This is a genomic window from Microbacterium sp. MF43, assembly GCF_012847295.1.
In the GTDB taxonomy this organism is placed as follows: Bacteria; Actinomycetota; Actinomycetes; order Actinomycetales; family Microbacteriaceae; genus Microbacterium.
Genome location: NZ_JABBDY010000003.1, coordinates 1 through 113,510, shown reverse-complemented (window position 1 = coordinate 113,510; position 113,510 = coordinate 1). Strand labels below are relative to the sequence as shown.

Genomic DNA, 113,510 nt, shown 5'->3' with positions numbered 1-113,510 from the left:
CTCCGCTCGCTCAGTTCATCGCCTGCGCCTTCAGACTCCGCGTGCACGCCGAGGAGGCGCCGGGTGAGGTCGTCGTCGTCGAGGATCTCTCTGGCCTTTCCGGTGTAGACCACGCGCCCGCCGCCGATGACGATCGCGGTGTCGGCCAGGCGCCGGACCACGTCGAGGTTCTGCTCGACGAGGAGGATCGGCACGGTCTTGGCCGCCTCCTCGAGTGCGTCGGCGACCTGGGCGACGATCTTGGGCGCGAGGCCCTTCGTCGGCTCGTCGACGAGGAGCAGGCGGTTGTCGTTGATCATCGCGCGGGCGACCGACACCATCTGCTGCTGCCCGCCCGAGAGGGTGCCGGCAGGCTGGTCGCGTCGCGCGACGAGGTCGGGGAACAGTTCCGCGACGAACTCGCGCCGCGGCACGCGCTGGCGCTCGGCGAGGGCGAGGTTCTCAGCCACGGTGAGCTTGGAGAAGATCTCGCGGTCCTCGGGCACGTACCCGACCCCGCGGCGCACGATGCGGTGCGTCGCCAGGCCGTCGATCCGCTCGCCCGCGAGCCGGACCTCGCCGCGGCGGTGGATGAGACCCAGGATGCCGCGGAGTGTCGAGGTCTTGCCGACGCCGTTGCGGCCGAGCACGGCGGTGATGCCCGCGGCCGGCATCTCGAACGTCACCTCCTCGACGACCTGCTGCCCGGCGATGGAGCAGCGCAGCCCCTTCACCGTGAGGATCGGCGCGGCGGGGCTCATGCCGCCCCCGTCCCGAGGTAGGCGCTCTGAACGAGCGGGTCGGCCATCACGTTCTGAGGCGTGTCGAAGGCGATGATCGTGCCGAAGTACATCACCGCCACCTTGTCGACGAGACCCATGAGCACGTCGATGTGATGCTCGACCATGAGCACGGTGCACCCCTTCTCGCGGTGGAGATCGCGGATGTTGCCGACGAGTCCGGCGACGTCGCCCGACGCGACGCCGGCCATCGGCTCGTCGAGGAGAACGATGCTCGTCTCGGTCGCCAGCAGCACCGCGATCTCGAGCTTGCGCTTGTCGCCGTGGGAGATGTCTCCGGCGGCAGCGTCGCGTTTGTGGCTCAGGCCGACGGCCTCGAGCTTCTCGAGCGCCCGCTCGGTCGCGGCATCCGATCGCCTCGGGAACCGCAGGAGCGACCCCGATCCCCCCAGCGACACCTGAGCCGCGAGACGCACGTTCTCGAGGACCGTGAGTCGCGGGAAGAGGCTCGAGGTCTGGAAGGTGCGCCCCAGTCCCGCCCGGGCCCGCGCGGGCACGGACGCCGTGGTGATGTCGTCGCCGTCGAGCATGACGCGCCCGGCGGTGGGTGTGAGGAGTCCGGAGACCACGTTGAAGAGGGTGGTCTTGCCGGCTCCGTTCGGCCCGATGACGCCCACCAGCGAACCGGCGGCGACATCGAGGGCGACATCTTTCAGGATCGTCGCGCCGCCGATCTGCAGGCCGAGGCCTTCGACCTGCAGCCGCGAACCGCGCGTGGCGGTCTGCGCAGCGGGCGCGGACGGGAGGGGGGTGCTCATCGTTCGGTGACGCTTCCGCTCACTCGGCGGCTTCGGCCGGCGCGACGTCGTCTGCGGAGACCGTGTCGACGAGCTCGGGGACGAAGGCGCCGCCGTCGGCGACGAGCTTCACCTGGTACATCTCCTGGATGAGCGCATGGTCGCTCTCACGCACCGTCATGGTGCCCTTCGGTCCCTCGAACTCGAAGCCCTCGAGCGCTGCGACCATGGCGTCGACATCGCCCTTGCCCTCCTGGATGGCGTGCACGATCATGATCGCCGCATTGAAGCCGTCGGGGCTGAAGAGGTCCGCCGTGCCGCCGGCTTCCTCGATCGCGTCCACCATCGCGGTGTTGACGTCGTTCTCGGGAGCACCCGGGAAGTAGTGGTTGAGGAAGTTGATCTTCTCGGATGCCTCGCCGTACGCGCCGAAGGTGGCGGCGTCGCCGAGACCGGTCACCACGGGGATCTCGTCGAGGACGCCCTGCTGGCTGAGGGCCTGCCACATCGCCCCCGAGGTGGCGCCGGCCCACGCGACGAAGACGAGGTCGGGCTCCGACGTGAGGATCTGCTGCGCGAACGGGGTGAACTCCGTCGCGTCCTCCGCGACGAGCACGGGCGTCACGGTCGCGCCCTGCCCGCCGAGAATCGCCTCGACGGCCGCGACGTTGCCCTGTCCGAACGCGTTGTCCTGAGCGAAGACGGTGATGGTGCGGCCCTCGATGTCATCGAGGAAGGTACCCGCGGTCGCGACGTCCTGCGCGCTCTGACGACCGGAGCGGAACGTGTAGTCGTTGATGCCGGTGATGGCGTCGGCGGCCGCCGGACCCGAGATGTAGAGCACCTTGTTCTGCTCGGCCTGCTCGGCGACCGCCAGAGCAACGCCGGAGGATGCGGTGCCGGCGATGATGTTGACGCCCTCGCCGATCAGCTCCTTGACGGCCGTCACGGCCTTGTCGGGGTCACCGGCGTCGTCGCGGTTCTCGATGGTGATGGTGGTGCCGTCGATCTCGCCGGTCCCGTCGGTGGCGTAGTCGAGACCCGCCTCGAACGCGTCGAGGTACTGCTTGCCGTATCCGGCCAGCGGGCCGGATTCGCTCGTGACGATGCCGACGGTCACCTCGGACGGACCGCCGCCTTCGGTCGCTCCGCCGCCGGGTGTCGTCGTGGGGGCGCACGCCGCCAGGACGACCGCGGCCGTGGCTGCCACGGACCCGAGGAGCAGCTTCTTCGTTACCCGCATGTGAGTGCCTTTCACCATTGGAAGGAGGGGTGCCCGATGGGCATACCTGAAACCCGATTCAGGTACTCGCAAATGTAGGTAAACCGCGCCTTGCCGTCAAGTCGAGGGCGGATGCCCCGCCGTGTCGTTACGCGATCGCGATGTGCCTTGTGCGGCTCAGCGGAGGTACGCGTCGACCATCAGCGACCCGCGGATGTCGCGCAACGCCTCGATCACGCGCTCCAGGCCGCGCCTGCCCACGCTCGAGAGCTGAAGATCGAAGGGCCCCAGCTTCTCGAGCTTGCCGGTCCGGATGCGCACGACCTCCCAGCCCGCTGCTCGCAGCGTGCGGTCCTTGCGCCGATCGGCGTCTTCCCGCTTGCCGACGTGCTCGAGCCCATGGCGGCCGGTGGTGTCGTACTCGACCGCAACCCTCAGTTCGGGAAGCAGAATGTCTGGCCATACTCGAGGTGGTCGAAGAACGGGCGGGAGACGCGCACCGCGGTGAAGCCCGGAGTCACGTCGAGACGCGCGAACAGGTCGGCGCGCAGCTGCGCTTCGGCCGCTGATGCCGGCCTCGGCGCGCACGCGCTCACGAACGGCTCCCCCGGCGCGATAGCAGGGGTCTTCGGGCAGAGCGCGCGGGCGGGCCTGGGCGGCTTCGGCGCGCGGGGGCGACCTTCGCCGGTGGCGGCGGTTCTCGCCGCCACCGGCGCCTTGGCCAGGACGGCGCAGTCCGGGCACCACGCCGATCGCCGGCGCTCACGCCCCGGGCGCGCGCGCTGCTCGGCGGGAGTGGCCGCGAACGTGTGCCCCGCGTCGCACTGCCACAGCAGGAGCACGTCGGCCGCCGGCGGGATCTGCGTGAGGACGATCCCGGCGTTCAGATCGGGGTGGTACTGCCGGATGAGCACGGGATAGGGCGCCCACGCCTCGCGGTAGGTGCCGACGGCATACGGCACGTCGGCGCCACGCGAGAACTGTCGCCGCGCCCACCACAGCTCAACCCGTTCGGCCATGCCGGAACGGTATCGCGGGCCTCCCCCACGGGCCCCGGCGGGCGGGTGCCCGCTGCGGATGACCGCGTCCCGCGGAACGAAGAAGAGCGGCCCCCGGAACACGAAGAAGAGCGGCCCGCTTCGGGACCGCTCTTCTCTCTGTGCACCCCCAGGGACTTGAACCCTGAACCCACTGATTAAGAGTCAGTTGCTCTGCCGATTGAGCTAGAGGTGCGTGATCCGCACGTGGCGAACCGAGGGACCACGTTACCATCACGACGACGTCCACGAGAAATCGAGGCCACTCTTCGGCCACGTATCCTGGACACCGTGACCACCCCCGCCTCGATGCCCGCCTTCGACGCTCCGTACGAGGGTGATCTCGCCGACGATCTCGACCTGGCGCTGCGCCTCGCCGACGCGGCGGACGAGGCATCCATGTCCCGATTCGACGCCCCCGATCTCGAGGTCAGCACCAAGGCGGACGCCAGCCACGTCACCGAGGCGGACTTCGCGACCGAGCGCGCGATACGCTCCCTGCTCGAGGCCGAACGGCCGGGAGACGGTGTATTCGGCGAGGAGTTCGGAGTGACCGGCGACTCCACGCGTCAGTGGATCATCGACCCGATCGACGGCACCGCGAACTACCTCAAGGGCATCCCGATGTGGACGACGCTGATCGCGCTCGCCATCGACGGCGTGCCCCGTGTCGGCGTTGCGAGCCAGCCCGCCATCGGCCGGCGCTGGTGGGCAGGGACGGGCCTGGGCGCGTGGACGAAGACGCCCGACGGCGAACCGCGGCGGCTCGCCGTCTCGTCGATCGACACGATCGCGGAGTCGAGCGTGAGCTTCCAGAGCATCGGACAGTGGCGGGATGCCGGGCAGCTCGACGCTCTCGAGCGCCTCACCGCCTCGGTGTGGCGCGACCGCGGGTACGGCGACGCATGGCCTTACATGCTGCTCGCCGAGGGGCGACTGGAGTTCGTCGCCGAGTTCGGCGTGAAGGAGTACGACATCGCCGCGCTGGTGCCGATCGTGATCGAGGCCGGCGGACGCTTCACGTCCTTCGCGGGCAATGACTCGCTCTCGGAGCGTTCGTCCCTCGCCACCAACCGCGTACTCCACGACGCCTACCTCGACCTGCTCCACGACCGGTAGACCGCACCCCGCGAGCGCGCGGCCGAGGACGGCGGATGCCTCGCCCTCAGGGCGTGCCACAGCATCCGTCCTCCCCGCAACCCCCGCGAGGAACGGCGCGGAAGGGGTTTCACTGGTGACTCCCCCGCACGATCCCTCAGAGGCGGACATGAGCACCGACACGACCCACAGCGACCGCAGAATCGACGACGCGCCGGATCCTGACGACCCGAGCAAGCCCGCCACGCCGCGCCAGATCGAGAAGCGGTCGTGGAAATATGTCCTCGGAAAGACGATCCGGGAGTTCTCGGCCGACGAGTGCACCGATCTCGCCGCCGCGCTCACCTACTACGGTGTGCTGTCCTTCTTCCCCGGCCTCATCGCCGTGTTCTCGCTGCTCGGGATCGTCGGTCAGGGACGGCAGGCGGCCTCGACGATCCTCGAGATCGTGACCTCGGTCGCCCCCGGTGACACCGCCGAGGCGCTGCGCGAGCCGATCGAGCAGCTGGCGTCATCGCCGGCCGCCGGGTTCGCGTTCGTCAGCGGCCTCGTGCTGGCGATCTGGTCCGCCTCGGGATACGTCGGGGCCTTCAGCAGGGCGATGAACCGCATCTACGACATCGAGGAGGGCCGCCCCTTCTGGAAGCTGCGGCCCGTCCAGCTGCTCGTGACCGTCATGACGGTGATCCTCGTCACGGCATGCCTGGTGATCCTCGTGGTCAGCGGCCCGATCGCGGACGCGGTCGGCCAAGCCCTCGGAGTCGGCTCCACCGTCACGACCGTGTGGGACATCGTGAAGTGGCCGCTTCTCGCGCTCCTGGTGGTCGTGATGGTCGCGATCCTGTACTACGCGACGCCGAACGCGAAGCAGCCGAAGTTCCGGTGGATCAGCCTGGGCGCGCTCGTGGCGATCCTCGTGCTCGCGATCGCCACCGCCGCCTTCTTCCTCTACGTCGCGAACTTCTCCAGTTACGACCGCACGTACGGCTCGCTCGCAGGCATCGTCGTCTTCCTGCTGTGGATGTGGATCGCGAACCTGGCGCTGCTCTTCGGGGCCGAGTTCGACGCCGAGCTCGAGCGCGGCCGCGAGCTGCAGGCCGGTATCGAGGCCGAGGAGGAGCTCCAGCTGCCCCCTCGCGACACCCGCAAGAGCGACAAGGCCGCCGAGAAGGAGAAGCATGACATCGAGGCGGGTCGCCGGATCCGCGAGCAGCACGAACGCGACGGGTCGGATGACGACTCGCCTGAGACGCGGCGGCCCCCGGCCCCCGCGGCGACACCCAAGGAGAAGTGACGCCATGGAAGAACGCACTCCGCAATACCGTGCCAAGCACCCGCGATCGGTCCTCGCCGGCCCGTACGGTCACCCGTTTCATCCGCTTCTCGTCACGATCCCGATCGGCACGTGGACCGCGAGCATCATCTTCGACATCATCGCCTTCGCGGCCGAGGATCCCACGCCCTATGTCGTCGCCGCGAGGATCCTCATCCTGATCGGGATCATCGGAGCGGCCCTCGCGGCCGTGGTCGGGTTCCTCGACTACACGCAGCTCGTGAAGGGCACGGCGGCGCACCGCACGGCGACGATCCACATGGCGCTCAACCTGGGTGTCACGGCGCTGTTCATCGTCAACGCGCTCATCCGCTTCTCCGCGGACGACGACGAGGTGAGCGTCTTCGGGTTCATCCTCAGTCTTCTCGGCCTCGCCGTCCTCGGCGCTTCGGGCTGGCTGGGCGGCAAGCTGGCGTACCACTACGGCGTGCGGGTGGCCGAGGAGAAGACGCAGGCGGAGGGATTCCGCTGACGCCGCAGCGCCACGAGCGCGACGGCGACGGCCGGCGAACTCAGTCGACCGGACTGAGGTCGGGAAGGGCACGTGTGCCGAACTCGTGCCGCAGGGCGCTCAGCGCGGCGTGCCAGCCCGCGAGCCCGTGCACGCCCGGTCCGGGCGGGACGGACGCGGACGCGAGATAGACGCCGGGCAGCGGCGTGCGCCACGGATCGGTGCTCAACACGGGTCGACGGACCATCTGCCACAGGGTGGGCGCTCCGGCGGCGATATCTCCCCCCGGGTAGTTGGGATTGTGGTGCTCGACGTCCACGGCGTTGCGCGAGCTCGTCGCGAGGATGGTGTCGCGGAATCCGGGCGCGAACCTCTCGATCTGACCGATGACCGCCTCGGCGCGGTCGGCGGTGCTTCCGGCCGGCACGTGGGTGTACGTCCACAGGGTGTGCTGTCCCGCCGGCGCCCTGCTCGCGTCGAACGTCGACGGCTGCGAGACGAGGACGTACGGGCGCTCGGGCAGACGCCCGCGGTTGACCTCGTTCTCGGCATCCGCCACCTCGGCTCTCGTCCCGCCGACGTGGATGGTGCCCGCCTGCCGCACGTCGGTGTTCGTCCACGGCACGGGTGCACTCAGCGCGAAGTCCACCTTGGCCACGGCGCCCCCGTAGCGGAACCGGCCGAGCGCATGGGCGTAGCGCCGGGGCAGGGCTTCCCCTGCCATGCGCAGGAGCGCGCGCGGGGTGACGTCGAGGATCGTGACGCGCGCGCGGGGCAGCTGGCCGAGGCTCAGGATCGGATGGTCCAACTCGAGTTCACCGCCGTGCGCGCGAAGGTCGGCGACCATCGCATCCACGATCGCCTGGCTTCCGCCGACCGGAATGGGCCAGCCGCGAGCGTGGGCATAGGCGCCGAGGGCGAGGCCCGCACCCGCCGCGGCGATGCTCGGCTGCGACAGGATCGTGTGCGCGGCGACTCCGGTGAGCAGCGCCGGGGCGACCTCCTCTCGGAAGCGCACCTCCCATGCCTGTGTCCCCTGCTCGAGCGCGCGAAGGCCGAACGACACCGCGGTCGCCGGGTCGCGCGGGATCCGGATAAGCGACGAACCCGTGAAGTCCGCGACCTCGGCCGCGTGATCGACGAGCGGACGCATGAGCCGGTCGTAGGCGCGCCCGTCGCGCCCGAGTCCCTCGCACGTGCGGTCGAGGTCGAGATACGCGAGCCCCGCCCGGCCGCCGTCGAGCGGGTGGGCGAACGACAGCTCGGGGACTGCGAACTCGACGCGTTCGCGCAGGCCGAACTCGCGGAAGAAACGCGACTCGAACGCCAGCGGGTGCACGGCGGAGCAGACGTCGTGGCGGAATCCAGGGAGCGTGAGCTCGCGGGTCGCGGCGCCACCGCCCGCCTGATCGGCGCGCTCGTAGACCCGCACCCGCAGCCCCGCACGCGCGAGGGTGACCGCGGCCGCGAGTCCGTTGGGTCCGGCGCCGACCACGACGACGTCGAGGTCAGCGCCCCGTGCTCTGGTCACGTGTTCGACACCCCGTCTTCCGCGTCCTGTCCGAGCTCTTCCTCGGCAGTGCTCTCGCCCGCCGGGCGCACCGCCATCCCTTCAGCAAGGTACGCCAATCGGTGGAGCGTCTCATCGTTGCGCCCGTGCAGGCCGATGTCGAGGAGCGCCTGCGGGATGTAGCGGCCGGGCCCGGCCACCGCCTCCTCCTGGATGCGCACGACGCACCCGTTCCCGCGCCGCTTCACGTCGAGCGTGACCCGGGCCTCGCCGATCGGCCATCCGCGCGCCCGCATCACCATGCGGCGCGGCGGGTCGTACGCCTCCACGACCGTCTTGTCGTCGATGAGCATCGGCCAGACGCCGAAGGAGTGGTGAAGCTCCGAACCCGCCTCCGGCCAGTTCTCCCCGACGTCGCGCATGCGCGACGCGCCCACCACCCACGACGGGTAGAGCCAGCCGTCCGCGAGCACGCGGAACACATCCTCCGGTGAACAGCGAAGAACCCTCACGTTGCGAGACATCCGATCGCCTCCTCGTTCAGGATGACGCTAGAGGAGACGGATGCCTCCGCCGAGGCGCTTGCGCGACGGCACCCCGTTGTGGTTCACAGGCGCGCGAGCCAGTCGACGACCGCCGATCGCACCGCGCGCGGGGCCGTCCACTGGACGAGATGGCGGTGGCGCGGCATCGAGACGAGCGCACCGTTCCTCGCGACAGCCCGCAACCGGCGACACCACAGGTGTCCGGCGATCGGGTCGGAGCCGCCTCGGACGATCAGCACCGGAGCCCTCACATCACGAAGTCGGGTCTCGAGCGGGTAGGCCAGCATGTGACGCAGCTGCGCGAGGTACCACAGCGGACCGCACCGCAGATAGTCGGCGAGGACCGCCAGGTTACCGGTCGGCGGCTCCCCCACGGTGTCGACCGTGAGGGCGACGGCCTGCGCGGGGAACGATCGGTGGCGGCGATCGGCGACCGGTCCCATGAGCACGACGCGGTGGGCGAGGTCCGGGCGCTGGATCGAGAGCTCGGTCACCCACTGCGTGCCCATCGAGTGTCCGACGAGCACACAGTCGCGCAGCCCGAGCCGATCGATCACCGCACCGAGTGCCCCGGCCATCGCGGCGACGTCGACGTCCCGGTCCGGTCTGGGCAGTCCGCCGAAGCCGGGCAGATCGATGGAGTGGACCTCGGCTGTGGCGGCGAACTCGTCGAAGAGCCGGTCGAGGTAGCGGTGCGAGACGCCGATCCCGTGCACGAGCACGACCGGCGCGTCCGCCCCGGCACCCGCCCTCACCGACGACAACGTCCGGACCGGGAGTCCGTCGACGACGAGTCGTCGTTCGCGTGCGTCGGGTGCCGCCATCCCGCCAGCGTATTGACGCGCGAGGCGGGCGGCGGGAGGTTGACAACGGCGCCCTCGTGCCTGTGCGGGGCGGCGGATGCGTGGTTGCGGAGCCCGGTCGCGGGGTGAATCCTGTCACTGAGGTCGGGGAGGTGATGCATGACCACGGATGCCTCTCGACCGCAGGCGGGACCTCGTCGAACCGCACGCGACGGGGAGCCGGCGCGCACGCGACCCGTGCGCAGCGTGGGACTCGAGGAGGAGTTCCTCCTCGTCGACGCCGAGACCTTCCTCCCCGCTGCGCTCTCGGACGCGATCGTGGGTCCGGAGGGGGTCCACCTGGCATCCGGGACGATTCTCGAGCACGAGGTGAAGCAGGAGCAGATCGAGGTCGTGAGCCCGCCGTTGTTCACGTTCGATCAGCTCCTCGCAGCCATCGTGAGCGGCCGCCGCGCGGCGGATCGTGCCGCGCGCGCGGTCGGGGCGCGCGTCGCCGCGCTGGCGACCTCGCCCGTGAAGTGCGACACCCATGCGGTGGCCACGTCGAGGTATGCCCACATGACCGAGCGCTTCGGCCTGACGATGTCCGAGCAGCTCACGTGCGGGCTGCATGTGCATGTGCGCGTGCACTCGGCCGACGAGGGCGTGGCCGTGCTGGATCGCATACGGCCGTGGCTGCCGGTGATCCTCGCCCTCAGCGCGAACTCTCCGTTCTGGCGTGGCGACGACAGCGAGTTCGCCAGCTATCGGTACCAGGCGTGGGGCCGCTGGCCCGGCTCGGGCGCCTACGATCGGTTCGGCTCCAGCGAGGCCTACTTCGAGGCGGTGGAGCGGATGCTCCGCACCGAGGTGTCGCTCGATACCGGGATGGTCTACTTCGATGCCCGTCTCTCCGCCCACGTGCCGACGGTCGAGGTGCGCATCGCGGACGTGTGCCTCGCCGCCGAGGATTCCGTGACGGTCGCTTTGATCGTCCGCGCCCTGGTGGAGACGGCCGTCGCCGAATGGCGTGCGGGACTCGCCGCCGACGACGTGCCGACGTCGCTCCTGCGACTGGCGTCGTGGCGGGCAAGCCGCTCGGGGCTGGACGGAGATCTGCTGGACCCTCGCACGGGAACGCCGCGTCCCGCCGGCGAGGTGGTCGATGCGCTCCTGCGGCATGTCGAGGGCGGATTCACCGACCGATCGGAGGCGACGCGGATCGCGGCCCACGTGTACGAGATCGTCCGCCGCGGCAGCGGCGCAGCGCACCAGCGCGTCTCATTCGCCCGCCACGGCGACGGCGCGAGCGTCATCCGCGATGCGGTGGCGGCGACGCTCGCACGCCCGCACGGCCGCAGGTGACGGGTCTCACCGATAGGGTCGGTGAGCGCCGGTGCACGGCGCCAGGACGCGGAGGTCGACGATGGAGCACTTCGACACGATCGTGGTCGGCGCGGGGGTTGCCGGGCTCACAGCGGCTCGCCTGCTGACCCGCCACGGGCGCCGTGTCCTCGTCCTCGAGGCGCGCGACCGGGTCGGTGGCCGCGTCGTCACCGATCGACGGTACGGGCTTGCGACCGACATGGGCGCGTCGTGGATCCACGGCATCACCGACTCCCCCGTCGCCGCCGCCGCTGAGGCCTTCGGCATGCGCATGGTCGAGTACACCGTCGGCGGCTACCAGCCCGACAGCCGGCCCATCGCGTATTACGGACCCGACGGCGCGCGTCTGTCCGATGCCGAGGCGGAGCAGTTCGCCGAGGACATCCGCACCCTGGATGCGACGCTCGTCGGGGTGATCGCCGCGTCGGGCCCGGATGCCTCCTACCGCGACGTCGCCGAGGAGGCCCTTGCGGCCCAGGCGTGGGGCGCCGAGCGGGCGCAGCGAGTGCGCGAGTACCTCGAGCATCGGTCCGAGGAGCAGTACGGGGCGTGGATCGAGGACCTGGCGGCGCACGGACTCGACGACGACTCCATCGACGGAGACGAGGTCGTCTTCCCGGACGGCTACGACGTCCTGCCGCGCCGGCTGGCGGAGGGACTCGACGTCCGCCTCACGCACGTCGTCGAGCGGGTGCGGTGGACGGGCGACGGCGTCGAGGTCACCAGCGACTACGGCACCGTGACCGCCGACACCGCGATCGTCACCGTCCCCGTCGGGGTCCTGCAGTCCCCCGAGTTCGTCATCGAGCCGTCGCTGCCCGAGCCCGTCGCGGGGGCGCTCCGCCGCCTGAAGATGAACGCCTTCGAGAAGGTGTTCCTGCGGTTCCGCACCAAGTTCTGGGACGACGGCGTCTACGCGATCCGCCAGCAGGGCCCGGAGGCTCGCTGGTGGCACTCGTGGTACGACCTGACGGCGCTGCACGGCATCCCGACTCTGCTGACCTTCGCCGCCGGGCCGGCCGCCGTCGAGACGCGCGACTGGTCGGAGGAGCAGATCGCCGAGTCGATCCTCGTGCAGCTTCGACGCCTCTACGGCGACAGAGTGGAGCGCCCGACCCACGTCCACGTGACGGACTGGCAGGACGACCCGCATTCCTTCGGCTCGTACGCGTACATGACGGTCGGGTCGACGACCGACGACCACGACGCACTCGCGACGCCGATCGGCGGCGTGCTGCACCTGGCCGGAGAGGCGACGTGGACGGATGACCCGGCGACCGTGCCCGCGGCGATGCTCTCCGGTCATCGGGCCGCGCAGCACGTGCTCGGGCACGACGTCGCTATCGACGGAATCTGGACCGCCCCGGCGTAACGGCGGCCGACAGCGCCCGAGGGCTGTGGCCAGACGGGTGCGATCACTAGCATCACTCGAATGGGGAAAGTGAGGATCCCTGGCCTCGCGGCGGACTTCCGCGTGCCACGGAGCTGGCCGGCTCCGACGGATTCCTGGCTGCGACGCAACGCGTTCTGGCAGCCGCCCGACGGCTGGGTGCCGATCCCGGGCCTGCCGCCCGCACCCGCCGGGTGGGCGTTCTGGCAGCCGAACCAGCAGTGGGAGCGCTCCAATCCCGAGCTCTACCGGCGCGCGAACCGCTGGCTCCGGGCGGCGAACGTCCTGGGCTGGGCGATGCTCGCCGCCTTCGCGATCCGGATCCCCTTCGCGCTGATCGGCAACGCTGCGATGCTCTGGCCGCTCGGCGTCGCCTGGGTCACGCTCGCCGTGGCGGCGCTGGCCTGCCTGATCGTGCGGGAGGTCCTGCGGGTGCGCGCCACGCGGGCCGCGATGATCCAGGTCGCGCAGCTCGCCGCGGCGGAGCGAGAGCGCCGCCTGGTGCGGGAGTATCAGCAGTATCTGAGGGACGCATGATGACTCTCGACGAGGCGCGGATGCTCCTGGACGTCGGTCGCGGCGCGACGCGCGCCGAGCTCACGCGTGCCTTCCACCGCCAGGCCAGACGCCTGCACCCCGACATGCACCCGGATGCCGACGGCGAGACCAGACGGGTGCTCGCGCGTGACTTCGATCGCCTCCGGCAGGCCCGCGACGTTCTCCTGCTGCTCGCGCCGGATGATCCGGTCGAGACGGATGCCGGGGCATCCGTCCCCCGCCCCGCCTCCGCGACCCGCGACGATCGGGCCGGCACCGCGCCGCCAGGAGGCGCCTCGCCCGGTCCCGGCCCCGCGACGCGCTCACGGCCGGCCCGCACCACGCTGCGTTTCGACGAGTTCGTGCGCGTGCAGGATGCCGACGGCTTCGGGCCCGGGGTTCGTTCGCGTGCGCCGCGCGACGTCGCCCGGATCGTGGCCTGGTCGCTGGTCGGCGTGCTCGCGGTCGCGACCGCCGGCGCCCTCGCCTTCGCGGCCGTCGCGGTGTGAGCACCGCGCCGGGGGCGTCTCCCCGCCTGCGGAAGGTCGAACCGATCACGCCGCGCAGGTGGACGCCTCATTCAGCCAGCCGGCCACTTCCGCATCGACATCGGCGATCGATCGGATCTCGAGGTGATGCAGCCACACCGCAGGTGAGGGGTGCACGACCTCCTTGAATCTCGGCGATGCCAGTCGATCAGGGAGCGCGATCGACAGCACCACCTCAGCCGCGGGATCTCGGAGGTACCGGCCCGGAAGCCACAGGTAGGCGAATCCTCGCCGCCTCGCCAACTTCACCTGACTCCGCGAGGCCCGCACGGTGACGTCTGGTGCGGAGACAATCTCGAGGACACGCTCGTACACCCGTAGCCCGAGCGGCGAGTCGGCGAAGAAATCCGCGGGCGTGATGCTCACCTTCACTCCCTCACATCGATGCGCACCGGCGGCTCATCGGCGGGGAACACCACGATCGCCTCGCGGCGCTCGGGGTCCATCCGCAGGACCGCCATCACGACACGCTAGTCCTGCACGCCCGCACGCGTAGGCTCTTCGGATGACCTTCGAGTCCAATGACGGCGACAGCGGCGACGACGTGATCCGCCGCGAGATCCACGCTTGGGACCAATCCGACGATGCGGGACCATCGATCGTCGTCGCAGTCGAGGATGGTGCCGCGTGAGCGTGCACCTCATCGGCGGCGGCGCGACAACGGTTGCGGATGCCCCGCTCTACGCGCCGTTCGTCGCCGAGGCGCTCCTGCGCGCAGGCGACGTCGGCCGCGAGCGGCCGCGCATCGCCGTGATCTCGCTGCACCCTGAGGCAGCCGAGAAGGCGGCTGCACTCGGCGAACTCCTCACCCAGGCCGGAGCAGGATCCGCAATCGAGGTGCACCTGACCGCGGGGCGCCACGGCGAGCCGATCGGGCTCGACGCCCTCGCCAGTGTCGACGGCATCGCGGTCGGGGGCGGCATCGTCGAAGACGTGCGCGCCGGGCTCGAGCCCGTGTTCGGCGAGCTGCGCCGGCTGGTCGCCGGCGGTGTGCCCTACCTCGGCGTTTCGGCGGGCGCGATGATCGCGGCGGAGGGCTCGTTCGGAGGCGGCTCGCGCATCGGCGGCGTGGTCGTCTCACCCGAGGATCCCGGCGAACCGGGCGACGAACTGGAGATCGAGCGCGGCATCGGCCTCGTCGACGTGGCCATCGAGGTTCACGTGGCCGAGCGCGGCATGCTGTCCCGACTGGTCGCCGCCGTCGAGTCGGGGATGGTCGCGGGTGGGCTCGGCATCGACGAGCGAACGGCCTTGATCGTGAGCGACGGCGGGGTCCGCGTCGAGGGCAAGGGCAGCGTCTGGCGGGTGCTGCCGGCCGAGGGCGGTGTGCTCGTCTCCACGATCGGCGGCTGAAGGCGCCCTCTGCGGCGAGCATCGCGCGGACCCGCAATTCGACCTGTCGGCAACGAGCCCCTGCAGTCGGCCTGCGGGCAATCGCGCCCGGTCTGCGGGCGATGGCCGTGCAGCATCCGTCTCATCGCGCGATTCTCAGGGGTCGAGCCCTAAGAAGCGGTCGACTCGCGGTCAACTCCTCCGCGGCGAGCCCCGGAGCGGTCGGCGTGGGTTTCGCGGCGGCGTTGGCGCCGGCCACTCCCGATCTCGGCCCGGATAGGCAGCCACAATGGGGCATCGCAGCGGGCGCGCTATTCGGTCGCGCCGGTCGCTCACGGGCTCGCGAGTACAGCATCGCCTCGTCACAACGGGGTTGCACGAGCACCGATGGGCGGCTCCTACACGAGGGACCACCGGCGCCAACCACGCTCCGACCGTCCGCTCAGGGACCGGCTTGCGGATACGACTCCTACTCGGATCGCTAGCCTTACCGGCATGGCTGATGGCACATCCTCCAGCGAGGTCTACTACTTCCTCCAGGTGTTCGAACGCGTGGCTGCCGACGACACCGCACTTCGTCGGCGCATCGAGTCGCTATCGCCGGACGAGCGCAGAGCCGTTGCGCATGCGGTGGTCGAGTTCGAACGTGACATGGAGAACGATGCGACCGGGCGTGCCCTTGTGAAGGACGCCATTCGGCGAGCGCTTCCACCCGGCTAGGCGATTGACCTGTCGGATCGTGCAATCGTCCACGGCTCGACGAGCGCTCAAGGACCGGGTTGCGGCCGATGAACGTAGTGGAGGCCGACTGTGCGCAGAGTCTCAGTCCGGGGATGGCCCACGGGTAAGCCAACCTGAGTTGCTGATTCGCGAGGCTTTCGCCGCGTCGAAGTTCTTCGAGTCTGTCCACCGTTCGTTCGTTGTCATAGTCGTCGAGACGAACGATCGGCGGCCGAGGCGGCGAGGCTACGCTCTGCGACGCGGGCGGCGCGCTCCCTTGCCAGTGTCGATGCCGGCGCGATTTGCCCAGGCACGGAATTGCTTTCCAGCTAGGGCAGTCGTGCCGGGAGCCCAACTAGTGTTCTGGGCGGCACGGAGAATACCGCCCAGCAGGTCAGGACTCGCCTTTGGATCATCTTCGAGAGCCTTTATCGCGGACGCCGCCCCCGGCACCTGTTTCATCTGCTGAAGAAGAACGCTGGTGTCGATTGATCCGTCCCGAAAGATCTCGGGTAGCGCGAGAGTCAGATCCATCTGAGCATCCATTGAGACGAGTCCGAGTGCCAGCAAGTCGCGAGATGTGCTGGCGACGGCGCGATCTTTCCGCGCTGAGATAACACCGCTGTCCGCAACCTGCGACAGGAGTCGAAGGCTCGGATCGGGGGCACGCTGAGGGAAGACGCCGACGCGCCTCCGGCTGCTCGCCTGGAGCAGGGAAATCTCCGAGGCATCGGCCTCCGTCCACGTGATCGCTTGCCGTCCCACGGTCACGAACCCGGCGTACTCCATCCATCTGGCAAACGCTCGGGCATATGTCAGCCACGTCTCATGACGCGCCGCGACAGCTGGATAGGTCTTCGGCAACATCGCCGCGAGAGCCGCAACATCAACTTCTCCTTCGAAACGTTCCGACAGCTCCTGGAACTGCGTGAAGGCGCGGTGCCTCCGCAACGCTCGTTGGACGCGACCGCGAAGCACCTCTTCGAGAAGATCCTCGTCTGTGTCCGCATCGACCAGACTAACTTCGCCCTGAGAAGCGGTGACTAGACCGAGCAAGCGTGCGTCGCGGACAACGTTCTGTACGACGTTCTCGGACATCGATAGAGCTTTCGCAAGCTCCTCCACGGTCATCGCGCCGCCGCGATCCACCAACTGCTGGAGCATGCGACCGACCCAGAGCGGTAGCTGGCGCAGAATGTAAGCGTCCTCGATCGGTACACGATCTGTGTTGAGGTAGTCGCGGAAGATATCCCAGTACGTGTCTAGCCGTTCTGCCACTTGCACGATCAGGCGCTGGTCGAGGAGCGACTGAACGAGCGTCGCCGGGTACTTCTCGGTCGCCTCCCCAATTGCGACTGGGGCGTACTTGGCGATCCAGCGCAGGGCCTCCAGTTCCTGCGGCTGCAAGTTGGCTAGGTCTGCTTCGAACAACCTCTGGATGTTGAGGGCCTCTGCAGCCAAGTCTGCTTGAGACACGCCGCGCGACGTTTCCGCAAGGACATGACTGGACAGCTTCTTAACGAGCCATGGCAGACCCTGCGAGTACTCCCGAAGCTTCGACTTGAGTTCCGGAAGCAGAGCGCTCCCAATCGCCTTTTCCAGACGCCGCAGAATCGTACCGATTTCGGTTGGGCCCAGCGGTCCGAGGTTGGTGACTTTGCCTCGATCTCTGATGGCGTCACGAAGCTGGAACGGATAACCCTCCGTCCACCCAACCACGTCGGTCTTCCATGCGAAGCCAACGAGGACCGGGACATCGGAATCCCCGAGGGCAAACGCTAGATCGCGGAACTCCCGCGTGAGTGCCTCATCGCGGAACACGTTCTCGAACTGATCGAAAATCAACAAGATTCGGGAGCCCTTGGCCCACTCCGAACGCTCGAGCGTGGTCAGCGCGCTAGCGGTGCTCGCCCACGATGCGTCGGCCGTGAGCTTGATCGAACCCGCTCGCGTTGCCCGAAGGGCTGCAAGACGTAGTGCCTGAGCCACAAATGATGGGCGCGACGCAGTGCGGCAGTCGAGCACAATCGCCACTCCGCCCAGCTGTTCGACTGTCCGCTTGAACTGCAAGCTGAGTGAACTCTTTCCCCAGCCTGACTGGGCGTTGATGACGACCACTCCTGGCCCCGCCTCGAGCGCTGTCGTCAGATCTTGAACAGCGTCCTTCCTTCCGACGAAGAACTTGGGCGAGACGGGTAGCTGGTATTCGAAGTCGCTGTTACCAGATCGGACCTCGACCATGACATCGTCGACGACTTCGACACGGCTCTTGGCCTCTCGTGCACCAGCCGTATCGTAGGCCACGCACGCCAGGCCGTCGCCATAATCTGAAGCTCGGAGCGCTTCGAGGGCGGGGTCTGCAACCACTCCTGAGGCTGACCATACCGCGACCTCAGTTGGGACACGACTCTTGGCATCGAGCACCTTCGCCGACCCGAACAGCCCTTCCTTCGTGACGACGATCGCGAGATCGGATAGCACTCGATCAGCGAGGGCAGCTGGTGGAGGAGCGAACCTCTTTGAGTCGGTGAGGAGTCGTGCGATGTCCTGCGCATCGACGTAGTGGAACTGCTTGTCCCGACTCTCGCGCTGGCGCGCTTTCTCGACTGCGGGTTGCGTCAGTTTTGGGAGACAAACGAAGAATCCATCTACGGGATCCGGCGTCTCGTCCCGCTCAGCAACGAGCTTCCCGACGAACGCCATCAATTCCTTCGCGGCCACCGGCGTCGAATAAGCCTTGCACTCCGCCAACGCGATCGCGCCAGACATGCGATGCTTGGCGCGGATGTCGATCTCAACGCCATCGCTCGTGACATCGACTCGTTCGGCGGTGGCCGCCTCGTACCCATGAGCCTCTAGAAGCAGCGCGAAGAACCTCTCAAACAGATGACCGCGGTTGTGGGCACGCGCGCCAGGCGTATCACCTTCGGCGAGCACCACGACCGTGACGTCCTCGAAATCAATCGACTGCATGGCTCGACCTTAGTGCGCGTACGAGTCGGTCAATTGCTACCAAGTCGGTCAACCCACGGGAGCCGACTCGATCACTCGATCCCCCTAAGCGGACTGCCATCGCCATCTGAAGCTTCACCGATACCGGTCGCCTGCCAAGCCGACAAGTCCGGCCGACTCACGTTGGCCCCATACTCGCCCAGATTGCATCCTCGTCGTGTGCGCGACGAGGGTTCCCCTCTCGTTCGCCGCTCGCAAGTGAATGGCGGTCGCGCGCACTCACGCCGGCCCGCTACCTCCCTCGTGCGGGCAGCGCGCGGATGGGGATCGATCCCGGTGCGTGTCTGCACTGCTGGTGGCACCGTCGGCAGCAATGGAATACAGATTGGCTATGCCAGGGTCTCCACGGCGGATCAAGATCTCACCTCGCAGCGTGACGCGCTCCTGCGGATGGGAGTCCTCGATTCGAACATCTACGTCGATCACGGACTGACCGGTACGAACCGGGCCCGGCCCGGACTGCGCGAAGCGCTCGCCGCGGTCCGGGAAGGCGACACACTCGTCGTCACCAAGCTGGACAGGCTCGCGCGATCGGTGCGGGACGCACGCGACATCGCCGACGAACTGACCACGAAAGGAGTAGCGCTTAGTCTCAGCGGCAGTAGATACGACCCGACCGACCCAATCGGGAAGCTGCTGTTCAACGTGCTCGCCATGGTCGCGGAGTTCGAACGCGACCTGATTAGCATGCGTACGAAAGAAGGGATGGCGGTGGCCCGCGCGAAGGGTCATTTGAAAGGCAAGCAGCCGAAGCTGTCGATGACGCAGCGCAAGCTGCTGTTCGACGTCCAGGACCGGGGTGAATACACCCAGACTGAGATAGCCGAGCTATTCAATGTGTCCCGTGCCACGGTCTACCGCGAATTGCAGCGTCGCCGAGTGGCATTCCTCGCGACGTGCGAAGCACACATCTTCTGAACCTTCGTCGATCCCATCCGCTGTGGTTGCCCACGGCGGGCAACGCCGCGGCCCAGACGCGATCTCGGAGAGGGCGTCGCCTAATCAGGGATCAGCTACGGCCGGCTCGACGGACGACCAACGCCGACTTGTTCGAGCATGTCGTGCGCGGAACCCAGTGCGATATAGGCGAGTCGGTTGTCCGGATGCGAATACACGACCTCGAACCCGCAGAGACGGCACCAGAGGTCAACGCTGCGATCAATGTCAGCGACAAGCAGCTCGGGAACCAGTGCGGGCTCGACGACATCAGTTCTGAACTCATGGTCTCAGCAGCGTCCGGTACCCACGCTCTGGTGGATCCGCCTGTGCACAGCTGTTGTGCGCTCTCTCGCCTGCACACCCAGGATCGCCGGATGGATCACTTCGACGTCGTCGTAAACGGTGAGCTGTTCCGAACTACCGAGCGAGCTCGGGCGGGTGGGGCCACGAGTTACGACTTCGCCTGGCTGAATGCGCCAGCGGAAGGAACGTACGGATTCACCGTAGGTCGCTCCTCTGGCCGTACGACCCGGAGGAACTCGTCGCCCAAAGCACGTCAGTTCGTCGAGGCGTTCTACGGGCCCGGCGGCATCGGAGAGACGGACTTCCCAAACCACACCCCGGCCAAACCCGGCGAGCAAGGGCCGGCGTCAGGCTGCTGCTCCGACGCCTGACCTTTGATCTGATTCGCAACCAAGTGGTCGCCGCCCGCGCTCGGCTGCTATCCCTGAGCTCGCCCGCCGACCGCTCCGTCTACTGAGCGGCGAGGGCCCACCATGAGGCGCGAGACTTCTTCCATCCGCGGATGCCGCTCGTCGCCGTTTTCGACCACGCCCTTGTGCCAGGTCAACTCGAGGCCGTCAGACGTGTCCTGCAGCACCGAGAGATTGTTGTCGAACCACGGCCCCTTGGTCGTCGTCCAGTCGAACGGCGGATCGGGTACTTTCGCCGAGTGGGCGACGACGGCACCGACGGGACGCGCCAGGCCGTATGACATCACTACCGAGAACCAGCGCATCAGGATCGGTAGCGGATTGCGCACCGGAGAGCACACGGCTTGCACGATCCTGCCCCCACCGGACCGCTCGACTTCTGCGACATACGAGAAGTGCACGTCGCCGGAGAGCACCAGCAACGAGTCGGGCGCGTCGCCGCGGCCTCCATCAGCGATCTCCGTCAGGATGCCCGCCAGCGACTGGAAGCTGCTTTGCCAGGCAGCCCAGTGCTCGAGATCCACCATCTGCCGCAGGCGTTCGCCGATCCGGGCGGCGAAGCGCCCCCAGGCGCCCTGCGAGATCGCCTCGTCCCAGGACTCGATGTGATGCAGCCCGATAGGCAGCAGGAACGGGAGCGAGGTCGCGACGAGCAGATGCCGGAAACCGCCCTGCAGCTGCTCGTCCAGCCACTCCCACTCCGTCGAATCAACCAGCGCTCGGGCCGTGGGCGTGAGGTCGCGTGCTGCGCGGGAGTCGACGACCACCAGACGGATGTCGCCGAAGTCGCGGCAGAAACTGAAACGGTACGTGCGGGGCTCCCGGTCCACCCGATCCGCCAAGGCATCCAGCGCGTCGGTGATGTCCAGCTCGCCGGGACCGGCGTGCGCGCTGATCCGTTGCCAGATCTCGTCGTCTGCGCGTTGTGCGGGAGAGAGGTTGCCGAGGTGTTGGTAGACCCAGTACGAGGCCAGCCCGGCGACAATGCGGTCGTGCCACCACGATGTCGCCTCCATCTGCTTCTTCCAGTCCAGTGACGCGTTCCAGTCGTCGCGCACGTCGTGGTCGTCGAAGATCATGGCGCTCGGCACAGTCGACAGCAGCCATCGGTTGGCATCGTCCGACCAGGCGAGCCGATACAGGTGCGCGTACTCCTCGAAGTCTTTGAGCTCTTTGCCGGGCGGCTCGCGAATGTCGCGGCGATCGCGGATGAACTCCTGCATGGCCTCGGTGGTCATGTCGGCGTATACCTGGTCACCCAGGAGCAGGATGAGATCCGGCCGAAGCGACGCATCCTCGCCCAGCGCCAGAGCGAACGTGCGCATCGCATCGACGCCATGTGTGCGATTGCCGGTGGCGTCGTGGTCCACGCTCGTGCGACACGATCCCCACGCCATCCGCAGAGGCTGCTCAGGCGCGCGCGTGGCGATGACGGGAGCCGGCAGGGGCGAGTCCGGGTCGGGCCACACCCGCTCTCCGTCCAGACGAACCTCATACGGCATCACCGATCCCGGTGCGAGGTCGTCGAGTGCGACGAGGGCGTAGTGATGTCCGTGCACCGCGAAGGTCCGAGTTCGCCACTCGCGCTCGCCGACGCTCACGCTCACGGCAGCGTCGCCCGCAGTCTCGACCCAGACGGTCGCGCAGGTTTCTGCGGTGTAGCGCAGCATCGGTCCAACGAGAAGAGCGGAAGACGCCATGATTCCATGTCTAACGCTCGTCGCCTGCTCGGGCCACAGGTTGACGGGGAAGCGCCGGTGTGGTCAGCCGGTTGAGATCGCCGATCTCAGGGACCTGCTTGAAGATCTCCGTCCTACGACTGGTTGGCGAAGGAATCCACCGTGTCCGCTGCCAACGCCTCACTGGCCGTACCCTCAGCGAGACGATCGGCGGCAATCTCGTGGTCACTGCCCGGGTAGGGATCCGTGCGTGTCAGGTGTCGTTACATGGGCTCGATGGCGAGAGCGAGAGCGAGAGCAAGTCACCACGCCCAACTCATGAGCAGGTTGGCGACGACAAAGACCGCGATCACCAGAACCATCGCGAGCAGCGCGACCCAGAAGACCGGCAGATGCCGCTTCCACAAGCCGATGGTGATGACGACGGCGGCCAAGAAAATCAGGGGCGGGAGCCACATGACCATCCAGGCCCCGGCGGACATCATCGACTGGTTGCACGCCGGATCCTGTGGGCAGGCAGGAGCCCGAACGTTGAGCCCAGACATGACGAAGAGAGTCAAGACGAAGGGGGCCATGATCGCGAGCGACGTCGCCGCGGCGGCTCGATCCCACGTCGGTGCGATCCGAACACGACGCACGACTGGTGAGCCAGGGTCTGGTACACGTTTCTGCGCCACAGTGCCACAACATCCCCTCGCAAGGCGATAATCCCCAGGTAGTTCGTGCTGACGTGGACGCTACGCGGAGACGCCGGTCTGAGCAAGAAGCTCGATCGGCCTGCCTCATCGGGTTGACGATGACGGGCGACCGCCGAAGGCATGGCGCGACTCAACCGCCCGTTCAGCCCGCCCACGGACCCTCTCCGCGTATCGCCCGTTCAAGGATCGCCGCCGACGAAGTTTCGCTATTGACGGGTCTCCAGGTCGCCTACACGGATCTGAAGCTCCTGGATTCGGTCAAGCAGACCGCCGATCGCCTCAAGCACGGCTCCATTGCCGTCGCTTCGGCTTGCAATGACGTTCCGGATCTCCTGGTCGCTGATGGCCATGATGTGTCCCTCCGGTGTTGAGGGACCGGAGTCTACGTCGTCACGGTCGCACTCCAGAGGAGTCTGCGGGGTGCGACCGCAACTACGGTTCCCCAGTTGGCTCGGATTCGCTCGATGAGTTGGAGGCCGTCTGTGGCGTCCTGGGCGTAGTCATTGGCGGACCATGCGGGCTGAACCTCCAGTGATCGACTGATCCGAAGCTCGCGGATAGGGCCATCCCGCGGCTGGCCCTCGCGTCGCACGCCGAGCGCGCCATGCGTATTGATCACCCTCCCCAGCGAAAGCTGACGCCCTGCAGGGACATCCGGCCGGCCCTGACGCCAGCCCACTTCGTCAGCGCAACGCGGTCGCCGACTCGGGCCTCCCGGCCTAGCATCGGAGCGATGTCTGACCCCGAAACCTCACCGACGCCGCCCACCCCGAGCCCCCCTAGCTCTCCCGACTCGGCTGCGCTCACCGGCGACCGGCATCACCCCTCCGGAAGCGACAAGGGTGCCACGAGTCAGGCCGCGTTGACGGCAGCCGTGGGTGCGACCGCGTTCCTCGCGGGGTCCCTCCTGTACTTCGCGCTCCTCGCCGACGCCGGCGCCATGAGCTGGGAGGGAATCACCGCGCTGATCACAAGCCCGCAGTTGCTGATCTGGACGCTCGCCGTGGCGAGCATCGGCCTCATCGGCCGGCGCCTCAGCCCACGCGCGGTCGCGGTCTGGGCGCTCGCTCTCGCTCCGGCGTCCACTTTCGCGGGCATCCTGATCGCGTACCCGCGCACGCTGGGCCAACCGCAGGCCCTGGTGTCGCCGATCTTCCTTATCCCCTTCGTGTGGCAGGCCGCTGGTCTGTTTGGCGCCGCGGTGGTGGGAGTCCTTGCCGGGCTTGCGTTGCGGCTGCGTTCCGCCCACCGGCTCCCCGCCCGCCCCATCGCGAGTGGCGTAGCGGCTGTACTGCTCGTGGTGGGCGGCGTCGCCGCCCTCGCTCTGCCTGCGCACTGGGCGAGCGTGTACTTCCGCATCTGGAGCGATCCGGTCGTGGCCACTTCGGAGCAGGGCGACCGCTACGTCGCGATCGCCGCCACGGCCGTTGGCTGCCTGCTGATCTCTGTGGTGGCCGCGATCTGCGCACGTCGGCGGCCAGTGGTCTGGCTCACCAGTATCGCGCTCGCGCTCGCGCTGCTGGCCGCCCTCGTCTTCCAAGTCCCGGAAGGCAGGTTCGCACCGCAACCCGCTCCCGCGGACGACGGCGGCCCCCATCCCGTGTGCTTCGGAACGTCCGGAGACTGTCCCGGCGGCTGAGCCGCCGGGGCCACGTCGCTTTGCCGATGGTGAACACGGAAAGACGATGGCCCTCACTCGAGTCTCCGCACTCTGAACTACCGGCTCGCGCACCGCGGGAGAGCCAGCCGGCAGCCCGCAGACGGCTTGCCGAACGCGTGATCCTGGTCCCCTACGTGCGACACCTCATCAGCAAACGCAACGACCACCTGCTCGCAGAGTTCACCTGCGGGCGCTGACCGACCGGCTCCCGGGCGCCGCGGTGGGCTCCCGCCCCGTATCGTTTTCCATGTGCCCGACGACGACCCGACCCACGGCGCCGTGATCATTCGGTATTCGGGTATCTACAACGCTGACGGTGGTATGGCGGGCGAGATCCGCTACCTGTTCGGCCACCTCTTCGGCACCGCGGAATGCTCTCTCTGTGACATCAGCCATTCACCCCTTCGCCGAAAGCCGGAGTGGGACCGCATGGTCGCCAGGATGAGCGTCCCCCTCGTCGTTCTCCACCGCAACGAAATCGATGAACGTCTCCGCGCCGCCGTGCGAGGTGTCCCGTTGCCCGTCGTCATCGCCCACCATTCCGACGAGTCGATATCCGTCGCCCTGACCGCCGACCAACTGGCCGAGGTCGGCGGGTCTGTCGAGAGGTTCGAGCGAGCCCTGCTCGCGGAGCGCCCGCGACCCTGATGTGGCGAATGCCCAACTTCGGCACCGCCGCTGACCGACTCGCTCGGTGCCCGCCCGTCTTCTGCAAGGAACGGTGGTCGAGCGGCCAGCGGGCTGCGGGTGGCCGCGCCGCCTGTGATGACCGCGTCGCGGGCGCGATCGACGAAGCGGGGATCTCGTGCGATGAGCTCATGTTGCACGACCCCGAACCTGACGCGGGTGCCATTCGACCGGCGCGAGCGGGTGCTCCAAAAGGTGGGGTCGGGCCCGAGGAACTTCTAGAACGGCACGCCAAGCGCCCGGTCACCTGGAATGTCTGGAGCAACGAGATTGCTTCAACAGGTGTGAACAATGCCGTCACCGAGGCCCTGTACCGGAGTCAGCTCATCGACCTGACGACGACCGGTCGCCGTAGCGGGCTACCGCGCCGCATCGAGATCTTCCTGCACGAGAAGGAGGGCGTGCTGTTCATCACAGGGATGCCGCGACGAGACCGCACACGAGACTGGATACACAACATCACCGCAGACCCCCACGTCATCGTGCATCTGAAGAAGGGCATCGAGGCCGACGTTCCCGCCACAGCGCGGGTCATCACCGATCCCCACGAAGCACGGCCGCTCATCGAGGCCGCCGCACGCCGATGGCGCAGAGACGATGTCGACGACATGATCGCGCACAGTCCGCTGATCGTGCTCACTCCGGCTGCCGCGCCCGCCGCCTGACGGCATCCCGAGTCACTGGCCGCGTCCCATCGGGGATGGCCTCAACGACCCCAACCTCCCCAACGCTTGCGTCGCCACACATATCCATCACGTGCTGATCCGCGACCCCACGCTGGCCACCCTGGCCACCCTTCCGCCCGGACACCTGGCCGAGCGCGCGAGTCCGCTGATCAGTGGCGGATCTCGGCCCACGACTATGGCTTGTGACACCTGTGCGACGACGACCCTCGCCGGCGTCGCGGAACGGATGAGTCTAGGCCGGCTGAAGGCGGAATCGGTCGCATCTGGACCAGCTGATCGCGTTCGTCTCGCTCCGCTCGCTCGACGACCCGAACGGCGCGAATGCGGCGCACGAGGGACTCCTGAACAAGCAAAGGCCCCGAGATCCGCGTGATCACGCGGTTCTCGGGGCCATGTCGCGACAGCGGCATTGGTGGAGATGGGGGGAATCGAACCCCCGTCCATCGCTGGGATACTGCGTCTTCTCCGGGCGCAGTCTGTGAATGCGTTCTGCTCGGCTCCGACCTTTGTCACAGACACCTAAGTCGACGAGCCCAGTCTGGAAAGAGTCCCACGCGGCGTCCAGACGCCACCGCGCAGCAAGTCCCCTAGATGACGCCAGGATCCGTAGCGGGAACGCCTACGGTCTGACGGAACTCAGGCTCGCTTAGGCAGCGAGGGCGAGTTCAGTGCGCTTAGGTTCGGCACTTATTGGTTTGCAGAGATCGTTTACGAGATAACTCTGCATCCTCGGCCCGCTTCTCGCAGATTCGCAGGCAATGTCGAAACCGATCATCCCCATGAACCTTCTTGCGAAGGGCCGCTGTCACGCTGTGGAGTTTTCCATGCCGGATGCCGCGGCATCCGAGCACATCAGTCTACAACGGGTCGCACCCCACGGCCATTCCCGCGAGCCGCGTAGAGTCGGCCCATGAGCGAAGTCGTCATCACGGTCCGCGGCGAGCACGAGAGACGCGTCGCCCCCGAGCGCGCCGTCGCGCACCTCACGATCCGCGCCGAGGGCCCAGAGCGGGGCGCCACCGTCGAGCAGATGGCCGCCCTCAGCGAGCCGGTGCGCGACGATCTGGCGGTGCGCAAGGCGAACGGCACGGTCGTCGAATGGTCGAGCCAGCGCGTCTCGGTGTGGTCGGAACGGCCGTGGAGCCCCGACGGCAAGCGGCTCGCGCCCGTCCACTACGGCTCCGTCGACTTCTCGGCGACCTTCACCGATTTCGCGGTGCTGTCCTGGTGGGCGGGCGAGGTGGCCGAGCGGGAGGGCGTCCAGCTCGGCTGGATCGACTGGCAGCTGACCCCCGAGACTCGCGCGGCGACGGAGCGGGAGGTCGCGAGCGAGGCGGTCGCGGTGGCGATGGCGCGAGCGAATGCGTACGCCGACGCGATCGGCCTGTCGGCGGTGACCCCTCTTGAGATCGCCGATGTGGGGCTGCTCACCCGCCGCGACTCCACGGAGCCCGTGCCCGAGGCCCGCATGTTCATGGCCAAGGCCTCGATGGCCTCGGACTCGGGCGGAGGCCCCGCGGTGCAGCTGCAGCCGGAAGACCTCGTCATCACGGCCGCCGTCGAGGCTCGCTTCACCGCTCGCTGAGCGGAGGGCGAGGCATCCGCTCGCCTACTCCCCCAGCCGATTCCGGGTGCGCATCGCGCGCTCGGCTTCGCGCTTGTCCTCGCGCTCGCGAATGGTCTGGCGCTTCTCGTACTCGCGCTTGCCCTTCGCGACGGCGATCTCGACCTTCGCGCGACCGTCGTTGAAGTAGAGCTTCAGCGGGACGAGCGTGTAGCCGCCGGCCGACACGGCGTGCGACAGCTTGACGATCTCGTCCTTGTGCAGCAGCAGCTTGCGGATGCGCTTGGCCGCGTGGTTCGTCCAGTGCCCCTGCGAGTACTCCGGAATGTGCACCGCATCGAGGAAGGCCTCGCCGTTCTGGATGTAGGCGTAGCCGTCCGAGATGTTCGCGCGCCCCTGACGCAGCGACTTCACCTCGGTTCCGGTCAGCACCAGGCCCGCCTCGTACGTCTTCTCGATCGTGTACTCGTGGCGCGCGCGACGATTGGTCGCGACGACCTTCTCCCCGCGTTCCCTGGGCATGGTGACTCCTCGATCCGGCCGCGCGAGCGCACGGCAGCCGTTCAGTCTACCCCCGCGACGGGTCGTGACGCGAAGCGCCCGCCGGTCAGGTGCGCAGCCACCGGCGGATCGCGAAGCTCGCCGACAGCGCCGCCAGAACGACACCGATCAGGATGAGGACGGGCACCACGATCCACGCGTCGCTCATATCGACCCACGTGGTGACGAACTCGACGCGACCGCGCAGGTACTGGTCGACCCCGAAGTGCACGCCGGCGATGACGGCCGCGCTGGCCAGCAGCGAGCCGATGAGCGCCGCGAAGACGCCCTCCAGCACGAACGGGGTCTGAATGAACCGATTGGATGCCCCGACGAGCCGCATGATCCCCAGCTCGCGCCTTCGCGCGTACGCCGAGAGCCGGATCGTCGTCGCGATGAGCAGCACGGCCGCGATCAGCATCAGCACGGCGATGCCCACCGCGATGTAGGTCGCCACGGTGAGTGCCGAGAACAGGGGTTCGAGGTACTGGAGCTGGTCCTGCACCTCCTCGACGCCCTCTGTGCCGGCGAAGGCCTCGATGATGACGTCGGACTGGTTCTGGTCGATGAGGTTGATCCAGTAGGTCTCATTGAGCTGATCGGGGGTGATGACGCTCGCGTAGTCCTCGCCCAGCAGCTCGATCACGTTGTCGTACGCCTCCTCGCTGTCTTCGAAGCGCACATCGCGGATGAGCGGCGAGAGGGCGGGACCGTCGAGTTTCTCCTGCACCGCGGCGAGCTGCTCCTCGCTCGCGACGCCTCCGGTGCAGGTGGGCGCCTGTGAGATCGCGGTGCACATGTAGATCGCGACTTGGGCGCGGTCGACCCAGAAGTCCTTCATCGTGGCGATCTGCATCTGCATGAGGATGGCCGCGCCCACGAACGTCAGCGACACGAACGTCACGAGCACGACCGAGATCACCATCGACGCGTTGCGACGGAGGCCGGTGAAGGCTTCCGACAGGATCAGGCCGGCCCTCATGACGTGGGCCCCACTTCGTCGTCGTCGCGTTTGCCCAGGCCCAGTCGGTCGGCGACGCCGAGCTCGGCGACGTCGATCTCGGGGATGTCGGCCACGGGGATGGGCTGGGTGTGGGATGCCGCGGGCTTCTGCGTCGCGGGTGGCGTCGGCGCCTCGGGCTCGGGTGCGCGTTCGTCGTGCTCGGGCTGGGGCGTGTCCGCGGGCGGGGTCACCGCGGGCTGCTCTGGAGACCCGGGCTCCCCGGCGGCTGCGGGCCTCCCGGCGAGTCCCTGCTCCGCGGGAGCTCCAGCCTCCGCCGGGGCAACGGGCTCCGCGGAGACTGCCGGCTGCGCGGGGGTCGCAGACTTCGCGGAGCCCGCGGACTCGGCTGAAGACTCCGCGGAGCCACTCTCCTGCCGCGCTTGTCCGGTCGCAAGCGGGGTCTGCGGCGATCGCGGGAACGGGGTGTGGGCGGCGGGAACGGTCTGCGCACCCGAGCCGCCGGCGGGCGAGGCATCCGTCCCCTGCTCTTCACGCGTGACGAGGGTCGGGTCGAGCCCGGCCTCGGCGGCCGCCGCGGCCTCACGCTGCACCTCGAGGACAGCGGTGAGCGCGGCCACGGCGGCGGCGCCCCGCTCCTGCTGGGGGGCGAGACTGGGAAGGCCCGACGTGTCGCCGTAGCCGCCGTGGCGCTCGTCGCGCACCATCTCGCCGTGCCGCAGCTCGATCACGCGGCGCTGCATCTGGTCGACGAACCCGGCCTCGTGCGTGGCCATCACCACCGTGGTCCCGCCGCTGTTGATGCGGGCGAGCAGCTGCATGATGTCGATCGACGTGGCGGGGTCGAGGTTTCCGGTCGGCTCATCCGCGAGCAGCACCTGCGGCCGGTTGACGAGAGCGCGCGCGATCGCGACGCGCTGCTGCTCGCCGCCCGACAGCTCGTGAGGGAGCCGCTTCTCCTTGCCCGCGAGACCGACGAGCGCGAGGACCTCGGGAACGGTCTGCTGGATGTAGCCGCGGGAGGATCCGATGACCTGCAGAGTGAACGCGACGTTCTGGAACACGGTCTTGCTCGGGAGCAGGCGGAAGTCCTGGAACACCGCCCCGATGTGCCGGCGGAAGTACGGGACCTTGCGGTTCGAGAGCGTCCGAAGGTCGCGACCGAGCACGACGACGCGACCGTCGCTGGGCGTCTCCTCCCGCAGGATCATGCGCAAGCACGAGGACTTGCCCGACCCGGATGCCCCGACCAGGAAGACGAACTCCCCGCGCAGCACCTCGAAGTCGACGTTGTTCAGGGCAGGCTTCGCCGTGCCCTTGTAGCGCTTCGTGACGTTCTCGAACCGGATCATGGCCTAACGAGCCTATGCGGATGCCTCGGCGGGCGCTCCTGCGACACCCGAACGTTCCCGACTCGTCCCAGCGCGCTGCCTCGGCGGGCTCTGCTGAGACCCGGCCGGTTCCGGGTCGGACGGATGCCTCGGCGATAGCGGCAGGAGCGAATGTCGTAGGTATGTTCTAATGTCGAAGGCGTGGACGACGAGCTGATCGGCGAGATCGACATGGTGTCGCTCCCCGACGAGGACGGGCGGTTCGAGGGTCCGGATGACGTGGGCCTGGTGACAGAGGTCGCCGACATGCTGGCGGTGTTTGCCGCGCAGCGACTGGAGCGCGTGGACCGATTCCGTCGTAACGCTCTGGCGGACGCGGCCCGGTACGGCGGTGGCGTCGTGGAGGTGGTGCACCGGTCGCTGCGGCTGGAGCTGGCCGCGGCGCTGCGGATCACCGAGCACGCCGCCCAGACGCTGCTGGCCCACGCCGAAGCGCTGGTGCACCGGTACCCGGGGGCGTTGACGTCCCTCGGCGAGGCGCGGATCACCGAACGGCACGCGCAGATCCTCGCCGACCTGCTCGACGACGCGTCGGCGGAAGTGCGGGAGCGGGTGAGCGACCGGGCGGTGGAGCTGGCCGAGCAGCACCCCGTCGGCACGTTCCGGCGGGCACTCCGCCGCCTCATCGACACCGAGGAATCCGTCACTCTCACTCAGCGGCACGAAGCGGCACTCACGCAGCGGCGGGTCGTGATCGAACCCGCAGCGGATGGGATGGCGTGGCTGCACGCCCTCCTGCCGGCGGTGGAGGCACACGCGATCCACGCACGCCTCACCGGGATGGGCAAGGCCCTCACCTCCCACCCCGACAACACCCGCACGCTGGACCAGACTCGCGCGGATGTGCTCGGCGACCTTCTCATCGACGGCGACACGGGGTCACTGACTCCCGAAGCGCGCGGGATCCGCGCCACCGTCGCCGTCACCGTCCCCGCCCTCACCCTGCTCACCGAGGGAACCACCCACGGAAGCGGCGGCGCGACGGCGACCGACGACAGCCACCTCCACCGCAGCGCGCCGGCCACCGTCGAGGGACTCGGCCCCATCCCGCTGGACACCGCGAAGGAGTTGTGCGGCGGCGCGGACGGATGGATGCGGATCCTCACCCACCCCGAAACCGGCATGGTCCTCTCGGTCGGCCGCACCCAGTACCGGCCGCCACCGGCCCTGCGCAGGCTGGTGAAGTGGCGGGCCGACACCTGCATGGCACCCGGATGCACGATCCCGGCCTCCCGCTGCGAGATCGACCACACCATCGCCTGGCACCACGGCGGCCCGACCAGCCTCGAGAACCATGCCCCGCTCTGCACCGGCCACCACACGATCAAGCACCACGGCGGCTGGACCGTCGAGCAGATCCCCGACTCCGGTGGCGCGTTGCTGTGGACCTCTCCCTCCGGGAGGCGATATCGCGTCGAACCGGAACGACGCGTGCCCGTCTTCCGCCCCTCCGCTCATCCCGCCGATGCCGGCGACGCACCCGTCTGACCTGCCCGTGGCCGAGGTACGGCTGCAAGCTCGAACCCTCGCTGCGTGCCGCGGTGGACGTGAGACCTTCCTTGCCACGAGCATGGGCAGATGACGTCACGCGCCATCCCCGCATCAGAGCTTCTCGTCGGCACGTCCCGCACGATGCGATTCGAGGGCGAGAGCTACGGTTCGGGTATCTCGTTCTTCGCTGTCGACAACGACCCCGGCATGGGTCCGGGTCTGCATCGTCACCCCTACACCGAGACGTGGCACGTCATCGAGGGCGAGGCCACCATCCGCATGGGCGACGACACCGTGGTCGCCCATGCGGGCGACACCGCCGTCGTTCCCGCGGGCACCTGGCACGGCTTCACGAACACCGGCACCGGACGCCTGCGGATCCTGTGCATCCACGCCTCACCGGTCATGGTTCAGGAGAACCTCGACCAGACCTGAGTCAGTCGTCGTCGTCCTTGCGCTTGCGCCAGCGGATGCCGGCCGCGATGAATCCGTCGAGGTCGCCGTCGAAGACCGTCGCAGGGTTTCCGACCTCGTGGCCGGTTCGAAGGTCCTTCACCAACTGCTGTCCGTAGAGGAAGTACGAGCGCATCTGGTCGCCCCAGCTCGCCGTGATCACACCGGCGAGCTCCTTCTTCTTCGCCGCTTCCTCTTCGCGCTTGAGAAGCAGGAGGCGGGTCTGCAGCACGCGCATCGCCGCCGCGCGGTTCTGGATCTGCGATTTCTCGTTCTGCATCGACACGACGATCCCGGTGGGAAGGTGGGTGATGCGCACCGCGGAGTCCGTCGTGTTGACCGACTGACCGCCGGGGCCGGAGGACCGGAAGACGTCCACCCGGATGTCACCCTCGGGGATGTCCACCTCGACGGCCTCCTCCATGACGGGGATGACCTCGACAGCGGCGAAGCTCGTCTGCCGCTTGTCGGCCGAGCCGAACGGGCTGATGCGAGCAAGGCGATGTGTGCCCGCCTCCACGGACAGGGTGCCGTAGGCGTAGGGCGCGTCGACCTCGAAGGTCGCCGACTTGATGCCCGCACCCTCCGCATACGACGTGTCCATCACCTTGACCGGGTACTTGTGCCGCTCCGCCCACCGCAGGTACATGCGCATGAGCATCTCGGCGAAGTCGGTGGCGTCGTCGCCGCCCGCGCCGGAGCGGATCGTGACGACCGCCGAGCGGTCGTCGTACTCGCCGTCGAGGAGCGTCTGCACCTCGAGCTGGCTCACGATGTCTTCCAGCTCGGCGAGCTCGTGGCGGGCCTCCTCGGCGGAGTCCTCGTCGTCCATCTCGTTCGCGAGCTCGACGAGCACGTCGAGGTCGTCCAGTCGCTGCTCGATGTCGGTGATGCGCTTCAGCGCCGACTGCCGGTGGCTGAGGGCACTGGTGACCTTCTGCGCCTTGTCGACGTCGTCCCACAGATCGGGAGCGCCCGCCTCCTCGCTGAGCCGCGCGATCTCGCTGGTGAGCGCCTCGACGTCCACGACCGCCTTGATGTCGGCGAACGTGGAGCGCAGGGCCTGGATATCGGCGGATAGATCGAGCTCGAGCATGACACTCCAGACTAACGTGGTTGCACGTGACCGAACGCCCGGACTCCATTCCCGTCCGAGACGTGCTCTGGCGCTTCGCGCCGATGATCTATGGCCCGACGGTGCTCTTCGCCCTGGGCGAGGGCGCGGTCATCCCGCTGATCCCCGTGATCGCGGCGCAGCTCGGCGCCGACGTCCCCACCGCCGCCCTCGTGGCCGCCGCTCTCGTCGTCGGCCAGCTGTGCGGCAACATACCGGCCGGCTGGGCGGTCGCTCGCATCGGCGAGCGACTCACCATGGCGTTCGCCGGCATCCTGTCCCTCGGCGGTGTCGTCGCCCTCGCGTTCGCGCCGACCCTCGGCGTCTTCGCGGCCGCCGTCTTCCTGATCGGATTCTGCGCCGCCGCATTCGGTCTCGCGCGGCATTCGTTCATGACGACGCGCGTGCCCCTCGCCTTCCGAGCGCGCGCCCTGTCGCTCCTGGGCGGGACCTTCCGCCTGGGCATGTTCATCGGCCCGTTCGTCGCCGCCGCGCTCCTGGCGCTGTTCGGCGATGAGCACGCGACGATCTGGTTCTTCGCCGGATGCCTCGTCGCGACGATCCTCCTGGTGCTGTTCGGGCCCGATCCGGAGTCGGCGCTCGAGCCCGCGGCATCCGCGACCCGCGCTCCGGTACGAGACGAATCACTGTCGGAGGACACGGGCGAGCCGATCACCGCCTCGCTCCGCGTGGCCCCCGGCGCCGACGGTGCGCGGGCGGGCGTCTTCCGAACCCTGTGGCACTACCGCGGCGTGCTGTCGCGACTAGGGGTGGCCGCGGCATCCCTCGCCGGCGTCCGCTCGGCACGGCAGGTCGTCCTGCCGCTGTGGGGGGTGTCGATCGGACTCGACGCCCAGACGATCGCGCTCGTGGTCGGCATCTCGGGGGCGATCGATTTCGCCCTCTTCTATGCCAGCGGCCAGGTCATGGACCGCTTCGGCAGGCTGTGGGCGGCACTCCCGGCCATGCTCCTCATGGGAGCGGGCTTCATCGCGCTGTCCTTCACGCACGACACCGCCCAGGCCGCGATGTGGTTCGCCATGTTCGCCGGCGTCCTCGGGGTCGGAAACGGCCTCTCGAGCGGCATCCTGCTCACCCTGGGCGCCGACGTCGCACCCAAGGCCGACCCCGCACCGTTCCTCGGTTCATGGCGCACGCTCACCGATGCCGGCGGCGCCGTCTCGCCCCTTCTCGTCTCGGCGATCGCTGCGGCATCCACGCTCGCGATCGCGACGGGCGTCATGGGGGTCATCGGACTCCTGGGCGCCGCAGCGTTCGCGCGCTGGGTTCCGCGCTTCATCCCTCGGGCGCGACCGTGAGCGCCGTGGTGCCGTTCTGCCGCAGCCGCAACGACGGCCGCCGCTGCACGAGACCCCTCGACCATCCCGGTCTGCATCGCCACCGGACGATCATGTGGACGGATGCCTCGGCCGACCCGCCACGCTGCCCGGGCTCCGGCGGCGCCGGCCGCCCGGCCGATCCGCTGCCGGACGGATGGCCGCACGGGCGCGCTCTCTGCCCGCAGTGCCTGCGATTCGTGCCACTCGAGGACGGTCGGCTGACCGAGCACGACACCGCCTCCGCGGACGACGCCCCCGGAGAGGTCGAGCGCCGCATCACGTGGCTGAACGAGCACGGGTGGTAGAGACCCCGGAGCGGGACGCTCGGCACTCGGCCCTGGCGCGGGCGCTCAGACCCAGGCGCGCCGCACCGCTTCCGCGCCGAGCTGCATGCGAGTGGTGACGCCCGCCACCTCCATGAGGTCGGCGACCCGACGCTGCACGGTGCGCAGCGAGATTCCGAGCTGCGTCGCGGCCGCGGCATCCGTCACCCCCAGCAGAAGCAGGCGGAGGAGGTCGCGGTCGACATCCTCGGTGGTGTGGACCGCCGCGATCGGGAGGAACTCGGTGGCAGAGCGCCAGTACTCCTCGAAGATGGAGATCACCAGGTCGAGCAGCCCGCTCGGGTGGATCAGCAGCGCGCCGAAGCCCGCATCCTCGGCCTGAGAGCGCATCGGCACGAGGGCCATCTGGTCGTCGGCGATGAACATGCGCGTCGGCAGGGTGGGAAGAACGCGCACCTCCTCGCCGATCAGCGCCATCTCGCGCGCTGCCGTGAGGAATCCCGGCCGCTGCAGCACCGCGCTCTCGACGATCACGCGGTAGCGCACGCCGCGGGCGAGCGCGCGGTCCTCCTCGACGTTCTCCTCCCCGCTCACCAGAGCCACCTCGTTCAGCACGAGCACCCGCACCTCGCCGGTCGCGGCCGCCTGCAACTGTGCGACGCGCTGACGCACGGCGTCGTCTCCGAGCACCACGTCGACGACGTCGGCCACGCTGCGCTGCTCGGCGGAACGCCGGTAGAGGTCGCTCAGCTCGACGAGCGCCTCGTGTGCACGAGTGAGTCCGCGTTCCTTCTCCAGCAGCAGAGGGCGCAGCGCCATGGACGGCGGAGATGCGGCGAAGCGATCGCTGCTCGCCGCCTGGCGCGCGAGCAGGCCGAGACGCTCGAGCTCGGCGACGATCGGCCGCACCCGCGGCAGCGACATGCTGAGTGTCGAGGCGACTTCTTGGGGTGACGCGGAGTGCTGCTGCATCACGCAGCGATAGACCGCGGTGTGTGCGTCATCGAGTCCGAGCGCTTCGAGCATCGTGGCCTTCCCCATGGCTCGATCGTCACCCGCCCGCGCTGGCGGATGATGGCCATGGCATTTCTCCGCCACCACTCTAGGCGACAGGTCGTGTGAGCCTTTCATGCGGAACCCCTACCCCCGAGAGGCTCACGCATGTCACGACCCCAGCCCACCGGCCGTCGTCTGCGCCCCATCGTCGCCGCCACAAGCGGACTGGCGATCGGCGTCGCAGGCCTCGGCCTCACGACTCTGCCGGCGGCTGCACGATCCGTCGACGATCCCCCCGCCACCAGCGCGGCCGCCGGCAGCTCCCACACCGTCACCCTGATCACCGGCGATCGCGTGACCCTCACCGAAATGGGAGACGGCACGCAGACCGTCGACGTCGACACCGCCGTCGACGGAGCCGGCGTGCACACCTACCGTCTCGGCGACGACTTCCACGTCCTTCCCGCGACGGCGCTGCCCTTCGTCGCATCCGGAGTCCTCGACGGCGACCTCTTCAACGTGTCGATGCTCATCGAATACGGCTACGACGACGCCTCGGTCGACGCGACGCCGATCATCGTCGAGCAGGCCGCCGGACCGCGCAGCTACTCCGCGCCGGTCCCCGGTCTCGAGGTGCAGTCGGAGCTCGAGAGCATCGGCGCTGCCGCCGCCACCGTGGGCCACGCCGACGCGGCCGCCGCCTGGCAGGCCCTCACCGCCCCCGGCGCGCAGTCCTTCTCCACGGCGCCGACCCTGGCGGGCGGCATCGAGGCCATCCACCTCGACGGCAAGGTGCAGGCGACGCTCGACTCGAGCGTCGACTACATCGACGCGCCCGAGGCGTGGGCCGACGGCTACACCGGCGATGGCGTCACCGTCGCGGTCCTCGACACCGGCTACGACGACACGCACCCCGACCTCGAGGGCCGCGTGCTCGCGAGCTCGAAGAGCTTCGTGCCGGACGAGGCCGTGAGCGACGACCCCAACGGTCACGGCACCCACGTCGCCTCCACCATCGCGGGCACCGGCGCCGCGAGCGACGGCACGCACCGCGGTGTCGCTGACGGCGCAGACCTGCTCGTGGGCAAGGTGCTCGGCGCAGACGGCTGGGGCCAGGACTCCTGGATCATCGAGGCCATGGAATGGGCGGGCCGGAACGCGCCCATCGTGTCGATGAGCCTCGGCTCGCCGCAGCCCTCCGACGGCAAGGACCTCATGTCGGAGTCGCTCAATCGCATCGCCGAAGAGACCGGCTCGCTGTTCATCGTCGCCGCGGGCAACAGCGGCGCGCCCGAGACGATCGGCTCCCCCGGCTCCGCGGCCCAGGCCTTCACCGTCGGCTCGGTCGATGACCCGTCCGGCCGGCTGTCCTACTTCAGCAGCCAGGGACCGCTCTCCCGCTCGGGCGCGCTCAAGCCCGACGTGACCGGACCGGGTAACGACGTGACTGCTGCCCGCTCCGCCGACAGCGGGGGCGAAGGCGCCTATGTCTCGATGAGCGGCACGTCGATGGCGACGCCGCACGTGGCCGGCGCCGCCGCGATCCTCCTCGGCGCGAACCCCGACTACACGACGGCTCAGCTCAAGGCGGCACTCGCGAGCACCGCCGTCGACGCCGGCAACACTTCCTATCAGGGCGGCTCGGGCGTCATCGACGTCGATGCCGCGCTCGAGACGCCGGTCGTGGCATCCGGATCCGGAGATTTCGGCATGCTCATGTGGGGCGAAGAGCCCACTCCGGTCGAGCGCGTGGTCGAGTTCACGAACCGATCGGATGCCGAGCTCACCGTCGCTCTCGAGGCGACGCTCGTCGACACCACCCCGCGCGGCGACGAGGGCCCCGGCCCGCTGTCGGCGGGCATCGCGTTCGACGCCCTGACGCTCGGCGCCGATGCGCTGACCATCCCCGCGGGCGAGACCGCGTCGGTGACGATGACGGTCGACCCGGCCAAGATCCCCGCAGGCACGCAGCTGTCGGGCGTGCTCGTCGGCTCGGTGGACGGCGAGCCCGTCACGCGAACCGCGCTGGGCACCATCGCCGAGGCGGAGCGTTACGACCTGACGATCACGGCGAAGGACTTCGAGGGCAACCCGACCACCGCGCAGGCGGTGCTGTGGAACCCCGCGGTGAAGGCCGGCGAGCCGATCATGGTCGAGGGCGAGACGACCATGCGCCTCACCAAGGGCGAATACACCGTCCTCGCCTACATGGAGCTCGATCGCACCCCCGACCGCAGGGCCACGGTGCTGACGGGCGAGCCGCTGCTGACGCTCGACCAGAACCGCAGCGTCACGCTCGACGCGAGCACGTCGAAGCAGGTCACGCTCGACATCGACCGCGAGGGGCTCACCGAGAGCTACGCGCGCATGGACGTGCAGGCGGGCAACTTCTTCGCCGGCGTTCAGATGCCGGTGTGGAACGACGAGATGTGGGCACAGCCCATGACGGTCGACGACACCGAGTTCAGCTTCAACGCCCGCTGGCGCCTGCAGACGCCGATGCTGTCGCTGAAGGTCGGCAAGAAGCCGCTCGACCTCATCGAGCAGATCGGCGGAACGCTCCTCGACGGTTCCTTCAAGGCCGACGCGGTCGATGTCGGCAACGGCAGCGCCGAGGCGTTCGCCGCGGTCGATGTCAAGGGCAAGGTGGCCGTCGTCACTCGCTCGGCCGAGGTGACCGGGCCCCAGCGCGCGGCGAACGCGGCGGCCGCAGGCGCGAAGCTGCTCATCGTCGTGAACGACCGCGATGGCGAGTTCAACGAGTGGACGGGGTCCGAGGACTTCTCCCAGCTCGCTCCGATCCCGGTCGCCGGCATCAGCGGCGTCGAGGGGCGGGCGCTGCTCGCCCAGCTGGCGAAGAGCAAGGTGTCGGTCGCAGCCGTCGGCACGCCCCACACCGATGTCGTCTACGACATCGCGGAGTTCGCCGACGGAGAGATCCCGACCGACCTCGCCTTCGCGCCGAAGGACCTGGCCCGCATCGACACCCGTTTCCACGGCCAGACCGAGGATATGGCCGAGTTCCGGTACGACTTCGTCCCGAGTCGCTCCTTCGGCATGGGCGCGCCGTACCGTGCGCAGCGCGGGATGGATCGCGAGGAGTGGGTCAACACCGAGGGCATCCGCTGGAACCAGTGGGTCGGTGTCGACTCGGTCCGCTGGGAGGTTCGCGACAAGCCGCGCAGCTACACCACCGGCGAGCGCACCGAGGCCGAGTACTTCGGCGGGATCGTGCGACCGAACATCGGCGTCGGGTTCTGGGTGCCCTACCGCACCTCGGACTGGTCGCAGATCAACATCCCGAGCTGGGGCGACGGCGGCAACGGCGACCGGACCGGCACGTTCGACACGTGGATGGAACCGGCGCCCGCCGTGCAGAAGACCGATCTGTACATCGACGGAGAGCTGTTCTCGCAGCACAACGGGCAGGGCGCGAACCCGTACAACCTGCCCGATGGCGACCAGATGTGGCGCGTGGTGAGCACCGCGACCCACGACGGCTCGCACCTCGAAGGTTCGACCCGGACGGTGACGGACTGGACGTTCCACTCCGAGGGCAGGCTCGGCGACCCGACGTTCCGCCTGCTCCCGATGATCAGCGCCTACTACGACGTCGAGGTGAACGCCGACAACAAGGTGGGAGAGGGCCGCAAGAAGGGCGCGCGGATCCCGCTCGGCCTCGAGCTGGGTCACGTCGCGGGCAGCGCTCCGGCCGGCGCCATCGTGGAGGCGACGCTCGAGGCCCGCACCGCGGGCGGCGAGTGGAAGCGGATCACGCTGAAGAACGCGGAGACGGATGCCCCCACCGGCGCCGTCGAGGGCGACGGCTTCATCTTCGTCGACTCGCGCGCGTGGGTCAGCGGCTTCTCCGCCGAGATCCCGGTGTCCGACAAGGGCGGCTGGGTCGACCTGCGCGTCACCGCGAAGGATGCCGCCGGCAACTCGTTCTCTCAGGAGATCGAGAAGGCCTTCCAGGCGACCGCCGCGAAGGGCGTCAAGCCCTGAGCTGAGTACCCGGGGAGGGCCCCGTCCGCTGATGGCGGCGGGGCCCTTCCGGCTGTCCGGACTACCGCAGCGCGGTGCGGCTGGTGGCCGTGGACTCCAAGGCGACACCGTCGGGCACGAACAGGGTCAGGACGGGCGGATGCCACGACCCGGCGACCGTCACCCGCGCCGATACGCCGTCCGGGGTGCCCGCCGAGACGAGCACCGCTCCCCCGCCCGCCGCGGTCACGATCTCCTCGGCCTGCGCTCGAACCCCGTCCGACGTCAGCACCGCGACGGGCTCGCCGCTCTCGACGCTGAGCTCGAAGCCGTCCGCGGCGGCCAGAGCCGCGGCATCCGCCAGCGCGTCCAGCCGCTTCTGCGAGAGATACAGGCTCGTCGCATCCACGCAGACCAGCACGGCGACGAGCGCGAGGGCGGCGTAGCCGAGGGTCAGGATGAGGACGCTGCCCTCGTCATCGTCAGCGAGACGGCGCCGGCGCGTCACTGCGTCCCCCAGAACCGTGAGACCTTGTGCACCGCCGTCGCTTCGAGGGGAATGCGCGCGAGTCGGTCCAGCCCGAGAACCGGCGGAGCGAGCGGGAGCACGACCGACGTGCGCAGCGTGACGACCAATGTCGCCCCGGGCCGCGGACACGCACCGCCGGCCGGACGACACGCCACGCTCAGCGTGACGGCATCCGGGTCCAGTCCGTACTCGTCGACGATCGACGCCACGATGCGGTCGGCGCGATCCCGCGCCTGCTCGGCGTCGGCCGCCGTCGCAATCGCTCGGGCCGCGTGTCGCGCGCCCGCCTCGGCGCCGAGCGCCTGCCCTTGGATGAGCCCGAGCGCGAGAATCAGGTACACGAGCGGCACGAGAAGCACGAGGCCCACGAGGATGAACTCGAGTGCCGCCGATCCTCGTTCGGCGTCATCCGAGGCCGAAGGCGCGGGCGAGTCAGTCGAACGATTCCGCGGGTGCATGCGCCGTCACCTCCAGTGCGTGCGACATGCCCAAAAGTCCGACCAGGGGCAGCGTCGTGCGGACGGTGACCTGCACGACGGCCCCACCCGCCGACGTCGTCTCGCTCACCGAGACCTCCCCTGCGAACTCGGATCCGACCGTGCGTGTCACGATCTCCCTCGTGCGTGCTTCTCCGTCGGCGAGCGAGGTGTCGGCGAGCGCAGCGTGATAGGCCCCCTCGACGGCGGCGTCGTGCACGACGTTTCGCACATAGACGCCCAGGCCGAACTGCAGCACGGCGAGCGTGAGGAGGGTGAGCAGTCCGCCGACGAGCACGAACTCGACGGGACTGGACCCCTCGTCTCCTCCCGCCGCGGCGCGCAGCCTCGCCAGGATGCCCGACATCGCTCAGAAGCCGGAGACGCGCGAGATCGCCTGCTCGAACAGCGACACCAGCGCCGGACCGGCGAGCGCCCAGATCACCACGACGAGTCCCGCCGTCATGAGGGTGATCAGCACCCAGCCGGGAACGTCCCCGCGTTCCTCCTCGTGAAGCTCGCGGGCGACGGCCCGAAGCCGCGCGATCGGGCGGCTGAGGTATCGAGGGATCATTCTTCTTCTCCTTTGAACGGACGTCAGCCGACGCCGAGGCGCAGCATGAACACTCCCGGGAACACGGCGAACAGCACGCTGAGCGGGAGGATGAGGAAAACGAGCGGGACGAGCATGTAGATCTCCTTCCGCCCTGCACGCTCGATAAGGGTGCGCTTCGCCCCTTCGCGAGCATCGAGAGCCTGCGCGTGCAGCACGCCGGCCAAGGGTGCGCCGCGGTCGATCGCCGCGATGAGCTGGTCGACCGTGCGGGAGAGTGCGGGGATCTGCAGTCGGTCGGATAAGCCGGCGAGCGCGTCGGGCAGCGACGAGCCCGTCCCCACGGCGACCACCAGCGCGCGGAGCTCCTGCGTCAGCTCGCCCGCTCCGAGGGAGCTGACCCTCCGCAGCGAGTCGAGGATCCCCTCTCCGGCAGACAGGCACAGCGCCACGAACTCGAGGACGGTCGGCAGCTGCTCTTCGATCCGGGTCACTCTCGCTTTGGCGGCGTGGGTGAGCCACATGTCGCACCCCAGCACTCCGACCGCGGCGAACACCGGTGGAAGCACGGCGAGCGAGGGCGCTCCTCGACCGAGCAGGACCGCGACCACGACGATCACGCCGCCGGCGACGAGCCCCGCGATGGCCCATGCGAGCTGGCGTGCACGAAAGGTCGAGGCATCCGCGGCAGAACCCGCCTGATGAAGTCGGCGTCGGATCGACGCGTCACCTCCCGCCGCCCGTGCGAATCGGTGCTGCAGCCCGGCCCACGCGAGCGTGAGATCCCGGGTGGCGAGAGGCGGATCGAGGCCCAGCCCCCGTGGCTCCGTGACGTCGCGGATGTACGGCGCGATACGGCGGGCCAGCGACGGTGCACCCCACCGGCGGGCGCGGGACAGCGCGAGGCACACCCCGACACCGAGAGCGGACCCGAGCGTGACCGCGAAGGCGAGATCGTCCGCTGCGATCGCGATCATCCGAACCACCGCCGCGGCTCGGGAAGCCGGCCGAGGCGCAGCATCACACGGAAGGCCACGAACGACACACCCGCTCCGGCGAGGATCAGCGCGATGCCCTCCGGCGATCCGTACGCGCGCGCTCCTTCAGGGCGCATGGCGAGCAGCCCGAGGATGACCCACGGCGCGGAGACCCCGAGCACGGCCGCGCCGCGGATCCAGGATTGTCGCGACTCCACCTCGGCCCGGAGCGTGGAGTCGGCGCGAACGGATGCCGCGAGAGCACGCAGCACGGGTGTCAGCTCGGTTCCACCGACCTGACGTGCCATGCGCAGCGTCTCGATGATCCGATCGGCGACGGGGTCGGCCAGCCTCGACTTCAGGCGCTGCGCACTCGAGTCGAAATGACCGGATGCCGCGATGTCCCTCGCGAACCCGGCGAACGCCGGCCTCAGCTCGATCGGGGCGGACTCCCCCAGCGTCGCGACGGCGTCGGGCAGCGACATCCCCGCGCGCACGGAGGCGATGAGCAGGTCGCACACGTCGGGCCAGAGTCCGCGGCGAACGCGAAGGAGCCGCGAGCGTCGTGCGCGCAGCCACGCGAACGGTGCGGCGCCGCCCGCCAGCGCCGCCACGAGGCACAGCACCGGGACGGGCACGATCAGCCACGCGACGGCGGCCGCCACCGCCGCGCCGCATGTCGACGTGATGACGACGGTGCCCGGGGCGATGCGGCCGAGACCCGCAGACTCGAGCAGCCGGACGAACCGGGCCGTCCGCGCCGTGCGCGTCCGCGCGCCTCGCGCCGGCCACAGCCAGGGCGACAGGGAGAGCAGCACGCCCGCCGCCAGCACGGCGCCCCAGACGAAGGTCATGAGTCGGCCCGGTAGAGCGTCCGTGCCATCAGCACGCCGTCGTCGAGCCCGGTCGGCTCCACGATCTCGGCGACCCGGCGGTGACCCGAGGCGTCGCGCTCGCAGTGGACGACGAGGTCGACGGATGCCGCGACCGCCGGAAGCACGAAGGCGGCGTCGATATTGCGACCGGCGAGGAGGGGCAGCGCTGCGAGCTTCGTGAGCGCCTCGCGCGCCGAATTGGCGTGAATGGTCGCCGCGCCGGGCACGCCGGTGTTGAGGGCGAGGAGGAGATCCAGCGCCTCCGCATCGCGGACCTCGCCCACGACGAGCCGATCGGGGCGCATGCGGAGCGCCTCCTTCACGAGACGCCGCAGCGACACCTCCCCCGTGCCCTCCAGGCTCGGCTGACGTCCCTGCATCGCCACCAGGTCGGGGGCGGCAACCGCGAGCTCGAACGTCTCCTCGACGGTGACGATGCGGTGCGCGGGAGGGCAGGCGGCGATGAGCGCGGCGAGGAGGGTCGTCTTGCCGGCGTGCGTCGCGCCGGACACGAGCACCGAGGACCCGGATGCCATCGCCGCGCCGAGCAGATCCGCCGCGTGCGCCGACAGCGAGCGCGCCGAGACCAGCCGGTCGAGTTCGCGGAACGCCGGAAGGAACTTGCGGATGTTCACCGCCCAGTGCCGCCGCGTGATGTCGGGAATCACGACGTGCAGCCGCGAGCCGTCCGGAAGCGAAGCGTCGACGAAGGGCTGACTCAGATCGACACGGCGCCCGCTGGTGTGCAGCATCCGTTCCACCAGGTCGCGCACCGCGGTGTCGGTGAGCACCAGCGGGACCCGCTCGGGCACACCTCCGCGGGCGACGAAGATCCGGTCGGGCGCGTTGATCCACAACTCCTCGACCGTCGGGTCATCGAGATACGCCTGCAGCGGCCCGTAGCCGGCGACTGCGGCGAGCACGTCTCGAACGCACGCGGATTCGTCGTCGACCGTCGCGAGCCCTCGGGCCAGCGCGAAGTCGTTGTGCCGGCGGACTTCGGCCCACGCGATCTGCGCGGCCGTCTCGGGGTCGCGGGTCGGGTCGCTGCGCTCGGCACGGAGCCGCTCGCGCACGCGCTCGGCGACGACCGCGGCGGGTGCGAGAGGAGCAGTCGATGCAGGCACCGAAGAATCCTCGCAAGTCGGGCAAGCGCCATCCCGAAGTTATCCACAGGGTGCGGCGAGCGCGCGCTCGGTGCAGGATGGGAGCACGCGGAAGGAGCGACCATGGGCGGCGCGAAGAGAGAACTCAAGCCGGGCGCGCAGGCGGCACTGGGGCTACTGGGGATCGTCCAGGTGGCGTTCGCCTTCTTGGCGTTCTGGGACCTCGGTCACCGGGCACCGACCGAAGTGCGCGGACCGAAGTGGGCGTGGATCCCCGCGATCCTCGTCAACTGGATCGGCCCCGCCAGCTACTTCCTCTTCGGCATCCGGCGCTGACACTCCGGGGGCAGGCCCCACAGCCGTCACTCAGTGGCCTCAGTAGACTGAACCCACTCGCGGGAGTGGTGGAATTGGCAGACACGCAGGATTTAGGTTCCTGTGCCTCCGGGCGTGTGGGTTCAAGTCCCACCTTCCGCACGCAGCCGCATACGCGCTGACATCGCCGACCGCCTCATCGACGGGAAACGACCTTGCACCCCACCGCACTCATCCCCTGGCTCGACCCCGCAGCGATCATCGAATGGGCCGGCCCCTGGGCGCTCGTCGTCGTGTGCTTCATCGTGTTCGCCGAGACGGGCCTGCTGGTCGGCTTCCTGCTGCCCGGCGACACGCTGCTGATCATCGCCGGACTTCTGTCGCACCCGCAGGATTACGCGCCCAACGGCGTCTTCGGGCTCAGCGTCTGGTGGGTGGCCCTGCTCATCGGACTCTCGGCGTTCGTCGGCGGTGAGGTCGGCTACTACATCGGCCACAAGGGCGGGCCGGCCGTCTTCGAGAAGAAGGAGTCGGGCCTGTTCAGCGTCAAGAACGTCGAACGAACCAATGCGTTCTTCGAGCGGTTCGGCGGCCTGACGATCATCCTGGCCCGCTTCGTTCCGATCGTCCGCACCTTCGCGCCCGTCGCGGCGGGCGTGGGGCACATGAACAAGTGGCGCTACACGCTCTACAACTTCATCGGCGCGGTGATCTGGGGCTTCGGCCTGACGATGTTCGGCTACCTCATCGGCTTCATCCCGCCCGTCGCCGACTTCGTCGAGAACTACATCGACCTCATCCTGCTCTTCGCCGTCGGCGGAACGGCCGCCGTGACGCTCTGGCACTACCTGCGGGAGCGGAGCAAGGCCAAGAAGGCCGCCGCTGCCGGCGAGGACGTCGTGACCGACCACCAGGAGGCCGAGGCGCTCGTGCTCGACGCCGACGTGTTCGACCGCGGCCCCGAGCCGGGACACCACGAGGGCGAGGCCCCCAAGGCCTGACTCAGGAGGCTTTCGCGGTCTTCTTCGCCGCCGGCTTCTTCGCGGCCGGCTTCTTCGCGGCCGGCTTCTTCCCGTCGCCCGTGGCCGACGTCTTCGACGCAGGCTGGGAGGCGGACTTCGCGGATGCCTTGTCCGCCGACTTCGCGGTGGCCGAGGCATCCCTCCCCTCACGCGCCGCGCGCGAGCGCTCGACGCTCGCCCGCAGCGCGGCCATGAGGTCGATCACCTCGCCGCCGGCGTCCTCCTCCTCGCGCTCGCCGAAGGTCTCCGACGTGTCGAGCGCGTCGCCCTTCTCGAGCTTCGCGTCGATGAGGATCCGCAGCTCCCGCTGGTAGTCGTCCTCGAACTCCTCGGGGTCGAAGTCGCTCGCGAAGCTCTCGACGAGCGCCGCCGACATCTCGAGCTCCTTCGCCGAGATGCGCACGCTCTCGTCGAGCGCCGGGAACGACGCCTCGCGCACTTCGTCGGCCCACAGGAGGGTCTGCAGCACCAGCACGTCGCCGCGCACGCGCAGTGCGGCGAGGCGGGTCTTCTGGCGAAGCGAGAAACGCACGATCGCCGTCCGGTCGGTCTGCTCGAGCGTCTTGCGCAGCAGCACGTACGCCTTCGGCGACGCCGAGTCCGGCTCCAGGTAGTACGCCTTGTCGAGTGTGAGGAGGTCGACCTGCTCGCTGGGCACGAACTCCACGACGTCGATCTCACGGCTCTTCTCAGCGGGAAGCGACGCGAGATCCTCCTTGGTGAGCACGACGGTCTTCTCCCCGTCGTCGTACGCCTTGTCGATGTCCTGGTAGGGAACGACTTCGCCGTCGATCTCGCACACGCGCTGGTAGCGGATGCGTCCGCCGTCCTTGTTGTGCACCTGGTGCAGCGACACGTCGTGGTCCTCTGTCGCCGAATACACCTTGACCGGAACGTTGACCAGCCCGAAGGTCAGCGCGCCCTTCCAGATCGCTCTCATCGCACCAGTACACACCGGTCGCACCGGTCACGGCTAGCCCGCGCACGAGTCTTGACTTCTCACGGCAGGATGGGCGCATGGCCCAGCCGTGGGGAAAGCCCGCCGAGCAGCTCGTGAGCATCGGCGGCAGGCGCCTGCGCATCACGAACCTCGACAAGGTGATGTATCCCGAGACGGGGACGACCAAGGGCGAGGTGATCGACTACTACACGCGTATCGCTCCCCTGCTCATCCCCCATGTGATCGGCCGTCCCGTGACCCGCAAGCGCTGGGTCGAGGGCGTCGGCACCGACGAGCACCCCGAGCCGGTGTTCTTCGCGAAGGACCTCGAGCGCGGCGCCCCGTCGTGGGTCAAGCGGATGCCGATCCCCCACTCCTCGGGCACCAAGGACTACCCGCTGGTCGGCGACATCCCGACCCTCGTCTACCTCGCGCAGGTCGCGAGCCTCGAGCTCCACGTGCCCCAATGGCGTTTCACTCCTGACGGCGAGCGCGGCTTCGCCGACCGCCTCGTGCTCGACCTCGACCCGGGACCGGGCGCCGGTCTGCGGGAGTGCGCGGTCGTGGCGGGCTGGGCACGGGGCATCCTGCTCGACATGGGCCTCGACCCCTACCCGGTGACCAGCGGCAGCAAGGGCATCCACCTCTACACCGCGCTGCCCGAGGGACAGACGAGCGAGCAGTCCTCGGCCATCGCGAAGGAGCTCGCCCGCGCCATCGAGGCCGATCACCCCGACCTCGTCGTGAGCAGCATGAAGAAGACCGAGCGGCACGGCAAGGTGCTCATCGACTGGAGCCAGAACAACGGCTCGAAGACGACGATCGCCCCGTACTCGCTGCGCGGGAGGCCGCACCCGACGGTCGCCGCTCCCCGCACCTGGGACGAGCTGGACGACCCGGGACTGCGACACCTCCTCTTCGACGAGGTCCTCGAGCGGATGGCAGAGATCGGCGACCCGCTGGACCCACTAGGCTTTCACGCCGGCGGGCGCGAAGCCGAAGCGGGGCCGCTGTCGGCGTACATCGCCAAGCGGAGCGCCTCGAAGACGCCCGAGCCGGTGCCCGAGAACCCGCTCGGAGCGACGCCGCACGGCGACAAGCCGATCTTCGTGATCCAGGAGCACCACGCGAGCCGCCTCCACTGGGACTTCCGGCTGGAGCGTGACGGGGTGCTGGTCAGCTGGGCGGTGCCGCGCGGCGTGCCGCACTCGTACACGCGCAACAACCTCGCGGTCATGACCGAGGACCACCCGATGGACTACGCGAGCTTCGAGGGGACGATCCCCGCCGGCGAGTACGGCGGCGGCACGGTCACGATCTGGGACGACGGCCGGTACGAGCTGGAGAAGTGGCGTGACGACGAGATCATCGCCACCCTCGAGGGGCGTCCGGGCGGACCGCTCGGACGCGTGCGTCTGGCGCTCATCCGCACCGAGGGCGAGGGCGAGAAGTCCTCGTGGCTCCTGCACCGGATGAAGACGGATGCCTCGGGCCACCCGCAACCGGACGGGATCCCCGTCGAGCCGAGCCCGCACGCCGACGAGCCGCGGAGGCCCGCACCCGCCTCTCGGGCACGCAGCGCGGCGTCGGCGGCCATCCCCCATCGCGCCGGACGGGCCGCTCGCGCCGGCTCCGGCCCGAGCGCCCCCGGCGAGCCGATGCCGTGGCCACCTCGGGTGGAGGACCTGCGGCCGATGCTCGCGACGAACTCGACCGCGGGGCTCGCGCGCCAGGCCGCGGCCCGGTGGGACGGTCCGCAGTGGGTCGAGGGCAAGTGGGACGGCATCCGCGCCGTCGGCGTGTGGGACGGCTCGCGTCTGCGTCTGTATGCGCGCAGCGGCAACGAAGTGACGCACCGCTACCCCGAGCTGACCGATGTCGACGCGCGGCTGGGCCCCGACACGGCGGTGGTCGACGGCGAGCTCGTGGCGCTCGAGCCGAGCGGCCGCCCGAGCTTCCCGCTCCTGCAGACGCGCATGAACCTCGAACGACCCGGTGAGATCTCCCGCGAAGCGCGCCGCGTACCCGTGCGCTACTACCTGTTCGACGTGCTGGCGCAGGGCCGAGCGGACCTCGCCGGCCTGCCGCTCACCGAGCGACGGGACATCCTGGAGTCACTCGCATCCCACGCGATCGACGCGGTGAGCGTCCCGCCGGTCTTCGACGACCTCGATGCGGCGCTCGAGGCCAGTTCGCGCCTCCGGCTCGAGGGAGTGATGGTCAAGAACCCGTCATCGCACTACCTGCGGGGCACCCGATCGGAATCGTGGCTGAAGGTCAAGCACACCCGCACGCAGGATGTGGTCATCGCGGGCATCCGACCCGGCAAAGGCGGTCGCAGCGGCACCTTCGGATCGCTGCTGCTCGGCATCCCGGACGACGAGGGGCTACGGTATGCCGGCCGGGTGGGCACCGGCTTCAGCGACAAGACCCTGGCGACCCTCCTTCGCACCCTCACACCGCTGCGCACCGAGGAGAACCCGCTCGTCGGCGTGCCGAGCCTCGACGCCCGTGACGCGCTGTGGGTGAGACCCGAACTGGTCGGGGAGGTCGAGTACGGCGAGTTCACCCCCGGCGGGATCCTCCGTCATCCCCGGTGGCGCGGACTGCGCCCCGACAAGAGCCCCGCCGACGTTCGTCGCGAGGACTGACCTCGGGCGGAACCTTACGCGTGCGCGTCGTGCTCGACGTGCCCGGCCGGCTCGAGCTGGAACGTCGAGTGCTCCACGTCGAAGTGCTCCGACAGGCACGACTGAAGCGTGCTCAGGATGCCGGCGGCCCGTCCGTCGCTCATCGCGCCGTCGTCCACCACGACGTGCGCACTGAAGACCGGCGCCCCCCGGGTGAGCTGCCACACGTGGACGTCGTGAACATCGACGACCCCGGGCGTGTCGAGGAGGTGCTGACGGATGTCGCGAACGTGCGTCCCCTGCGGCGCCGACTCCGACAGGACCGACGTCACCTCGGCCAGCAGGCGGATCGCCCGCGGCACGATCATGGCGGCGATGACGAGCGACGCGACCGCATCCGCCTGCACCCACCCTGTCGCGACGATCACGATCGCCGCCACGATGACCGCAGCCGAGCCGAGGAGATCCCCGAGTACCTCCAGATACGCCCCGCGCACGTTGATGCTGCGGCGCTGTGCCGCACTCAGCAGCCACATCGCCACCCCGTTCGCGACGAGACCGACGAGAGCGACCGCGAGCATCAGTGCGCCCGCGACCTCGGTCTCGCCCGGATCGACCAGGCGGAGCACGCCCTCGATCCCGATCCACGCGGCCAGCACCAGCAGCACGAGCCCGTTGACGAGCGCACCGAACACCTCGGCGCGCTGATACCCGAAGGTGCGGCGATCGTTCGGCGGGCGTGCGGCGACGGATGCCGCCACCAGCGCGATGACGAGAGCGGCGGCATCCGCCAGCATGTGCACCGCATCGGCGAGGAGGGCAAGGGATCCGGACAGCCACGCGCCGACGACCTGCACGGCCATCACGCCGGCGGTGATCGCCAGCGAGACCGCGAGCAGCCGCCTGCTGCTCGCACCGCGAAGGCCTCCACCCGGCGCGTGATCGTGCATGCGCTCAGGCTATGCCCGCGTGCACGCCCGGCGCGTGCGATCCCGCTTGTCGGGAATGAGTGTGATTCTCAGACGCGGGATGGGGAGGAGGAGCGGTCAGAGGTCGGCCAGCAGCGGAGCGAGCTGGTCGAACGCCCGCGCGCGGTGGGAGGAGGCGTTCTTCTCGGACGCGCTCCACTCTCCGACCGTCCGCTCGGCGCCCTCAGGCTGGCCGTCCGGGATGAACACCGGGTCGTAGCCGAAGCCGCCGTCGCCCGACGGTGCCGTCGCCAGCCGCCCGGGCCAGACGCCCTCCACGACCTGCTCGCTCGAGGCGGCGCCGGGGACGACGAGCGCGATCGTCGACACGAACTGCGCGGTGCGATGCGGGTCGCGGATGTCGGAGAGCTGATCGAGGAGCAGAGCGAGGTTGGCCGCAGCATCCTTCGCGTGCCCCGCCCAGTACGCCGAGAAGACCCCCGGCGCGCCGCCGAGCACGTCGACGCAGATGCCCGAGTCGTCGGCGAGTGCCGGCAGCCCGGTGTGCGCAGCAGCCGCCCGCGCCTTGAGGAGCGCGTTCTCGGCGAACGTCGCGCCGTCCTCGACCGGCTCGGGGCCGTCGTACGACATCACCTGCAGGTCGGGACGCGTCGCGGCGACGATCGCCTGGAACTCCTCCACCTTGTGCGGGTTGTGCGTCGCGAGCACGATCGTGCGCACCCCTTCGCTGTCGCTGATGGTGCGCGCCCTGGCTTCGGCGACGACATCGCCCATCTCGTCGGGCGACGCGGTCACGAGCCGGAGCCCTCCGCCGGCGCGAGCGCCGCGGCCTGCAGGTCGCGCAAGGATGCGCAGCCGGCGACACCGAGGTCGAGGAGGGCGTCGAGTTCGCGCTTGTCGAACGGCGCGCCTTCGGCGGTTCCCTGCACCTCGACGAACAGACCACGCCCCGTCACCACGACGTTCATGTCGGTCTCGGCGCGCACATCCTCGACGTAGGCGAGGTCCAGGAGGGGGATGCCGTCGACGATGCCGACCGACACCGCGGCGACCGAATCGAGGAGCACCTGCGAGCGCTGCCCGATGAACTTCTTCCGGCGCCCCCACTCGATCGCGTCCGCGAGCGCGACGTAGGCGCCGGTGATCGCGGCGGTGCGGGTGCCGCCGTCGGCCTGGAGCACATCGCAGTCGATGACGATCGTGTTCTCTCCGAGCGCCTTCGTGTCGACCACGGCGCGCAGCGCGCGGCCGATGAGCCGGGAGATCTCGTGGGTGCGGCCGCCGATCTTGCCCTTGACGCTCTCACGGTCGTTGCGGCTGTTCGTTGCGCGCGGCAGCATCGCGTACTCGGCCGTGACCCAGCCCTTCCCCTTGCCCGTCAGCCAGCGGGGCACGCCGTTGGTGAACGAGGCCGTGCACAGCACCTTCGTGCCGCCGAACGAGATCAGGGCCGACCCCTCGGCCTGACTCGACCATCCGCGCTCGATGGTGACGGGACGCAGCCGGTCGGCCGATCGGCCGTCGGCGCGCACGAGTTCCGCGCTGTCCTGCGCCTGTTCAAGGGTCATCGGGTCTCCTCAGCTCTCGGGGAAGATCAGCTCTGTCGCGTGGGAAGGTCGATGGCGCCGGTCTGCACCAGGCGCACGTCGGTGACCTCGCGGCCCATCAGGCGATGGGCCAGGCGCAGGAAGTCGTCGGCCGAGTCGCCGGTCGCCTCGTAGACGTGGGTGGCCGAGGCATCCGGACCCGCGAGCAGATCGCGGGACACCAGCTGACGGTAGACGTCCTTCGCCGTCTCGGTGTCGCTCGACACCAGCGACACCTCCGGGCCCATGACGTAGCTGATGGCGCCCTCGAGGAACGGGTAGTGCGTGCAGCCGAGGACGAGCGTGTCGACGCCGGAGTGGCGCAGCGGCGCGAGATAGTCCTCGGCGACGGCGAGGACCTCGGGCGAATCGGTCACGCCCGCCTCGACGAATTCGACGAACCGGGGGCACGCCTGCGCGAACACCGTCAGACGCTCGTTCACCTCGAGCATGTCCTGGTAGGCGCCGGACGAGATGGTCCCCTCCGTGCCGATCACGCCGATACGACCGTTGCGAGTGGTCGACATCGCCGTGCGCACCGCTGGGCCGATCACCTCGACGACCGGCACGTCGTAGCGTTCGCGGGCGTCGCGCAGCATCGCCGACGACGCCGTGTTGCAGGCGATCACGAGCATCTTGACGCCCTGATCGACGAGCGTGTCGAGGATCTCGAGGGAGTACCGGCGCACGTCGGCGATCGGCTTCGGCCCGTACGGAGAGTGCGCCGTATCGCCGATGTAGAGGATCGACTCCCGCGGCAGCTGAGCCGAGACCGCGCGAGCCACGGTGAGTCCGCCGACACCGGAGTCGAAGATTCCGATGGGCGCGTCGTTCACAATCGACCAGCCTACGCCAGGCCTCTCGCATCTCGGCCGCGGAGCGTTTCGCCCACGACCGTCACTAGGCTGACCCGCATGAGCACGGCACTTCACACCGACCGCTACGAGCTCACGATGCTCGACGCAGCCCTGCGGGACGGCACCGCCGACCGTCGGTGCGTGTTCGAGCTCTTCGGCCGGCGCCTTCCGGGCGCCCGCCGGTTCGGCGTCGTGGCCGGCACGGGACGGCTGCTCGGCCTTCTGCGGGACTTCCGCTTCGGCGACGACGAGCTGCGCTTCCTCCGCGACGAGAAGGTGGTGGATGCCGACACCGTCGCCTACCTCGAGAACTACCGCTTCACCGGCACGATCACGGGGTACCGCGAGGGCGAGCTCTACTTCCCCGGCTCCCCGCTCCTCACCGTGGAGGGGACGTTCGCCGAGGCCGTCGTGCTCGAGACGCTCGCGCTCAGCGTCCTCAACCACGACTCCGCCGTCGCGACGGCGGCCGCGCGCATGAGCGTCGCGGCCGGCGACCGGCCCCTGGCCGAGATGGGATCCCGCCGGGCCGGAGAGTCCTCCGCCGTCGCCGCCGCGCGCGCCGCCTACATCGCGGGGTTCGACGCGACGTCCAACCTCGAGGCCGGTCGACGCTGGGGCATCCCGACGATGGGCACCGCGGCGCACGCCTGGACGCTCCTCCACGACACCGAGGAGGACGCGTTCCGGTCGCAGGTCGACGCGCTCGGCGTGGGCACGACCCTGCTCGTCGACACCTACGACACGCGGCGCGGCGTCGAGACGGCGATCCGCGTCGCGGGGACGCAGCTCGGCGGCGTCCGCATCGACTCGGGCGACCTGCCGCTCGTCGCGGCCGAGGTGCGCGCCCAGCTGGACGAGCTCGGCGCGACGTCGACGAGGATCACCGTGACGAGCGACCTCGACGAGTACGCGATCGCGGCGCTCGCGGCATCCCCCGTCGACGCGTACGGCGTGGGAACCTCCGTCGTCACCGGCTCCGGCGCCCCGACGGCCGGAATGGTCTACAAGCTCGTCGCGCGGCAGGATGCCGGGGGCGGATGGGTCGCCGTCGCGAAGGCGTCCACCGACAAAGCCTCGAAGGGCGGCCGCAAGGCCGCATTCCGCACGCTCGACCGCGGCACCGCCACGAGCGAGCTCATCGTCGTGTCGGACGGCTTCGAAGACGTCGCCACAGCGGCCCCGCACCCGGACGCTCGCGCGCTGCAGGTTCCGCTCGTGGTCGACGGGGCGCCGGATGCCTCGTTCGAGGGCCACGACGGCGTCGAAGCCGCGCGTGCTCACCATGCGCTGGCGCGAGAGGAGCTGCCCGTGCGGGGACTCGCGCTCAGCCGGTCTGATCCGGCGATCCCGACCGTCTACACCGACGCTGCGTAGCCGAGCGGCTCGGCCGCGTCATCCGATCACTCGGCGAGGGACTCGTAGATCTCCTTGCACGTGGGGCACACGGGGAACTTCTCGGGGTCGCGCCCCGGGGTCCACTTCTTGCCGCACAGTGCGCGCACCGGCTTGCCGGTGAGGGCCGACTCGAGGATCTTGTCCTTCTTCACGTAGTGCGCGAAACGCTCGTGATCTCCGGGCTCGATGCTCTCTTCGCGGATGAGCTCTTCGAGCTCTCGGTCGAGGGTGGCCAGACCGCCCTGGTCCGGGCCTTCGAGAGGGGTGCTCATGGAGAGCCAGTGTACCCGCGTGCCACGCCGCGCGGCCGGCTCAGGTGGACTCGGCGAACTCCATCAGCCGACCGCCGCGGCGTGTGAACACCATCGATCCGGCCGTCACTCCGATGAACAGCACGCCGATGCCTGCGGCGAGCCCGGCCCACAAGGTCGGCATCGCCGCGTCCACATCATCGGTGAGCGCGATCCATCCGCACCACAGTGCGGGAGCGCTCACGACGAACACGCCGAGGATCACGAGCGCTTGCGAGATCGCGCCGGCCGACCCGGTGCGCTGCGGCTGCTGGAACGGACTCTCCCCGGGCCGCGACACCGCATACGGGGCGACCACCGAGGAGATGCTGGACAGGCCGAGGCCCGACAGGAACAAGGCGGCGCAGACGCCCGCCATCGCGGGGAGCAGCGCCCATCGGCCGTGCAGGGCCATCGTCACCGGAATGGCGACCGCAAGCAGCGGGATCCCGATCAGGAGCACGGGCACGAGCCTGCCCACCCGGTCGGAGATGCCGCGCATTCCGCTGGCGATGTGCATCCACACCGCGGTCGAGTCGTAGGCGAGGTCGTTGTGAGGGAGCCAGCCCAGCAGCAGCGCAGCGAACGGCGCGGGCACGAGGATGGCCAGCTCGAGCGGAACCCCTGCCACGAGCAGCGGAATCAGCGTGACCGCCGCGGCGACGGGGATGATGAGCACGTTCACGATGTAACGCCGGTCCCGGAACCAGTAGACCAGGCTCCGCGCCGCCACGGCGCCACCCGGTGTGCCCGGCGCCACGGCGAACCACCCCAGCCCGCCGCGGTCGCGCACCGACGCAGGACGCTCCGTCGTCGTCAGCAGGCGCCGCACGAGGAGGAACCAGAGCAGCCCGAGGACGGCCAGGGTCCCGATGGCCACGAGTACCGACACCCACGCCTGCTCATCGTCCGCCGCCAACAGTCCGGGGAAAGCCCAGGCCGCGCCGAACGGCGTGAGCGCGAGGGCCGAGACAGCCTCGGACAGCTGCGTCGGAACCATTCCCCGCCACTCGAGCGATGCCAGGAACACGCCCACGGGCACCACGACGACGAGGATCGCGAGGATGAAGAGGCCGGACAGCTCGCGCGAGCGCCGTTCCCTGAGGAACAGCGAGGCGACGGCCATGCACACCCGCGCGAGCATCGCGCATGTGACGACTCCGAGGAGGACGCTCGCTGCGGCCGCCGGCCACGTGACGCCGTGCTCGCTCCACACGACGGCGTCGGCGATCGCCATCGCCAGCAGCGCGAGGATCGGCACGCTCAGCAGTCCCACGATGGCCAGCACCACCGCCAGTCGACCGCGGGGTAGAGCCAGCAGGGCGAACCGACGGGGATCCAGGGGGTCCTCGACGGCGCCGATGAGCGGGGCGAGCGCGAAGCCCACGGTGACCGCCGAGCCTCCCAGCACGGTGACGGCCAGCACCACATCGGTGTCGGCATCCCGGAGGGTGAGTAGCGCCCAGCACGCGGCGGCCGTCGCACCGAGGACGAGCACGAGGGTGATCGCGTTGCGCACGACCTGGCGGCGATCGCCGCGGAGAGCGCCCAGAAGCAGCGCGATCCTCAGTCGGAGAACGTGTGCAGCCACTCCAGGCCCTCCACGTCGCTGAGGCCGCCGGCCAGTTCGATGAAGCGCTGCTCGAGGCTGAGCTCGCCGCGAACCTCCTCGACCGTCCCTTCCGCGAGCACCTGGCCTGCGACGATGACCGCCACCCGCGAGCACACCCGCTCGACGAGCTCCATGCCGTGGCTCGACAGGATCACGGTGCCCCCGTGCGAGACGTAGGTCGACAGGATGTCGAGGATGATCGCGCTGGAGACGGGGTCGACCGACTCGAACGGCTCGTCGAGCACCAGCAGCCGGGGCGAGTGGATCAGCGCGCCCGCGAGCATCACCTTCTTGACCATTCCCGCCGAGTAGTCCGAGACCACACGCCCCAGCGCGTCGGTCAGGTCGAAGGCGCGCGCGAGGTCGGACGTGCGGCTCTCCACGACGGCGGGCGAGAGTCCCCGGAGCACGCCGTAGTAGTAGAGAAGCTGACGACCGGTGAGCCGGTCGAACGTGCGCAGACGGTCGGGCAGGACGCCCATGAGCCGCTTCGCGGCGATCGGGTCGGATGCCGCGTCCACCCCGCCGACGCGGATCGAGCCGCGATCGGGCTCGAGCAGCCCGGCGATCATCGACAGCGTCGTGGTCTTCCCGGCGCCGTTGGGTCCGACCAGTCCGTAGAAGGTGCCCGCGGGCACGGTGAGGTCGATCGCGTCGACGGCGTGCGTGTCGCCGAATCTCTTGGACACGCCCCGCAGCACGAGCGCGTCTCCTGCCCTCGAGGGCGCGGTGAGCACCTCGGGCACCTGGTCGGCGGGGGCGGGCGCGACGGCCGGCGCCTCCTGGCGGGGGTCGTCGGGCAGCGGAGGCTTCGGCGGGATCACCAGCTCTTCCGCGTCGTGGGCGGCCGCGTCGAGGTCCTGCGGGAGCGGAGGGGGCGGCGGCGGTGCGGGGTCGGCTGACACGGCGGGCTGCGAGGGAGCCGATTCCGCCGCACCGGACACCGGCGCCTCGTGTGGCGTCGACGACGGAGCGGGTCGCTTGGCCTTCGCAGGCTTCTTGCGCGGCGGCTTGCGTGCGGGCGCCCCGCTCGAGGCGTTCGTCGGCAAGGGCACGACGGGCGCGCTCTCGTGACGGTCCGGCTCTTCCGGATCGATGTCGTTCGGCACCGGGAGGGAGGCTGTCACCGACCCAACGTATCAAGCGGCCCCCGACACGTGGCAACGAGACGCCGGGGGTTGACATACCCCATTTGTCACGAATCGACAACGGGGAGGCATTGTTCTGCACGTTCCCAGGTGCCATCGCTACCATGGTCCCGGCACGAAGGGGTGTCGAGTCGGTGAACCGACGGTGAATCACGCACTTCAGGAGCAGACCTTGACCCTTCAGACCGTTATCCTCGCAGCCGGGATGGGCTCGCGGCTCGGCCGCAGCCTGCCCAAACCGCTGACCGAGCTCAGCGACGGCCGCAGCATCATGCAGCAGCAGCACGACAACATCCGCGCGGCCTTCGGCGCCGAGGCGAAGATCACCACCGTCGTGGGCTACCGTGCCGAGACGATCGTCGAGGCCTTCCCCGAGGTCGACTACGTCTACAACGATCGCTACGACCAGACCAACACCTCCAAGAGCCTTCTTCGCGCGCTCGCGAAGACCGGCAAGGGCGGGGTGCTCTGGATGAACGGCGACGTCGTCTTCGACCCGCTCGTCCTCGGACGTGCGATCGAGCTGATCGAGCGCGACCAGTCTTTCGTGACCGTCAACACCTCGAAGGTGAGCGACGAAGAGGTGAAGTACACGGTCGACGCCGAGGGCTGCATCAACGCACTGTCGAAGACCGTCAAGGGCGGAATCGGCGAGGCCGTCGGGATCAACTACATCTCCAGCCGCGACAAGAAGGCGTTCATGCGCCACCTGGCGCGCGTGGACGATCAGGACTACTTCGAGCGCGGCCTCGAGCTCGCGATCGCCGAAGACGGCGTTCGCCTCCAGCCGCTGGACATCTCCGACCTGTATGCGGTCGAGGTGGACTTCGCCGAGGACCTCGAGCGGGCCAACCTCTTCGTCTGAACGTCCCGACGGCCGGCTGTCAAGCGGCGCGTCGCTCCCGGCAGGGCCGCATAGGATCGGCGCGATGACCGACAAGGTGCACCGCATCCACTCCCTCCCCACGGACGCTCCGTGGCAGGGGGGCCTGCCGCCCGCGGGGTCCGACGAGCACCCCCGCACGATCCGCGCCCTCGACCGGGTGCTCGCCATCCAGCGGCCGGTCGTGCTCGCTCATCTACGCAGCGTCAGGCTGCGACATCCGGATGCCTCGTCCGCCGACATCGTGCGCATCCTGGAGCGCCGCTACCTGACGGCCGTGACCACGGGTGGGGCCGCGGTCGGCGCGACGGCCGTCGTCCCCGGCATCGGAACGGGAGTGACACTCGCCCTCAGCGGGGTCGAGACCGTCGCCTTCCTCGAAGCCACGGCCCTCTTCGCTCAATCCGTGGCCGAGGTGCACGGCATTCCGGTCGCCGACCCGGATCGCGCACGAGCCCTGGTCCTCACGCTCATGCTCGGCAAGGAGGGGGTCGACCTCGTCGCGCAATTGGCCGGTCAGGCGATGGGCCGCGGACCGACACGCGACCGCTACTGGGGCGAACTCGTCACCAAGACCATCCCCCGCGCCGCCATGGGTCCGCTCGTCGATCGCCTCAAGACGACGTTCATCCACCAGTTCGCCGCCCGCGGCGGCGCCTCGTGGATCGGGAAGGCGCTCCCCTTCGGAATCGGCGCGGCGATCGGCGGCGCGGGCAACAACATCCTCGGCCGTCGCGTGCTGGTCAACTCCCGGCGCGCTTTCGGCGGGGCGCCGGCGACCATGCCGCCCGAGCTGGAGCCGCGGCCCGGCGCGACGCCGCTCGAACGCGCGGCGACGCGGAGCCTCCGCCGCGCCGGCACCGCCATCGCGGGCGGCGTCGGCCGGGGAGCCGCCGGCGTGGGCCGCGCTGCGCGTCGGATCGGTCCGCGCCGCCGAGAGATCGAGGCATCCGCCCCGTCGGAAGAACTCGGGGACGACTGAGTTCCTCTCCGCCCAGAGGTGTCACCGCCGCCTCCTCGCGAGGTATCACCACCGCCTCCTCGCACCTCTCCCTGGTGCAGTCGAGAACTGCGGGAGTACTGTCGCGGCCAGGAGAGAGGCGGAAGCCATGACGTCCGACGACGAACGGAAGGACCTCCCGCGGGAGTTCCCCGCGGTCCCGCCCGAGCCTGAGCTGTCGCCGGACGCGCCGGCGCCGATGCCACGAGGAGAAGAGGGTCCCGAGGCACCGGCAGAGGAACCCGCGTTCTCACTCCCCGGGATGCCGAGGACCGTCTCGCTCGTCACCGACTCTGTGATCACCCGTCCGCTCGCCGAGCGGATGGCCTCGGCCGGCACCGGCGAGCGCATCGGCATCGTCATCGAGCTGCGCACCGACAGCGGACTGCCGCTGTCCACCGTCATCGCGGAACTGCAGATGGGGGTGATGATCGCCGCCGCGGAGTCGGAGGAGGCCGACGTCCGCAGCACCGGCAGCTACGTCATGGCCGCGCTCACGGGCGAGGAGATCCTGGCGCTGGTCTCGTGGGACGCCGGCAAGGGCGCGCGCCCGGCCCCAGGTCGCCAGGAGGCGAAGACGGCGCCGCGAAGCTACATCAACCGCGTCTGGCCGAACTTCGAGGTGACGGCGACCATCCACCGTTCCGTCATCACCACGAAGGCGGAGGCAGCGGTCCGGAGCTTCGACGCGACCGGCGACGGCATCGTGTGGGCCGTGCTCGATACCGGCATCGACGCCAAGCACAAGCACTTCGCCACCTTCCGGACACTCGACCTCCCCGACTCACTCGGACCTCGCTCGTTCGTGCGGGACTCCGCCGACGGCGATGCCCTTCGCGATCCGAACGGACACGGCACCCACGTCGCGGGCATCATCGCGGGCGGCCAGACCGTCGGCCCCCGCAGCAGACGCATTGCCGCCGCCACGTGGTACCGGACCGCGGAGGGCGCCACGGGTGTGCAGCGGGTGGAGCTCGACCGCATCAGCGGGATGGCACCCGAGACGAAGATCCTGCCGATCAAGGTTCTCCGCGACGACCGCACCGGCGATATGGCGTCGCTGCTCGCCGGGCTCGAATACGTCCAGGAGCTCAATCGCTGGGGTCGCGAGCTCAATGTGCACGGCGTCAACCTCTCGCTGGGCTACCCCTTCGATCCGTCGTGGTTCGCCACGGGCCTCTCCCCCGTGTGCCGCGAGGTGGACCGCCTGGTCGCGAACGGGGTGTGCGTCGTGGTCTCGGCGGGCAACACGGGCTACGGCGCGGCCCTCGACACCGTCGGCCGCGAGATGCGGCTGGGTTTCGGCATGACCATCAACGATCCCGGCAACGCCGCGCGAGCGATCACGGTGGGGTCGACGTCGCTCAAGCCGTACTCGACCGGGGTGTCGTACTTCTCGTCGAAGGGACCCACCGGCGACGGGCGACTCAAGCCCGACCTCGTCGCACCAGGCGAGCGGGTCGTCAGCGCCGGCGCCGGCGAGCTCCTGGCGAAGGCGCGCGCCAACGTCCAGCTCAAGGCCGGCGAGAAGGCGACGGACATCACCTATGTCGAGGACTCCGGCACATCCATGTCGGCACCGCACGTGTCCGGCGTCGCGGCGGCGTTCCTGTCGGTGCACCGCGAGTTCATCGGCAAGCCCGACGACGTCAAGCGGATCCTGATGGACACCGCCAGCGATCTCGGCAGAGATCCCACTTTCCAAGGCCGCGGTCTGGTGGATGCGATGCGAGCCATCCAGAGCGTGTGACTCCGCCCGAGCGCGTGACCCATCCAGAGCCGGACACAGGAGGAATCATGAAGCTGCCCTATATCGACGTGGCCTTCGACGAGAAGGGTGCGGTCGTCGAGCCGGACGCACTCGCGGAGGTCGACGATCTCCTCACCCAGAAGCGACCGACCGACGTCCTGGTGGTGTGCCACGGATGGAACAACACCCGCGGACAGGCGCAGGACCTCTACGAGCGCCTGATCGACTCGCTGGTCGCGGTGCGCCCGAAGGTCCCCGGCGCCGAGGACCGGCGTTTCGTGGTCGTCGGGATCCTGTGGCCCTCGATCCAATGGGCCGAGGACGAGAACTCGGGGGCGGGAGCCGGTGTCGGCGACGACCTCGCCGCTCTCGAGGCCGACATCGCGTCGCGCGTCGAGGATCCCGACGTGCGAGCGCGTCTCCTCGCGCTGGCACCCAGGCTCGACGGATCGTCGAGCGCACAGGAGGAGTTCGTCGAGGCGCTCCGCGAGACGCTCCCCGGATCATCCAAGGGCGAGGACGCGGCTGGCTTCGAGGCACTCGCGCACGCGCCCGCGGTCGAGGTCATCGACGCTGCGCGCGGCGGGGCGGCCCTGGCTGCCGACCCCGCCGCGGCGGGCGGCGGAGCCGCCATCGACCCTGCCGGCCTCCCGCCCCTGACAGACGGCGGCGGCGCCGGATTCTTCGACAGCATCCTCGGGGCGGCGCGCAACCTCGTCAACGTCGCGACCTACTACACGATGAAGGAGCGGGCCGGGGTCGTGGGGCGCAAGGGCCTCGCCGAACTGCTCGAACGTCTCCACACCGACGCGCCGGGCGCACGGCTGCATCTGATCGGCCACTCCTTCGGCGGCCGCGCGGTGACAGCAGCGGCCGTGGCCACCTCGGCGCCCGTCTCCTCCATGTCGCTGCTGCAAGCGGCGTACAGCCACTTCGGGATGGCGAAGGACTGGGACGGCGCGGGCGCGAGCGGCCTCTTCGCCAAGGCGCCTCGCAAGGTGAGCGGACCCATCGTCATCACGCATACGCGCAATGACAAAGCGGTGGGAATGGCCTACCCGATCGCCTCGCGACTGGCCAAGCAGATCGGCGTGGGACTCGGGGATGCGGATGACCCGTACGGCGGCATCGGCCGGAACGGCGCCCTCAAGACGCCCGGGTCGGCGGCGGCGACCCTCCTCGATGTCGGCGGCCGCTACGACTTCGGCGACCACGACGTGTGGTCGCTCAACGCGGATTCGTTCGTCTCAGGACACAGCGACGTCACGGGACGACAGGTTGCGTACGCGATCCTGTCCGCGGTCATGAGCACCTGACGCCACAACGCCACGCGCGCGGCAGAATGGGCGCATGGGAATGTTCGTGCAGCGACCGGAGCAGAACGAGGAGTGGGCGGGTCTCCCCTCGGAGCCCGCCGCGCCGGAGAGCGAGGCCGAGCGGCTCGCCGCCGCGGCGCCGGCTGTCGATGCACTCGGTTTCGCGTCCGTCGAGTCCATTGTGATCCCGGTCGCTCCGACCGTCGAGGTCGCCCAGGCGCACATCACCGACGCCGATCCCGACGACGACTCCGACGACGACTGATCGACACGTCTGCGCGCGCAGGAATACGCTCTCGACTATGGACAGCACCCTCGCCTGCTTCGCGGCATGGATGCCCCGCCAGCGCTGGTACGCCGCAAAGGGGCGCCCGCCGAGCCTGCGCCTGGTGTCGTGGTGGGACCTTCCGCCCGCGAGCGACGACGACGCCGACGCGCGCATCCGCACGTATCTGATCGCTGACGAGGGTGCGCTCCCCGTCGTGCTGTACCAGCTTCCGGTCGTCGCACGGGCGACGGAGACGGTGGATGCCTCGCCCGATCACGTGATCGGGAGTCCTGAACCGGGAACGACGTTCATCGACGGTCCCCACGACCCCGCCTACGCGCGTGCGCTCCACCGCCTCATCACCGCGGGAGGCCGTGGCACAGGACCCCGCACCGAAGCGATCGGCCATCCTCGGCGCGCGCGCACAAGCGGCGAAACGGCCACCGCGACCGTCATGAGCGGCGAGCAGTCGAACACGTCGCTGATCTATCGTTCGAGCGGCATGCCGGTCATCTGCAAGGTCTACCGGCAGCTTCATGCGGGGCTCAATCCCGACATCGAACTGCCCACGGCGCTCGCCGAGGCAGGATCCGTGCACGTCCCGCGGGCGGTGGGCTGGATCGAGGGGACATGGCCGGACCTCGACACGGCCCAGGGCACGGTGACCGGCTCGCTGGCGTGGGCTCAGGAGTTCCTGCCCGATGTGGAGGACGCCTGGCGGGTGGCCCTGCAGGCTGCGGCGCGCGGAGAGGACTTCCGCGGGTCGGCACGCGCGCTCGGAGCGGCGACCGCGGATGTCCACGTGTCGCTGGCGGAGCTCTTCCCCACGCGTGCGACGACGGCCGCCGACCTCGAGGCCACCGTCGGAACGTGGCGCCGGCGCCTGACGATTGCGATCGCCGAGGTGCCCGAGATCGCAGAGCGGCGAGCCGCCATCGAAGCCGTGTACGCGCTGGCCGCAGCGACGGCGTGGCCGGATCAGCAGCGCATCCACGGTGACTACCACCTGGGTCAGGTGCTCCACGTTCCCGGGCGCGGCTGGGTGCTGCTCGATTTCGAAGGAGAGCCGCTGCGACCCATGAGCGAGCGGACCCGCCCCGATCTCGCCCTGCGCGACGTGGCCGGCATGCTGCGGTCCTTCGACTACGTCGCCGGTTCTATCCGCCTGGACGATCCGGAGCGCTCCCCCGTCGCGGCTCGCGAATGGGCGCACGGCGCGCGCGCCGGATTCCTCGAGGGATACGCGATGGCATCGCGCGCCGATCTGGACTCGCAGACGGCACTGCTGGCTGCCCTCGAACTCGACAAGGCCGTCTACGAGGCGATCTACGAAGCCCGCAACAGGCCCACGTGGGTCACGATCCCGCTTCGTGCGATCGCACGACTCGTCGAACGGACGGCGCCCGTGGGCTGACGATCCGGGGGCTGCTCAGCCTGCGACCTCGTCGTCGAGTTCCGCCTCGTCCGGGTCCTGCTCGTCGTCCTCGTCCTCGACGATCGAGCGCGCATACCAGCGGTCCCATTCGTCCATGAGGCTGCGGACGGCGCCGTGGAAGCGTGCCGTCGCCGCACCCGGCGCGGTGTCGCCGAAGTAGTGGCGCACCCAGTGCTCGAGTCGCTCCACCGCCTCCGGGTCGCTGAGGACGCGATCGGCCTCGGCGACGATCGCGCCGGCGGCCGAGGCATCCAGCCACTCGCACGCCGAAAGGTAGCCGTGCGTGTCGATCGCGGCCGCCGGATCGACCGGTCGCGTGATCATCAGCGGCTTGTCGGCGGCGAGCCGGTCGTACACCATCGCGGAGATGTCCACGATCGCGATATCGGCGGCCGAGAGCTGCCACCCGAGATCGGGACCGTCGTCGAAGACGTGATGGGCCGACGGATCGGCGGCATTCGCGGCAGCGATCGCGGCGATGATGCGCCGATTCGCCACGCCGTACTCGGGGTTGACGACCCCCGACCGCGGATGCGGGCGATAGATCAGACGGTGACGCCCCGTGGCCAGGAGCGCCGTCGTGAGCGCCTCGCCGTGGGTGACGACGGATCCGTAGTGCGCGGACGGCCGGTCCCCCTCCCAGGTCGGTGCGTACAGCACGACGGTCCGATCGTCGGGCGTGTACGGCAGCGTGCCCGAGTAGTGGTCGGCCTGCGGACGGCCGATCGCGATCGTCCGGCGGTCGAGCTCGTAGTCCCACAGCACCCGCGAGAGCCGCTCACGGGCGGCGTCACCCGCGATGAAGGCGTAGTCGTAGGCCTTGTACTGGTTGGTCGTCATGTACATCTTGTCGGACTCGCCGTGGTTGATGAAGACGTGCCAGCGCCGGCCGTACCGGAACATCTGGAAGTTGCGCGTGTTCTGGTTGACGTACAGCACCACGCGGATGTCCTGCTCGGCGAGGAAGCGCTCGAGGTCGCGAACCGTCGGCACGAACGCGACCGGCGGTGCGTCCTCTTCGAGCATCGCCCGCGCCCCGGTGGCCGCACGACTGAGGACGACCACGGGCCAGATCTTCGACAGCTCGGCCAGCGGCTTGTACCACTGGCGCATCTGGTACATGTTCACCGCACCGTCGGCGAAGTACACCGCGATGCGGTAGTGCAGACGCGGATGCGCCGGCCTGGCCGCGAGCGCGCGGCGGACGTCGATCACGGCACGGCGATTCCTGACCGCCTTGCGGACCAGCGCGACCGCTTTCTTCCCATCCGAGACCAGACCCACGTTCCCAGACTACCCAGGCGACCCGTGACATGATCGACCCGTGCAGGTCGAGCAGCGCGGGCGCAGGGACGCTCCCCAGGTGGATCCCGACGCCGGCGTGACGTTCGTCATGCCGGTCCTGAACGAGCGGGACTACCTCCGTCGTGCCGTCGAGACCGTGCTCGCCCAGCGGGTGGACGGCCCGTCCGAGCTGATCCTCGCGCTCGCCCCCTCAACGGACGGCACCACCGAGCTCGCCCGGCAGCTCGCGGCCGAGGAGCCGCGCATCGTGCTCGTGGACAATCCGCGCGCCGACATCCCGGTCGGGCTCAACCTCGCGATCCGTGCGGGCCGCTATCCCACGATCGTCCGCGTCGACGCCCACTCCGAGCTCGAGCCGGAGTACACCCGGCGAGCGCTCGCGACGCTCGACCGCGTGCGCGCCGCCAATGTCGGAGGCGTCATGCGCGCCGACGGGCGCACCCCGTTCCAGAGGGCGGTCGCGCGCGCCTACAACTCCCCCATCGGGCTCGGTGGCGGCGCCTACCACGGCGGTACGCAGCAGGGCGAGGCGGAGTCGGCGTATCTCGGCGTCATGCGGCGGGCGGTGCTCGACGAGGTGGGCCTCTTCGACGAGACGATCCGTCGCGGCGAGGACTGGGAGCTGAATCTGCGCATCCGCCGCGCCGGCTACCGGGTCTGGTTCGATCCCGAGCTGTCGGTCACCTACTGGCCCCGCGAGAGCTGGCAGCGGCTGGTGCGGCAGTTCGCGGCCACGGGTCGGTGGCGCGGCGAACTCGTGCGCCGTTTCGGGCGCGGCAACTCGCTGCGCTTCTTCGCGCCCCCGCTGCTGATCGTCACGATCCTGCTGGCCGTCGCGATCGGCGTCCTGCAGGCGACGGGCGTCCTTCAGGGCGGGTGGGCGGTCGCGGCATCCGTCGTCTACCTGCCGCTGGCGGCGTACGCCCTCCTCATCGTCGCCGTCGCCCTGGGGCCGGGCGGCGGAACCGGATGGCGCGACAAGCTCTGGACGGCGGCGGTGCTCCCGACGATGCACCTCTCGTGGGGCTGGGGCTTCCTGCGGGGCGTGGTCGGCGGGGCGCACGACACCGTCGACACGTCGCGGCTGGGCACCCGCAACACGCCGCTCCCCTGAACCGCGCTCCCGGACCGCCGAGCGCCGTCAGCGCGGATCGACGAAGCCCTGATCGAGGATGCGGGCGACCACCCTCTCGGCGGCGCGGCCATCGTCGCGCGCGTTGAACTTCTCGCGCCAGCGCGCGTATCGCTCGGCATACGCCGACGTGTCGCCGCCGAGGGCGGCGACGAGCTCGTCCTGGGTGCGCACGACCGGCCCGGGCGCGTGCGCGGCGAGGTCGAAGTAGAACCCGCGCAGCTCGCCGCGATAGTGCTCCATGTCGGGGACGAGGAAGTACATCGGCTTTCCCGTGACCGAGAAGTCGAACATCACCGACGAGTAGTCCGTGATCAGCGCATCGGCCGCCAGCAGCAGGAGCGACGTATCGGGGAAGCCGGTGACGTCGATCACCCGGGCGCCCTCGGCGTCGCGCCCGGGCTGGAGCGTGCGCGAGTGGCCGCGGACCAGGACGACGGCGCCGGTCTCGGCCGCGAGGGCCGCCGGGTCGATGAAGTCGACCATCTCGACGCGATCGTCGCGCCAGGTCGGCGCGTAAAGGAGGACGCGCTCATCGGCGCCCACGCCGAGCGCCGCGCGGGTCGCCCCGCCGTCGCCGGTGACGAGCACGTCATTGCGCGGGTAGCCCTCCACCCACACCGGCCGCGTCAGGAACGCGTACGCCTTGCTCAGGATGCGGGCGGCGTACGGATTGTGGGCGAGGAGGACGTCCCAGCGCCTCGACTCGCGCACGACGGCTGCCATGCGGCGCGGGTCGAACCCGGGCCGGTGGAGCGCGAGGCGCTTGAGCGGCGTGCCGTGCCACGTCTGCAGCACGACCTGTCCTCGCCGTCGGGCGAAGCGGCGGCGGAGCCAGTCGTTGACCACCAGGAGCCGCGCCGCGCCGCGGGCGCGCCACCATTCGGGACTGCCCTCGACGATCGGCACGGCTCCCTCCGGCACGGCCACCGAGAGGTCCACGACGCTCCAGTACCGTGTGACGCCGGGCGCACGGCGCGCGAGCTCGCGATCGATCGCGAGCGGGTTGCAGCTGGCGTTGCGCCCGTAGAAGCTCTCGAAGAACACCGCGTTCTCGAGCCCCGCGGGCCGGTGCGCGTACCGCCGCTCGAGAGCGTCCTGCCCCTCGCCCGAGTCGTAGGCGGGATCCATGGGCGGTCCGATGACCACGGTCCACCCGTCCAGCACCGCACGGAGCGTCCCCAGCTGCGCGAGCGGCACGCGGGCGGGCGGCTCCGCCGTCGCCCCGTCGTCGGCTCCGTCGGCGGCCGTCACCCTCAGATCGTAGGTGCCCGACGGGAGAGGGAGCTCCGGTCCGCCCCACCGTTCGGCCCGCAGCGGGATGGCGGCCTTCCACGTCTTGCCGCGGCCGCTCACCGACGCCGAGACCCGGGCACGACGACCGACGAGCTCGACCGATGCCGGCCGGGGTCCCTCGCCGGTGAGGACGAGGGCGGCTCCGCCCTCGGTCGTGAAGCGGGCCTGCGTCATCGTCGTCCTTTCGTGGCGGCCGTCCCGCCGCTCCATCCCGCCAGGATCGCACGGTACACCCGCTCCGCGCTGGCGCCGTCCCGGAAGGCGTGCACACGCGCGCTGAGCGCCTCGGCGCGCCCCCGGCGGCGTTCCGCCTCGGCGTCATCACCCAGCACGGCGTCCAGCTGCGCGAGAGCCCCGGACCAGTCCGCCGCCCAGTCTTCGCCGGCGACCTCGGAGTAACTGCCGTAGAAGCCGCGGGTGCGCGAGTACGCCTCGACGTCGGGCGCCAGGAAGACCGCGGGCACCGGCACGAGCGAAGCGTCGAAGACGATCGACGAGTAGTCGGTGACGAGCACGTCGATTCCGGGGAGCAGCGGCGTGACGTCGGGAGCGAGGTCGCTCCCGAGCAGCCGTACCCGGTCGGTCGCCGCGGGCGGGCGATACTCCCCCGCTCCGAGCGGGTGCGAGCGCACCAGCAGCACCGCGTCGTGGCGGTCGAGCAGAGCGATGAGGGCATGCCATTCCGGCTCGGTCGGAACCGCGGGATCGACGGCGCCGTCTCGCCAGGTCGGGGCGTACAGCACCACAGCCGCCGCGTGGGGGAGCGGGCCGGTCGCCGCCGCGATCGCCGTGCGGGCGTCTGCGCGCCGCTGCTCGGCGGTTCCCTGCGACAGCACGTCCACCCGCGGCTCGCCCGTCACCGGCACCCGTTCGTCGGGCAGCGCGAACGCCGACTCGAGCCGCCCCCGCACGACGTGCGACGCGGCGGGCAGGAGGCGGATCCGCCGCGCTGCGCCGCGGAACATCGCCCCGAGCACGTGCTGGAGCGGGCGCAGGGCGCGCACGCGTGCGAGCGGGCCCGGGAGCCGCAGCGTCTCGGGAGAATCGAGGCCGATGCGCTTGAGGGGGATCCCATGCCAGAGCTGCACGACGAACGCCCCCGACACCGCGTAGCGGTTGACGTCGCCGAACCCATGGGTCACCACGATCACGCGGGCGCGGGCCGTGCGCCAAAGCCCCCGCAGAGAGGACTTCGGAAGACTCGGGATGCCGCGGGCCGAGGCATCCGCCGCCTCCCGGTCGTTTCCCACGAGCCAGACCGCCCGCCAGCCGTCGGCGGCGGCGACCTGCCACAGCGCGAGAGCGCCATCGCCGATGCCCGCCGCGCAGCCGAACACCCACTCGTCCCGGGATCGGGGGACGAGGAGGGTCAGTATGCGCCCTGCGGCATAGAGCGGGAGAGTCGCGAGCTTTCGCGCATTCCCCGCGCCGAACGAGAAGGACGCCACCCCGCGAGCCTATCGCGGGGTGGCGTCCTTCTCGTGGGAGCGGTTACGGCTCGAGCGTGCCGAGCGTGACGTCGACGGTCTTCGTCTCGCCGTCGCGGACGAAGGTCACGGTCGCGTCGCTGCCCGCGGCTGCAGCCCGGACCTGCGCGGTCAGATCAACCGAGTCGGTGACGGGGACGCCGTTGAACTCCGTGACGATGTCGCCCTTCTGGAGGCCCGCGGCGGCGGCGGCGCCGCCGGCCACCGCCTCCTGGATGTAGGCGCCGGTGATCGTCGAACCCTCGACCTGTGCGGCCGACAGCACGTTCGCGCCGAGCAGGCCGTGGGTGGCCTCGCCGTTCTCGATGATCTCGTCGGTGATGCGCTGGGCGATGTCGGACGGGATCGCGAAGCCGACGCCGATCGAGCCGGCGCCGCCGGATGAGCCGCCCGCCGTCGCGATGGCGACATTGATGCCGATGAGCTTGCCCTCGGAATCCACGAGCGCACCGCCGGAGTTGCCGGGGTTGATCGCGGCGTCGGTCTGGATCACCGCGATCTTGATCGACTCGCTGGGCGTGCCCTGGGCCTGGCCCTGTCCGAAGTCGAACTGGAAGGGGCTGTCCTGCTGACCTTCGGGCGCCTGCTCCTCCTCACCCGCGTCACCGCCCTCGGGGGCGGCGGACGAGGCGATCTCGATGGAGCGGTTCAGCGCACTGACGATACCCGTGGTCACCGTGTTGGACAGTCCCAGCGGTGCGCCGACCGCGATCGTCTCGTCGCCGACGTTGAGGTCGGCGGACGAGGCGAACTCGATGGGAGTGAGGCCCTCGGCATCCTGCAGCTTGATCACGGCGAGGTCGTAGGTGGGGTCCGTTCCGACGACCTCTGCGTCGAACACGCGCCCGTCCGACGTGGTGACGCGAACGGTCGCGTCACCGGTCGCACCGTCGAGCGTGACGACGTGGGTGTTGGTGACGATGTAGCCGTCCTCGGTGAGGACGACGCCGGAGCCGGTGCCGCTGCCCTGATCGCCCGTCGCCGCGATCGTCACGACGCTCGGCACGACCTTCGCCGCGATCGCGGTGGTCTGCGTGACCCCATCGGTGTCGTTCACGGTGACGGTGGCGGGCCCGGCCGCAGGGACGGTGCCCTCAGGGGCGAAGAGGTTCACGCCCGCGTACGCACCGCCGAGCCCGGCCGCTCCGCCCACGATCGCCGCAGCGACGACGAGTCCGACGACCTTGCCGGCGCCGGTGGCCTTCTTGGGCTTGCGCGGAGCCTCGACCGTCGGAGTCGCACCGGTGGCGGCCGGCCCGAACGCGGCGCCCTGGGGCTGGCCGGCGTAGTTCGGGGGGTACGACGCCGTCTGGCCTGCGTAGCCCTGGGGGCGCGCGTAGGCCTGAGCGTGCGACGGGTAGCCGGCGGGCGGTCCCGGCTGCTGCGCGGCGGGCTGCTGAGCGGCGGGCTGCTGGGCGGCCTGCCACGCCGGAGTGGTCGGCGGGACGGGAGTCGTCGGGGCGGTCTGCGACACGTCGGGCGTGCTCGCGGTCGCGTCCGCGGGGGTGTGGTCTGCGGGGCGGTCGCCCTGAATGTCGCTCATCGTTGCTCCTTCTTCCAAGCACTCACCACATTGCCCACCGATGCTGTGCGTTTCTTATGCCGCCGATGGGACTCGCCTATGCGATCGTCCTGAGGCCGTCGAGTACCGTGTTCCGATGCGAGAGATCCCCGGAGCTTGGCACCGCACCGCCGCCGGAGCCGGACTCGTCGGCGCCGACGGTTCCATCCGCCCCACTATCTTCGCCGAGATGTCGGCCCTCGCGGCCCGAACGGGAGCAATCAACCTCGGGCAGGGCTTCCCCGACGAGGACGGACCTGCCGACGTGCTCGATGCGGCACGCGCCGCGATCACGGACGGCAGGAATCAGTACCCGCCGGGTCGTGGCATCCCGGAGCTGCTCTCGGCCATCGCCGAGCACCAGCAGCGCTTCTACGGACTCATGCCCGACCCCGGAAGCGAAGTCCTCGTCACCGCCGGTGCGACCGAGGCGCTGGCGGCGACGCTGCTCGCCCTGATCGACGGCCCCGAGGACGAGGTGGTCGTGTTCGAGCCGTACTACGACTCGTACGCCGCCGTCGTCGCCCTCGCCGGCGCACGCCTGGTGACGGTGCCGCTGCGGTGGCCCGATTTCCAGCCCGACCTCGACGAGCTGCGGCGCGCGGTCGGCGACCGCACACGCGCCATTCTCGTGAACGATCCGCACAACCCCACGGGTGCGGTCTTCTCCGCCGAGGTCCGCGAGGAGGTCGTCCGGCTCGCCGAGCGCCACGACGCGGTGATCGTCACCGACGAGGTGTATGAGCACTTGGTGTTCGGTGACGCGCACGTGCCGATCGCCGGTCTTCCCGGCGCGTGGGATCGCACGCTCACGATCTCGTCGGGCGGCAAGACGTTCTCCACGACCGGGTGGAAGGTGGGCTGGGTCACCGGGCCGGCCGACCTCGTGTCTGCCGTGCTGGCGGTGAAGCAGTTCCTCACCTACGTCAACGCCAGCGCGTTCCAGCCCGCCATCGCGGTCGGCCTGCGCCTCGGCGACGAGTTCTTCCGAGGGATCGCCGATACCCTGCGACGCAAGCGAGACCTCCTGGGCGAGGGGCTGCGGGCCGCCGGGTTCGAGGTCTCCGTGCCGGCGGGATCGTATTTCACGGTCGCCGACGCGCAGGGTCTCGGGGCGACGGATGCCGCGGAATTCTGCCGCTCGCTGCCGGAGCGCGCTGGAGTGGTCGCGATCCCCCTCACCGCGTTCACCACCCCGGAGCGCCGCAGGCAGTACTCGACGCTCGTGCGATTCGCGGCGTGCAAGCGGACAGAGGTGCTCGAAGAGGCCGCGAGGCGCCTGGCGTCCGCGCGCTGAGCACCGCGCTCGGTCAGGACTGCCGGGGGACGACGCCGAACCGCCGCAGGCGCAGCGACGGGTTGACCCGTCGCACGCGCTCGACCGCCGACGGGTCGAGATGCGCCACGGCGACGTCGGTCGCCGTGCCGATCGCGGCCAGCTCGACGCCCTGCGGGTCGACGATCATCGAGCATCCGACACCGAGGGGCGGCGGATGATCGGCGGCCGCCACGAAGACGGTGTTCTCGATCGCGCGAGCGTGCAGCAGCGTGCGCCAGTGATGCTCCTTGAGCGGACCACGCACCCACTCCGCGGGAACGACGAACACGTCGGCGCCGGCGTCGACGAGCATCCGACCCACCTCGGGGAAGCGCAAGTCGTAGCACGTCATCAGGCCGAAACGGAGTCCGTCGACCTCGAACGTCTCGGGCTCGGCGAGCTGCCCGGCCTCGACCCAGTCGGACTCGCGCTGCCCGAACGCGTCGTACAGGTGAAGCTTGCGGTACGCGGCGACGAGGCCCCTCGCGTGGACGGCGACCACCGTGTTGCGCACGCGTCGCTCGTCCCCCGCCGCCTCGAGCAGACCCGCGACGATGTGAACGTCGTGCTCGGCGGCGATCCGGGCCAGCTGGGTCACGAACTCCCCGTCGACGGGCTGCGCGTTGTCGACGAGTGTCGCGTCGAACGGGTCCACGAAGTAGCTCGAGTATTCCGGGAACACCACCAGGCGAGCGCCGCGATCGGATGCCGCGGCGGTGAGCTGCCTGATCACATCGAGGTTCGCCGCCGTGTCCGCCGTCGGGGCGAACTGCGCCACCGCGACCCCGAGGGCACCCGTGACGGTCATCGAGGATCCCGATTCACCTTCGCGCGGATGATGGCCGGCGCCACCAGCCACAGCGCCACGATGATGAGGGCCAGGATCCCGAATGCCCACCAGGCTGCGGCATCCCCCACGACCACGTCGAACACGAAGGCCACGACCCCGACGATGAGCACCGACACGGTGAACAGCGCCGTGATCAGCGCGGCGTGGCCGTACGAGACGACGAGGGACTTCGCGCGCTGCTGGAAGAGCACGCGATGCAGGGCCACGGGGGCGAGCGCGATGATGGCGCTGAGAGCGGAGATCACGACGAGCGTCAGGTAGATCGCACGCTGCCCGTCGGTGAGATCGGAGAAGGCGGGCTGGAAGGCGAGGGCGAGGAGGAACCCGGTCAGGATCTGGGTGCCTGTCTGGAGCACGCGCAGCTCCTGGAGGACCTCGCTCCAATTTCGATCCGCGCGCTCGGTCGGGGTCTCGTCGCGGCCGTCGTCGCGGCGGCGGCGGGAATCGTCGCGCGCGGGAAGCATGCGTTCATCCTGGTGCCGGGAAGGACCCCTCGGCAACTCCCGCGGGCTCGCGTCGCGACCGGCTTCGAAAGCGTGCTAGGCTAACTTCTTGTGCCGCGGGGTGGAGCAGCTCGGTAGCTCGCTGGGCTCATAACCCAGAGGTCGCAGGTTCAAATCCTGTCCCCGCAACAGAGAAGAGAAGGGTCCCCGCTTCGGCGGGGGCCCTTCTCTCATGTCGCCAAGACTTCGCCGAGCTCGCCGAGGAACCGTGCGATCGAGCGCAGTTCGTCGTCGGTGTAGCGGTCGGCGACGCCGCGCATGGCCTGCAGCCGCTCGCCGAAGTGCTGGAAGAAGGTGCGTCGCGACAGATCGGTGAGCTCGATGACCCGCGCCCGCCCGTCGGTCGGATGCGGGCGTCGCTGGATGTGTCCCGCTGCGGTGAGTCGATCGAGGAGCTTCGTCGTGGAAGCCGTCGAGATCCGCAGATGGCGGGCCACGTCGTGGGGGCTCACCAGGTCGCCGCGCTGCTCGCGCATGATCAGCATGCGCAGCGCGGAGAGGTCGGAGGCGTTCATGTCCATATCGCCCTTCATGCCGCCGTACATGCGATCCATGGCGTCGCTGAACGCGCGCACAGCGAGCAGCACCTCCAGGACGACGCGATCGTGCGGCGTGGCGGGTGACCAAGGCTGGACCATTGTGGACACTCCCTCAGTACCCTTGTATCATCGGACGAACCAGATCGCTAGCTAAACTAGCGAAATCGAAGGAGGATCCGAATGACAGATGCCGACCACGTTGTCCTCCTCGACGATGAGGGACGGGCCATCGGAACGGCCCCGAAGAGCAGCGTCCACGGCACCGACACGGCCCTCCACCTCGCCTTCTCCTGCCACGTCGTCAACGAGGACGGTCAGGTCCTCGTCACGCGACGGGCGCTCGACAAGAAGACCTGGCCCGGAGTGTGGAGCAACTCCTTCTGCGGCCACCCCAAGCCGGCCGAGCCGGTGCTCACCGCCGTGCACCGCCGCGCGGAGTACGAGCTGGGACTGACGCTCACCGACATCGAGCTCGCGCTGCCGCTCTTCCGCTACCGCGCGACCGACGCCAACGGGATCGTCGAGCACGAGGTCTGCCCCGTCTACACCGCGCTCGCCCACGACGAGCCCGTCCTCAACCCCCTCGAAGTGGTCGACGCGCGCTGGGTCGATCCGGCAGAACTCGCCGTCTCGCTGCAGACCACACCGTGGGCGTTCAGTCCGTGGCTCGTGCTGCAGGCCCAGCAGCTCCATCTCTTCGGCACCGTCTCGCAGCGACGTCGCGCATCATGATCGCCCTCCCGCCCTCGCCCGGCGTGGACGCGGCCATCGACGGCTCCGTGGCCCGCGTGGTCGAGCGCGCACGCGACCTCGGGCCGGGGTTCGCCGCCCTCGGCGACGCCCTCTCCCGCGCGACGCGCGGCGGCAAGCGGTTCCGGCCGGCGCTCGTGGCGGCCTCCTTCGAGGCCTTCGGCGGCGACCCGGCGGCGGCACCCGGTCTCTACTCCGTCGCTGCCGCATTCGAACTGCTGCACACCGCATTCGTCGTCCACGACGACGTGATCGACCACGACACCGAACGCCGCGGCGTCCCGAACGTCGCCGGAGAGTTCCGCCAGCGCGCCCGACAGCGGGGGGCGGATGCCGCGGGCGAGGCCCTCCTCGGAGACGCCGCCGCCATCCTCGCCGGCGACCTGCTCCTTCACGAGGCCCTCCGCCTCGTCGCGTTCGCCGACGTCGACCCGGTCGCCCGGGAACGCCTCTTCGCCCTCGTCGACGACGCCGTGTACGTGTCGGCTGCGGGCGAGCTGGCCGACGTCGAGAACAGCGTGGCGCGGATCGACGACGCCGCAGGATCGCAGGAGGCGCTCGCCGCGGCCTTCAACAAGACGGCCGTGTACTCGTTCCGGTCGCCGCTGCAGGCCGGCGCCGTCCTCGCCGGCGCATCCGACGCCGCGATGGACGTGATCGCACACGCAGGCGGACTGCTCGGGCTGGCGTTCCAGCTCGTGGACGACCTCATCGGCGCGTTCGGCACCGCCGAGCAGGCGGGTCGCGAGAGCGGCGGCGATCTCCGTGAGTCGAAGCGGACGCCGCTGGTGGCTCTCGCCCGCGAGACGCCGTCGTGGACCCGTGTCAGCGACGCCCTCGCGCAGGCGCACACCGGCCCCATCGCCGTGCGCGAGGCCCAGGTCGCGCTCGAGGAGAGCGGGGCAAGGGTCCGCCTCCTCTCGCTCATCGAGGAGACCCTCGACGACGTGCGTGCGACCTCGCGCGACTCGTCTCTTCCCGAGGCCGCCGGACGGCTGCTGCGCGAGCTCGCGGGCGGCATGGAGAGGCGCATCCCGTGACCCGACGCTCCCTGCGACGCCGCGCCGACGACGCGACCGGCCTCGAACTGTACGACAGGACGGCGAGGGATGCCGCGGCGACCGTGATCTCTCGGTACTCCTCGTCGTTCGCGCTGGCGTGCCGGCTGCTCGGACCGCGTCCGCGCCCCCACGTGCGCACGATCTACGCCCTCGTCCGTGTCGCCGATGAGATCGTCGACGGTCCTGCGGAGGCTGCGGGACTCTCCCCTGCGGCTGCGGAGGGCGTGCTGGACGACCTCGAGGCCGAGACCCTCGCGGCGGTCGAGCGGGGATTCAGCGCGAACCTGATCGTCCACGCCTTCGCGCTGACGGCTCGCGAGTGCGGCATCGGCGCCGACCTCATCCGGCCGTTCTTCGCCTCGATGCGCACCGACCTGACCACGCGCGCGCACGACGACGCGTCGCACGATTCGTACGTCTACGGTTCCGCGGAGGTGGTCGGGCTCATGTGCCTGCAGGTGTTCTTGAACGCAGGGGCGGAGCATCCGCAGACCCCGTCCCCCGATCTCGTCGACGGAGCTCGGCGCCTGGGCGCGGCCTTCCAGGACGTCAACTTCCTGCGCGACCTCGATCACGACGCCGGGGCGCTCGGCCGCGACTATCTCGGGCTGACAGCGGGCACCGCGACACGCGTCGACGTGCTCGACCGCATCGACGCCGACCTCGCGGCGGCCGCTGCCGTGGTCCCGCGACTGCCGGCCGACTGCCGCCGGGCGGTGACAGCCGCCCACGATCTGTTCGCCGAGCTCTCGGCACGCCTGCGCAGGGAGCCGGCCCCCACGACGCGCGTCCGCGTTCCGGACGTCGTCAAGGTGCGTCTCGCCGCGCGGGCGGCGCTCGGATTCGCACCGCGGGACGCACGCGCATGAGCCCGGCGACGGGGGGCGCTCCCGGACGCGCGGTGATCATCGGCGGCGGCATCGCCGGGCTCGCGACGGCGGCGCTGCTCAGCCTTGAGGGGTGGTCGGCAACAGTGCTCGAGGCCCGCGACGACGTCGGCGGCCGCGCCGGATCGTGGGACGCCGACGGCTTCCGCTTCGACACCGGCCCGAGCTGGTACCTCATGCCCGAGGTCTTCGATCACTTCTTCCGCCTGCTGGGGACGTCGTCCGCCGAGCAGCTCGACCTGGTGCGGCTCGACCCGGCCTACCGCGTGTACTCCGACCCGGCGACCGGACGGGCGCCACTGGACGTGCGGTCGGGCCGGGAGGCGGCGACCGCCCTGTTCGAGTCCGTCGAACCCGGCGCGGGGGCGCGCCTCGCGGCCTATCTCGACTCCGCGGGCGATGCCTACGACCTCGCCGTAGGGCGGTTCCTGTACGACACCTACGAGACGACCGCGGGCCTCCGCGATCCCGCGCTGCTGCGCCGGGCACCCCAGCTCGCGCCGCTGCTCACCCGCAGCCTCGCCTCCCACGTCGACCGCAGGTTCGCCGACCCGCGCCTGCGCCAGATCCTGGGCTACCCCGCGGTGTTCCTCGGCGGGTCTCCGTACGGGGTGCCGAGCCTCTACCACCTCATGAGCCACCTCGACCTCGACGACGGCGTGCTCTACCCCCGCGGCGGATTCACCGAGGTCATCCGGGCCATCGAGCGGCTGGCCGAGGCATCCGGTGTCCGCATCGAGTCCGGCGCGAAGGTCGCCGCGATCCGCACCGCCGGCAGCGCGGCGACGGGCGTCACCCTCGCGGACGGTCGCACGGTAGACGCCGACCTCGTGGTGTCGACTGCGGACCTCCACCACACCGAGACGCAGCTGCTGCCCCGGGAACTGCAGACGTACCCCGAGTCGTGGTGGGCCAAGCGGTCCCCCAGTCCGGGCGCCCTCCTGCTGCTGCTCGGCGTGAAGGGCGAACTCCCCCAGCTGGCGCATCACACACTCCTGTTCACCGACGACTGGCGCTCGAACTTCGACGACATCTTCGGATCCCGTACGCGCATCCCCGACCCGGCGTCGCTGTACGTCTGCCGCCCGAGCGCCACCGATTCGACGGTCGCGCCGGAGGGGCACGAGAATCTGTTCGTGCTCGTTCCCGTCCCCGCCGACCCCGGTCTCGGACGCGGGGGCGTCGACGGGGGCGGCGATCCCGCGATCGAGGCCGCCGCCGACCGCGTGATCGGCCAGCTGTCGACGTGGTGCGACGTTCCCGACCTGGCGGACCGCGTCGTGGTGCGGCGCACGATCGCTCCCGGCGACTTCGCGGCCGACCTCAACTCGTGGCGCGGGAACGCGCTCGGCCTCGCCCACACGCTCGGGCAGAGCGCGATGTTCCGGCCCCGCAACGCCTCGCGCAAGGTGTCGGGCCTCGCCTACGCCGGCGGCTCCGCCCTGCCGGGAATCGGCCTGCCGATGTGTCTCATCTCCGCGGAGCTCGTCGTGAAGCGGCTGCGCGGCGACCGCTCGCCCGGCCCGATCGCCGAGCCGGCGAGGGTGTGACGTGCCGGGTGCATACCTCGCGGCCATTCTCGTGTCCGCGGCGGGAATCGCGCTGCTGGACCGTCGCTGGCGGCTCGCGGCGTGGCCCGCGCCGGGTCGCACCGCCGCCGCCGTAGCGATCGGTACGGGCTTCTTCCTCGCGTGGGACGCCGTCGGCATCGCGACGGGTGTCTTCGTGAAGGGGGACAGCGCCGCGTTCCTCGGCATCGACCTCGCTCCGCACCTCCCGCTCGAGGAGGTCTTCTTCCTCGCGTTCCTCAGCTACCTCGCGCTCGTGCTCTGGAGCGCGGCGCAGCGCCTTCTCGGCAGATCGGCAGCCGGCGACTCCTCCCCCGCGCGCGGCGGAGAGGAACGGGAACGGGCATGACGTACACGCTCATCATCGTGCCGTTCGCGCTGGTGACAGCTGTCGTCACGCTGGCCACGCTGCGCCGCCCCCGGTTCGGGCAGCGCATGGCGGCATCCGGCATCGCGGCCGTCGTGCTGGTCGCCCTCACAGCGGTCTTCGACAGTGCGATGATCGCCGCCGGCATCGTGGAGTACCCGGCGGAGCACCTCAGCGGCCTCCGCATCGGTCTGGCGCCGCTCGAGGACTTCTCGTATGCCGTGTGCGCAGCGTTCCTGGTGCCCGCGGTGTTCACGCTCCTCACCCCGACTCGCACGAAGGAGGAGACCGGATGACCGCGCCCGCGCCCCTGCGTCCGGGCACCGTCGTGCGGCAGCTCTTCGTCTCCTCGCGCCCGGTCAGCTGGATCAACACGGCGTATCCGTTCGCGGCCGCCTACCTGCTCACGGCCCGCGGCATCGACGCGCCCCTCATCGTCGGAACGATCTTCTTCCTCATCCCGTACAACCTCGCGATGTACGGGATCAACGACGTCTTCGATTACGAATCCGACCTGCGCAACCCGCGCAAGGGCGGCGCCCACGGGGCCGTCCTCGACCGTCGCCTGCACAGGGCGACGCTGTGGGCGGCAGGACTGTCCTGTCTGCCGTTCGTGGCCTACCTCGTAGCAGTCGGATCACCGCTGTCCTGGGTCGTGCTGGCCGCGAGCCTCTTCTTCGTCGTCTTCTACAGCGCTCCGCCGCTGCGACTGAAGGAAGTGCCCTTCGCGGACTCGGTCACGAGCAGCATCCACTTCTTCTCCCCCGCCGTGTACGGGCTCGTGCTCGCCGGCGCCGCCTGGACCTGGCAGCTGGTCGCCGTCATCGCGGCGTTCGCGCTGTGGGGAGTGGCATCCCACGCGTTCGGCGCGGTGCAGGACGTGGTGGCGGACCGAGAGGCGGGAATCGCCTCGATCGCGACCGCGCGCGGCGCGCGGTGGACCGTGCGATTCGCGCTCGCGTGCTACGGGGCATCCGGCCTCGTCATGCTCGCGACCGCGTGGCCGGGCCCGCTCGCCGCACTCGTCGCGGTCCCCTACCTGCTCACGGTCTGGCCGTTCCGCAACGTCACCGACGCCACCGCCGCAGACGCCACGCGCGGCTGGGATCGTTTCCTGTGGCTCAATCAGCTCGCCGGCTTCCTCGTGACGCTCCTGCTCATCTGGTACTGGTTCCTGACCGCCTGAATCGGCGAAGGCCGGCTCCCTCGCGGGCAGCCGGCCTTCGTCGAGAGCGGGTTACGGCTCCAGGGCGCCCAGCTCGATGAGCTTCTCGACCGCGGCGGTCAGGCGCTCGTCGGCCTCGGCGAACGCCGTGAGGTCGCCGGCCTGAAGCGCGGCATCGCGGTCGAGCATCGCCTCCTGAGCCTGCTGCAGCGCCTCCTGGTACTCGTCGGAGGGGACCGTCGGCTCCTCCGGCTCGGTGGGCTCGGGCGTCGGCGTCGCCCCCGGCGTCGGATCGACATCGTCATCGCCGGCGGCGGCACCCGAATCCCCGCCGAAGAGGGCATCGAGGGCCTCGTTGAGGGTGTCCTCGAACGCGATGTCATTGCCGAACGAGACCAGCACCTTCTGCAGCGTCGGAAGCTTGGTCGCGCCCGACGACTGCACGAACACCGGCTGAACGTACAGGAGTCCCCCGCCGACCGGGAGCGTCAGCAGGTTGCCGTTGAGCACGTCGGACTGTCCCTGCTTCAGCAGGTTGATCTGCGACGACACCAGCGGATCGGCGTTGAACGTGTTCTGCACCTGTCCGGGGCCGGGCACCGTCGTGTCCGCGTCGATGACGAGCATCCTGAGCTTTCCGTATTCGGCCGCCTTCTTGCCGGCCTCGCCTCCTGCGTTCGAATCGACCGCCAGATATCCCATGAGCACGTTGCGCGCGTTGCCCCCCGTGGAAGACGGGATGAACGACGTGAACATCGAATAGGTCGGCGCCTCCTGGCCCGGCATCTGCATGGTCAAGTAGTACGGCGGCTGCAGCTGCGAGTCGGCCTGCGGGTCGTTGGGCGTCTGCCAGCGGTTGTCGCTCTGGTAGAACGAGCGGGCGTCATCGACGTGGTAGACGCCGAGCACTGTCCGCTGCACCTTGAACAGGTCCGTCGGATAGCGCACGTGGCTCATCAGCTCGTCGGACATCTCGCTGATCGGCTTGAGGGTCGACGGGTAGACGTTCTGCCACGAGGCCAGGACCGGGTCCTCCTCGTCCCACGCGTACAGCGTGACCGAGCCGTCGTACGCGTCCACCGTGGCCTTGACCGAGTTGCGGATGTAGTTGATGTCGTCCATCGCGAAGCGCGGCGCCGGGTTCGACGAGTCGGAGATCGCCGATGCGAGGCTCACCGTCGACGAGTACGGGTAGTTGGCGCTGAGCGTGTAGCCGTCGATGATCCACACGATGCGGCCGTCGACGACGCTCGGATACGGGTCGCTGTCGAGGGTGAGGTACGGGGCGACCTTCTGCACGCGCGTCAGCGGGTCGCGGTCGTAGAGGATCTGCGACTCCTCATTGACATAGTCCGAGAAGAGGATCTGCTCGGCCTGGAACTTCAGCGCGTAGATGAGGCGGTTGAAGACGCTGCCCAGGCTCGGCCCGCCGTCGCCCTCGAACGTCGTCTTGACCTCGCCGCCGCCGTCGCCGCCGGTCGGATAGTCGAGTTCGACCGGCTCGGCCCCTTCGGGCGCGCCGACGATCGAGTACGTGGGCGAGTACTCGCCGAAGTACACGCGCGGCTGGAAGTCCTCCTGATCGGAGAGGAAGCCGGTGGCGGGGATGCCGCGCTCGAGGAAGACCGGGTCGCCGTCGCCCGTGCGGTCGTTGCCCTTGGCCGCGACGAGCCCGTAGCCGTGGGTGTAGACCACGGCCGAGTTCTGCCAGTCCGCCGCGGCGCCCAGTTCGGAGAGGTCGAGCTCGCGCACAGACACCACGGTGTCCTGTGACACCCCGTCGATGTCGTACCGGTCCACGTCGAGCGGATCGGCGAACTGGTAGTAGCCGCGGAACTGCTCGAGCTGGCGAACGGTCGGCGAGATGATGGCCGGGTCCATGATGCGGATCTGGGCCGTCGTGGCGGCGTCCTCGCGCAGCTGGCCGGCCTCGGCGTCGGTCACCGCCTGGAAGTCCTGCTTCTCGAGACCGTCGACGCCGTACGCGGCGTGCGTGGAGTCGACGTTGCGCTGGTAGTACTCCTGCTCGAGAGCGAAGCGGTTCGGCTGCACCTGGAACGTGTTGACCACCCACGGGTATCCGATGCCCAGGACGATGGCCGACACGACGAGGAGCGCGGTCGCGATGAGCGGGTACCGCCATCGGCCGATGATGGCCGTGACGAAGAAGAGGATGGCGACGATGACCGCCACGATCGCAAGGATCGTCTGACCGGGGATGATCGCGTTGACGCCGGTGTACCCGGGACCGGTGATGCGGTCGCCCGGCTCGATGAGCGTCTTGTATCGGTCTAGCCACAGGCTCGCAGCCTGCACCAGCAGGTAGAGGCCAGCGATCACGGCGAGCTGAATCCGGGCCGCCTTCGAGATCCGCAGCTCGCGCTGCCCCACGCGGACCGAGCCGTAGAGGTACGACACGAGGGCCGTCACCAGCAGGCACACCAGCAGAACGGCCGAGACGAACCCCACCAGGGCGCTGTAGAACGGCATGGCGAACAGGTAGAACCCGGTGTCGAGGCCGAACTCGGGGTCGTAGACGTCGGTCGCGACGCCGTTGAACCACAGCCACGTCGTCTCCCACTGCGCCGACGCGGCGAAACCGGCGAAGAAGCCGAAGAAGATCGGGATGCCCCACATGGCCAGGCGGCGGAGAGGCTCGACGACCTCCTGGTAGCGGTCGAGCTGCGAGCTCAGCCGCGCATAGACGGGACGCAGGCGGTAGGCCAGCTGGATCGCGAGCCATACCGGCACCGCCATGCCGAGGAATCCGATGGCGAACATCACGACACGGGCGATCCACTGGGTCAGCAGCACCGAGTCGTAGCCGAGCTGGTCGTACCAGAGGAAGTCGGCGTAGAGGTTCGCGAAGACGAAGAAGGCCGCCACGAGGGCCGCGATGATCGCGAGCGAGATCGCGATGACGCGTCGGGAGCGAGAGGGTGTGGCCGGCGTCGGCGCAGGGGTCGTGGTCACCGTCCCATCCTAGGCGGGCCGTACTGGGCGGCCGCCCGAGTCCGCGCTGGGCGAACTCCGCGAGTTCCTAGCCTGCCAGCGCCGCCTCGCACGTCGGGAGCGCGTCCACCTCGCCGCCGTCGCGCACTGTCTCGAGCGCGCTCAGCGCGTCGTCGAGCGTCTCGACCGCGAAGACCTGCAAACCGTCGGGGACGTGCCCGACCACCTCGTCGCAGTTCGCCTCCGGCGCGAGGAACCACTCGGCGCCCGCATCCTTGGCGCCCCACAGCTTCTGGCGGATCCCGCCGATGGGCCCCACCTCGCCGTCGGCCGTGATGGTGCCCGTCCCGGCGAACTGCTCCCCGCCGTTGAGCTGGTCGGGCGTGAGCGTGTCGATGATCCCGAGCGCGAACATCATGCCGGCGCTCGGACCGCCGACGTTGTTGAGCTGGATCGTCACATCGATCGGGAAGTCGTACGCCGTCATGAGGGTGATCCCGAGGAGCAGCGTGGTCTCGCCGTCGACCTCGGTCTCCTTCGGAGTGACCGCGACCGTCTGCTCCGCGCCGTCGCGCTGGATGCGCAGATCGATCGGCTCGCCGCCGCCTTCGTTGACGATCTCGCGGAGGGACGCGGCATCCGCCACCGTCTCACCGTTCGCACCCAGGATGACGTCGCCCTCCTCCAGCACGCCTGCGGCGGCGGAGTCCTCGACGAACGAATGGACCGTCAGCCGGGCGCCGACGTCGTAGCCGAGCTCCGTCAGCGCGGCAGCGGTCGCCTCCTGCTGCGAGTCGACCATCATGGCCGCGCTCTCGGAGTTGCGCTCCTCGGTGGTGGTCCCCTCGGGGAAGACGGCGTCGATGGGCAGGACCGCCTTCTGCGGATCGAACCACGCCAGGGCGAGTTCGAACCAGGACGGCGTGCGCTCGCGATTGCCGATGACCTGCACCGTCAGCAGATCCAGCGCTCCGTCCGTCTCGAACGTCTCAGCGCCCTCGACGGAGATGAGGGGCACCTCGTCGCCCTCCGCGTTCGTGGCGGTGCCGAGCGTGTTGTAGACCGGGCCGGGGCGCTGGATCACGTACGAGGTGGGCAGGAAGGTGATCACGAACAGGACGACGAGCGCGACCGCGAGCGCCCAGATGCCGACAACGCCGCCGCGCGACATGCGGCGCTGCGGCGCACGCTCGGTGAGGACGTTCTCGTCGGGCAGGGCCACGGGACCTCTTTCTGCCGGGTCGTTCGCGACCGGCGTAAGGCGTTCACGGCTCTGCCGGGAAGTGCGAAGGATGCTGCGACTAGCGTAGAGCGCGAGGTCATGAACCGGCTGAAAGGCGGCTGAAGTGGCGGAGGACGATCGCACCCCCGAAGAAGAGTTCCAAGAGCTCATGCGCCAGCTGCTCGGGGGTGGCGCGGGCGATCTCGATGCCGAGGCCCTCTCGCGCCTGTCCGGCATGAACATCGACCCGGCCATGATGCAGACGGTCATGCGGCACCTGCAGGGAGCCTTCGCCGGCGGCGGCGACAGCGGGATCTCGTGGGAGATGGCCGAGCGCCAGGCGCTGCACATCGCCAATCAGGACGGCCTCGGGGTCACCACCGGGCAGCGCACCGACCTCGATCAGGCGTTCACGCTGGCCGCACTCTGGCTCAGCGAGGCCACGACGATCTCGGAGCTTCCGGGGACGCCGAAGACCCTGACGCGCGGCGGCTGGGTCGAGGCGACGCTGCCCGTCTGGCAGCAGCTCGCCGAGCCGGTCGCGACGAGCATCGCCGATGCGCTGACGTCGGCCCTCAGCGAGCAGGCGCCCGACGACATGCAGGGGCTCGTCGCCGGGGCGGGCAGGCTCATGCGGACCGTCGGAGGATCGCTCTTCGCGTCGCAGCTCGGCCAGGTGGTCGGCAACCTGTCGAAAGAGGTCGTCAGCGGCGGCGACGTCGGCATTCCGCTCATGCCCGACGGCGAGGCGGCCATCCTCCCCCAGAACTTCGCCGACTTCGGCCGGGATCTCGAGGTCCCCGAAGACCAGCTCGCCCTCTACGTGGCGACGCGCGAACTCGCCCACGCGCGGCTCTTCCGCCACGCGCGCTGGCTGCGCCTGCACGTCATCTCGCAGGTCACCGAGTTCGCCCGCGGCGTGCACGTCGACACCGACGCGCTCGAAGAGCTCGCGTCGCGCTTCGACCCGTCGCAGCCCGAAGAGCTGCGCACCGCCCTCGAGAGCGGCGCGCTGCTGCCCGAGCGCTCCGAGGCGCAGAATGCGGCACTGGCCCGGTTGGAGAATCTCCTCGCGACGATCGAGGGGTGGGTCGAGGTCGTGACGGCCGACGCCACCTCGCGCCTGCCGTCGGCCGACCGCATCGCCGAGGCGGTGCGCCGCAGGCGGGCCGTCGGCGGACCCGCGGAGCGCGCGCTGGGATCCCTCGTCGGACTCGAGCTTCGTCCGCGCCGCATGCGCGAAGCCGCGGCGATGTGGCGCTCGGTGACGGACGCCGTCGGGCCCGCCGCCCGCGACGCCCTGTGGGACTACCCCGACCTCATGCCAGGCGCCGACGACATCGACGACCCGGCAGCGCTCGTCGCCCGGCTCGAGGCCCGCGCACGCGGAGAGGAGCCCGCACGGGACGAGTTCGACGACGCGCTGGCCCGTCTCCTCGCGGGCGACGATGCTCGCGCCCAGGAGGACGGCCCGGGCGACGGCGGCCTGGTCGCCGACGACTCCGGCGACGGCGGCCTGATCGCCGACGACTCCGGCGACGGCGGCCTGATCGCCGACGACTCGGGCGACGACGGTTCCGGTGACGACGGCTCGCGCGACGACTCCGGCGACGACTCGGGCAACCCCGAGGATCACCGGCCGGTCTAGCCTCTCCTCCCCAGTGCGCGGCGAGGACGCCGTCCGCGGCCGCGGCCTGTGGACAGCCGCATCGGCGGCCCCGTCGGCGGCGAGACTCGAGGCATGGCCCGCATCGATCCCGAGCATCCGCCGCTGTGGCGCACCCCCACCGTCCTGCAGTTCGGCCCGGACGCGGTCGCGGTCGTCGACGATCCGTCCCCCTGGCAGCAGAGGCTCGTGCGCGAACTCGAGCGGGGGATCCCGGATGCCGCGGCCGTGCCGTTCGCCGTCGCCGCGGGTGCCTCGCAGCGGGCGGCGGAGCGGTTCCTGGCCCGGATCGAGCCCGCTCTCGCGCACGATGCGACCCCTGTCCGTGCGACGCTGCAGGCGGCGGGAGACGTGCGTGCGCACCACCTCGCCGCCGTCGAGGAGGCGATGATCGCGAGCGGGTGCGCCGTCGACGCGGCTCACCCCTTCGATCCGCCGGGCGGCGGATTCGCGGATGCCGCCACTCTCGTCATCGTGGCGCACCGGCTCATCCCGCCCGCCTTCGCGGCAGCCCTGATGGCCGATGACCGGCCGCACCTGCCCGTGGTCCTCACGCCCCGCTCCGCACACGTGGGCCCGCTGATCCGTCCGGGGCGCACCGCATGCCTGGCCTGCCTGGCGGCCGACCGCCGCGATGCGGACCCCGCGTGGCCTACGGTGGCCGCTCAGCTCGTCGGCCGCGCGGCCGTCGAGGTAGAGCCGTCGATCCTCTGGGAGGCCGGGGTCACCGCCTCCCGCCTGCTCAGGGAAGCCGAGACGGGCGCGGCCGCGATGGACGCGCGGTCGCTGACCCTGCGCGCCGGGACGACCCGGCGCTCCGAGCGGGTGCACCGACCGCATCCAGAGTGCCGCTGCCGATCTCTCGCAGGAAGCGAGAAGGCAGCCGCTCCCGCACGCCTCGAGCCCACGACAGCGAGAGCGTACGCGCGGCCCGCGTGATGCCCACGTAGGCGAGGCGGCGCTCCTCGTCGACGGCTTCGAACGTCGTCGCGTACGAGATCGGCAGCAGCCCCTCCGCCAGCCCCACGAGGTGGACGTGGTCCCACTCCAGGCCCTTCGCCGCGTGGATCGTCGCGAGCGTGACCGTTCGCAGCGCCGGCTCGTGCTGCGCTTTCGCGCGCGCGGCGAGCTCATCCGTGAAGGTGCGCAGGCTCGTGCCTTCGGGGGCCTCCTCGGCGAGACGCAGGAGAGCCGCCCGCGCCTCCCACGCATCGCGGAGCGCTCCGCCGGCGGGCGGCGGGTCCTCCGTCAGCCCGAGCGAGCGCAGGACATCGCGGACCGTGTCGACGAGTCCGCCCTGCATCGGGGCCACGGAAGCACCGCGGAGCGCCATGATCCCCTGCCGCACCTCGGGAAGGTCGAAGAAGCGCCGGCCGCCCAGCACCGTGGTGGCGATACCCGCATCGGCGAGAGCCCGCACCAGCTCGGCCGACTGGGCGTGCGCACGGTACAGCACGGCGATGCGGCGAGGATCGATGCCCGCCGCGATCTGCGCGGCGATCCGGGCGGCGACGCCGCGAGCCTCCTCCTCGTCATCCTCGAAGGCGGTGACGGTCGGACGCGAATCGGCAACGGGGCGGTGCGCCTCGGCACGCAGCTGCAGAGCGCCGGGCCGGTCGCGCATGAGCTCGTTCGCCACGGCGAGGATCGAGGCATCCGATCGGTAATTGGTCTCCAGGCGCACGACGTGGGCATCGTCGTGGCGGCTGGCGAACTCGAGCAGGAATCGCGCCTCGGCTCCCGCGAACGAGTAGATCGTCTGGCTCGCGTCACCCACGACGCACAGATCGCGACGGTCACCGAGCCACAGTTCCAGCAGCCGGTGCTGCAGGGGCGAGACGTCCTGGAACTCGTCGACGGTGAAGTGCCGGTACTGCTCGTGGACGGCGCGCGCCACGTGCGGCTCGGCCTCGAGCATTCCCGCGCAGGCGAGAAGGACGTCCTCGAAGTCGAGCTGACGCCGCTCGTCCTTGAGCTTCTCGTAGGCGCGGTGAAGGTCCACGACCCGCTCGACCGTCAGTCGTCCGACGCCGTTCGGCCGCGCGGCCGCGTAGGCGTCGATCCCGAGCATCGAGACCTTGCGCCACTCGATCTCGCTCGCCACGTCCCTCAGCGTCGGTGTGTCGGGATCCAGGCCGATGCCGTCCGCCGCGTGAGCGAGCAGCCGGACCTTATTGTCGACCACCCCGGGGGCGGTGTCGCCCGCGAGCGTGGGCCAGAAGTAGTTCAGTTGCGCCAGCGCGGCGGCGTGGAAGGTGCGGGCCGAGACGCCGTCCACGCCGAGCGCGCGCAGCCGGCCACGCATCTCCCCTGCCGCCTTGGCGGTGAAGGTCACCGCCATCACGCGTCCCGGCGAGTACGCGCCGGTGTCGACGCCGTGGGCGATGCGATGCGTGATGACGCGGGTCTTGCCGGTGCCGGCACCCGCGAGCACCACCACCGGGCCGCGAAGGGCCTGCACCGCCTCGAGCTGGCGCTCGTCCAGGCCAGCCAGAACACGGCCGCTCATGCCCGCCCCGCGTACCAGTCGCTGATGAGCCGGTGGGCGATCGAGGCGCGGCCCGGCAGGGCGACGTCTCCCTCGCCGGCCAGCCCCGCGCCGATCTCGTCGCGGGTGAACCAGCGCACCGCGACGATCTCCTCGCCGTCGGCGCGGGCGGAGGAATCGTCCGCGGCCGTCGCGAGGAATCCGAGCATGAGCGAGCGAGGGTACGGCCACGCCTGCGACCCGCGGTACCGCACATCGGTGACCTGCACCCCGGACTCCTCCCCGACCTCTCGCCGAACCGCCGCCTCGAGCGACTCGCCGGCCTCGACGAAGCCCGCGAAGCAGGAGAAGCGGCTCTCGCCCCACAGCGCGTTCGAACCGAGCAGCAGCGCATCGGGGTCGTCCGCGCTGGTGATGGCGACGATCACGGCCGGATCGGTGCGGGGGAAGTGCTGACGCCCACACGAGGGGCAGCGCCGTGACCAGCCGGCGTCGACCGTCATCGTGAGGGCACCGCAGGCAGGGCAGTACGGCGCTTCGAGCAGCCACCTCCCGACGCTGAGGGCCTCCACGAAGGCGCCGGCGTCGTGGTCGGACAGCTCGCCGCCGACGGCCCGCAGACCGCCCCAGCCGGCAGGTGCGTGGAACGGCTCGTCGTCGGCCGCCTCGAAGACCGCGGCGAGGAGCGCCGCGCCGTGGGCGTCGCGCCCCAGGAATGCCCACGCGGCGCCGTCGTCCACCATCGCCGGTTCCACCCAGTGCAGTGCGCTGGGCGTCGCAAGCGGCGCGCGGTCACCTGTCAGAACGAGCACACGCGTGTCGGCCGCGACGCGAGCGCTGTCGATGAGGCCGGGTGCAGCACGCTCGTCGCCGGCGCGGTCGACAGCCGCTCCGGCCAGCGGGGGAAGGCGCGGACTGTCGGGCGCCGTCATCGAGGATCTCCGATTCTCCGAGAGGACGAGCCAGGGCGTGGCGCGGGGATGGACGAGCGCGGCCGACCTACCCTGGGCACATGGCACGCTCACCCTTCACTCTAGCCGCGTCGGTCACGTCGGCTCTTCCCCGGGTCGGCGTCGTCGGGGTCGGCGCCCTCACCGAGGGTGCGAGCGGACGATTCGACTCCGCAGTGGCCCACCTCGACGACGGACGACGCGTGGTCGTGCGCGTCCCCGCCGATGCCGCGGGCGTCCCGGAGCTCGTCGCGGAGGCGCGCGCGTTGCGCGCGCTGACCCCGGGCGTGCGGAGCCTCCTCCCCTTCCGAGCGCCCGAGCTGCTCGGTGAGACCGGCCTGGGAGATTCCCGCGCGGTGGTCGTCGACTTCCTGCCCGGCTACCGGGTGGACCCCGCCCACCTTCCCGCCGGCCGCGGCGCCGCCACGTCGCTGGGCGCCGCTCTCGCCGCCCTCCATGCGCTCCCGCTGTCGATCGTGCGCACCGAGGGGCTGCCCGTTCGCACCCCTCAGCAGATCCGGACCGACACCGCCCGTCTGGCCGAGCGCGCCGAGGCGACCCGGCGTCTGCCGGAGTCCCTCGCCCACCGCTGGCGGCGGGCGCTCCGCGCCGACGAACTCTGGCGGTTCGAATCCGCCGTCGTGCTCGGCGGCACCGGCGCAGCGTCGTTCCTCTTCGAAGACGTCGACGGGATTCCCCAGGTGACCGGGCTCATCGAGTGGCACGGTCTGTCGGTCGGTGACCCCGCCGCCGACCTGCAATGGCTGGCCTCGGCACCGGCGGCAGCGGACGACGTGTACGCGGCCTACGTCGCTCACAGCGGACGGGCACCCGATGAGCGTGCAAGGGAACGGGCCCGCCTGTACGCCGAGCTGGAGTTCGCGTCCTGGCTCGTCCACGGACACGAGACGGGTCGCGCCGACGTGATCGACGATGCCGTGGGCCTGCTCGAGACCCTCGCGGCGGGCGTCGGAGACGACGACATCATGACGGATGCCCCGCTCGACGTCGACGAGGCGATCGCACTCCTCGATCGGATGCCTGAAGCCGGCGCGTCCGTCATCGACACATCGATGCACACCGATGCCTACGATCCCGACGAGCTGTCGACGTGGGTCGGAGACGACCCCGCGAGCACCGCGCAGCCCGAAGACACGGTGGAGATCGATCTCGGAGCCCGAGCCGACCATGCTTCCGCCGCGGATCCCGGTGCGACCGCGCCGATCGACCTCGCCGGCGCCCGCGCGGCCCGCACGGCGGCCGAACGCGACGAGCGCGGCGCGCCCTCTCCCGCGGACCACGACCTCGACGCCGCAGCGGACGCCGAGCGGGCCTCGGAGGCCGCGCTTCGCCGCTGGCTCGCCGAATAGGTTGCCCCGCGCGAGGACCGACCACGGTCAGCCCCGCAGGATGAGATCCTCCGCGACATAGTAGAGCGCGACGTCGATGTCCTGGAGCGGAACGCCGTGCTTGGCGTGGTAGGCCTGCCGGTAGAGCTCGAGCTGCAGCATCCGCTCCTCCTTCTCGGCATCGGTGCGCGGTGCTGCGCCGGTCTTCCAGTCCACGATCTCGATGCGGCCGCCGCGGTCCTCGCGCCGGTAGACGGCGTCGAGCTTGCAGATGACCACGTGCGGGCGTCCGTCGAGCCCCGTCAGCGTGAAGTCGATCTCCGTCTCGACCTCGAGCGGACGAAGCGGCGCCCATTCCGACGCGAGGAACCGCGTCCGCAGCGCGTCGAGTGCTGCCGCGTCTTCCACCGAGAAGGACGTGCCGGGGTCGTCGTCGTCGATCTCCCACAGAGCGTCGTCGAGCGATCCGCCGAGACCCGGCCGGCCGGCACGCTGCTCGACCCAGGCATGGAAGAGCGTGCCCAGCCTCGTCTGCCGGAAGGGTCGCTCGGGCAGCGGTCGTGCGATCGCGGCGACCGTGGCCGCGTAGTCGGCGACGAAATCCTTGTACCGCGACGCCGCGATGCGCGTCGGCGCCACCTGCGTCGCGGGTCTGCGGCGGGCGTCGCGCTCGGCGAGGAGCAGCTGCACATCGGCATCCGGGGTCGCGCGGGGCGACTCGCGGGCCGCCCGTGCGACCTCGGCCGCCGCGGTCACCGCGTCGCGGCGCGCACCGAGCGGGTCGATCGGCCACTGCATCGTGCGCCGCTCCCCCAGGTACGGGTTCTCGCCCGCGTCGTCGTCAGGGAGAGTCCGCCCGAGCGCGCCGGCGATCTCGTCGTAGAACGTGCTCCTCGGGCGGGCTCGCTTCGTGCCGGACCAGCTCGAACCCGTCAGAAGCAGGTGGTCGCGGGCGCGGGTCACCGCCACGTACGCGAGGCGGCGATCTTCGTCGAGCTGCCGTGCACGATTGGCCTCGACGAACGCTTCCAGCGCGGCCTTCAGCTCCTGCTGCGTCGCCGCGGAACGCCAGGCGAACTCGGGAAGCCACGCGGAATCGCCGCGGAACGCGTACGGGAGGACGCCGAAGCCGAGCCAGCCCTTGGTGTCGCGGGGCGCGCTGGGCAGCTCGTCCTTCACCAGCCGCACCACGGCCACGGCATCCCACTCGAGCCCCTTCGAGCCGTGGATCGTGAGCAGCTGCACGACGTCGTCCTCGGGCGGCTCGGTCCGCGGCGCGAACTCGTCGAGCTGCTCGGCATGATCGAGCCATGCCAGCAGACTCGGGAGCGAGCCGGACTCGTCGGTGGCGAGGAAGCCGTGAAGCTCGTCGACGAAGGCCCGAAGCTGGGCCGAGGCGATCCGTGCCGGACCGCGCGCCTCATTGGCGGCGAGCTCGATGTCGAGTCGGAGCTCGGCTTCGATCAGTCTCACGAGTTCGGGGATGGGCGCCCCCACCGCGTGCCGGAGACCGGCGAACACGGCGCCCGCCTCGCGGAGGCGTTCGCGCGCGGCGGGCGTGAACCCGGTCAGCCAGCCGTGTTCAGCCGGATGCCGGAGAACGAAGTCGAGCGCGTCGACAAGAGACCCGTCGTCATCGCCCGCGCCGGAGCGGATGCGCTCGATCACCTCGGGCGCGAGCGGCTGGAGTGCGGCGTCGTGACGGGCGATGCGGCGCGCCAGCCCAGCGAGCTCGCGCAGATCGGGCAGGCCGATCGCCCATCGCGGTCCCGACAGCAGCCGGATCAGTGCCGACCCGGCGGTCGGGTCGCTGATGACCCGCAGGGCGCTGACCACATCGACCACCTCGGGCGTCGACAGCAGCCCACCCAGGCCGAGGATGCGATGAGGGATGCCCCGGCGCCCGAGCGCGTCACCGAAACGCACCATGTGCTTCTTGCTGCGGAAGAGGATCGCTCCGGTCGTGGCCAGGCCGGCCCGACGGCGATCGGCGCGGACGGCGCCGAACCACTGCGCCACACGGTCCGCCTCGGCGTCGAGATCTGCGTCGAAGGCGCACTCGACCACCCCTGCCGGCGCACCCGGCCGGGCGCGAAGCGCCTGGACCGGCACCGCCGCGCTCGCCGCGAGCGGCGCGAGCACCGCGTTGGCTGCCGTCAGGACGTCGGCGCTGTTGCGCCAGCTCGTAAGAAGTGAGAACTCGGCGCAGTCCGCCCCGGGGGCGAATGCGGCGGGAAACCCGCCGAGGTTTCCCGCGCTCGCACCGCGCCAGCCGTAGATCGCCTGATGGGGGTCGCCGACGGCCATGACCCCTGACCCGGCGAACAGCGCGGCGAGCAGGTCGGTCTGCACGACAGAGGTGTCCTGGTACTCGTCGAGGAGCACCACCCGGTAGCGGCCGCGGAGTTCGTCCGCCACGACGGGATGCTTCGAGACGACGTCGAGGGCACCGGCGACCTGGTCGGAGAAGTCGATCACTCCGATTCGCCGCTTCTCGGCGGCGTACTCCCCTGCCAGGTCGGCGAGGAGCGACAACCCGCCCACCTTCTCGGCCGCCTCGGCGACGTCCGCGTAGACGAGCGTCCTGGCATTTGTCGAGGGGAGCGCGAGGACGCGTTCGAAGTCGGCCGGGAACGCGGCCAGCGCGTCCAGATCGACGAGGTTGTCGACACCGTCGCGGGCGATGCGCAGGGCCGCGTCGATGATCGAGCGCACCGCCTCGCCGCGAAGCTCGAGACGCGGATCATCGGAGGCGAACACCACGCGTCTCATCAGCAGCCATGCCGCCGACTCCGAGAGCACGGCAGCCTCGGCATCCCTCCCGATTCGAACGGCGTGCTCGCGCACGATCTGGTCGGCGAAGCTGTTGTACGTCGCGACGGTCGGACGATGCAGGAGCGCGTCGTCATCCACGTCCTGCGCGACGGCTCCCACCGCCGCCGCGAGGGCGTCCATCGCCTCGTGCCGCACCGCGGCGGCGCGCGCACCCTCTGCGCCGGACCTCTCCAGCTCGGCGAAGATGCCCAGTCGTCCCGACTCGTGAAGGTCGGTCAGGAAGGGCACGAGTCCCCGACGTTCGAACTCTGCCAACCGGGCGAGGCGGCGCTGGATCCGCTCCGCCAGTTCGCCGGCCGCCTTGCGGGTGAACGTCAGCCCCAGCACCTCGTCGCGGCGCACGAGACCGTTCGCGACGAGCCACACGACGCGCGACGCCATGGTCTCCGTCTTGCCGCTGCCGGCGCCCGCCACCACGAGCGCAGGTTCGAGGGGAGCCTCGATGACCGCCGCCTGCTCCGCGGTCGGCGGGAACTGCCCCAGCGCGGCGGCGATGACCCGCGCGGAGAGCAGCCCGGGCGGTGCGGCCACGGTCATGACGCGCTCACCGCGCCGATCGTGTGGATCCGGCAGAGCCCGTAGGAGTGATCGTCCCGACAGTGCTCCTCGTACGGCGCAGAGAACGACGTGCCGCGCATGGCCGACACGGCCGCCCGCACCCGTGCGAGGAAGGCCTCCCTGCGCTCGTCGTCGAATGGAGGCTGGCGCGGCTCGGCGTAATCGGACCGGGACGAGGTGGGACGAAGCACCAGGAGCTTGGCGCCGCCGGGAGCGTGCCCCGCGGCGGCCGGGATCGCGCCCGATTCGTACGCGAGCTGATAGGCGGCAAGCTGTGGATTGTCGGCGACCTTCGCATCCGTCTGCGGTTCGCGCTTGCCTGTCTTGAGGTCGACGATCACCACCGTGCCCTCGGGCGTCAGCTCGACGCGATCGATGTAACCCGAGAGGATCGCACCGTGCTCCGGTGCTGAAGCGTCATCGAGCGGGATCGCCACCTCGAAATGCGGCTCCGCGCTGAGGAGAGATCCGCCGCTGCTCTCGAATCGCCGCAGGTAGAGATGCAGCCGGCGCACCAGGTCACGCGCGCGTGTCTTCTCGGCGCGGTCGCGCCAGTCTGCCTCGAAGACCAGTTCACCCCAGCGCGACTCGACGTGCGCCCACAGGGATTCCTCTGTCGAATCGCCCGCATGCTCGAGGGCGGCGTGGATGATCGTCCCGAGCCCCGCGGTGGCCCCGCCGGGGTCGCCACCGAGGTCGCCGATCACCCAGTTCAGCTCGCACTCCTCCAGCGCGTGCAGGCGTGACGGCGAGACGCGGACGTCTTCTTTCTCGAGGTCGCGCAGCGGTCCGGTGGAGGTCGGCTCCAGAACGCCGTACCACTGCTCCGGCGCCGCACCGGGCACGTCGGCATCGGCGAGCAGCGCCAGCTGCCGCGCGGCGTGCACGACTCCGGCGTCGCGGGCGGGCCGCTCCGTGAGCGTACGGCGATGGCGTGCCACGAGCCCCCGCAGCGACAGCGGGTGATCCACGGTGTGGCGTTCGGGGTCGGGGAGGAACTCGAAGAACACGCTCGGCCCGGTGTCGTCGTCGTCGACGGCCGTGACGATCACGCGGGAGGTCGCGCGCGACAGTGCACGCGCGAGCAGGCGCAGCTCGTCGTGCATCGCTGCGCGGCGTCGGTCGAAGACCTCCGTCGCGTCGTCGGCTCGGGCCGAGGCATCCGCCAACCGCCAGGTCTCGAGGAGACTGCCGCGCAACCGGGTGTTCGGCCACACGCCCTCCTGGACGCCCGCGACCACGACCGTGTCGAACTCGAGCCCGAGCGCCCCCGCGGGCGTCAGGATCTGAACGGTGTCCTCGCGCACCGGCGCGGTGAGGCGGTCCTCTGCGACGTCGGAGTCGAGGACTCCACGCACGAAGACGCGCGGATCGGCGTCGAGCGAGCGCTCCACGAACCGCTTCGCGGCCTGGAACAGCGCGACGAGCGCGTCGAGGTCGCGGCCGGCCTGCTCGGCGAGCGGACCGTGACCGCGGGCGGCCTCAGCCCACCCGCGCTCGAGCCCGCTGCGCTCCCAGGCCGTCCACAGCAGCTCGTGGGCCGATGCACCGCGTTCGAGCTCGTCACGCAGGAAGTGGAGAGTACGAGTGAGCTTGGCGGCGCGACGGGCCTCACGCGTGTCGATCAGGTCGAACTCGAGAGGCTGCTGCACCGCCGAGAGCAGGAGCTCCTTGCCCGACCGCTCGCCCCCGGCAGCCAACTCGATGTGACGCATCGTCGACCGCAGCCGGCGGAGCTCTATCGGATCGAGGCGCCCGTACGTGCCCAGGAGCGCAGCCGACACGTCGTCGAACCCCCACTCGTCCTGCGCGGCGAGGTCGATGAGTCGCAGCAGGTCGCCCGCCGGCTTGAGCGCGCCGAGGGCCTTGCCGGGTCCGCTCGAGCGCGCCGGGACCTCGCGGGCGGCGAGCTCGGTCTCGAGGGAGGCAACCTGGCGCGTGTCGTGCGCGATCACCGCGCACCGTCCCCACGCCACGCCGTCGTGCACGTGACGCTCGCGCAGCAGGCGGGCGATCGCGTCGCACTCCTCGGCCGGCGACCGCAGCAGCAGTGCCCGCACGCTGTCGTCGGGCTCGGCCCCCGATCCCCCGCCGCGGTGCGCCACCACACCGACCGCGCCGATGCGCTGCGTGACCCTGCGTACGAGTTCGCACTGCCATGCGGTGCCGCGATGCGGCGTGGGCAGCACGTGCACCTCGCCGAGCGCGGCGGCCAGGCGCGCGAAGTTCTCGGGGGTGGCGCCTCGGAAGGACCCCGAGCCCACGTCGGGATCTCCGAAGGCGAGTACAGCCACTCCCCTGCGCCGGGCGGCCTCGAGCAGCTCGACGCCGCCGAGCGTGAGCTCTTGCGCGTCGTCGACCAGGATCGCCTGCAGCCGATCGACGGCCTCGAGCCCATCGGCGGTGGTACGCAGGATCCCGACCGCCTCGCGCACGAGCCCTGCGGCATCACGATGAGCACCGCGCATCTCGGCGCGAACGTGGAGGTACTCCGCGAAGAACGACGCGAGCGATACCCACACCGGTCGGCCGTCGCGCTCGCCGAGGCGACGGAGGTCCTCGGGCTCCACGCCCAGCGTGGTGCACTCGGCGAGGAACGTGCGCACCTCGGCGCGGAAGCCGGCGGTGTCACGGATCGCCGGTGTGAGCCAGTCCGGCCAGCGGGAGGCGCCGGATTCCTCATCCTCTTCGTCGCCCTCGAGCAGATCGTGGATGAGCTGGTCCTCATCGCCGCCCGTGAGCAGCTGCGGCGGCTCGGCGCCTGCGGCGATCGCGTCGGCACGCACGAGCTGAAAGGCGAACGAGGCGACCGATCGGGCGAGCGGGCCGGAGGTCGCCCGGCCGACGGCGAGGGCGAGTCGATCGCGCAGGAGGGTCGCGGTCTGACGCGAGGGCGTCAGGACGAGCACGCCGTCGGGGTCGATCCCCGATCGGACGAGGGCCGCGACGCGCTCCACCAGCGCCGTGGTCTTCCCCGTGCCGGGAGCGCCAACGACCACCCCGGAGAAGTCGGCGGGAAGGCGGGTGACGGAGAGCTGCGCGGAATCGAGAGCGGATGCCTCGCGCGTTCGCTCCTGCGTCACCATGTCCTCGACGGTAGCGCGGACCGGAGACAAAGCCGTTCGCCCACAGCGTGCGCCGCGGGACCTGGCCCATATCGGCCGTGTCGTAGAGTTGCCATGCGCCCGGGAGCCGGCGCGCAGAGCACGAGAGAGGCAGTCACGTGGAGATCCGCATCGGCATCGCGAACACCGGACGAGAGCTCAGCTTCGAGACGAACGAGCCCGCGGCCGACGTCAAGAAGTCGATCGCCGACGCTCTGGACGCCGGCGCGACGCACGTGACCTTCAGCGACTCGAAGGGCAACAGCTACATCGTGCCCACCGCGGGTCTGGCCTATATCGAGATCGGGACCGAGGAGTCCCGCCGCGTCGGCTTCGTCGCCTGACCCATGCAGATCCTCATCGCGATCATCGTCGGCGCGGCGCTCGGCCTCGCCGTCCACTTCCAGGTCGCTCACCGCTCGACGCGCGGCGTCGTGATCGCCCCGATGGTCGGCGCGCTGGCCGCGGGCCTGGCCTGGACGATCCTCACGTGGGCCGGGCTCGGGATCGACAGCGTCTGGCTGTGGCTGTCGATGCTCGTGGCGCCGCTGGCCGTCGCCTACCCGGTCGTGCTCCTCCTCTCTCGGGAGCGCGTCAAGCACGACGCCGCCGAGCGCGCCCGCCTGAAGATCGGCTGAGCCCGCCCGCGCACCACGCGCCCGGACGCCGGGCAGCGCTCAGGCCGCGAGCCCCATCGCGTCCATGCGACGGGAGTGCGCGGCCATCAGCTCGGTGAAGACGGGCTCGACCTTGGCCTCGTCGGCGATCGCCAGCGTCGTCGGCCGCAGTGCCGCGCGCGCGATGAGAAGCGTGTCTCCCACCAGCCGGCGCCCCCACAGGGCGAGGAGCGACTTCCACTCCGGGTCGGACTCGATCGTGCGGGCGATGATGTCGACGATCGCCTCCCGGTCGTCGTCGGCGCGCAGGATGCGGGCGACACGGCGCCCCGTCTCGCCGTAGCTCGCCGAGAGCGCGAGGTAGAAGTCGTCGAGCATGCCGGCGGTGATGTGCACGGACAGCATCGTCTCCTGCGGGCGCGTGCCGTGGGTGGCTCGGCGGAAGGCATCGAGCGGCTCGCGGAACGGGAGCATGATGTCGGTCGGTTCGTCGCCGCGTTCGCGGACCAGTGCGACAAGCTCTTCGTGCTTCGTGAGTGCGGCGCCCGCCGCACGGGACAGCGACTCCTTGTCGGCGAGCGCAGGCGTGAGCGCGATGAGCTCGCTGAGGGTCTCGAAGTATCCGAGCTGCAGGTAGGCCGCCTGCCCGAGGAAGGTGTCGATATCGGGTGCGAGCTCCTCGAAGTCGACGCGCGTCGCGTCGCCGAGATCCTCCCGCGAACGCAGCTGCAGCTTTCGTCCGGGGTCGCGACGCTGCCAGAACCACTTCACCACGCGCTACAGCCTAGGGTCGCGGGCGGCGTCGCGCGGCATCTGCTCCCCCGGAAGTGCCGCGTGCGAGCCGGCCTCCGGTATCGTGGAGGCGTCCCCGGCGTCGGATCGGGGGCTCCCGCGCCTGTGGCTGAGAGAGGGCGTGGATCGCACTCCGCCCGCGCGACCCCCAGCGGCGCCGCGCCAGGGCACGGACCAGGCAGCATCTCACTGCCGGACAGGCTCATATCGTGACGACCTTCGCCGAACTCGGCGTGGACCAGGACATCGCCGATGCGCTCGCAGCGCGCGGCATCGTCGACGCATTCCCCATCCAGGAGCAGACCATCCCCCTCGGCCTCCCGGGCCAGGACATCATCGGCCAGGCGAAGACCGGCACCGGCAAGACCTTCGGCTTCGGCATCCCGGTCGTTCAGCGCCTCGGCAAGGAGCCGGCGCACGGGGTCCAGGCGCTGATCGTGGTGCCGACCCGCGAGCTGGCGGTCCAGGTGTACGAAGACATGGACATGCTCACCTCCAACCGCGCGACGAGCGTCGTCGCCATCTACGGCGGCAAGGCCTACGAGGGGCAGATCGACCAGCTCAAGGCCGGCGCCCAGATCGTCGTCGGCACGCCGGGGCGCCTCATCGACCTCAACAACCAGCGTCTGCTCGACCTGTCGAACGCGCATGAGGTCGTGCTGGACGAGGCCGACAAGATGCTCGACCTCGGGTTCCTGCCCGACATCGAGAAGATCTTCCAGAAGGTGCCGGCCGTCCGGCACACCCAGCTCTTCTCGGCGACCATGCCCGGCCCGATCGTCGCGCTCGCGCGGCGGTTCATGTCGAACCCGATCCACATCCGCGCGACCGACCCCGACGAGGGCCTCACGCAGGCCAACATCCGCCACCTCGTCTACCGCGCGCACTCGCTCGACAAGGACGAGGTCATCGCCCGCATCCTGCAGGCCGATGGCCGCGGCAAGACCGTGATCTTCACGCGCACCAAGCGCGCGGCTCAGAAGCTCGTCGACGAGCTCGGCGATCGCGGGTTCAATGCGGCCGCCGTGCACGGCGACATGAGCCAGGAGGCCCGAGAGCGCTCGATGGCGGCTTTCAAGGCCGGCAAGCGCGATGTGCTCATCGCGACCGACGTCGCCGCCCGCGGCATCGATGTGGACGACGTCACCCATGTCATCAACCACACGATCCCCGACGACGAGAAGACCTACCTGCACCGCGCCGGCCGCACCGGTCGTGCCGGCAAGACCGGGATCGCGGTGACCTTCGTCGACTGGGACGACCTGCACAAGTGGGCGCTCATCAACCGCGCGCTGGAGTTCGGCCAGCCGGAGCCGACCGAGACCTACTCGTCGAGCCCGCACCTCTTCAGCGACCTCGACATCCCGGCCGGAACGAAGGGGCGGATCGCGACGGCCCCCCGCACGCAGACCGTCAAGACCCAGGACGCCCCGCCCGCAGAAGGCGCCTCCGAGGGCACGCCTCGTCGTCGACGTCGTCGCCGCTCCGGCGCGTCGGGCGAGGCGCCCGCCGCGGAGCGTCCGGCCGACCGCGGCGCCGATGGCGGCGGAACGCACGACGGCGGCGGCAAAGAGCACCACGACGGCAAGCCGGCCGCCCGCCGTCGTCGTCGGCGGCGCGGCGGTGCCGGCGGTGCCGGCGGCGCGGCCTCGATCGGCGCGTGATCACCGCGCGAGACGTCGGCGCGTGATCACCGCGCGAGACGTCGCCGCGTAACGGAAGGCGACATCCCGCGCGAATCCCGTGACCCGGTCGCAGCTGAGCGCTATCTTGATCGCAGTCGACGCATGTCGCGTCGGACCTCGCATTCAGAAAGGCACTCATCGTGCGATTCATCGACGCAACGACCACCGGGTTCGAGTACCAGGGCTTCTGGGGATCCCTCGGGGACATCATCTGGTGGTTCTTGTGGGCATTCGTGTTCGTCGCCTACCTCTTCGCTCTCTTCGCCGTGATCGGCGACCTGTTCCGCGATCACGAGCTGAGCGGCTGGTGGAAGGCCGTGTGGATCATCTTCCTGATCTTCGTCCCGTTCCTGACCCTGCTGGTCTACCTGATCGCGCGCGGCAACGGCATGGCCAAGCGCGGCGCCGCCGAGGCTCGGCAGATCCAGGCCGCACAGGACGCGTACATCAAGTCGGTCGCCAGCGCCGCGAGCCCCGCCGACGAGATCGCCAAGGCCAAGGCGCTGCTGGACGCCGGCACGATCACGCAGGCCGAGTACGACGCCATCAAGGCCAAGGCGCTCGGCTGAGGCATCCGGAATCCGCTCGGTGAGCGCCCTCGTCCGCCCTACGGGTAGACGGGGGCGCTTCCCGTTGCACGCTCGATGATCCGCGTGACCATCGCGTCGTCGGTGGTGTTCTCTCCGGGCTGGTTGGGCTTTCCCAGGCCGTGGTAGTCACTCGAGCCGGTGACGATGAGGTCCCGCTCCCGGCACAGGGTGCGGAGCGTCCGGACCGCAGATCCGACGTTCTCCCGGTGCTCCAGTTCGAAGCCCGCCAGGCCGGCCGCGAGCATCCGCTCCATCAGCGGCATCGGGAGCAGGCCCGCCCGACCGGCGGGGTGGGCGATCACCGGGACCCCGCCCGCCCCGACCACGAGCTGCACCGCCGTGAGCGGATCGGGAGCGTACAGCGCGACGTAGTAGTCTCCGCGCGGACTCAGAATCCCCGAGAACGCCTCAGCACGGTCGCGCACCAGCCCCCGCGCGACGAGGGCATCGGCGATATGCGGGCGACCGACGGTCGCGCCGTCCGTCGTCTGGGCGAGGATGTCGTCCCACACCACGTCGTAGTCGCGTGAGATCCGGTCCGCCATGAGCCGCGCCCGGTCCAGCCGGGAGGACCTGATCCGCTCCGTCATCGCCCGCAACTCGGCGTCGTCGGGGTCCACGAGGTAGGCGAGGACGTGCACGCTGCGCCACTCGTGACGCGACGAGAGCTCCATACCCGGAAGGAAGGTCATGCCGAGGGATGCCGCGGCTTCCGCCGCCTCGGCCCATCCCGATGTCGTGTCGTGGTCGGTCAGGGCCGCCGTCCGCAGACCGTGCGCGTGCGCGGCCGCCATGACCTGCGCGGGAGACTCGGTGCCGTCCGAGTGCACCGAATGCAGGTGCAGGTCGCTCGGCCCCTCGAATCGCTGCGTGGCCGGCATCCTTCGAGCGTAGCGCGACGACATGCGGCGAGGTGCTGACCGATCTCCCAGGGTGCTCGCATAGAGTTCCGGTCGTGCTTCGCCTGCTGGGGATCCTCGTGACCGTGCTCTGCGCGATCGCGGCGGCCGTCCTCACCTGGCCGGGCTTCTTCCGCGTCGAGCGGGTCTTCCCGGTGGCCCAGATCGTGTCGTTCCGCGGGCTGCTCGCGGCGGCTTTCGCCGCCGCGGCCCTGGTCGCGCTGCTCCTCGCCATCGCGCGCCCGATCCGCTCCTTCGCGCTCTCGCTCGCCGTGGTGATGGGCCTCGCCGCCATCGCCAACGGCTTCGTGCTCGTGTCGCGGGGCGGCACCGGCACCGACGCGCTGCCCGCCAAGACCGACACGGCCATCCGCGTGATGACGTGGAACACGGCTGGGCCGGCGACGCCGCCCGACACGATCGCCAAGATCGCCGTCGCGATGGACGCCGACATCGTGGCGCTCCCCGAGACGACGATCGAGACGGGCGAGAAGGTCGCGATCGCGATGCGCGAGCTCGGGCACCGGATGTGGGCCCATCACGCCGAAGATCCCTCGACGGAGTGGGACGCGGGGTCCACGACGCTGCTCATATCGCCGGAGCTCGGCGACTACGCCGTCATCGAGTCCTCTCTCAACGGCACCAGCAACACCTCGACCGTGCCGAGCGCCGTGGCCATGCCCACCGACGGCGACGGGCCGATCGTCGTCGCAGCGCACGCCGTCGCGCCGCGACAGAACTACATGCAGGAGTGGCGCGATGACCTGCAGTGGCTTGCCGACCAATGCGTCGACGCCAACGTCATCATGGCGGGCGACTTCAACGCGACCGTCGACCACATGGCGGGGCTCGGCGTTGACGGCGGCACGCTCGGGCTGTGCGCAGACACGGCTGTCGCGACGGGCAACGGCTCGGTCGGCACCTGGTCGGCTTCCATCCCGGCGCTGCTCGGCACCCCGATCGATCACGTGATGACGTCCGCTCACTGGAAGGCGACGGGCTCGCTGGTGCTCCGTTCCATGGACGCCTCGGGGTCGGACCACCGGCCGCTCATCGTCCAGCTGGAGCCTGTGCAATGACCCGGGCGGCGTCTCCGCGCCGCGTGCGAGACTGGTGGCATGAGCACCACAGGCGACAGCGACACGATCGCGCAGACCGAGGTCGAGACCCCCGCCTCGACGAGCACCAACCGCCGGCAGCCGTACGGCCAGGGATTCCTCGACACGATCTCCGAGGGCTGGGCCGAGCGCCCCGACACCCCCTCCCCGGCCCGGGCGCAAGCCGCCTACACCGCGGCACGCCGTGACGCCGTGTCGTCCGCGTTCCCGGGCAGGCGCCTGGTCATCCCTGCGGGCGAGCTCAAGCAGCGCAGCAACGACACCGACTACCCGTTCCGCGCGCACTCGGCCTTCTCGCACCTGACCGGTTGGGCCTCCGACGCGGAGCCCGGGTCGGTGCTGGTGTTCGACCCCCGTGAGGGCGGCGACGGCCACGACGTCACGCTGTACTTCCGCGAGCGGGCGGACCGCACGACCGCGGAGTTCTACTCGGATGCCTCGATCGGCGAGTTCTGGATCGGACCGCGTCCCGCGCTCGGCGGCGTTGCGGCCGACCTCGGCGTCCCGACCGCGCATGTCGACGACTTCGAGAGCCGAGAGGGCGATGTGGTGCTCGACGAGGACGACGAGCTCACGCGATTCGTCTCCGAGTTGCGCCTGGTGAAGGACGCGTACGAGATCGCGCAGATGAAGCTCGCCGTCGACGTCACGGCACGGGGCTTCGACGACATCGTCGCCCACCTTCCCGCCATCGTCGCCCACCCGCGAGGGGAGCGCATCGTGGAGGGCGTCTTCCACCAGCGCGCGCGCAGCGACGGCAACGCGGTGGGCTACGACACGATCGCGGCATCCGGCCCCCACGCCTGCTACCTCCATTGGACGCGCAATGACGGGGCCGTCGTCCCGGGCGACCTCATCCTCATCGACGCGGGGGCAGAGGTCGACAGCCTGTACACCGCTGACATCACGCGGACCCTGCCGGTGAGCGGTCGCTTCACCGACATCCAGCGCCGGATCTACGAGACCGTACGCGAAGCGGCGGACGCCGCGTTCGCGGCGGCCAAGCCGGGCGTGATGTTCCGCTCGATCCACGAGGCCGCCATGCAGGTGATCGCGACGCGCGTCGCGGAATGGGGGCTTCTCCCGGTGACCGCCGCTGAGGCGCTCGACGCCGACAAGGGAGGTCAGCACCGCCGGTACATGGTCCACGGCACCAGCCACCACCTCGGCATCGATGTCCACGACTGCGCTCAGGCGCGCCGCGACATGTACTACGACGGAGCGCTCGAGCCGGGCATGGTGTTCACGATCGAGCCCGGACTCTACTTCCAGATCGACGACCTCACCGTTCCCGAGGAGTACCGCGGGATCGGCGTGCGCATCGAGGACGACATCCTCATGACGGCCGACGGCCCGGTGAATCTGTCGGCCGGGATCCCCCGCACCGCCGACGAGGTCGAAGCCTGGATCGCACGGCTCTCGGCGTGACCTTCACCCCACCGCCGCGCTTCACGACCCGGCCGACGCTGTCGGGAACGTTCGGCATGTCGGCGTCGACGCACTGGCTGGCGACCTCCACCGCCCAGTCGGTGCTCGAGCGCGGGGGCAACGCCTTCGACGCGTCCGTGGCCGCAGCGTTCGTGCTGCACGTCGTCGAGCCTCACCTGAACGGTCCCGGCGGCGATCTCGTCGGCATCTTCCAGACTGCGGGCGACACGTCGCCCACGGTTCTCATGGGCCAGGGCCCTGCGCCGGCGGCTGCGACGATCGAGCACTTCCGCGGTGAGGGACTCGACCTCGTCCCCGGCGCCGGCGCCCTGGCCGCGGCGGTTCCCGGCGCCGTCGATGCATGGCTCCTGCTTCTGCGCGACCACGGCACGTGGGAGCTCTCCGACGTGCTCGCGTATGCGATCGGGTACGCCAGGGACGGGCATCCCCTCATCCCGCAGGCAGCGGCGACCATCGCGCGCGTCGCGGAACTCTTCGCCGAAGACTGGACGACCTCGCGTGACCTGTGGATGCCGGGCGGCGCTCCACCGGAGGCGGGTGAGATCGTTCGCAACCCGGTGTACGCCGAGGTGCTCGACGACCTCGTCCACGCGTCGTGCACGGTCCGCGACGACGGGCCGGTGGGCCGTGCGGCCCGCATCGACGCCGCGCGCCGCGAGTGGCGGACGGGGCGCGTCGCGCACGAGGCCGCCGCCTTCGCCGGTCGAGCCCACCGGCATTCCACCGGCGGCGAGCACGCGGGCGTCATCACCGCCGAGGACTTCGCCGCGTTCGAGGCGACGTACGAGCCCGCGGTCACTCGCATGTTCCGCGGGCGCACGATCGCGAAGGCCGGCCCGTGGACGCAGGGGCCGGCGCTCCTGCAGACGCTCGCCCTGCTCGAGCCTCTCGAGGACGACCTGCTCGATCCGTCGTCCGAGGCCGGCGCGCACACGATCATCGAGGCGCAGAAGCTCGCCCTCGCCGATCGTGACGCGTGGTTCGGCGACGCCGATGTCGACCTCCGCGCACTGCTGGCCGACGATTATCTGGCCCAGCGCCGCGCCCTGATCGGTGACACCGCATCGCGGGACTTCCGCCCCGGGTCGCCGGACGGCCGCGAGCCTTTCCGCCCCCCGTTGCGCACCGAGACCACCGGGAAGCCGGCCTCGAGCGGCGAGCCGACTGTTTCGCGCACCGGTGAGGCCCGGGGCGACACGTGCCATCTCGATGTCATCGACAGATGGGGCAACATCGTGTCGGCCACGCCCTCCGGCGGGTGGCTGCAGTCCTCGCCGACGATCCCGGCACTCGGCTTCTGCCTCGGCACGCGCCTGCAGATGACATGGCTCGAGCCGGGGCATCCGTCTTCCCTCGTCCCCGGCCGACGACCGCGCACGACACTCACTCCCACTCTCGTGCTGCGCGACGATGTGCCGGAGTTCGCGATCGGCTCCCCGGGCGGGGATCAGCAGGACCAGTGGCAGCTGCTGGTGCTCCTGCGGATGATCGTCGGCGGCTACTCGCCGCAGGCGGCGATCGACGCGCCGTCGCTGCACACCACGGCGATGCCCGAGTCGTTCTGGCCCCGCACGTGGACGCCCGCCGGGGCTGTCGTGGAAGACCGCCTCGGCGAAGGGGTCATCGCCGGATTGGAGCGTCGGGGCCACGCGGTCACCCGCGCCGGGGACTGGTCGCTGGGCCGGGTGTCGGCCGTGGGGAAGGATGCCTCGACCGGGGTCCTGTGGGCGGCGGCGAACCCCCGCGGCATGCAGGGCTACGCCGCGGGCCGCTGACCGGCTGCTGACCGGCTGCTGACCGGCTACGCCGTGCGCGGCCCCGCCGGCTGCTGCGACCGGCGGCGCACCCAGTCCGCGATCACGGGTGCGATCTCGCGGCCGATCTCGGCGGCCGGCCGCTTGCGCCCCTTGACCTCGAACGAGTGTCCGCCTCCTTCGATCCACGCCGTCTCGGCGTCCTGACACGAGGCGACGGCCGCCTCGAACTGCTCGTGCGGATCGATGAAGGGGTCGTTGGTGCCCTCGACGAAGAGCTGCGGCTGGCGGACGCCCGGCAGATGGGCCGCTCTCGCCTTGTCGGGGTTGCCCGGTGGGTGCAGCGGATACCCCAGGTAGATCAGCCCCGCGGGCGAGATCTCGCCCTCGGCGGCGGCCATCGACGCCATCCGACCGCCATACGACTTGCCGGCCGCCCAGAACGGGAGATCAGGGGCGTGCGTTGCGGCGGCCGCTTCGACGGCCGCCCAGGTCGCCGTCGCGTGCGCGGCGGGCCCAGGCATCCGTCTTCCGGCTTCCAGGTAGGGGAAGTTGAAGCGCAGCGTCGCGAGTCCGCCTGCGGTCAGGCCCGTGACGAGACCGTCGAGGAACGGATGCCTCATCCCGGCGCCTGCGCCGTGAGCGACCGCCACGAACGCCCACGCGTCCGCGGGACGGGCGAAGGCTGCCGAGACCGCGGTCGCTCCGGCAGGCAGGAGGACCGGGATCTGCAGGCTCGCCTCGTGCGGTGTCATCCGCGTCTCGGCGCACCCTGGTCGGCTGACGGGTCGTCCGGCGAAGGGGTCGCGTCCGGCGCGTCGACGCCGCCGTCATCGGGTTCCGACGTCGGCGCTACTCGTTCGCCGTACCGCGGCGGCTCCGTTGCGTCGGCGGGGGTGCTCGCGGGCGCCGCCGGTGCGGCAGCGGGCTCGGGCGCGGACTGGGGGCCGAGGATCTGGCGCGCCCGGTGGATGCCGGCCGCCGTCACGGTGACCTCGTAGTGATCGGCGACGACCTGCATCACCGACGCGTAGTCGCGGCGGCGCCGGACGAAGGAGTACGTGACGATGCTCAGCAGCATGCCGATCGCGATGCCCACGAAGAGCACGCCGACGAACGCCTGGATCGGCACCGACGGCGAGCCGATCACGAGGATCGCGGAGAACAGCAGACCGAGCAGCAGTCCGTTGATCGCTCCGGAGCGGGCGGCGGACGCGTAGCCGAGACGGCCCGTCACGCGCTCGACCGAGCGCAGCCCCTGGCCGACGATGGCGATGTCGCGCGCCGGCACGTCTCCCGCGATCAGGGTCGATACGGCCTTCTGGGCCGCCTCGTAGGTCGGAAAGCTCGCGACGGTCTGACCGACCCCCTCGGCGCCCTGCGGGAACCTGCCCCCCATCATGGTCATCTCCCCATCCTCCCACGGCCTGCGGACTACGCTGGGACGTGTGAGCACGCAGAGGGTATTCGTCGCGCGCCTGTCCGGGTGCTCGGTCTTCGACCCCGCCGGCGACCGCCTCGGCAAAGTCCGCGACGTCGTCGTGATCTACCGCAAGGACGACCCTCCGCGCGTCATCGGCCTCGTCATCGAGATCCCCGGCCGCCGCCACGTGTTCGTCTCGATCGGCCGGGTGACCTCCATCGCGACGGGCCAGGTCATCACGACGGGGCTCATCAATGTGCGACGGTTCCAGCAGCGCGGCGGCGAGGTGCGCGTGATGGCGGAACTGCTGGGCCGCAAGGTGTATCTCAACGACGGCTCTGGCACGGCGGTCATCGAAGACGTCGCCATCGAGCGGAACCGGCTCGGCGAGTGGGACGTCGGTCAGCTGTTCCTGCGCCGTCCGCGCACCAGCGCCTCCCCCTTCGCGAAGGGCCCGACGACGTTCGCCGCGTGGAGCGACGTACGCGAGCAGCAGACGCCCGGCGAGGCCCAATCGGCCGAGCAGCTGGTGGCGACCTACTCCGACCTCAAGCCCGCGGACCTCGCCAACACCCTCCTCGACCTGCCCGAGGAGCGGCTCATCGAGGTCGCCGAGGAGCTCCCCGACGACCGGCTCGCAGATGCGCTCGAGGAGATGCCCGAAGAAGAGCAGGTCCACATCCTCGAAGCCCTCGGCGACGAGCGCGCCGCCGACATCCTCGATGCGATGGAGCCCGACGACGCCGCCGACCTGCTGGGCCAGCTCCCCGAGGAGCGTTCCGAAGAGCTCCTCGAGCTCATGGAACCGGAGGAGGCCGAGGACGTCCGCGCGCTCCTGAAGTACGGTCCCGACACGGCGGGCGGTCTCATGACCAGCGAGCCCATCGTGCTCTCCGCCGATGCGACGGTCGCCGAGGCTCTCGCCCTCATCCGCCGCCACGAGCTGCACCCCGCGCTCGCGGCCGCCGTCTTCATCACGCTCCCTCCCTACGAGACCCCGACCGGCCGGCTGCTGGGGACCGTGCATTTCCAGCGCATGCTGCGCTACCCGCCGCACGAGCGGCTCGGCGCCATCATCGACGACACCCTCGACCCGGTGCCGGCATCGGCCTCTGCGGCCGAGGTCGCGCGCCTGCTCGCGAGCTACAACCTCGTGTCCGTCCCGGTGGTCGACCAGGCGCGCCGTCTCGTCGGCGCTGTCAGCGTCGACGACGTCCTGGACTATCTGCTGCCCGACGACTGGCGCTCGCATGACGGAGCGGACGCCGCATCCCTCCCCGCCTCCCCCGCGACCGCGACGCGGAGGCGCTGATGGCCCGGCAGTCCCGCACTCCTTCTCTCGACGCGCCGCGCGGCCGCGGCGGCATGCTGCAGCGCGCGCCACAGCCCTCGCGCGATCGATTCGGCCGCTTCTCGGAGTCCTTCGCGCGCGCGATGGGCACGTCGGGATTCCTGCTCGGCATGACGATCTTCGTGCTGATGTGGCTCAGCTGGAACATCTGGGCTCCCCCGCAGCTGCAATTCGATCCCGCCGCGACGAACTTCACGCTCCTCACGCTGATCCTGTCACTGCAGGCGTCGTACGCCGCGCCCCTCATCCTCCTCGCCCAGAACCGCCAGGACGACCGCGACCGCGTGCAGATCGAGCAGGACCGCCAGCGCGCTGAACGCAATCTGGCCGACACGGAGTACCTGGCGCGGGAGGTCGTCGCCCTGCGCATGGCGGTCAACGACTTCTCGGAGGAGATCGTCACCCGCGAGGTGCTCCGCGCCGAGCTTCGCGCGATGCTGGACAAGCTCGAGCACCGCGACGCCGACGACGGCCCGGCCCGATGACCGAGCAGATCGTCGATGCGGTCCGGCGCGCCGTCGGCTCCGTCTCCGACCCCGAGCTGCGCCGTCCCATCGGCGAGCTCGACATGGTGCGAGCGGTCGACGTCGCCGACGGGATCGCGCACGTCGGCATCGCTCTGACGATCGTCGGATGCCCCGCCGCTGAGCGGATCTCCGCCGACGTGCGCGCGGCCGCGGCATCCGTCCCCGGCGTCACCGATGTGGCACTCGAGGTCGGTGTCATGTCGCCCCAGGAGCGCCAGGCGCTGACCGAGCGCCTGCGCGGCGGGCGCGCCGCCCGTGAGATGCCCTTCGGTCCCGGCACGCTCACCCGTGTGATCGCCGTCACCAGCGGCAAGGGCGGCGTCGGGAAGTCGACCGTGACGGCGAACCTCGCGGTGGCGCTGGCCGCACGCGGCCTGTCGGTCGGCCTCGTGGACGCCGATGTGCACGGGTTCTCGATCCCCGCTCTCCTCGGGCTCGTCGCCGCGGATGGCACGGTGCCGCAGCCCACGCGCATCGACGAGCTCATGCTTCCGCCCGTCGCGCACGACGTGAAGGTCATCTCCATCGGCATGTTCCTCCGCCGCGGCGCGGGCGAGGCGCCCCTGGGCGCCGTCGCGTGGCGGGGTCCGATGCTCCACCGCACGGTGCAGCAGTTCCTCACCGACGTCTACTTCGGCGACCTCGACGTGCTCCTGCTCGATATGCCGCCTGGCACGGGCGACATCGCGATCTCGGTCGGTCAGCTCCTGCCCAACGCCGACGTGCTGGTGGTCACGACACCCCAGGCGGCGGCCGCCGACGTCGCCGTGCGCAGCGGTCTCGTCGCCCGCCAGACCGGCCAGCGGGTGATCGGCGTCGTGGAGAACATGGCCGCGATGACTCTCCCCGACGGCACCTCGTTCGAGCTCTTCGGAGCGGGTGGCGGAGCTGCGGTGGCGGCGGCGTTGACGGATGCCGAGGCATCCGTCCCCCTCCTCGCCTCCGTCCCGCTCAGCCCCACCTTGCGCAGCGACGCCGACGAGGGCGTACCCGCCGTGATCGCCCACCCGGAAGACCCGGCGTCGCGCGCGATCGCGGCCGTGGCGGCGGCGATCGCCGGCGAGCCGCGCGGACTGTCCGGGCGGGCGCTCCCGTTGCGACCGCGCTGAGCGGCGTCGTCTCAGGTCGCCTCGGAGTCGAACGGCGTCGGACCGTCCTCGGGCCCGCGGAACGGTGAGCGCACCGGGGGCGGGGGCGGAGTGCCGGTCGAGGCGACCGCCGCGCCCGCCTGCGCCGCGCGCACCGTCGGCACCGGTGCGTCGTCGAGGAGCGCCTCGCGGATGATGCGACGCGGGTCGTACTGCCGCGGGTCGAGGGTCCGCCAATCGACGTCGTCGAAGTCCTCCCCCATCTCCTCCCGCACGCGCGTCCTCGCGGTCGACACCCAATCGCGCGCGCGACGTGTGAACGTGGCGAGCGACTCCGCATACCGAGGCAGCCGCTCGGGGCCGACGATGAGCGCTGCGATCAATCCGATCAGCAGGAGCTTCTCGATCGTGAGGCCGAAGAACATGACATCAGGTTACCGCCGCGCCTGAGGGGCCAGCGCACGTCGCCCGCGTAGGCTTCTCGCGGAGGAAGCGATGGGAGAGCAGAACGCCAATCAGCGGTTCGCCGCCGAGGCGACGATGGAGCCAGAGCACATCTCGAGGGCACGGGCGCACGCGCTCGAGCTCGGTGCCGCTCCGATCAGCGCGCCCGTCGGCGCGCAGTGCGCCCTCATCGCGGCGGTCTCGCAGGCGCTCAACATCGTCGAGATCGGAACGGGCGCCGGGGTCTCCGGTCTGTGGCTGCTCCGGGGATCGCCCCGAGCCACGCTGACCACGATCGACAAGGAGCCCGAGCACCTCGGAGCGGCACGTCAGGCGTTCGCCGAGGCGAAGATCCCGCCCGCGCGCGCCCGGTTCATCACCGGCCGCGCGTCGGAGGTCCTGCCTCGCATGAACGAGGCGTCGTACGACATCGTGCTGGTCGACGCAGACCCCGAAGGCGTCATCGAGTACGTCGAGCACGGGCTGCGGCTCGTGCGTGCCGGGGGCACCGTGCTCATCCCGCGGGTGCTCGCCGGCGGCGCTGTCGCCGACCCGGTGCGCCGCGACCCCGTCACCACCGCGTACCGCTCGCTCATCCAGGAGACGCAGTCCTCGCCGGCCGTGATCGGCGCGCTCTCGATCGTCGGCGAGGGCCTGCTCCAGCTGACGACGGTCTCGACCGACTGAGTCAGCCCCCGCGCGGTCTTCTTCGTCTCCCGGCACGCGGGCGACGAAAAAGCGGCCGGTCCTCCGGACCGACCGCTTCTCGTGGAACGATGTGCCTCAGGCTGCGCTCACGACTCCGCCCAGAACGTCGTAGAGCTCCTTCGCCTCTGCGTCGTTGACGGAGACGACGAGGCGCCCGCCACCCTCGAGCGGTACGCGCACGATGATGAGGCGACCCTCCTTCACCGCCTCCATGGGCCCGTCTCCGGTTCTCGGCTTCATGGCTGCCATTGCGGCTCCTTTTCCATCGATGGTCTGCAAAGACAAGTTTATCGTGGGGGCGCGCCGCCGGGGCTCACCAACGAGGAATACGCCATCCGCGCGGCGTGATCAGGGGATCTGCCAGATCGCATTCCCCAGGGCGTACATGTTGTAGATCCACCACCACTGACCTATGAGGCACAGCGCCAGCACGCTTGTCCGCCACGTCGTCGACCGGGGAACCGCGACCGCGCCCCACAGCGGCGACAGTGGCAGCAGAAGCCGGAAGATGCTCGACTGCGGAAAGAACACCAGCAGCAGATACACGAGGTAGCTCCCGCTCCACAGCCGAACCTCGACGCCGAGCCGCTTCACCTGAGGGACGAACAGAAGGAGCGCCGCGACACCGAGAACGGATGCCGCGAGTGCGACATAGCCCAGCGTGGAGGGCAGACCCCAGACGGTGCCGAACCAGAACGCGCTCGCACTGACGAATCCCTCGAACGGGAAGAAGGCCGCTTCCCCCGGGATCCAATTGCGGCGCCAGGCGAGCTCGGTGGCGAGATAGGCGCCGGCCTCGCCCGTGACCCAGCCGGCGATCACCTGCCAGGAGAACCCGACGCACACCGCGAGCAGACCGAGGACGACGACGTGCGCCGCCTCCCGCCCGCTCAGCGGTTCGCGCGATCGCGTGACGAAACGCCAGATCCCGAACAGCGCGAGGAAGAGCGCGAAAGCGAGGATGCCCGGGCGCGTGTACCCCATCAGAGGGATTAGCAGATAGACCCAGCCGTACCGGCGCCGCACGACGCACCAGAGCGCGAGGAACAGCCACAGCAGGAAGAGCGGCTCGGCGTAGCCGACTTGGAACAAGGCGGCCAGCGGCCCCGCCGCGAAGAACGCCACCGCCCACATCGCCGCCGCGGCATCGATCTTCTCGCGGAGGAGCAGATAGAGAACGACGGATGCCCCGTACCCGGCGAGGACCGACACGATGAACGCACCCACGTACCACTGACCGAACGGCAATCCGACGAGCTTCGCCAGGTATGCGTACAAGGGCATGAACGCCCATTGATTCTCGGCGACGTCACCGGACTCGGTCCGCGGAAGCACCGAGGGGTAGCCCGTCTCCGCCACGATCCAGTACCACCGCGAGTCCCACCCGAGGATCAGGTCTGCCAGCGAAGGATCCGGACCGAAGCGGGAGGCGAACCCGGAGAGCTCGGCGGCGATGAGCAGGAAGACGGTGGTGACCACCCGGGCGGCGAGGTAGATCAGCGCGATCCGGAGGGCGATCCGACCGATGCCGGCGCCCCGATCGGCGCCCGCGTCGGCGTCAGGGATCAGCCCGCGGTCAGCCACGCCCGGAGGCCTCGCTCGACCGCCTCGATCTGCGCAACCGGGACGCGCTCCTCGTCGTGATGAGCGAGGTGAGGGTCTCCGGGCCCGTAGTTGACGGCGGGCACGCCGAGAGCACTGAAGCGGGCCACGTCCGTCCAGCCGTATTTGGGGCGGGGTTCGGCACGCACGGCTGCGACGAACTCCTGCGCGAGCGGAGCATCGAGTCCCGGGCGGGCGCCCACGGCGAGGTCGACGACGTCGACCTCGAACCCGGAGAAGACATCCCGCACGTGGCGCTCCGCCTCTTCGGCATCGCGGCTGGGGGCGAAGCGGTAATTGACCTCGATCTCGCAGAGGTCGGGGATGACATTCCCGGCGACTCCCCCGCCGATGCGAACGGCATTGAGCCCTTCCCGGTAGACCAGGCCTTCGACGGCGATGTCGCGGGGCCGGTACTCCGCCAGCCGAGTGAGCACAGGTGCCGCCTTGTGGATGGCGTTCTCACCCACCCATGCGCGCGCCGAATGCGCGCGGACGCCGTCCAATCTCACGATCGCGCGCAGGTTGCCGTTGCAGCCGCCCTCGACATGGCCGTTGGACGGCTCTCCGAGAATGGCGAAGTCCGCAGCGAAAAGGTCCGGGCGCGTGCGGGCGAGGCGTGTGAGCCCGTTGAGATCGGCGTCGACCTCTTCGTGGTCGTACCACATCCAGGTGATGTCGACACGCGGGTCGGCGAGCTCGGCCGCGAGCTTGAGCTGCACGGCCACGCCCGCCTTCATGTCGACGGTCCCGCGACCCCAGATGTGCGGCTCACCCTCGATCTCGATGTCGCGGGTGGGCACGTTGGCGTTGATGGGCACCGTGTCGATATGGCCCGCGATCGCGACACGCTGTGCGCGACCGCCGTGGGTACGGGCGACGATGGTGTCGCCGTCCCGGTAGACATCGAGGTGTGGCAGCGCACTCACCGCGTCGTGCATGAGGTCGGCGAGGCGCGTCTCGTCTCCGGACACGCTCGGGATGTCGCAGATCGTGCGAGTCAGGTCGACAGAGGTCGCGGTGAGATCGAGCGCCGGCATCCCTCGATTCTACCGA

General features: G+C 70.3%; 104 protein-coding genes, 3 tRNA genes, 1 other RNA gene and 1 pseudogene (1 of these 109 running past the window's edge). 54 read left to right on the top strand and 55 right to left on the bottom strand.

The window, feature by feature from the left end:
- From HF323_RS08920 to HF323_RS08900, 5 genes and pseudogenes are all read right to left on the bottom strand, one after another.
- Positions 1-740: the 5' portion of an ABC transporter ATP-binding protein gene (locus HF323_RS08920; protein ID WP_169582251.1), read on the bottom strand. It extends 13 nt beyond the left edge of the window; 740 of the gene's 753 nt are visible here — the first part of the coding sequence; it begins with the start codon at positions 738-740; the stop codon falls past the left edge of the window.
- Positions 737-1,537, bottom strand: a complete 801-nt coding sequence (locus tag HF323_RS08915) for an ABC transporter ATP-binding protein (protein ID WP_169582250.1) — start codon at positions 1,535-1,537, stop codon at positions 737-739. Before HF323_RS08915 ends, HF323_RS08920 begins: the two co-directional genes overlap by 4 nt.
- Positions 1,538-1,556: 19 nt before the next feature.
- Positions 1,557-2,759 (bottom strand): substrate-binding domain-containing protein, encoded by a 1,203-nt coding sequence (locus tag HF323_RS08910; protein ID WP_169582249.1) that lies wholly within the window; start codon positions 2,757-2,759, stop codon positions 1,557-1,559.
- A gap of 156 nt (positions 2,760-2,915) precedes the next feature.
- Positions 2,916-3,757 (bottom strand): annotated as a pseudogene (locus tag HF323_RS08905) (zinc-ribbon domain-containing protein).
- 141 nt (positions 3,758-3,898) lie between these two features.
- Positions 3,899-3,971: transfer RNA gene (locus tag HF323_RS08900), tRNA-Lys, on the bottom strand.
- 113 nt (positions 3,972-4,084) lie between these two features.
- Here HF323_RS08900 and HF323_RS08895 point away from each other — a divergent pair.
- The 3 genes from HF323_RS08895 to HF323_RS08885 all read left to right on the top strand — a co-directional run bounded on the left by HF323_RS08895 (position 4,085) and on the right by HF323_RS08885 (position 6,678).
- Positions 4,085-4,894 carry an inositol monophosphatase family protein gene (locus tag HF323_RS08895; RefSeq protein WP_169582804.1) on the top strand — a complete coding sequence of 270 codons (810 nt, stop codon included), beginning with the start codon at positions 4,085-4,087 and terminating at the stop codon, positions 4,892-4,894.
- Positions 4,895-5,042: 148 nt separating this feature from the next.
- Complete coding sequence (locus tag HF323_RS08890) at positions 5,043-6,167, top strand: YihY/virulence factor BrkB family protein (RefSeq protein ID WP_169582248.1); 1,125 nt, start codon at positions 5,043-5,045, stop codon at positions 6,165-6,167.
- Between the two features lie 4 nt (positions 6,168-6,171).
- Positions 6,172-6,678, top strand: coding sequence for a DUF2231 domain-containing protein (locus tag HF323_RS08885; protein WP_169582247.1), 507 nt, complete (start codon positions 6,172-6,174; stop codon positions 6,676-6,678).
- Between the two features lie 40 nt (positions 6,679-6,718).
- Here HF323_RS08885 and HF323_RS08880 read toward each other — a convergent pair whose 3' ends face one another.
- The 3 genes from HF323_RS08880 to HF323_RS08870 form a co-directional block, all read right to left on the bottom strand.
- On the bottom strand, positions 6,719-8,188 hold the full coding sequence (locus HF323_RS08880) for an NAD(P)/FAD-dependent oxidoreductase (protein ID WP_169582246.1): 1,470 nt from the start codon (positions 8,186-8,188) through the stop codon (positions 6,719-6,721).
- On the bottom strand, positions 8,185-8,691 hold the full coding sequence (locus HF323_RS08875; RefSeq protein WP_169582245.1) for an SRPBCC family protein: 507 nt from the start codon (positions 8,689-8,691) through the stop codon (positions 8,185-8,187). Before HF323_RS08875 ends, HF323_RS08880 begins: the two co-directional genes overlap by 4 nt.
- 83 nt (positions 8,692-8,774) lie before the next feature.
- The gene (locus HF323_RS08870; protein ID WP_169582244.1) at positions 8,775-9,536 is read right to left on the bottom strand and encodes an alpha/beta hydrolase; all 762 of its coding nucleotides are present in this window, start codon (positions 9,534-9,536) and stop codon (positions 8,775-8,777) included.
- A gap of 138 nt (positions 9,537-9,674) precedes the next feature.
- Between HF323_RS08870 and HF323_RS08865 the strand changes: the two genes are divergently transcribed.
- The 4 genes from HF323_RS08865 to HF323_RS08850 all read left to right on the top strand — a co-directional run bounded on the left by HF323_RS08865 (position 9,675) and on the right by HF323_RS08850 (position 13,316).
- Positions 9,675-10,859 carry a glutamate--cysteine ligase gene (locus tag HF323_RS08865; RefSeq protein WP_211160435.1) on the top strand — a complete coding sequence of 395 codons (1,185 nt, stop codon included), beginning with the start codon at positions 9,675-9,677 and terminating at the stop codon, positions 10,857-10,859.
- Positions 10,860-10,920: 61 nt separating this feature from the next.
- Entirely contained in the window at positions 10,921-12,252 is a 1,332-nt protein-coding gene (locus HF323_RS08860) for an NAD(P)/FAD-dependent oxidoreductase (protein ID WP_169582243.1), read from the top strand.
- A gap of 69 nt (positions 12,253-12,321) precedes the next feature.
- Positions 12,322-12,807 carry a hypothetical protein gene (locus HF323_RS08855; RefSeq protein WP_169582242.1) on the top strand — a complete coding sequence of 162 codons (486 nt, stop codon included), beginning with the start codon at positions 12,322-12,324 and terminating at the stop codon, positions 12,805-12,807.
- A complete protein-coding gene (locus HF323_RS08850) occupies positions 12,804-13,316 on the top strand; it encodes a J domain-containing protein (protein ID WP_169582241.1) in 513 nt (170 codons plus the stop codon). The genes HF323_RS08855 and HF323_RS08850 overlap by 4 nt, the downstream gene beginning before the upstream one ends.
- A 45-nt stretch (positions 13,317-13,361) precedes the next feature.
- On the opposite strand, the gene HF323_RS08845 is transcribed toward HF323_RS08850, so the two are convergent.
- A complete protein-coding gene (locus HF323_RS08845; protein ID WP_169582240.1) occupies positions 13,362-13,721 on the bottom strand; it encodes a DUF5655 domain-containing protein in 360 nt (119 codons plus the stop codon).
- Between the two features lie 139 nt (positions 13,722-13,860).
- Here HF323_RS08845 and HF323_RS15615 point away from each other — a divergent pair, with 139 nt between their 5' ends.
- The 3 genes from HF323_RS15615 to HF323_RS08835 all read left to right on the top strand — a co-directional run bounded on the left by HF323_RS15615 (position 13,861) and on the right by HF323_RS08835 (position 15,407).
- Complete coding sequence (locus HF323_RS15615; RefSeq protein WP_262926869.1) at positions 13,861-13,986, top strand: hypothetical protein; 126 nt, start codon at positions 13,861-13,863, stop codon at positions 13,984-13,986.
- A complete protein-coding gene (locus HF323_RS08840; RefSeq protein ID WP_169582239.1) occupies positions 13,983-14,708 on the top strand; it encodes a Type 1 glutamine amidotransferase-like domain-containing protein in 726 nt (241 codons plus the stop codon). The genes HF323_RS15615 and HF323_RS08840 overlap by 4 nt, the downstream gene beginning before the upstream one ends.
- Positions 14,709-15,182: 474 nt before the next feature.
- Positions 15,183-15,407, top strand: a complete 225-nt coding sequence (locus HF323_RS08835) for a hypothetical protein (protein ID WP_169582238.1) — start codon at positions 15,183-15,185, stop codon at positions 15,405-15,407.
- A 246-nt stretch (positions 15,408-15,653) separates the two neighbouring features.
- Here HF323_RS08835 and HF323_RS08830 read toward each other — a convergent pair whose 3' ends face one another.
- On the bottom strand, positions 15,654-18,380 hold the full coding sequence (locus tag HF323_RS08830; protein WP_169582237.1) for a restriction endonuclease: 2,727 nt from the start codon (positions 18,378-18,380) through the stop codon (positions 15,654-15,656).
- A 357-nt stretch (positions 18,381-18,737) separates the two neighbouring features.
- Here HF323_RS08830 and HF323_RS15425 point away from each other — a divergent pair, with 357 nt between their 5' ends.
- Positions 18,738-19,337 (top strand): recombinase family protein, encoded by a 600-nt coding sequence (locus HF323_RS15425; RefSeq protein ID WP_169582802.1) that lies wholly within the window; start codon positions 18,738-18,740, stop codon positions 19,335-19,337.
- Positions 19,338-20,079: 742 nt separating this feature from the next.
- Here the strand turns inward: HF323_RS15425 and HF323_RS08820 are convergent.
- From HF323_RS08820 to HF323_RS08810, 3 genes are all read right to left on the bottom strand, one after another.
- On the bottom strand, positions 20,080-21,441 hold the full coding sequence (locus HF323_RS08820; RefSeq protein ID WP_317451039.1) for an alkaline phosphatase D family protein: 1,362 nt from the start codon (positions 21,439-21,441) through the stop codon (positions 20,080-20,082).
- 611 nt (positions 21,442-22,052) lie between these two features.
- Positions 22,053-22,295 carry a hypothetical protein gene (locus HF323_RS08815; protein WP_169582235.1) on the bottom strand — a complete coding sequence of 81 codons (243 nt, stop codon included), beginning with the start codon at positions 22,293-22,295 and terminating at the stop codon, positions 22,053-22,055.
- A gap of 359 nt (positions 22,296-22,654) precedes the next feature.
- Positions 22,655-22,798: a hypothetical protein gene (locus HF323_RS08810; RefSeq protein ID WP_169582234.1), complete on the bottom strand. Its 144-nt coding sequence runs from the start codon at positions 22,796-22,798 to the stop codon at positions 22,655-22,657.
- A 383-nt stretch (positions 22,799-23,181) separates the two neighbouring features.
- Between HF323_RS08810 and HF323_RS08805 the strand changes: the two genes are divergently transcribed.
- The 3 genes from HF323_RS08805 to HF323_RS08795 all read left to right on the top strand — a co-directional run bounded on the left by HF323_RS08805 (position 23,182) and on the right by HF323_RS08795 (position 25,460).
- Positions 23,182-24,087: a DUF6234 family protein gene (locus tag HF323_RS08805; RefSeq protein WP_169582233.1), complete on the top strand. Its 906-nt coding sequence runs from the start codon at positions 23,182-23,184 to the stop codon at positions 24,085-24,087.
- 270 nt (positions 24,088-24,357) lie between these two features.
- The gene (locus HF323_RS08800) at positions 24,358-24,756 is read left to right on the top strand and encodes a hypothetical protein (RefSeq protein ID WP_169582232.1); all 399 of its coding nucleotides are present in this window, start codon (positions 24,358-24,360) and stop codon (positions 24,754-24,756) included.
- 323 nt (positions 24,757-25,079) lie between these two features.
- On the top strand, positions 25,080-25,460 hold the full coding sequence (locus HF323_RS08795) for a nitroreductase family deazaflavin-dependent oxidoreductase (protein ID WP_169582231.1): 381 nt from the start codon (positions 25,080-25,082) through the stop codon (positions 25,458-25,460).
- 431 nt (positions 25,461-25,891) lie between these two features.
- On the opposite strand, the gene ssrA is transcribed toward HF323_RS08795, so the two are convergent.
- Positions 25,892-26,260, bottom strand: a transfer-messenger RNA (tmRNA) gene (ssrA, locus tag HF323_RS08790).
- Positions 26,261-26,391: 131 nt separating this feature from the next.
- Between ssrA and HF323_RS08785 the strand changes: the two genes are divergently transcribed.
- On the top strand, positions 26,392-27,066 hold the full coding sequence (locus tag HF323_RS08785; protein WP_169582230.1) for an SIMPL domain-containing protein: 675 nt from the start codon (positions 26,392-26,394) through the stop codon (positions 27,064-27,066).
- A 24-nt stretch (positions 27,067-27,090) separates the two neighbouring features.
- On the opposite strand, the gene smpB is transcribed toward HF323_RS08785, so the two are convergent.
- The 3 genes from smpB to ftsE form a co-directional block, all read right to left on the bottom strand.
- Positions 27,091-27,567: an SsrA-binding protein SmpB gene (gene smpB / locus HF323_RS08780; protein ID WP_169582229.1), complete on the bottom strand. Its 477-nt coding sequence runs from the start codon at positions 27,565-27,567 to the stop codon at positions 27,091-27,093.
- An 85-nt stretch (positions 27,568-27,652) separates the two neighbouring features.
- Positions 27,653-28,567 carry a permease-like cell division protein FtsX gene (gene ftsX / locus HF323_RS08775; RefSeq protein ID WP_169582228.1) on the bottom strand — a complete coding sequence of 305 codons (915 nt, stop codon included), beginning with the start codon at positions 28,565-28,567 and terminating at the stop codon, positions 27,653-27,655.
- Positions 28,564-29,898, bottom strand: a complete 1,335-nt coding sequence (gene ftsE / locus HF323_RS08770) for a cell division ATP-binding protein FtsE (RefSeq protein ID WP_169582227.1) — start codon at positions 29,896-29,898, stop codon at positions 28,564-28,566. The genes ftsX and ftsE overlap by 4 nt, the downstream gene beginning before the upstream one ends.
- A 180-nt stretch (positions 29,899-30,078) precedes the next feature.
- Between ftsE and HF323_RS08765 the strand changes: the two genes are divergently transcribed.
- Together HF323_RS08765 and HF323_RS08760 are read left to right on the top strand one after the other, a co-directional pair.
- Positions 30,079-31,425: a DUF222 domain-containing protein gene (locus tag HF323_RS08765; RefSeq protein WP_317451038.1), complete on the top strand. Its 1,347-nt coding sequence runs from the start codon at positions 30,079-30,081 to the stop codon at positions 31,423-31,425.
- Positions 31,426-31,515: 90 nt separating this feature from the next.
- The gene (locus HF323_RS08760) at positions 31,516-31,863 is read left to right on the top strand and encodes a cupin domain-containing protein (protein ID WP_169582226.1); all 348 of its coding nucleotides are present in this window, start codon (positions 31,516-31,518) and stop codon (positions 31,861-31,863) included.
- A 1-nt stretch (position 31,864) separates the two neighbouring features.
- On the opposite strand, the gene prfB is transcribed toward HF323_RS08760, so the two are convergent.
- Complete coding sequence (prfB, locus tag HF323_RS08755; protein ID WP_169582225.1) at positions 31,865-32,977, bottom strand: peptide chain release factor 2; 1,113 nt, start codon at positions 32,975-32,977, stop codon at positions 31,865-31,867.
- A gap of 26 nt (positions 32,978-33,003) precedes the next feature.
- On the opposite strand from prfB, the gene HF323_RS08750 reads away from it, so the two are divergent.
- Complete coding sequence (locus HF323_RS08750; RefSeq protein ID WP_169582224.1) at positions 33,004-34,314, top strand: MFS transporter; 1,311 nt, start codon at positions 33,004-33,006, stop codon at positions 34,312-34,314.
- Positions 34,311-34,640, top strand: coding sequence for a hypothetical protein (locus tag HF323_RS08745; RefSeq protein WP_169582223.1), 330 nt, complete (start codon positions 34,311-34,313; stop codon positions 34,638-34,640). The genes HF323_RS08750 and HF323_RS08745 overlap by 4 nt, the downstream gene beginning before the upstream one ends.
- A gap of 45 nt (positions 34,641-34,685) precedes the next feature.
- On the opposite strand, the gene HF323_RS08740 is transcribed toward HF323_RS08745, so the two are convergent.
- Positions 34,686-35,660 carry a transcriptional regulator TrmB gene (locus HF323_RS08740; protein ID WP_223169301.1) on the bottom strand — a complete coding sequence of 325 codons (975 nt, stop codon included), beginning with the start codon at positions 35,658-35,660 and terminating at the stop codon, positions 34,686-34,688.
- A 120-nt stretch (positions 35,661-35,780) separates the two neighbouring features.
- Between HF323_RS08740 and HF323_RS08735 the strand changes: the two genes are divergently transcribed.
- Positions 35,781-39,620, top strand: coding sequence for a S8 family serine peptidase (locus HF323_RS08735; RefSeq protein WP_169582222.1), 3,840 nt, complete (start codon positions 35,781-35,783; stop codon positions 39,618-39,620).
- 61 nt (positions 39,621-39,681) lie between these two features.
- Here the strand turns inward: HF323_RS08735 and HF323_RS08730 are convergent, their stop codons facing one another.
- The 7 genes from HF323_RS08730 to HF323_RS08700 all read right to left on the bottom strand — a co-directional run bounded on the left by HF323_RS08730 (position 39,682) and on the right by HF323_RS08700 (position 44,136).
- On the bottom strand, positions 39,682-40,107 hold the full coding sequence (locus HF323_RS08730; protein WP_169582221.1) for a pilus assembly protein TadG-related protein: 426 nt from the start codon (positions 40,105-40,107) through the stop codon (positions 39,682-39,684).
- On the bottom strand, positions 40,104-40,496 hold the full coding sequence (locus HF323_RS08725; RefSeq protein ID WP_317451037.1) for a TadE family protein: 393 nt from the start codon (positions 40,494-40,496) through the stop codon (positions 40,104-40,106). The genes HF323_RS08730 and HF323_RS08725 overlap by 4 nt, the downstream gene beginning before the upstream one ends.
- A gap of 64 nt (positions 40,497-40,560) precedes the next feature.
- Positions 40,561-40,971 (bottom strand): TadE/TadG family type IV pilus assembly protein, encoded by a 411-nt coding sequence (locus HF323_RS08720; protein ID WP_169582219.1) that lies wholly within the window; start codon positions 40,969-40,971, stop codon positions 40,561-40,563.
- Between the two features lie 3 nt (positions 40,972-40,974).
- Positions 40,975-41,178, bottom strand: a complete 204-nt coding sequence (locus tag HF323_RS08715) for a hypothetical protein (protein ID WP_169582218.1) — start codon at positions 41,176-41,178, stop codon at positions 40,975-40,977.
- A 23-nt stretch (positions 41,179-41,201) separates the two neighbouring features.
- Positions 41,202-42,134 (bottom strand): type II secretion system F family protein, encoded by a 933-nt coding sequence (locus tag HF323_RS08710; RefSeq protein ID WP_169582217.1) that lies wholly within the window; start codon positions 42,132-42,134, stop codon positions 41,202-41,204.
- On the bottom strand, positions 42,131-42,988 hold the full coding sequence (locus HF323_RS08705; RefSeq protein ID WP_169582216.1) for a type II secretion system F family protein: 858 nt from the start codon (positions 42,986-42,988) through the stop codon (positions 42,131-42,133). Before HF323_RS08705 ends, HF323_RS08710 begins: the two co-directional genes overlap by 4 nt.
- Positions 42,985-44,136 (bottom strand): ATPase, T2SS/T4P/T4SS family, encoded by a 1,152-nt coding sequence (locus tag HF323_RS08700; protein WP_169582215.1) that lies wholly within the window; start codon positions 44,134-44,136, stop codon positions 42,985-42,987. Before HF323_RS08700 ends, HF323_RS08705 begins: the two co-directional genes overlap by 4 nt.
- A gap of 102 nt (positions 44,137-44,238) precedes the next feature.
- On the opposite strand from HF323_RS08700, the gene HF323_RS08695 reads away from it, so the two are divergent.
- The 3 genes from HF323_RS08695 to HF323_RS08685 all read left to right on the top strand — a co-directional run bounded on the left by HF323_RS08695 (position 44,239) and on the right by HF323_RS08685 (position 45,431).
- Positions 44,239-44,451, top strand: a complete 213-nt coding sequence (locus HF323_RS08695) for a PLDc N-terminal domain-containing protein (protein WP_169582214.1) — start codon at positions 44,239-44,241, stop codon at positions 44,449-44,451.
- A 59-nt stretch (positions 44,452-44,510) separates the two neighbouring features.
- Positions 44,511-44,592: transfer RNA gene (locus tag HF323_RS08690), tRNA-Leu, on the top strand.
- Between the two features lie 53 nt (positions 44,593-44,645).
- Positions 44,646-45,431 carry a VTT domain-containing protein gene (locus HF323_RS08685; RefSeq protein WP_169582213.1) on the top strand — a complete coding sequence of 262 codons (786 nt, stop codon included), beginning with the start codon at positions 44,646-44,648 and terminating at the stop codon, positions 45,429-45,431.
- 1 nt (position 45,432) lies between these two features.
- Here the strand turns inward: HF323_RS08685 and HF323_RS08680 are convergent, their stop codons facing one another.
- Positions 45,433-46,392, bottom strand: a complete 960-nt coding sequence (locus HF323_RS08680; protein WP_169582212.1) for a Ku protein — start codon at positions 46,390-46,392, stop codon at positions 45,433-45,435.
- A 77-nt stretch (positions 46,393-46,469) separates the two neighbouring features.
- On the opposite strand from HF323_RS08680, the gene HF323_RS08675 reads away from it, so the two are divergent.
- Positions 46,470-49,043: an ATP-dependent DNA ligase gene (locus tag HF323_RS08675; protein ID WP_169582211.1), complete on the top strand. Its 2,574-nt coding sequence runs from the start codon at positions 46,470-46,472 to the stop codon at positions 49,041-49,043.
- A 14-nt stretch (positions 49,044-49,057) separates the two neighbouring features.
- Here the strand turns inward: HF323_RS08675 and HF323_RS08670 are convergent, their stop codons facing one another.
- The 4 genes from HF323_RS08670 to murI all read right to left on the bottom strand — a co-directional run bounded on the left by HF323_RS08670 (position 49,058) and on the right by murI (position 52,373).
- The gene (locus HF323_RS08670; RefSeq protein ID WP_169582210.1) at positions 49,058-49,972 is read right to left on the bottom strand and encodes a cation diffusion facilitator family transporter; all 915 of its coding nucleotides are present in this window, start codon (positions 49,970-49,972) and stop codon (positions 49,058-49,060) included.
- Between the two features lie 96 nt (positions 49,973-50,068).
- Positions 50,069-50,671, bottom strand: coding sequence for an RdgB/HAM1 family non-canonical purine NTP pyrophosphatase (rdgB, locus tag HF323_RS08665; RefSeq protein WP_317451065.1), 603 nt, complete (start codon positions 50,669-50,671; stop codon positions 50,069-50,071).
- Positions 50,672-50,742: 71 nt separating this feature from the next.
- Positions 50,743-51,519, bottom strand: a complete 777-nt coding sequence (rph, locus tag HF323_RS08660; RefSeq protein WP_169582209.1) for a ribonuclease PH — start codon at positions 51,517-51,519, stop codon at positions 50,743-50,745.
- 26 nt (positions 51,520-51,545) lie between these two features.
- Positions 51,546-52,373 carry a glutamate racemase gene (gene murI, locus HF323_RS08655; RefSeq protein WP_169582208.1) on the bottom strand — a complete coding sequence of 276 codons (828 nt, stop codon included), beginning with the start codon at positions 52,371-52,373 and terminating at the stop codon, positions 51,546-51,548.
- 69 nt (positions 52,374-52,442) lie between these two features.
- Here murI and HF323_RS08650 point away from each other — a divergent pair, with 69 nt between their 5' ends.
- A complete protein-coding gene (locus HF323_RS08650; protein WP_169582798.1) occupies positions 52,443-53,771 on the top strand; it encodes a nicotinate phosphoribosyltransferase in 1,329 nt (442 codons plus the stop codon).
- A 26-nt stretch (positions 53,772-53,797) separates the two neighbouring features.
- On the opposite strand, the gene HF323_RS08645 is transcribed toward HF323_RS08650, so the two are convergent.
- The 3 genes from HF323_RS08645 to HF323_RS08635 are packed head-to-tail and all read right to left on the bottom strand — an operon-like array spanning position 53,798 to position 56,821.
- On the bottom strand, positions 53,798-54,064 hold the full coding sequence (locus HF323_RS08645) for a DUF3039 domain-containing protein (protein WP_169582207.1): 267 nt from the start codon (positions 54,062-54,064) through the stop codon (positions 53,798-53,800).
- Positions 54,065-54,104: 40 nt separating this feature from the next.
- Positions 54,105-55,673: a hypothetical protein gene (locus tag HF323_RS08640; RefSeq protein ID WP_169582206.1), complete on the bottom strand. Its 1,569-nt coding sequence runs from the start codon at positions 55,671-55,673 to the stop codon at positions 54,105-54,107.
- Positions 55,649-56,821 carry an ABC transporter ATP-binding protein gene (locus HF323_RS08635; RefSeq protein ID WP_317451036.1) on the bottom strand — a complete coding sequence of 391 codons (1,173 nt, stop codon included), beginning with the start codon at positions 56,819-56,821 and terminating at the stop codon, positions 55,649-55,651. Before HF323_RS08635 ends, HF323_RS08640 begins: the two co-directional genes overlap by 25 nt.
- Before the next feature lie 193 nt (positions 56,822-57,014).
- On the opposite strand from HF323_RS08635, the gene HF323_RS08630 reads away from it, so the two are divergent.
- The 6 genes from HF323_RS08630 to HF323_RS08605 all read left to right on the top strand — a co-directional run bounded on the left by HF323_RS08630 (position 57,015) and on the right by HF323_RS08605 (position 63,473).
- Positions 57,015-57,707 carry a phosphocholine cytidylyltransferase family protein gene (locus HF323_RS08630; RefSeq protein ID WP_169582205.1) on the top strand — a complete coding sequence of 231 codons (693 nt, stop codon included), beginning with the start codon at positions 57,015-57,017 and terminating at the stop codon, positions 57,705-57,707.
- Between the two features lie 64 nt (positions 57,708-57,771).
- Complete coding sequence (locus HF323_RS08625) at positions 57,772-58,707, top strand: hypothetical protein (protein WP_188241676.1); 936 nt, start codon at positions 57,772-57,774, stop codon at positions 58,705-58,707.
- Between the two features lie 127 nt (positions 58,708-58,834).
- Positions 58,835-60,475, top strand: a complete 1,641-nt coding sequence (locus HF323_RS08620; RefSeq protein WP_169582204.1) for a S8 family peptidase — start codon at positions 58,835-58,837, stop codon at positions 60,473-60,475.
- Positions 60,476-60,522: 47 nt separating this feature from the next.
- Positions 60,523-61,791 (top strand): hypothetical protein, encoded by a 1,269-nt coding sequence (locus tag HF323_RS08615; protein ID WP_169582203.1) that lies wholly within the window; start codon positions 60,523-60,525, stop codon positions 61,789-61,791.
- A gap of 34 nt (positions 61,792-61,825) precedes the next feature.
- Positions 61,826-62,056 carry a hypothetical protein gene (locus HF323_RS08610; protein WP_169582202.1) on the top strand — a complete coding sequence of 77 codons (231 nt, stop codon included), beginning with the start codon at positions 61,826-61,828 and terminating at the stop codon, positions 62,054-62,056.
- A 37-nt stretch (positions 62,057-62,093) separates the two neighbouring features.
- Positions 62,094-63,473 carry a phosphotransferase gene (locus tag HF323_RS08605; protein ID WP_169582201.1) on the top strand — a complete coding sequence of 460 codons (1,380 nt, stop codon included), beginning with the start codon at positions 62,094-62,096 and terminating at the stop codon, positions 63,471-63,473.
- Positions 63,474-63,488: 15 nt separating this feature from the next.
- Here HF323_RS08605 and HF323_RS08600 read toward each other — a convergent pair whose 3' ends face one another.
- On the bottom strand, positions 63,489-64,778 hold the full coding sequence (locus HF323_RS08600) for a CDP-glycerol glycerophosphotransferase family protein (RefSeq protein WP_169582200.1): 1,290 nt from the start codon (positions 64,776-64,778) through the stop codon (positions 63,489-63,491).
- A 109-nt stretch (positions 64,779-64,887) separates the two neighbouring features.
- Between HF323_RS08600 and HF323_RS08595 the strand changes: the two genes are divergently transcribed.
- Positions 64,888-65,913: a glycosyltransferase gene (locus HF323_RS08595; protein WP_169582796.1), complete on the top strand. Its 1,026-nt coding sequence runs from the start codon at positions 64,888-64,890 to the stop codon at positions 65,911-65,913.
- A 27-nt stretch (positions 65,914-65,940) separates the two neighbouring features.
- Here HF323_RS08595 and HF323_RS08590 read toward each other — a convergent pair whose 3' ends face one another.
- Genes HF323_RS08590 through HF323_RS08580 form a run of 3 tightly spaced genes read right to left on the bottom strand, consistent with a single transcriptional unit; the run spans position 65,941 to position 70,257 of the window.
- On the bottom strand, positions 65,941-67,401 hold the full coding sequence (locus tag HF323_RS08590) for a CDP-glycerol glycerophosphotransferase family protein (protein WP_169582199.1): 1,461 nt from the start codon (positions 67,399-67,401) through the stop codon (positions 65,941-65,943).
- Positions 67,398-68,675, bottom strand: a complete 1,278-nt coding sequence (locus tag HF323_RS08585; protein ID WP_169582198.1) for a CDP-glycerol glycerophosphotransferase family protein — start codon at positions 68,673-68,675, stop codon at positions 67,398-67,400. The genes HF323_RS08590 and HF323_RS08585 overlap by 4 nt, the downstream gene beginning before the upstream one ends.
- A gap of 43 nt (positions 68,676-68,718) precedes the next feature.
- A complete protein-coding gene (locus tag HF323_RS08580) occupies positions 68,719-70,257 on the bottom strand; it encodes a trypsin-like peptidase domain-containing protein (RefSeq protein ID WP_169582197.1) in 1,539 nt (512 codons plus the stop codon).
- A 115-nt stretch (positions 70,258-70,372) separates the two neighbouring features.
- Here HF323_RS08580 and HF323_RS08575 point away from each other — a divergent pair, with 115 nt between their 5' ends.
- Positions 70,373-71,572 carry an aminotransferase class I/II-fold pyridoxal phosphate-dependent enzyme gene (locus HF323_RS08575; protein ID WP_169582196.1) on the top strand — a complete coding sequence of 400 codons (1,200 nt, stop codon included), beginning with the start codon at positions 70,373-70,375 and terminating at the stop codon, positions 71,570-71,572.
- Between the two features lie 13 nt (positions 71,573-71,585).
- Here the strand turns inward: HF323_RS08575 and HF323_RS08570 are convergent, their stop codons facing one another.
- Both HF323_RS08570 and HF323_RS08565 read right to left on the bottom strand, forming a co-directional pair.
- A complete protein-coding gene (locus HF323_RS08570; protein WP_169582195.1) occupies positions 71,586-72,401 on the bottom strand; it encodes a carbon-nitrogen hydrolase family protein in 816 nt (271 codons plus the stop codon).
- On the bottom strand, positions 72,398-72,907 hold the full coding sequence (locus HF323_RS08565) for a DUF6328 family protein (RefSeq protein ID WP_169582194.1): 510 nt from the start codon (positions 72,905-72,907) through the stop codon (positions 72,398-72,400). Before HF323_RS08565 ends, HF323_RS08570 begins: the two co-directional genes overlap by 4 nt.
- A 94-nt stretch (positions 72,908-73,001) precedes the next feature.
- Here HF323_RS08565 and HF323_RS08560 point away from each other — a divergent pair.
- Positions 73,002-73,075: transfer RNA gene (locus tag HF323_RS08560), tRNA-Met, on the top strand.
- Positions 73,076-73,116: 41 nt separating this feature from the next.
- Here the strand turns inward: HF323_RS08560 and HF323_RS08555 are convergent.
- Positions 73,117-73,584, bottom strand: coding sequence for a MarR family transcriptional regulator (locus HF323_RS08555; protein ID WP_169582193.1), 468 nt, complete (start codon positions 73,582-73,584; stop codon positions 73,117-73,119).
- A gap of 81 nt (positions 73,585-73,665) precedes the next feature.
- On the opposite strand from HF323_RS08555, the gene idi reads away from it, so the two are divergent.
- From idi to HF323_RS08520, 7 genes are read left to right on the top strand one after another with little or no spacing between them, the layout of a single operon-like run.
- The gene (gene idi, locus HF323_RS08550; protein ID WP_169582192.1) at positions 73,666-74,217 is read left to right on the top strand and encodes an isopentenyl-diphosphate Delta-isomerase; all 552 of its coding nucleotides are present in this window, start codon (positions 73,666-73,668) and stop codon (positions 74,215-74,217) included.
- A complete protein-coding gene (locus HF323_RS08545) occupies positions 74,214-75,275 on the top strand; it encodes a polyprenyl synthetase family protein (RefSeq protein ID WP_169582191.1) in 1,062 nt (353 codons plus the stop codon). The genes idi and HF323_RS08545 overlap by 4 nt, the downstream gene beginning before the upstream one ends.
- Positions 75,272-76,165, top strand: a complete 894-nt coding sequence (locus HF323_RS08540) for a squalene/phytoene synthase family protein (protein ID WP_317451035.1) — start codon at positions 75,272-75,274, stop codon at positions 76,163-76,165. The genes HF323_RS08545 and HF323_RS08540 overlap by 4 nt, the downstream gene beginning before the upstream one ends.
- The gene (gene crtI / locus HF323_RS08535) at positions 76,162-77,733 is read left to right on the top strand and encodes a phytoene desaturase family protein (RefSeq protein WP_169582190.1); all 1,572 of its coding nucleotides are present in this window, start codon (positions 76,162-76,164) and stop codon (positions 77,731-77,733) included. Before HF323_RS08540 ends, crtI begins: the two co-directional genes overlap by 4 nt.
- Position 77,734: 1 nt before the next feature.
- Positions 77,735-78,100, top strand: a complete 366-nt coding sequence (locus HF323_RS08530) for a lycopene cyclase domain-containing protein (protein WP_169582189.1) — start codon at positions 77,735-77,737, stop codon at positions 78,098-78,100.
- Entirely contained in the window at positions 78,097-78,414 is a 318-nt protein-coding gene (locus HF323_RS08525) for a lycopene cyclase domain-containing protein (protein ID WP_169582188.1), read from the top strand. The genes HF323_RS08530 and HF323_RS08525 overlap by 4 nt, the downstream gene beginning before the upstream one ends.
- Positions 78,411-79,304 carry a prenyltransferase gene (locus tag HF323_RS08520; protein WP_169582187.1) on the top strand — a complete coding sequence of 298 codons (894 nt, stop codon included), beginning with the start codon at positions 78,411-78,413 and terminating at the stop codon, positions 79,302-79,304. The genes HF323_RS08525 and HF323_RS08520 overlap by 4 nt, the downstream gene beginning before the upstream one ends.
- Before the next feature lie 51 nt (positions 79,305-79,355).
- Here HF323_RS08520 and HF323_RS08515 read toward each other — a convergent pair whose 3' ends face one another.
- Together HF323_RS08515 and HF323_RS08510 are read right to left on the bottom strand one after the other, a co-directional pair.
- Entirely contained in the window at positions 79,356-82,256 is a 2,901-nt protein-coding gene (locus HF323_RS08515; protein WP_169582186.1) for a UPF0182 family protein, read from the bottom strand.
- Positions 82,257-82,323: 67 nt separating this feature from the next.
- The gene (locus tag HF323_RS08510; RefSeq protein WP_317451034.1) at positions 82,324-83,457 is read right to left on the bottom strand and encodes a S16 family serine protease; all 1,134 of its coding nucleotides are present in this window, start codon (positions 83,455-83,457) and stop codon (positions 82,324-82,326) included.
- A gap of 124 nt (positions 83,458-83,581) precedes the next feature.
- Here HF323_RS08510 and HF323_RS08505 point away from each other — a divergent pair, with 124 nt between their 5' ends.
- Positions 83,582-85,105 carry a zinc-dependent metalloprotease gene (locus HF323_RS08505; protein ID WP_317451033.1) on the top strand — a complete coding sequence of 508 codons (1,524 nt, stop codon included), beginning with the start codon at positions 83,582-83,584 and terminating at the stop codon, positions 85,103-85,105.
- A 760-nt stretch (positions 85,106-85,865) separates the two neighbouring features.
- Here HF323_RS08505 and HF323_RS08500 read toward each other — a convergent pair.
- Positions 85,866-87,632, bottom strand: coding sequence for an ATP-dependent helicase (locus HF323_RS08500; RefSeq protein ID WP_169582185.1), 1,767 nt, complete (start codon positions 87,630-87,632; stop codon positions 85,866-85,868).
- Positions 87,629-88,543: an NAD(+) diphosphatase gene (gene nudC / locus HF323_RS08495; RefSeq protein WP_169582184.1), complete on the bottom strand. Its 915-nt coding sequence runs from the start codon at positions 88,541-88,543 to the stop codon at positions 87,629-87,631. Before nudC ends, HF323_RS08500 begins: the two co-directional genes overlap by 4 nt.
- Positions 88,544-88,623: 80 nt before the next feature.
- Here nudC and HF323_RS08490 point away from each other — a divergent pair, with 80 nt between their 5' ends.
- Entirely contained in the window at positions 88,624-89,931 is a 1,308-nt protein-coding gene (locus HF323_RS08490; RefSeq protein WP_169582183.1) for a phosphotransferase, read from the top strand.
- A gap of 27 nt (positions 89,932-89,958) precedes the next feature.
- Here the strand turns inward: HF323_RS08490 and HF323_RS08485 are convergent, their stop codons facing one another.
- Positions 89,959-93,282 carry an ATP-dependent DNA helicase gene (locus tag HF323_RS08485; RefSeq protein WP_169582182.1) on the bottom strand — a complete coding sequence of 1,108 codons (3,324 nt, stop codon included), beginning with the start codon at positions 93,280-93,282 and terminating at the stop codon, positions 89,959-89,961.
- On the bottom strand, positions 93,279-96,389 hold the full coding sequence (locus HF323_RS08480; RefSeq protein WP_169582181.1) for an ATP-dependent DNA helicase: 3,111 nt from the start codon (positions 96,387-96,389) through the stop codon (positions 93,279-93,281). The genes HF323_RS08485 and HF323_RS08480 overlap by 4 nt, the downstream gene beginning before the upstream one ends.
- Positions 96,390-96,526: 137 nt before the next feature.
- Between HF323_RS08480 and HF323_RS08475 the strand changes: the two genes are divergently transcribed.
- The gene (locus HF323_RS08475) at positions 96,527-96,751 is read left to right on the top strand and encodes a DUF3107 domain-containing protein (protein WP_169582180.1); all 225 of its coding nucleotides are present in this window, start codon (positions 96,527-96,529) and stop codon (positions 96,749-96,751) included.
- A 3-nt stretch (positions 96,752-96,754) separates the two neighbouring features.
- The gene (locus tag HF323_RS08470) at positions 96,755-97,045 is read left to right on the top strand and encodes a hypothetical protein (RefSeq protein ID WP_169582179.1); all 291 of its coding nucleotides are present in this window, start codon (positions 96,755-96,757) and stop codon (positions 97,043-97,045) included.
- Positions 97,046-97,084: 39 nt separating this feature from the next.
- Here HF323_RS08470 and HF323_RS08465 read toward each other — a convergent pair whose 3' ends face one another.
- On the bottom strand, positions 97,085-97,798 hold the full coding sequence (locus HF323_RS08465; protein ID WP_169582178.1) for a ferritin-like fold-containing protein: 714 nt from the start codon (positions 97,796-97,798) through the stop codon (positions 97,085-97,087).
- A gap of 227 nt (positions 97,799-98,025) precedes the next feature.
- Here HF323_RS08465 and HF323_RS08460 point away from each other — a divergent pair, with 227 nt between their 5' ends.
- On the top strand, positions 98,026-99,480 hold the full coding sequence (locus tag HF323_RS08460; protein ID WP_169582177.1) for a DEAD/DEAH box helicase: 1,455 nt from the start codon (positions 98,026-98,028) through the stop codon (positions 99,478-99,480).
- A 161-nt stretch (positions 99,481-99,641) separates the two neighbouring features.
- Positions 99,642-100,070, top strand: coding sequence for an SHOCT domain-containing protein (locus HF323_RS08455; RefSeq protein WP_169582176.1), 429 nt, complete (start codon positions 99,642-99,644; stop codon positions 100,068-100,070).
- A gap of 38 nt (positions 100,071-100,108) precedes the next feature.
- On the opposite strand, the gene HF323_RS08450 is transcribed toward HF323_RS08455, so the two are convergent.
- Positions 100,109-100,972: a PHP domain-containing protein gene (locus HF323_RS08450; protein ID WP_169582175.1), complete on the bottom strand. Its 864-nt coding sequence runs from the start codon at positions 100,970-100,972 to the stop codon at positions 100,109-100,111.
- Positions 100,973-101,046: 74 nt separating this feature from the next.
- Between HF323_RS08450 and HF323_RS08445 the strand changes: the two genes are divergently transcribed.
- Genes HF323_RS08445 through HF323_RS08435 form a run of 3 tightly spaced genes read left to right on the top strand, consistent with a single transcriptional unit; the run spans position 101,047 to position 105,332 of the window.
- The gene (locus tag HF323_RS08445; RefSeq protein WP_169582174.1) at positions 101,047-102,069 is read left to right on the top strand and encodes an endonuclease/exonuclease/phosphatase family protein; all 1,023 of its coding nucleotides are present in this window, start codon (positions 101,047-101,049) and stop codon (positions 102,067-102,069) included.
- A gap of 39 nt (positions 102,070-102,108) precedes the next feature.
- The gene (locus HF323_RS08440; RefSeq protein WP_169582173.1) at positions 102,109-103,536 is read left to right on the top strand and encodes an aminopeptidase P family protein; all 1,428 of its coding nucleotides are present in this window, start codon (positions 102,109-102,111) and stop codon (positions 103,534-103,536) included.
- Positions 103,533-105,332 (top strand): gamma-glutamyltransferase, encoded by a 1,800-nt coding sequence (locus HF323_RS08435; RefSeq protein ID WP_169582172.1) that lies wholly within the window; start codon positions 103,533-103,535, stop codon positions 105,330-105,332. The genes HF323_RS08440 and HF323_RS08435 overlap by 4 nt, the downstream gene beginning before the upstream one ends.
- A gap of 26 nt (positions 105,333-105,358) precedes the next feature.
- On the opposite strand, the gene HF323_RS08430 is transcribed toward HF323_RS08435, so the two are convergent.
- Together HF323_RS08430 and HF323_RS08425 are read right to left on the bottom strand one after the other, a co-directional pair.
- Complete coding sequence (locus HF323_RS08430; RefSeq protein WP_169582171.1) at positions 105,359-106,066, bottom strand: alpha/beta family hydrolase; 708 nt, start codon at positions 106,064-106,066, stop codon at positions 105,359-105,361.
- The gene (locus tag HF323_RS08425; protein WP_169582170.1) at positions 106,063-106,719 is read right to left on the bottom strand and encodes a general stress protein; all 657 of its coding nucleotides are present in this window, start codon (positions 106,717-106,719) and stop codon (positions 106,063-106,065) included. The genes HF323_RS08430 and HF323_RS08425 overlap by 4 nt, the downstream gene beginning before the upstream one ends.
- Positions 106,720-106,759: 40 nt before the next feature.
- Between HF323_RS08425 and HF323_RS08420 the strand changes: the two genes are divergently transcribed.
- Genes HF323_RS08420 through HF323_RS08410 form a run of 3 tightly spaced genes read left to right on the top strand, consistent with a single transcriptional unit; the run spans position 106,760 to position 109,721 of the window.
- Positions 106,760-108,046, top strand: coding sequence for a CBS domain-containing protein (locus HF323_RS08420; RefSeq protein WP_169582169.1), 1,287 nt, complete (start codon positions 106,760-106,762; stop codon positions 108,044-108,046).
- Positions 108,046-108,570, top strand: a complete 525-nt coding sequence (locus tag HF323_RS08415; protein ID WP_169582168.1) for a DUF1003 domain-containing protein — start codon at positions 108,046-108,048, stop codon at positions 108,568-108,570. Before HF323_RS08420 ends, HF323_RS08415 begins: the two co-directional genes overlap by 1 nt.
- Entirely contained in the window at positions 108,567-109,721 is a 1,155-nt protein-coding gene (locus HF323_RS08410; protein ID WP_169582167.1) for an Mrp/NBP35 family ATP-binding protein, read from the top strand. Before HF323_RS08415 ends, HF323_RS08410 begins: the two co-directional genes overlap by 4 nt.
- Before the next feature lie 11 nt (positions 109,722-109,732).
- On the opposite strand, the gene HF323_RS08405 is transcribed toward HF323_RS08410, so the two are convergent.
- Positions 109,733-110,125 carry a Sec-independent protein translocase TatB gene (locus tag HF323_RS08405; protein ID WP_169582166.1) on the bottom strand — a complete coding sequence of 131 codons (393 nt, stop codon included), beginning with the start codon at positions 110,123-110,125 and terminating at the stop codon, positions 109,733-109,735.
- 70 nt (positions 110,126-110,195) lie between these two features.
- Between HF323_RS08405 and HF323_RS08400 the strand changes: the two genes are divergently transcribed.
- A complete protein-coding gene (locus HF323_RS08400; RefSeq protein WP_169582165.1) occupies positions 110,196-110,831 on the top strand; it encodes a class I SAM-dependent methyltransferase in 636 nt (211 codons plus the stop codon).
- A gap of 96 nt (positions 110,832-110,927) precedes the next feature.
- On the opposite strand, the gene HF323_RS08395 is transcribed toward HF323_RS08400, so the two are convergent.
- The 3 genes from HF323_RS08395 to dapE all read right to left on the bottom strand — a co-directional run bounded on the left by HF323_RS08395 (position 110,928) and on the right by dapE (position 113,494).
- Positions 110,928-111,101 (bottom strand): DUF3117 domain-containing protein, encoded by a 174-nt coding sequence (locus HF323_RS08395; RefSeq protein WP_169582164.1) that lies wholly within the window; start codon positions 111,099-111,101, stop codon positions 110,928-110,930.
- A gap of 99 nt (positions 111,102-111,200) precedes the next feature.
- Entirely contained in the window at positions 111,201-112,436 is a 1,236-nt protein-coding gene (locus HF323_RS08390; RefSeq protein ID WP_169582163.1) for a hypothetical protein, read from the bottom strand.
- A complete protein-coding gene (dapE, locus tag HF323_RS08385) occupies positions 112,418-113,494 on the bottom strand; it encodes a succinyl-diaminopimelate desuccinylase (RefSeq protein WP_169582162.1) in 1,077 nt (358 codons plus the stop codon). Before dapE ends, HF323_RS08390 begins: the two co-directional genes overlap by 19 nt.
- Positions 113,495-113,510: the final 16 nt, after the last annotated feature.

Excerpts from the sequence above, each read along its gene's own strand:
- HF323_RS08915 (WP_169582250.1), bottom strand. The coding sequence starts at position 1,537 with ATGAGCACCCCCCTCCCGTCCGCGCCCGCTGCGCAGACCGCCACGCGC.
- HF323_RS08910 (WP_169582249.1), bottom strand. The coding sequence starts at position 2,759 with ATGCGGGTAACGAAGAAGCTGCTCCTCGGGTCCGTGGCAGCCACGGCC.
- HF323_RS08895 (WP_169582804.1), top strand. The coding sequence starts at position 4,085 with ATGCCCGCCTTCGACGCTCCGTACGAGGGTGATCTCGCCGACGATCTC.
- HF323_RS08890 (WP_169582248.1), top strand. The coding sequence starts at position 5,043 with ATGAGCACCGACACGACCCACAGCGACCGCAGAATCGACGACGCGCCG.
- HF323_RS08885 (WP_169582247.1), top strand. The coding sequence starts at position 6,172 with ATGGAAGAACGCACTCCGCAATACCGTGCCAAGCACCCGCGATCGGTC.
- HF323_RS08875 (WP_169582245.1), bottom strand. The coding sequence starts at position 8,691 with ATGTCTCGCAACGTGAGGGTTCTTCGCTGTTCACCGGAGGATGTGTTC.
- HF323_RS08870 (WP_169582244.1), bottom strand. The coding sequence starts at position 9,536 with ATGGCGGCACCCGACGCACGCGAACGACGACTCGTCGTCGACGGACTC.
- HF323_RS08865 (WP_211160435.1), top strand. The coding sequence starts at position 9,675 with ATGACCACGGATGCCTCTCGACCGCAGGCGGGACCTCGTCGAACCGCA.
- HF323_RS08860 (WP_169582243.1), top strand. The coding sequence starts at position 10,921 with ATGGAGCACTTCGACACGATCGTGGTCGGCGCGGGGGTTGCCGGGCTC.
- HF323_RS08850 (WP_169582241.1), top strand. The coding sequence starts at position 12,804 with ATGATGACTCTCGACGAGGCGCGGATGCTCCTGGACGTCGGTCGCGGC.
- HF323_RS15615 (WP_262926869.1), top strand. The coding sequence starts at position 13,861 with ATGACCTTCGAGTCCAATGACGGCGACAGCGGCGACGACGTGATCCGC.
- HF323_RS08835 (WP_169582238.1), top strand. The coding sequence starts at position 15,183 with ATGGCTGATGGCACATCCTCCAGCGAGGTCTACTACTTCCTCCAGGTG.
- HF323_RS08830 (WP_169582237.1), bottom strand. The coding sequence starts at position 18,380 with ATGCAGTCGATTGATTTCGAGGACGTCACGGTCGTGGTGCTCGCCGAA.
- HF323_RS08815 (WP_169582235.1), bottom strand. The coding sequence starts at position 22,295 with ATGTCTGGGCTCAACGTTCGGGCTCCTGCCTGCCCACAGGATCCGGCG.
- HF323_RS08810 (WP_169582234.1), bottom strand. The coding sequence starts at position 22,798 with ATGGCCATCAGCGACCAGGAGATCCGGAACGTCATTGCAAGCCGAAGC.
- HF323_RS08805 (WP_169582233.1), top strand. The coding sequence starts at position 23,182 with ATGTCTGACCCCGAAACCTCACCGACGCCGCCCACCCCGAGCCCCCCT.
- HF323_RS08785 (WP_169582230.1), top strand. The coding sequence starts at position 26,392 with ATGAGCGAAGTCGTCATCACGGTCCGCGGCGAGCACGAGAGACGCGTC.
- smpB (WP_169582229.1), bottom strand. The coding sequence starts at position 27,567 with ATGCCCAGGGAACGCGGGGAGAAGGTCGTCGCGACCAATCGTCGCGCG.
- ftsX (WP_169582228.1), bottom strand. The coding sequence starts at position 28,567 with ATGAGGGCCGGCCTGATCCTGTCGGAAGCCTTCACCGGCCTCCGTCGC.
- ftsE (WP_169582227.1), bottom strand. The coding sequence starts at position 29,898 with ATGATCCGGTTCGAGAACGTCACGAAGCGCTACAAGGGCACGGCGAAG.
- HF323_RS08760 (WP_169582226.1), top strand. The coding sequence starts at position 31,516 with ATGACGTCACGCGCCATCCCCGCATCAGAGCTTCTCGTCGGCACGTCC.
- prfB (WP_169582225.1), bottom strand. The coding sequence starts at position 32,977 with ATGCTCGAGCTCGATCTATCCGCCGATATCCAGGCCCTGCGCTCCACG.
- HF323_RS08740 (WP_223169301.1), bottom strand. The coding sequence starts at position 35,660 with ATGGGGAAGGCCACGATGCTCGAAGCGCTCGGACTCGATGACGCACAC.
- HF323_RS08735 (WP_169582222.1), top strand. The coding sequence starts at position 35,781 with ATGTCACGACCCCAGCCCACCGGCCGTCGTCTGCGCCCCATCGTCGCC.
- HF323_RS08720 (WP_169582219.1), bottom strand. The coding sequence starts at position 40,971 with ATGTCGGGCATCCTGGCGAGGCTGCGCGCCGCGGCGGGAGGAGACGAG.
- HF323_RS08715 (WP_169582218.1), bottom strand. The coding sequence starts at position 41,178 with ATGATCCCTCGATACCTCAGCCGCCCGATCGCGCGGCTTCGGGCCGTC.
- HF323_RS08710 (WP_169582217.1), bottom strand. The coding sequence starts at position 42,134 with ATGATCGCGATCGCAGCGGACGATCTCGCCTTCGCGGTCACGCTCGGG.
- HF323_RS08705 (WP_169582216.1), bottom strand. The coding sequence starts at position 42,988 with ATGACCTTCGTCTGGGGCGCCGTGCTGGCGGCGGGCGTGCTGCTCTCC.
- HF323_RS08695 (WP_169582214.1), top strand. The coding sequence starts at position 44,239 with ATGGGCGGCGCGAAGAGAGAACTCAAGCCGGGCGCGCAGGCGGCACTG.
- HF323_RS08680 (WP_169582212.1), bottom strand. The coding sequence starts at position 46,392 with ATGAGAGCGATCTGGAAGGGCGCGCTGACCTTCGGGCTGGTCAACGTT.
- HF323_RS08675 (WP_169582211.1), top strand. The coding sequence starts at position 46,470 with ATGGCCCAGCCGTGGGGAAAGCCCGCCGAGCAGCTCGTGAGCATCGGC.
- HF323_RS08670 (WP_169582210.1), bottom strand. The coding sequence starts at position 49,972 with ATGCACGATCACGCGCCGGGTGGAGGCCTTCGCGGTGCGAGCAGCAGG.
- rph (WP_169582209.1), bottom strand. The coding sequence starts at position 51,519 with ATGACCCTTGAACAGGCGCAGGACAGCGCGGAACTCGTGCGCGCCGAC.
- HF323_RS08645 (WP_169582207.1), bottom strand. The coding sequence starts at position 54,064 with ATGAGCACCCCTCTCGAAGGCCCGGACCAGGGCGGTCTGGCCACCCTC.
- HF323_RS08625 (WP_188241676.1), top strand. The coding sequence starts at position 57,772 with ATGACCGACAAGGTGCACCGCATCCACTCCCTCCCCACGGACGCTCCG.
- HF323_RS08620 (WP_169582204.1), top strand. The coding sequence starts at position 58,835 with ATGACGTCCGACGACGAACGGAAGGACCTCCCGCGGGAGTTCCCCGCG.
- HF323_RS08615 (WP_169582203.1), top strand. The coding sequence starts at position 60,523 with ATGAAGCTGCCCTATATCGACGTGGCCTTCGACGAGAAGGGTGCGGTC.
- HF323_RS08610 (WP_169582202.1), top strand. The coding sequence starts at position 61,826 with ATGGGAATGTTCGTGCAGCGACCGGAGCAGAACGAGGAGTGGGCGGGT.
- HF323_RS08605 (WP_169582201.1), top strand. The coding sequence starts at position 62,094 with ATGGACAGCACCCTCGCCTGCTTCGCGGCATGGATGCCCCGCCAGCGC.
- HF323_RS08595 (WP_169582796.1), top strand. The coding sequence starts at position 64,888 with ATGCCGGTCCTGAACGAGCGGGACTACCTCCGTCGTGCCGTCGAGACC.
- HF323_RS08590 (WP_169582199.1), bottom strand. The coding sequence starts at position 67,401 with ATGACGCAGGCCCGCTTCACGACCGAGGGCGGAGCCGCCCTCGTCCTC.
- HF323_RS08580 (WP_169582197.1), bottom strand. The coding sequence starts at position 70,257 with ATGAGCGACATTCAGGGCGACCGCCCCGCAGACCACACCCCCGCGGAC.
- HF323_RS08575 (WP_169582196.1), top strand. The coding sequence starts at position 70,373 with ATGCGAGAGATCCCCGGAGCTTGGCACCGCACCGCCGCCGGAGCCGGA.
- HF323_RS08570 (WP_169582195.1), bottom strand. The coding sequence starts at position 72,401 with ATGACCGTCACGGGTGCCCTCGGGGTCGCGGTGGCGCAGTTCGCCCCG.
- HF323_RS08565 (WP_169582194.1), bottom strand. The coding sequence starts at position 72,907 with ATGCTTCCCGCGCGCGACGATTCCCGCCGCCGCCGCGACGACGGCCGC.
- HF323_RS08555 (WP_169582193.1), bottom strand. The coding sequence starts at position 73,584 with ATGGTCCAGCCTTGGTCACCCGCCACGCCGCACGATCGCGTCGTCCTG.
- idi (WP_169582192.1), top strand. The coding sequence starts at position 73,666 with ATGACAGATGCCGACCACGTTGTCCTCCTCGACGATGAGGGACGGGCC.
- HF323_RS08545 (WP_169582191.1), top strand. The coding sequence starts at position 74,214 with ATGATCGCCCTCCCGCCCTCGCCCGGCGTGGACGCGGCCATCGACGGC.
- crtI (WP_169582190.1), top strand. The coding sequence starts at position 76,162 with ATGAGCCCGGCGACGGGGGGCGCTCCCGGACGCGCGGTGATCATCGGC.
- HF323_RS08525 (WP_169582188.1), top strand. The coding sequence starts at position 78,097 with ATGACGTACACGCTCATCATCGTGCCGTTCGCGCTGGTGACAGCTGTC.
- HF323_RS08520 (WP_169582187.1), top strand. The coding sequence starts at position 78,411 with ATGACCGCGCCCGCGCCCCTGCGTCCGGGCACCGTCGTGCGGCAGCTC.
- HF323_RS08500 (WP_169582185.1), bottom strand. The coding sequence starts at position 87,632 with ATGAGCGGCCGTGTTCTGGCTGGCCTGGACGAGCGCCAGCTCGAGGCG.
- nudC (WP_169582184.1), bottom strand. The coding sequence starts at position 88,543 with ATGACGGCGCCCGACAGTCCGCGCCTTCCCCCGCTGGCCGGAGCGGCT.
- HF323_RS08490 (WP_169582183.1), top strand. The coding sequence starts at position 88,624 with ATGGCACGCTCACCCTTCACTCTAGCCGCGTCGGTCACGTCGGCTCTT.
- HF323_RS08485 (WP_169582182.1), bottom strand. The coding sequence starts at position 93,282 with ATGACCGTGGCCGCACCGCCCGGGCTGCTCTCCGCGCGGGTCATCGCC.
- HF323_RS08480 (WP_169582181.1), bottom strand. The coding sequence starts at position 96,389 with ATGGTGACGCAGGAGCGAACGCGCGAGGCATCCGCTCTCGATTCCGCG.
- HF323_RS08470 (WP_169582179.1), top strand. The coding sequence starts at position 96,755 with ATGCAGATCCTCATCGCGATCATCGTCGGCGCGGCGCTCGGCCTCGCC.
- HF323_RS08450 (WP_169582175.1), bottom strand. The coding sequence starts at position 100,972 with ATGCCGGCCACGCAGCGATTCGAGGGGCCGAGCGACCTGCACCTGCAT.
- HF323_RS08440 (WP_169582173.1), top strand. The coding sequence starts at position 102,109 with ATGAGCACCACAGGCGACAGCGACACGATCGCGCAGACCGAGGTCGAG.
- HF323_RS08430 (WP_169582171.1), bottom strand. The coding sequence starts at position 106,066 with ATGACACCGCACGAGGCGAGCCTGCAGATCCCGGTCCTCCTGCCTGCC.
- HF323_RS08425 (WP_169582170.1), bottom strand. The coding sequence starts at position 106,719 with ATGACCATGATGGGGGGCAGGTTCCCGCAGGGCGCCGAGGGGGTCGGT.
- HF323_RS08415 (WP_169582168.1), top strand. The coding sequence starts at position 108,046 with ATGGCCCGGCAGTCCCGCACTCCTTCTCTCGACGCGCCGCGCGGCCGC.
- HF323_RS08410 (WP_169582167.1), top strand. The coding sequence starts at position 108,567 with ATGACCGAGCAGATCGTCGATGCGGTCCGGCGCGCCGTCGGCTCCGTC.
- HF323_RS08405 (WP_169582166.1), bottom strand. The coding sequence starts at position 110,125 with ATGTTCTTCGGCCTCACGATCGAGAAGCTCCTGCTGATCGGATTGATC.
- HF323_RS08400 (WP_169582165.1), top strand. The coding sequence starts at position 110,196 with ATGGGAGAGCAGAACGCCAATCAGCGGTTCGCCGCCGAGGCGACGATG.
- HF323_RS08395 (WP_169582164.1), bottom strand. The coding sequence starts at position 111,101 with ATGGCAGCCATGAAGCCGAGAACCGGAGACGGGCCCATGGAGGCGGTG.
- dapE (WP_169582162.1), bottom strand. The coding sequence starts at position 113,494 with ATGCCGGCGCTCGATCTCACCGCGACCTCTGTCGACCTGACTCGCACG.